This is a genomic window from Enterococcus sp. DIV1375a (genome assembly GCF_051712205.1).
GTDB lineage: Bacteria > Bacillota > Bacilli > Lactobacillales > Enterococcaceae > Enterococcus > Enterococcus faecalis.
Genome location: NZ_JBIOOM010000001.1, coordinates 1,776,963 through 1,892,305, shown reverse-complemented (window position 1 = coordinate 1,892,305; position 115,343 = coordinate 1,776,963). Strand labels below are relative to the sequence as shown.

Annotated in this window: 96 protein-coding genes, 3 pseudogenes and 1 riboswitch (1 of these 100 only partly in view); of the genes and pseudogenes, 84 read left to right on the top strand and 15 right to left on the bottom strand. The window is 37.6% G+C overall.

Annotation, left to right across the window (positions count from 1 at the left end):
* The first annotated feature begins 54 nt into the window (after positions 1 to 54).
* From recQ to holA, 14 genes are all read left to right on the top strand, one after another.
* Positions 55 to 1,824: a DNA helicase RecQ gene (recQ, locus tag IGJ63_RS09200; RefSeq protein WP_002368957.1), complete on the top strand. Its 1,770-nt coding sequence runs from the start codon at positions 55 to 57 to the stop codon at positions 1,822 to 1,824.
* 226 nt (positions 1,825 to 2,050) lie between these two features.
* On the top strand, positions 2,051 to 2,356 hold the full coding sequence (locus IGJ63_RS09195; protein ID WP_002356684.1) for a YlaN family protein: 306 nt from the start codon (positions 2,051 to 2,053) through the stop codon (positions 2,354 to 2,356).
* Positions 2,357 to 2,359: 3 nt separating this feature from the next.
* Positions 2,360 to 3,568 (top strand): FtsW/RodA/SpoVE family cell cycle protein, encoded by a 1,209-nt coding sequence (locus IGJ63_RS09190; RefSeq protein ID WP_438746329.1) that lies wholly within the window; start codon positions 2,360 to 2,362, stop codon positions 3,566 to 3,568.
* Positions 3,569 to 3,600: 32 nt separating this feature from the next.
* A complete protein-coding gene (locus IGJ63_RS09185; protein WP_438746327.1) occupies positions 3,601 to 7,029 on the top strand; it encodes a pyruvate carboxylase in 3,429 nt (1,142 codons plus the stop codon).
* A 16-nt stretch (positions 7,030 to 7,045) separates the two neighbouring features.
* On the top strand, positions 7,046 to 8,170 hold the full coding sequence (locus IGJ63_RS09180) for a CAP-associated domain-containing protein (RefSeq protein ID WP_010707308.1): 1,125 nt from the start codon (positions 7,046 to 7,048) through the stop codon (positions 8,168 to 8,170).
* The gene (locus IGJ63_RS09175; RefSeq protein ID WP_002400862.1) at positions 8,167 to 8,601 is read left to right on the top strand and encodes a YlbF family regulator; all 435 of its coding nucleotides are present in this window, start codon (positions 8,167 to 8,169) and stop codon (positions 8,599 to 8,601) included. The genes IGJ63_RS09180 and IGJ63_RS09175 overlap by 4 nt, the downstream gene beginning before the upstream one ends.
* On the top strand, positions 8,591 to 8,941 hold the full coding sequence (locus IGJ63_RS09170; protein WP_002359714.1) for a YlbG family protein: 351 nt from the start codon (positions 8,591 to 8,593) through the stop codon (positions 8,939 to 8,941). The genes IGJ63_RS09175 and IGJ63_RS09170 overlap by 11 nt, the downstream gene beginning before the upstream one ends.
* A 59-nt stretch (positions 8,942 to 9,000) precedes the next feature.
* On the top strand, positions 9,001 to 9,594 hold the full coding sequence (gene rsmD / locus IGJ63_RS09165) for a 16S rRNA (guanine(966)-N(2))-methyltransferase RsmD (RefSeq protein WP_002414371.1): 594 nt from the start codon (positions 9,001 to 9,003) through the stop codon (positions 9,592 to 9,594).
* A 1-nt stretch (position 9,595) separates the two neighbouring features.
* The gene (gene coaD, locus IGJ63_RS09160; protein WP_002356693.1) at positions 9,596 to 10,087 is read left to right on the top strand and encodes a pantetheine-phosphate adenylyltransferase; all 492 of its coding nucleotides are present in this window, start codon (positions 9,596 to 9,598) and stop codon (positions 10,085 to 10,087) included.
* Positions 10,074 to 11,144 (top strand): SepM family pheromone-processing serine protease, encoded by a 1,071-nt coding sequence (locus IGJ63_RS09155; RefSeq protein WP_033601296.1) that lies wholly within the window; start codon positions 10,074 to 10,076, stop codon positions 11,142 to 11,144. The genes coaD and IGJ63_RS09155 overlap by 14 nt, the downstream gene beginning before the upstream one ends.
* A gap of 62 nt (positions 11,145 to 11,206) precedes the next feature.
* On the top strand, positions 11,207 to 11,884 hold the full coding sequence (locus IGJ63_RS09150; RefSeq protein WP_438746323.1) for a helix-hairpin-helix domain-containing protein: 678 nt from the start codon (positions 11,207 to 11,209) through the stop codon (positions 11,882 to 11,884).
* A 122-nt stretch (positions 11,885 to 12,006) separates the two neighbouring features.
* Positions 12,007 to 12,510, top strand: coding sequence for a ComE operon protein 2 (locus IGJ63_RS09145; protein ID WP_002356697.1), 504 nt, complete (start codon positions 12,007 to 12,009; stop codon positions 12,508 to 12,510).
* Positions 12,511 to 12,544: 34 nt separating this feature from the next.
* Positions 12,545 to 14,809 (top strand): DNA internalization-related competence protein ComEC/Rec2, encoded by a 2,265-nt coding sequence (locus tag IGJ63_RS09140; protein WP_438746638.1) that lies wholly within the window; start codon positions 12,545 to 12,547, stop codon positions 14,807 to 14,809.
* 57 nt (positions 14,810 to 14,866) lie between these two features.
* Positions 14,867 to 15,895, top strand: coding sequence for a DNA polymerase III subunit delta (gene holA, locus IGJ63_RS09135; RefSeq protein ID WP_194177508.1), 1,029 nt, complete (start codon positions 14,867 to 14,869; stop codon positions 15,893 to 15,895).
* A gap of 51 nt (positions 15,896 to 15,946) precedes the next feature.
* Here holA and IGJ63_RS09130 read toward each other — a convergent pair whose 3' ends face one another.
* Positions 15,947 to 16,888 (bottom strand): 2-dehydropantoate 2-reductase, encoded by a 942-nt coding sequence (locus IGJ63_RS09130; RefSeq protein WP_002382740.1) that lies wholly within the window; start codon positions 16,886 to 16,888, stop codon positions 15,947 to 15,949.
* Between the two features lie 168 nt (positions 16,889 to 17,056).
* Between IGJ63_RS09130 and IGJ63_RS09125 the strand changes: the two genes are divergently transcribed.
* A complete protein-coding gene (locus IGJ63_RS09125; RefSeq protein ID WP_002382741.1) occupies positions 17,057 to 17,614 on the top strand; it encodes an acyl-CoA thioesterase in 558 nt (185 codons plus the stop codon).
* Between the two features lie 86 nt (positions 17,615 to 17,700).
* Here the strand turns inward: IGJ63_RS09125 and rpsT are convergent, their stop codons facing one another.
* Complete coding sequence (rpsT, locus tag IGJ63_RS09120; protein WP_002356703.1) at positions 17,701 to 17,952, bottom strand: 30S ribosomal protein S20; 252 nt, start codon at positions 17,950 to 17,952, stop codon at positions 17,701 to 17,703.
* 210 nt (positions 17,953 to 18,162) lie between these two features.
* On the opposite strand from rpsT, the gene IGJ63_RS09115 reads away from it, so the two are divergent.
* The 3 genes from IGJ63_RS09115 to IGJ63_RS09105 are packed head-to-tail and all read left to right on the top strand — an operon-like array spanning position 18,163 to position 20,637.
* Positions 18,163 to 19,197, top strand: coding sequence for an inorganic phosphate transporter (locus IGJ63_RS09115; RefSeq protein WP_002356704.1), 1,035 nt, complete (start codon positions 18,163 to 18,165; stop codon positions 19,195 to 19,197).
* A 12-nt stretch (positions 19,198 to 19,209) separates the two neighbouring features.
* Positions 19,210 to 19,833: a DUF47 domain-containing protein gene (locus IGJ63_RS09110; protein WP_101731682.1), complete on the top strand. Its 624-nt coding sequence runs from the start codon at positions 19,210 to 19,212 to the stop codon at positions 19,831 to 19,833.
* An 18-nt stretch (positions 19,834 to 19,851) separates the two neighbouring features.
* Positions 19,852 to 20,637 carry a ChbG/HpnK family deacetylase gene (locus tag IGJ63_RS09105; RefSeq protein WP_002374323.1) on the top strand — a complete coding sequence of 262 codons (786 nt, stop codon included), beginning with the start codon at positions 19,852 to 19,854 and terminating at the stop codon, positions 20,635 to 20,637.
* Positions 20,638 to 20,675: 38 nt separating this feature from the next.
* On the opposite strand, the gene IGJ63_RS09100 is transcribed toward IGJ63_RS09105, so the two are convergent.
* The gene (locus IGJ63_RS09100) at positions 20,676 to 21,506 is read right to left on the bottom strand and encodes an undecaprenyl-diphosphate phosphatase (RefSeq protein WP_002356708.1); all 831 of its coding nucleotides are present in this window, start codon (positions 21,504 to 21,506) and stop codon (positions 20,676 to 20,678) included.
* A 115-nt stretch (positions 21,507 to 21,621) separates the two neighbouring features.
* Here IGJ63_RS09100 and IGJ63_RS09095 point away from each other — a divergent pair, with 115 nt between their 5' ends.
* From IGJ63_RS09095 to IGJ63_RS09075, 5 genes are all read left to right on the top strand, one after another.
* Positions 21,622 to 22,182, top strand: coding sequence for a PTS sugar transporter subunit IIA (locus IGJ63_RS09095; protein ID WP_002382745.1), 561 nt, complete (start codon positions 21,622 to 21,624; stop codon positions 22,180 to 22,182).
* A gap of 296 nt (positions 22,183 to 22,478) precedes the next feature.
* On the top strand, positions 22,479 to 23,588 hold the full coding sequence (locus tag IGJ63_RS09090; RefSeq protein WP_002382746.1) for a DUF871 domain-containing protein: 1,110 nt from the start codon (positions 22,479 to 22,481) through the stop codon (positions 23,586 to 23,588).
* The gene (murQ, locus tag IGJ63_RS09085) at positions 23,563 to 24,453 is read left to right on the top strand and encodes an N-acetylmuramic acid 6-phosphate etherase (protein WP_002356712.1); all 891 of its coding nucleotides are present in this window, start codon (positions 23,563 to 23,565) and stop codon (positions 24,451 to 24,453) included. Before IGJ63_RS09090 ends, murQ begins: the two co-directional genes overlap by 26 nt.
* 22 nt (positions 24,454 to 24,475) lie before the next feature.
* Entirely contained in the window at positions 24,476 to 25,930 is a 1,455-nt protein-coding gene (locus IGJ63_RS09080; RefSeq protein WP_002382747.1) for a PTS transporter subunit EIIC, read from the top strand.
* 86 nt (positions 25,931 to 26,016) lie between these two features.
* Positions 26,017 to 26,865, top strand: a complete 849-nt coding sequence (locus IGJ63_RS09075) for a MurR/RpiR family transcriptional regulator (RefSeq protein ID WP_002385762.1) — start codon at positions 26,017 to 26,019, stop codon at positions 26,863 to 26,865.
* Between the two features lie 55 nt (positions 26,866 to 26,920).
* On the opposite strand, the gene IGJ63_RS09070 is transcribed toward IGJ63_RS09075, so the two are convergent.
* Positions 26,921 to 27,625 carry a histidine phosphatase family protein gene (locus tag IGJ63_RS09070; RefSeq protein WP_002364444.1) on the bottom strand — a complete coding sequence of 235 codons (705 nt, stop codon included), beginning with the start codon at positions 27,623 to 27,625 and terminating at the stop codon, positions 26,921 to 26,923.
* 40 nt (positions 27,626 to 27,665) lie between these two features.
* Positions 27,666 to 28,292, bottom strand: a complete 627-nt coding sequence (locus IGJ63_RS09065) for an MBL fold metallo-hydrolase (protein WP_002356716.1) — start codon at positions 28,290 to 28,292, stop codon at positions 27,666 to 27,668.
* Between the two features lie 219 nt (positions 28,293 to 28,511).
* Here IGJ63_RS09065 and guaD point away from each other — a divergent pair, with 219 nt between their 5' ends.
* The 12 genes from guaD to thrB all read left to right on the top strand — a co-directional run bounded on the left by guaD (position 28,512) and on the right by thrB (position 41,877).
* Entirely contained in the window at positions 28,512 to 29,897 is a 1,386-nt protein-coding gene (guaD, locus tag IGJ63_RS09060) for a guanine deaminase (protein WP_057086445.1), read from the top strand.
* Between the two features lie 3 nt (positions 29,898 to 29,900).
* Positions 29,901 to 31,232 (top strand): nucleobase:cation symporter-2 family protein, encoded by a 1,332-nt coding sequence (locus IGJ63_RS09055; RefSeq protein ID WP_033594486.1) that lies wholly within the window; start codon positions 29,901 to 29,903, stop codon positions 31,230 to 31,232.
* 141 nt (positions 31,233 to 31,373) lie between these two features.
* Complete coding sequence (guaC, locus tag IGJ63_RS09050) at positions 31,374 to 32,351, top strand: GMP reductase (RefSeq protein WP_002362677.1); 978 nt, start codon at positions 31,374 to 31,376, stop codon at positions 32,349 to 32,351.
* A gap of 161 nt (positions 32,352 to 32,512) precedes the next feature.
* The gene (locus tag IGJ63_RS09045; protein ID WP_002382752.1) at positions 32,513 to 32,845 is read left to right on the top strand and encodes a PadR family transcriptional regulator; all 333 of its coding nucleotides are present in this window, start codon (positions 32,513 to 32,515) and stop codon (positions 32,843 to 32,845) included.
* Positions 32,842 to 33,870: a permease prefix domain 1-containing protein gene (locus IGJ63_RS09040; protein ID WP_101732192.1), complete on the top strand. Its 1,029-nt coding sequence runs from the start codon at positions 32,842 to 32,844 to the stop codon at positions 33,868 to 33,870. Before IGJ63_RS09045 ends, IGJ63_RS09040 begins: the two co-directional genes overlap by 4 nt.
* A gap of 134 nt (positions 33,871 to 34,004) precedes the next feature.
* Entirely contained in the window at positions 34,005 to 35,456 is a 1,452-nt protein-coding gene (locus IGJ63_RS09035) for a PLP-dependent aminotransferase family protein (protein ID WP_025194205.1), read from the top strand.
* Between the two features lie 120 nt (positions 35,457 to 35,576).
* Entirely contained in the window at positions 35,577 to 37,301 is a 1,725-nt protein-coding gene (locus IGJ63_RS09030; RefSeq protein ID WP_438746317.1) for a phospho-sugar mutase, read from the top strand.
* Positions 37,302 to 37,407: 106 nt separating this feature from the next.
* Positions 37,408 to 38,190 carry a pyrroline-5-carboxylate reductase gene (gene proC / locus IGJ63_RS09025; protein WP_438746315.1) on the top strand — a complete coding sequence of 261 codons (783 nt, stop codon included), beginning with the start codon at positions 37,408 to 37,410 and terminating at the stop codon, positions 38,188 to 38,190.
* 116 nt (positions 38,191 to 38,306) lie between these two features.
* Complete coding sequence (locus IGJ63_RS09020; protein WP_002382758.1) at positions 38,307 to 38,615, top strand: ArsR/SmtB family transcription factor; 309 nt, start codon at positions 38,307 to 38,309, stop codon at positions 38,613 to 38,615.
* Positions 38,616 to 38,666: 51 nt separating this feature from the next.
* The gene (locus IGJ63_RS09015; RefSeq protein ID WP_010715370.1) at positions 38,667 to 39,959 is read left to right on the top strand and encodes a homoserine dehydrogenase; all 1,293 of its coding nucleotides are present in this window, start codon (positions 38,667 to 38,669) and stop codon (positions 39,957 to 39,959) included.
* A gap of 2 nt (positions 39,960 to 39,961) precedes the next feature.
* On the top strand, positions 39,962 to 41,017 hold the full coding sequence (thrC, locus tag IGJ63_RS09010) for a threonine synthase (protein WP_002368976.1): 1,056 nt from the start codon (positions 39,962 to 39,964) through the stop codon (positions 41,015 to 41,017).
* Entirely contained in the window at positions 41,014 to 41,877 is an 864-nt protein-coding gene (thrB, locus tag IGJ63_RS09005) for a homoserine kinase (RefSeq protein ID WP_438746312.1), read from the top strand. Before thrC ends, thrB begins: the two co-directional genes overlap by 4 nt.
* A gap of 43 nt (positions 41,878 to 41,920) precedes the next feature.
* Here thrB and IGJ63_RS09000 read toward each other — a convergent pair whose 3' ends face one another.
* A complete protein-coding gene (locus tag IGJ63_RS09000) occupies positions 41,921 to 42,778 on the bottom strand; it encodes a pyruvate, water dikinase regulatory protein (protein ID WP_002382760.1) in 858 nt (285 codons plus the stop codon).
* A gap of 98 nt (positions 42,779 to 42,876) precedes the next feature.
* Here IGJ63_RS09000 and IGJ63_RS08995 point away from each other — a divergent pair, with 98 nt between their 5' ends.
* The 12 genes from IGJ63_RS08995 (at position 42,877) to IGJ63_RS08940 (ending at position 53,830) form a co-directional block, all read left to right on the top strand.
* Positions 42,877 to 43,317, top strand: coding sequence for a Fur family transcriptional regulator (locus tag IGJ63_RS08995; RefSeq protein WP_438746310.1), 441 nt, complete (start codon positions 42,877 to 42,879; stop codon positions 43,315 to 43,317).
* 165 nt (positions 43,318 to 43,482) lie between these two features.
* Positions 43,483 to 43,659, top strand: a complete 177-nt coding sequence (rpsU, locus tag IGJ63_RS08990) for a 30S ribosomal protein S21 (protein ID WP_002356740.1) — start codon at positions 43,483 to 43,485, stop codon at positions 43,657 to 43,659.
* Positions 43,660 to 43,684: 25 nt separating this feature from the next.
* A complete protein-coding gene (locus IGJ63_RS08985) occupies positions 43,685 to 44,134 on the top strand; it encodes a GatB/YqeY domain-containing protein (protein ID WP_002356741.1) in 450 nt (149 codons plus the stop codon).
* Between the two features lie 242 nt (positions 44,135 to 44,376).
* The gene (locus IGJ63_RS08980; RefSeq protein WP_369810298.1) at positions 44,377 to 45,291 is read left to right on the top strand and encodes a PhoH family protein; all 915 of its coding nucleotides are present in this window, start codon (positions 44,377 to 44,379) and stop codon (positions 45,289 to 45,291) included.
* A gap of 28 nt (positions 45,292 to 45,319) precedes the next feature.
* The gene (locus IGJ63_RS08975; protein ID WP_438746308.1) at positions 45,320 to 47,518 is read left to right on the top strand and encodes an HD family phosphohydrolase; all 2,199 of its coding nucleotides are present in this window, start codon (positions 45,320 to 45,322) and stop codon (positions 47,516 to 47,518) included.
* Complete coding sequence (gene ybeY / locus IGJ63_RS08970; protein ID WP_002356745.1) at positions 47,518 to 47,997, top strand: rRNA maturation RNase YbeY; 480 nt, start codon at positions 47,518 to 47,520, stop codon at positions 47,995 to 47,997. The genes IGJ63_RS08975 and ybeY overlap by 1 nt, the downstream gene beginning before the upstream one ends.
* Positions 47,981 to 48,382: a diacylglycerol kinase family protein gene (locus tag IGJ63_RS08965; protein ID WP_002382764.1), complete on the top strand. Its 402-nt coding sequence runs from the start codon at positions 47,981 to 47,983 to the stop codon at positions 48,380 to 48,382. The genes ybeY and IGJ63_RS08965 overlap by 17 nt, the downstream gene beginning before the upstream one ends.
* A gap of 13 nt (positions 48,383 to 48,395) precedes the next feature.
* Positions 48,396 to 49,298 carry a GTPase Era gene (gene era, locus IGJ63_RS08960; RefSeq protein ID WP_002359745.1) on the top strand — a complete coding sequence of 301 codons (903 nt, stop codon included), beginning with the start codon at positions 48,396 to 48,398 and terminating at the stop codon, positions 49,296 to 49,298.
* An 82-nt stretch (positions 49,299 to 49,380) separates the two neighbouring features.
* Positions 49,381 to 50,175, top strand: a complete 795-nt coding sequence (recO, locus tag IGJ63_RS08955) for a DNA repair protein RecO (protein ID WP_002374343.1) — start codon at positions 49,381 to 49,383, stop codon at positions 50,173 to 50,175.
* 429 nt (positions 50,176 to 50,604) lie between these two features.
* Positions 50,605 to 51,513, top strand: coding sequence for a glycine--tRNA ligase subunit alpha (gene glyQ, locus IGJ63_RS08950; protein WP_002379669.1), 909 nt, complete (start codon positions 50,605 to 50,607; stop codon positions 51,511 to 51,513).
* Position 51,514: 1 nt separating this feature from the next.
* Positions 51,515 to 53,599: a glycine--tRNA ligase subunit beta gene (gene glyS / locus IGJ63_RS08945; protein ID WP_438746306.1), complete on the top strand. Its 2,085-nt coding sequence runs from the start codon at positions 51,515 to 51,517 to the stop codon at positions 53,597 to 53,599.
* Positions 53,600 to 53,638: 39 nt separating this feature from the next.
* Positions 53,639 to 53,830 (top strand): DNA-directed RNA polymerase subunit alpha C-terminal domain-containing protein, encoded by a 192-nt coding sequence (locus IGJ63_RS08940; protein WP_002356753.1) that lies wholly within the window; start codon positions 53,639 to 53,641, stop codon positions 53,828 to 53,830.
* A gap of 33 nt (positions 53,831 to 53,863) precedes the next feature.
* Here the strand turns inward: IGJ63_RS08940 and yidC are convergent, their stop codons facing one another.
* Positions 53,864 to 54,796: a membrane protein insertase YidC gene (gene yidC, locus IGJ63_RS08935; protein WP_002382768.1), complete on the bottom strand. Its 933-nt coding sequence runs from the start codon at positions 54,794 to 54,796 to the stop codon at positions 53,864 to 53,866.
* A 166-nt stretch (positions 54,797 to 54,962) separates the two neighbouring features.
* Positions 54,963 to 55,238: an acylphosphatase gene (locus IGJ63_RS08930; protein WP_438746304.1), complete on the bottom strand. Its 276-nt coding sequence runs from the start codon at positions 55,236 to 55,238 to the stop codon at positions 54,963 to 54,965.
* 106 nt (positions 55,239 to 55,344) lie between these two features.
* Between IGJ63_RS08930 and IGJ63_RS08925 the strand changes: the two genes are divergently transcribed.
* From IGJ63_RS08925 to asnS, 20 genes are all read left to right on the top strand, one after another.
* Complete coding sequence (locus IGJ63_RS08925) at positions 55,345 to 56,121, top strand: TrmH family RNA methyltransferase (RefSeq protein ID WP_002356757.1); 777 nt, start codon at positions 55,345 to 55,347, stop codon at positions 56,119 to 56,121.
* Between the two features lie 19 nt (positions 56,122 to 56,140).
* Complete coding sequence (locus IGJ63_RS08920) at positions 56,141 to 56,578, top strand: GNAT family N-acetyltransferase (protein ID WP_002368982.1); 438 nt, start codon at positions 56,141 to 56,143, stop codon at positions 56,576 to 56,578.
* Positions 56,579 to 56,761: 183 nt separating this feature from the next.
* Positions 56,762 to 57,547 carry a 30S ribosomal protein S2 gene (rpsB, locus tag IGJ63_RS08915; protein WP_002356759.1) on the top strand — a complete coding sequence of 262 codons (786 nt, stop codon included), beginning with the start codon at positions 56,762 to 56,764 and terminating at the stop codon, positions 57,545 to 57,547.
* Positions 57,548 to 57,652: 105 nt separating this feature from the next.
* Positions 57,653 to 58,534 (top strand): translation elongation factor Ts, encoded by an 882-nt coding sequence (gene tsf, locus IGJ63_RS08910; protein WP_002356760.1) that lies wholly within the window; start codon positions 57,653 to 57,655, stop codon positions 58,532 to 58,534.
* A gap of 261 nt (positions 58,535 to 58,795) precedes the next feature.
* A complete protein-coding gene (gene pyrH / locus IGJ63_RS08905) occupies positions 58,796 to 59,518 on the top strand; it encodes a UMP kinase (RefSeq protein WP_002356761.1) in 723 nt (240 codons plus the stop codon).
* 3 nt (positions 59,519 to 59,521) lie between these two features.
* On the top strand, positions 59,522 to 60,079 hold the full coding sequence (gene frr, locus IGJ63_RS08900; protein WP_002356762.1) for a ribosome recycling factor: 558 nt from the start codon (positions 59,522 to 59,524) through the stop codon (positions 60,077 to 60,079).
* A 368-nt stretch (positions 60,080 to 60,447) separates the two neighbouring features.
* On the top strand, positions 60,448 to 61,218 hold the full coding sequence (gene sufC / locus IGJ63_RS08895; RefSeq protein ID WP_002356763.1) for a Fe-S cluster assembly ATPase SufC: 771 nt from the start codon (positions 60,448 to 60,450) through the stop codon (positions 61,216 to 61,218).
* A gap of 14 nt (positions 61,219 to 61,232) precedes the next feature.
* A complete protein-coding gene (sufD, locus tag IGJ63_RS08890) occupies positions 61,233 to 62,519 on the top strand; it encodes a Fe-S cluster assembly protein SufD (RefSeq protein WP_002368983.1) in 1,287 nt (428 codons plus the stop codon).
* Positions 62,516 to 63,751 (top strand): cysteine desulfurase, encoded by a 1,236-nt coding sequence (locus IGJ63_RS08885; protein WP_101731710.1) that lies wholly within the window; start codon positions 62,516 to 62,518, stop codon positions 63,749 to 63,751. The genes sufD and IGJ63_RS08885 overlap by 4 nt, the downstream gene beginning before the upstream one ends.
* On the top strand, positions 63,738 to 64,205 hold the full coding sequence (gene sufU, locus IGJ63_RS08880) for a Fe-S cluster assembly sulfur transfer protein SufU (protein WP_002356768.1): 468 nt from the start codon (positions 63,738 to 63,740) through the stop codon (positions 64,203 to 64,205). The genes IGJ63_RS08885 and sufU overlap by 14 nt, the downstream gene beginning before the upstream one ends.
* An 18-nt stretch (positions 64,206 to 64,223) precedes the next feature.
* Positions 64,224 to 65,618, top strand: a complete 1,395-nt coding sequence (sufB, locus tag IGJ63_RS08875; protein WP_002356769.1) for a Fe-S cluster assembly protein SufB — start codon at positions 64,224 to 64,226, stop codon at positions 65,616 to 65,618.
* 463 nt (positions 65,619 to 66,081) lie between these two features.
* Positions 66,082 to 67,350 carry an RIP metalloprotease RseP gene (rseP, locus tag IGJ63_RS08870; protein ID WP_002362168.1) on the top strand — a complete coding sequence of 423 codons (1,269 nt, stop codon included), beginning with the start codon at positions 66,082 to 66,084 and terminating at the stop codon, positions 67,348 to 67,350.
* Positions 67,351 to 67,421: 71 nt separating this feature from the next.
* Complete coding sequence (locus IGJ63_RS08865) at positions 67,422 to 69,140, top strand: proline--tRNA ligase (RefSeq protein WP_016614512.1); 1,719 nt, start codon at positions 67,422 to 67,424, stop codon at positions 69,138 to 69,140.
* A 250-nt stretch (positions 69,141 to 69,390) separates the two neighbouring features.
* Positions 69,391 to 73,746, top strand: coding sequence for a PolC-type DNA polymerase III (locus IGJ63_RS08860; protein ID WP_002408801.1), 4,356 nt, complete (start codon positions 69,391 to 69,393; stop codon positions 73,744 to 73,746).
* 210 nt (positions 73,747 to 73,956) lie between these two features.
* Positions 73,957 to 75,414, top strand: coding sequence for an amino acid permease (locus tag IGJ63_RS08855; protein WP_010816652.1), 1,458 nt, complete (start codon positions 73,957 to 73,959; stop codon positions 75,412 to 75,414).
* A 219-nt stretch (positions 75,415 to 75,633) separates the two neighbouring features.
* The gene (locus tag IGJ63_RS08850) at positions 75,634 to 76,986 is read left to right on the top strand and encodes a hypothetical protein (protein ID WP_438746301.1); all 1,353 of its coding nucleotides are present in this window, start codon (positions 75,634 to 75,636) and stop codon (positions 76,984 to 76,986) included.
* A 180-nt stretch (positions 76,987 to 77,166) separates the two neighbouring features.
* The gene (locus tag IGJ63_RS08845) at positions 77,167 to 79,956 is read left to right on the top strand and encodes an ATP-dependent DNA helicase DinG (RefSeq protein ID WP_033600656.1); all 2,790 of its coding nucleotides are present in this window, start codon (positions 77,167 to 77,169) and stop codon (positions 79,954 to 79,956) included.
* Between the two features lie 75 nt (positions 79,957 to 80,031).
* Positions 80,032 to 80,550: a cell wall elongation regulator TseB-like domain-containing protein gene (locus IGJ63_RS08840; RefSeq protein ID WP_002382785.1), complete on the top strand. Its 519-nt coding sequence runs from the start codon at positions 80,032 to 80,034 to the stop codon at positions 80,548 to 80,550.
* 38 nt (positions 80,551 to 80,588) lie between these two features.
* The gene (locus IGJ63_RS08835) at positions 80,589 to 81,788 is read left to right on the top strand and encodes a pyridoxal phosphate-dependent aminotransferase (RefSeq protein ID WP_010715361.1); all 1,200 of its coding nucleotides are present in this window, start codon (positions 80,589 to 80,591) and stop codon (positions 81,786 to 81,788) included.
* Positions 81,789 to 81,804: 16 nt separating this feature from the next.
* The gene (gene asnS / locus IGJ63_RS08830) at positions 81,805 to 83,157 is read left to right on the top strand and encodes an asparagine--tRNA ligase (protein WP_002376912.1); all 1,353 of its coding nucleotides are present in this window, start codon (positions 81,805 to 81,807) and stop codon (positions 83,155 to 83,157) included.
* A gap of 45 nt (positions 83,158 to 83,202) precedes the next feature.
* Here asnS and IGJ63_RS08825 read toward each other — a convergent pair whose 3' ends face one another.
* Complete coding sequence (locus IGJ63_RS08825; protein ID WP_101731713.1) at positions 83,203 to 84,162, bottom strand: Gfo/Idh/MocA family protein; 960 nt, start codon at positions 84,160 to 84,162, stop codon at positions 83,203 to 83,205.
* Between the two features lie 166 nt (positions 84,163 to 84,328).
* Here IGJ63_RS08825 and IGJ63_RS08820 point away from each other — a divergent pair, with 166 nt between their 5' ends.
* The 12 genes and pseudogenes from IGJ63_RS08820 to clpB all read left to right on the top strand — a co-directional run bounded on the left by IGJ63_RS08820 (position 84,329) and on the right by clpB (position 101,134).
* Positions 84,329 to 84,853, top strand: coding sequence for a hypothetical protein (locus tag IGJ63_RS08820; RefSeq protein WP_002382789.1), 525 nt, complete (start codon positions 84,329 to 84,331; stop codon positions 84,851 to 84,853).
* Between the two features lie 59 nt (positions 84,854 to 84,912).
* A complete protein-coding gene (locus IGJ63_RS08815) occupies positions 84,913 to 85,092 on the top strand; it encodes a hypothetical protein (protein ID WP_002384259.1) in 180 nt (59 codons plus the stop codon).
* 99 nt (positions 85,093 to 85,191) lie between these two features.
* Positions 85,192 to 85,833: a glycoside hydrolase family 73 protein gene (locus tag IGJ63_RS08810; RefSeq protein WP_002366997.1), complete on the top strand. Its 642-nt coding sequence runs from the start codon at positions 85,192 to 85,194 to the stop codon at positions 85,831 to 85,833.
* Between the two features lie 19 nt (positions 85,834 to 85,852).
* Positions 85,853 to 86,539: a hypothetical protein gene (locus IGJ63_RS08805; protein ID WP_010816649.1), complete on the top strand. Its 687-nt coding sequence runs from the start codon at positions 85,853 to 85,855 to the stop codon at positions 86,537 to 86,539.
* A 146-nt stretch (positions 86,540 to 86,685) separates the two neighbouring features.
* Positions 86,686 to 86,783: riboswitch (purine riboswitch) on the top strand.
* 154 nt (positions 86,784 to 86,937) lie between these two features.
* On the top strand, positions 86,938 to 87,519 hold the full coding sequence (locus tag IGJ63_RS08800) for a xanthine phosphoribosyltransferase (RefSeq protein ID WP_002356804.1): 582 nt from the start codon (positions 86,938 to 86,940) through the stop codon (positions 87,517 to 87,519).
* A 2-nt stretch (positions 87,520 to 87,521) separates the two neighbouring features.
* Entirely contained in the window at positions 87,522 to 88,841 is a 1,320-nt protein-coding gene (locus IGJ63_RS08795; protein WP_180758864.1) for a nucleobase:cation symporter-2 family protein, read from the top strand.
* Positions 88,842 to 89,168: 327 nt separating this feature from the next.
* Complete coding sequence (purK, locus tag IGJ63_RS08790) at positions 89,169 to 90,284, top strand: 5-(carboxyamino)imidazole ribonucleotide synthase (RefSeq protein ID WP_101731714.1); 1,116 nt, start codon at positions 89,169 to 89,171, stop codon at positions 90,282 to 90,284.
* Between the two features lie 42 nt (positions 90,285 to 90,326).
* Entirely contained in the window at positions 90,327 to 91,622 is a 1,296-nt protein-coding gene (gene purB / locus IGJ63_RS08785; RefSeq protein ID WP_002400818.1) for an adenylosuccinate lyase, read from the top strand.
* Between the two features lie 387 nt (positions 91,623 to 92,009).
* Positions 92,010 to 93,060: pseudogene (locus IGJ63_RS08780) on the top strand (DUF916 and DUF3324 domain-containing protein).
* Between the two features lie 33 nt (positions 93,061 to 93,093).
* Positions 93,094 to 97,740: a WxL domain-containing protein gene (locus tag IGJ63_RS08775; RefSeq protein ID WP_438746297.1), complete on the top strand. Its 4,647-nt coding sequence runs from the start codon at positions 93,094 to 93,096 to the stop codon at positions 97,738 to 97,740.
* 143 nt (positions 97,741 to 97,883) lie between these two features.
* Positions 97,884 to 98,255, top strand: coding sequence for a DoxX family protein (locus tag IGJ63_RS08770; RefSeq protein WP_002368998.1), 372 nt, complete (start codon positions 97,884 to 97,886; stop codon positions 98,253 to 98,255).
* 272 nt (positions 98,256 to 98,527) lie between these two features.
* Complete coding sequence (gene clpB, locus IGJ63_RS08765; protein ID WP_002356811.1) at positions 98,528 to 101,134, top strand: ATP-dependent chaperone ClpB; 2,607 nt, start codon at positions 98,528 to 98,530, stop codon at positions 101,132 to 101,134.
* A gap of 34 nt (positions 101,135 to 101,168) precedes the next feature.
* Here the strand turns inward: clpB and IGJ63_RS08760 are convergent, their stop codons facing one another.
* The 3 genes from IGJ63_RS08760 to IGJ63_RS08750 all read right to left on the bottom strand — a co-directional run bounded on the left by IGJ63_RS08760 (position 101,169) and on the right by IGJ63_RS08750 (position 104,923).
* Positions 101,169 to 102,992, bottom strand: coding sequence for a hypothetical protein (locus IGJ63_RS08760; protein ID WP_229207229.1), 1,824 nt, complete (start codon positions 102,990 to 102,992; stop codon positions 101,169 to 101,171).
* 210 nt (positions 102,993 to 103,202) lie between these two features.
* Positions 103,203 to 103,679, bottom strand: coding sequence for a nucleoside 2-deoxyribosyltransferase (locus IGJ63_RS08755; RefSeq protein ID WP_002408815.1), 477 nt, complete (start codon positions 103,677 to 103,679; stop codon positions 103,203 to 103,205).
* Positions 103,680 to 103,702: 23 nt separating this feature from the next.
* Complete coding sequence (locus IGJ63_RS08750; protein WP_002356813.1) at positions 103,703 to 104,923, bottom strand: GNAT family N-acetyltransferase; 1,221 nt, start codon at positions 104,921 to 104,923, stop codon at positions 103,703 to 103,705.
* Positions 104,924 to 105,169: 246 nt separating this feature from the next.
* On the opposite strand from IGJ63_RS08750, the gene lepA reads away from it, so the two are divergent.
* Together lepA and trpS are read left to right on the top strand one after the other, a co-directional pair.
* Positions 105,170 to 107,005, top strand: a complete 1,836-nt coding sequence (lepA, locus tag IGJ63_RS08745; RefSeq protein ID WP_002362155.1) for a translation elongation factor 4 — start codon at positions 105,170 to 105,172, stop codon at positions 107,003 to 107,005.
* A 468-nt stretch (positions 107,006 to 107,473) separates the two neighbouring features.
* Positions 107,474 to 108,478: a tryptophan--tRNA ligase gene (gene trpS, locus IGJ63_RS08740; RefSeq protein WP_002420055.1), complete on the top strand. Its 1,005-nt coding sequence runs from the start codon at positions 107,474 to 107,476 to the stop codon at positions 108,476 to 108,478.
* A gap of 53 nt (positions 108,479 to 108,531) precedes the next feature.
* Here the strand turns inward: trpS and IGJ63_RS08735 are convergent, their stop codons facing one another.
* Positions 108,532 to 110,310, bottom strand: a complete 1,779-nt coding sequence (locus IGJ63_RS08735) for an ABC transporter ATP-binding protein (RefSeq protein WP_101731704.1) — start codon at positions 110,308 to 110,310, stop codon at positions 108,532 to 108,534.
* 52 nt (positions 110,311 to 110,362) lie between these two features.
* Positions 110,363 to 112,090 carry an ABC transporter ATP-binding protein gene (locus IGJ63_RS08730; RefSeq protein WP_101731703.1) on the bottom strand — a complete coding sequence of 576 codons (1,728 nt, stop codon included), beginning with the start codon at positions 112,088 to 112,090 and terminating at the stop codon, positions 110,363 to 110,365.
* Positions 112,091 to 112,156: 66 nt separating this feature from the next.
* Here IGJ63_RS08730 and IGJ63_RS08725 point away from each other — a divergent pair, with 66 nt between their 5' ends.
* Both IGJ63_RS08725 and IGJ63_RS08720 read left to right on the top strand, forming a co-directional pair.
* Positions 112,157 to 112,972, top strand: coding sequence for a MerR family transcriptional regulator (locus IGJ63_RS08725; RefSeq protein WP_002395516.1), 816 nt, complete (start codon positions 112,157 to 112,159; stop codon positions 112,970 to 112,972).
* A gap of 474 nt (positions 112,973 to 113,446) precedes the next feature.
* A pseudogene (locus tag IGJ63_RS08720) lies at positions 113,447 to 113,707 on the top strand (hypothetical protein); the annotation flags it as partial.
* A 26-nt stretch (positions 113,708 to 113,733) separates the two neighbouring features.
* Here IGJ63_RS08720 and IGJ63_RS08715 read toward each other — a convergent pair.
* Positions 113,734 to 114,890 (bottom strand): IS3 family transposase gene (locus tag IGJ63_RS08715; protein WP_438746293.1). Its coding sequence is split into 2 segments (ribosomal slippage): positions 113,734 to 114,632 and positions 114,632 to 114,890, totalling 1,158 coding nucleotides; the frame shifts between segments, so codons are not numbered across the junction.
* A gap of 80 nt (positions 114,891 to 114,970) precedes the next feature.
* Here IGJ63_RS08715 and IGJ63_RS08710 point away from each other — a divergent pair.
* Positions 114,971 to 115,343 (top strand): annotated as a pseudogene (locus IGJ63_RS08710) (isopeptide-forming domain-containing fimbrial protein); its annotated part runs 2,960 nt beyond the window's last position; the annotation flags it as partial.

Sequence of the window (115,343 nt, the reverse complement as noted above, 5' to 3'; positions counted from 1 at the left end):
CTGTTAGATTAGCGTGTTAAAATGACTTGTAGAACAAAGATTGGAGCGCAATAAATGAGTGCATTACAAGAATTATTAAAAGATACATTTGGCTATGATGATTTTCGGCCAGGACAAGAAACGATTATTCGTCATGTATTGCGACAAGAAAATGTCTTAGGCATTATGCCAACAGGTGGAGGCAAATCAATTTGTTATCAGTTGCCAGCCTTACTTCTGGATAATTTAACATTGGTGATTTCACCATTAATTTCTTTAATGAAAGATCAAGTAGACGCCCTGAATTTAATGGGAATTCCAGCTACATATATCAATAGTACCATTTCCTATCAAGAAATGAATCATCGTATTCAATTAGCGGTTAACAAAGAAGTCAAGCTATTGTATGTTGCGCCAGAGCGATTAGAATCTTATGATTTTCAACAGATGCTGACACATGTACCGATTGATTTATTGGCAGTAGATGAGGCACACTGTATTTCACAATGGGGGCATGATTTTCGTCCAAGCTATTTGCGTTTAGCAGAGATTATCGATCAATTTCAACAACAACCAACTGTGATTGCACTAACAGCTACAGCAACGCCACAAGTAGCGGAGGATATTGTCAAGCAATTAAGAATTCCATCAGAAAATGAAATCAAAACAGGATTCGCTCGAGAAAATTTATCTTTTCAAGTCGTGAAAGATCAAAATAGAGACGTTTTTCTTTTGGAATATTTAAAGATGAATACTGGGCAATCAGGTATTATTTATGCAAGCACGCGGAAGGAAGTTGAACGAATTTATCATTTATTAGAGAATAAAAAAATTGCGGCTGGGATGTATCATGGGGGTATGAGTGAACAGCTACGTAGTGAAAATCAAGAAGCGTTCTTGTATGATCAAGTGCAAGTGATGGTAGCAACAAATGCCTTTGGTATGGGGATTAATAAGAGTAATGTTCGTTTTGTCATTCATGCACAAGTACCAGGAAATATTGAATCTTATTATCAAGAAGCCGGCCGAGCTGGTCGTGACGGTCTGCCTAGTGATGCTGTGTTAATGTTTGCTCCACAAGACTTGCAAATTCAACAATACTTTATTGAACAATCTGAAATGACCATTGATTATAAGCAGAAAGAGTACTTGAAATTACGGGAAATGTCACAATATGCGAATGCACAAATGTGTTTACAAAAATATATTTTACGCTATTTTGGTGAAGAAGGGACGGACTGCGGTCGCTGCTCGAATTGTCTGGATAATCGAGAATTAGTCGATATTACGGTCGATGCCCAAAAAGTCTTGTCTTGTGTAAAACGTATGGGAGAACGTTTCGGTAAGGGCTTAGTTGGTAAAGTCTTGACTGGTTCAAAAGATCAAAAAATTGATCAATGGCATTTTGATCGTTTGCCAACATATGGACTAATGAAAGGTCGCACGCAAAAAGAAGTCACACAGCTGATTGATTATTTAACAGCAGAACGTTATTTAATTCCTTCTGATGGGCAATTTCCGTTGTTATCAGTCTCGACAGAAGGTGTTCAGGTGCTCTTAGGGGAACGGAAGGTCTTCCGAAAAGAAGACCAAAAAGTTCGAAAAGTAGCAGTGGATGATGCCTTGTTTGAACGATTGCGCGAATTACGTATGGACATGGCTCAAGAGGCAGGCGTGCCGCCATATGTAGTCTTTTCCGATAGTACACTTAAAGAAATGTGTGAAAAATTACCGCAAACAACGATTCAATTATTGCAAATAAAAGGGGTCGGCCAAAATAAATTAGATAAATATGGCACCGCCTTTTTAGAAGTAATTAAAGAATATCAAGAGACAAAAAAATGATATAGTTTGTTATTTTATTTAAAATTAAAAGCAGAAAATAAGAAAAAAGTCTTTTAATGTATTTGTTGTTGTATTGATAAAATAAGCTTGTTATATAAAGAGATTTCTTACTTAATATATCGCTTGGTTTTAGAAAATTTCTTAAAGGAAATTTTCTGAAATCATCATGTATCTAACTGAGAATTATGTTATAATTATTTAATTAAGATAGGGAGGTTCTGTACAAATGGACGAAGGAATTTCAAAGAAATTTGCCATTCAATTATTAGAAGACGATGCAGAACGCATTAAAATGCTTATTCGTAATCAAAAAAACAGTTTGTGCATTTCTCAATGTAAAGCATTTGAAGAAGTGGTGGATACACAAATGTATGGTTTTTCAAGACAAGTGACTTATGCGACCCGTTTGGGGATTTTAACTAATGATGAAGGACATCGCTTACTAAGTGATTTAGAACGCGAATTGAATCAATTATATACAGATGTTTATGAAGAAACACAAGAAAAAAACGAGATTGGCAAGGAGGGTTAAGCTTTGCCAAACAAAGTAAAGAAACGGCATTTGCTAGACTATAGTATTTTTATTCCATATTTAATTTTAAGTATCGTGGGATTGATTATGGTATATAGTTCCACATCCGCATTACAAGTAATGAAAGGTTTTTCACCTACGTCATTCGTTATTAACCAGGTTGCCTTTTGGGTGGTAGGGTTAGTTGCAATGTTTTTTATTTATAAGATGAAAACATCCGTTTTCCAGAATCGAAGTTTTATCATGTTTGCCATTGCAGTAATTACGGTTATGGTTTTAGCCGTTCGGATTCCTGGTATCGGGAAAGAAATTAATGGCGCACGTGGTTGGATTGAGATTGGTGGATTTTCGATGCAACCAGCTGAGTATTTAAAAATCATGGTTGTCTGGTACTTGTCTTATATTTTAGCACGGCGACAAAAGACAATTAATGGAGGCATAGATCAATTTAAACAAGCTGCCGGGTGCCCGTTGATGCTCGTTTTTGTATTAATTGCTCTAGTTGCAATCCAGCCTGACTTCGGGAATGCGGCCATTCTAACATTAATTACCATCGTGATGGTTTTAGCAAGTGGGATTAATTATATGTATACCTACTTGGTCGGTGGCATGGGCATTTTAGGTAGTATCACGGCTATTCAGTTATTAATTATGTCTAAAGGAAAAATTTTCCCAGCGCGTTATCAATATATTTATAATCGTTTTGCTGTCTTTAAAAATCCATTTTTAGATGAACGGAACTTAGGCCATCAGTTAGCTAATTCTTATTATGCAATCAGTAATGGCGGCTGGTTTGGCAAAGGTCTAGGGAATAGTGTTCAGAAAAAAGGCTTTTTACCAGAAGCACATACGGACTTTATCTTTGCGATTACTTTAGAAGAGTTAGGCATTATCGGCGGTCTAGCGATTTTAGGATTGTTGATGTTTATGATTGCGCGAATTATTTTAGTTGGTGTACGCTCGAAGAAACCTTTTAATTCACTAATGTGTATTGGAATTGGTACAATGTTATTAATTCAAGTCTTTATTAATGTTGGTGGGATTACTGGGATTATTCCATTAACAGGAATTACTTTCCCGTTCTTGAGTCAAGGTGGGAATAGTTTGCTGATTATTTCGATTGCTGTGGCCTTTGTCCTGAATATCAGTGCAGATGAAACACGTCAGAAATTAGAAAATGAGTACTATTTATCTTTAGAACAGAACCGATAAATTTGAAGGAAATTGATGGTAGGAGTGACGTTATGAAAAAGGTATTAGTTGCCAATCGTGGCGAAATTGCGATTCGAATTTTTAGAGCTTGTACAGAATTAGATATCCGTACAGTAGCGATTTATGCTGCAGAAGATGAGTATTCTGTTCATCGTTTCAAAGCAGATGAAGCGTATTTAGTTGGTAAAGGGAAAAAACCAATTGAAGCCTATTTAGACATTGAAAATATTATCCAAATTGCCAAAAAATCGGGAGCAGATGCCATTCATCCTGGTTATGGCTTTTTATCTGAGAACTTACGCTTCGCCGAACGTTGTGAAGAAGAAGGAATCATTTTTGTCGGACCTAAAACACATCATTTAGATATTTTTGGCGATAAAATTAAAGCGAAAGAAGCAGCTGTAGCTGCGGGGATTGCTTCGATTCCAGGCTCAGACGGGCCAGTAGCAACGGTGGAAGAGGTCGTAGCCTTTGGTGAAACGCATGGCTTTCCTATCATGATTAAAGCTGCTTTAGGTGGCGGCGGTCGTGGGATGCGCGTTGCCCACGATGCCAAGGAAGCACGAGAAGGTTACGAAAGAGCAAAAAGCGAAGCGAAAGCAGCCTTTGGTTCTGACGAGGTTTATGTTGAAAAGTATATTTCTAATCCTAAACATATCGAAGTACAAATTTTAGGCGATCATCATGGGAATGTCTTGCATTTATTTGAACGTGATTGTTCTGTTCAACGGCGCCACCAAAAAGTGGTAGAAGTCGCACCATGTGTATCAATGAATGAAGAACAACGAGCAGCCATTTGTTCGGCTGCTGTGCAGTTAATGGCGCATGTCGGCTACGTGAATGCGGGAACGGTTGAGTTTTTAGTAGAAGGGGATCAGTTTTATTTTATTGAAGTGAATCCTCGTGTTCAGGTAGAACATACTATCACAGAAATGATTACAGATATTGATATTGTGATCTCTCAATTACAAATTGCGCAAGGGCTTGATTTGCATAAAGATATGCATTTGCCAGAACAAAACGAATTGACATTAAAAGGCGCGGCTATTCAATGTCGGATTACGACTGAAGATCCACTGAACCAGTTTATGCCAGACACAGGGAAAATCGATACGTATCGTTCACCAGGTGGTTTTGGTGTGCGTTTAGATGTAGGGAATGCTTATTCTGGCTACGCTGTGACACCCTACTTTGATTCTTTATTGGTTAAAGTCTGTACGCATGGTTTCTCTTTTGAACAGGCAATCAGTAAAATGCAACGCTGCTTAAAAGAATTTCGGATTCGTGGCGTGAAAACAAATATTCCGTTTTTACAAAATGTTGTGAGCTATCCAGCGTTTCAATCTGGCGAAGCCAAAACAACCTTTATTGATAATACACCTGAATTATTTGAATTTCCTCGTATGCGCGATCGTGGCAATAAAACGATGAAATACATTGGAGAAGTAACGGTCAATGGGTTCCCTGGTATTGAACGAACGGAGAAAAAATATTTTGAAGCCCCGCGCGTGCCGACAGATATTGAAGTTCCAGAAAAAGTGATCACAGCTAAAAATATTCTAGACGCTCAAGGAGCAACCGCCGTCATCGATTGGGTTAAGAATCAAGAAAGTGTGTTAATGACAGATACCACGTTCCGTGATGCGCACCAAAGTTTATTAGCTACTCGTGTGAGAACACAAGATTTTAAAGCAATTGCTGGTCTAACTGATGCAGCCCTGCCTGAGCTGTTTTCTAGTGAAATGTGGGGTGGCGCTACGTTCGATGTTGCCTATCGCTTCTTAACCGAAGACCCATGGCAACGTTTAAGAAAAATTCGTCAGTTGATGCCAAACACACTTTTACAAATGCTGTTCAGAGGATCTAATGCGGTAGGCTATCAAAATTACCCTGATAATGTTATTGAAGAATTCATTAAAGAATCCGCTCGCCAAGGAGTCGATGTCTTCCGAATTTTTGATAGCTTAAACTGGATTCCTCAAATGGAAAAAAGTATTCAAGTCGTTCGGGATACCGGAAAAATTGCGGAAGCAGCAATTTGTTATACTGGGGACATCAATGATCCAGCCCGAGCAAAATATAATGTTCAATATTACCTTGATATGGCTAAAGAATTGGAAAATTTAGGCGCACAAATCATTGCGATTAAAGATATGGCTGGCTTATTGAAACCACAAGCTGCTTATCGTTTAATTAGTGAATTAAAGGCAGCCACGGATTTACCAATCCATCTCCATACCCACGATACTAGTGGCAATGGGATCATCACTTATTCAGCAGCCACTAAAGCAGGCGTTGATATTGTTGACGTCGCAATGAGTGCGATGAGTGGCGCAACTAGCCAGCCAAGTATGAACAGTCTATATTATGCTTTAGTCAATGGTGAACGGACGCCAACTATTAACATTGATAATGCACAGAAAATCAATCATTATTGGGAAGATGTGCGCATGTATTATCAACCATTTGAAAATGGGTTAAATGCCCCGCAAACAGAAGTCTATATGCATGAAATGCCTGGTGGTCAATACTCTAATCTACAGCAGCAAGCAAAAGCGGTAGGCTTAGGGCACCGTTGGGATGAAATCAAAAAAGTGTATCACACAGTGAATTTGATGTTTGGCGATATTGTAAAAGTGACGCCATCTTCAAAAGTCGTGGGAGACATGGCACTCTTCATGGTTCAAAATAATCTGACAGAACAAGATGTTTATGCGCGTGGTGAAGAACTAAGTTTTCCTGAATCCGTTGTGACTTTTTTCCAAGGTGATTTAGGTCAACCAGTTGGTGGGTTCCCGAAAGAGCTCCAACGAATTATTCTAAAAGGTCGACCAGCCTTCACAGAGCGACCAGGTGACTTAGCAGCACCTGTTGATTTTGCGAAAGTACAAGAAGAATTAGCCGAAAAAATTGGGTATCAACCTAAATTGGAAGAAGTTTTAAGTTATTTAATGTATCCACAAGTATTTTTAGAGTATCGACAAAAATACGAAACCTTTGGAGATATAACCTTATTAGATACGCCAACATTCTTTAATGGTATTCGTCAAGGAGAGACATTGGAAGTTCAAATTGAACGAGGAAAAACGTTAATTATTCGTTTAGATGAAATTGGCGAACCTGATATTGACGGAAACCGTGTCTTGTTCTTCAATTTGAATGGGCAACGTCGTGAGGTTTTAGTTAAAGATGCCTCTATTAAGTCAGCTGTTCAAGTTAAACAAAAGGCGGAACCAACTAATAAAGAACAAATCGGCGCAACGATGTCTGGTTCTGTTCTACAAGTATTGGTCAAACGTGGCGATAAAGTAGAAAAAGGTCAGCCGTTGCTGATTACAGAAGCCATGAAAATGGAAACGACTATCGAAGCACGTTTTGCGGGCACGGTAGATCACATTTATGTTGAAGAAGGCGAAGCAATCAGCTCAGGTGATTTGTTATTAGAAGTGAAAGAAAAATAAGATGAGAGGGGAAAAAATGAAGCGATTTTGGGCCTTTACTGCTGTTTTTTTAACAGTTCTACTCATTGGATATTTAGAGCCAGTTTTTTTCCCTGCTGAAAAACCAACCGAAACAGCTCAAAGTGGGCGCTTATCCAGCGCTCACACCGCTGTTCCTCATGAAGAATTGCCAGCTTCTGGCTACGCAGCATACATAGGGAAAGATGTGGAAACCTTTATCCGCCAGTTTGGCAATCCTAAAGAAAAAATTAAAACAGGTCGTACGTATGAATTATGGACGTTCGGTTTGACGATGAATGATTACTTAGAAGTCAACGTTCGAGAAAATAAAGTCATCGCAATTAAGGCCTTTAACAATGACAAAATGATAGAACCGTTTAAGATAGATATGAAGCTTGCTGACTTGTCTGATTTAATGACGATTTATTCTAATTTTGCATTTAATTTTCATCATGAAGCTTACGATGTCGAGCTGATGGAAGAAGATATGAACTATCGACCACTGGTTGCTTTTGATAATGGCAGTTTTGCAGTGTTATTTTTTAATCAGCGGACAGGCGGTTTAATGGCAGTTAATTATGTCAATAAAGAAACGTTGCTCACGGAAATGCCGTATCAATTAAATGAAGGTTCTCCTTTGCCAGTTGATATAACGCAGTCAATGACCTTCGATCCTGTTCAAAGTAACCAAGCGATTTATGTCATGAATCTGGTTAAACAGCAAGAAAATCAAGCTGCTTTTTCAGTTTCCACACAAAGTCAAAAAGATGCCCAAACATTGTATCAAACGATGGCCAACCATACACCAACAGTTTTGTCAGCAAATCGACAAGCGGAATTGTTACAAACAAGAGAGGAACATACGGCTATTCATCCCTTTCAGTTGACTAAGGACGAATTTTCTTTATTAGTTAAAACGAGCAAACTTTCGTTGAGAGAACCAGCAGGTATTTTCCAAGAACCTGTTTATGATAGTACCTTTACTATTTTGTCATGGTTTTCGGACCCGCAATATGATAGCTATTTTGCTGAGTCAGAAACGACAGAATTGGGCGTTGCCTTTTCCAATGAAGGTGTGTTAGTCTTATTAGAGAAACGACCAGAAAATAGGCAAATCACGGAGAGTAGTGAAAAGTTATGATTGTGACAGAACATTTATTTGCAATTGAAGATCAAACAGAATGCTTAATTTCAGCACTTTTAGAAAGTGATGCTGTTCAAAACTATAAAGAAACAAAAAAAGCCATGTATGCTTCAACGGAAGTTGCTCAATTACAAAAAGCATTTTTAGAAGCTAAGTCAGCTTTTGAACGAGTAGAAGCTTATGGAATTCATGCGCCCGATTTTCGGGAGAAACAACGAGCCCTACGTAAAGCAAAGCGGGCGCTTGATTTAAATGAAATCGTTGCAAATTATCGTTTTGCTGAGACAAACGTTCAAACGTTGCTAGATACAATTGGTTTAAAGATTGCGCAACTAATTTCTGAAGATATTAAAGTAGATGCTGGAAATCCTTTCTTTGAACGAGGAAAGAAACATTCAGGTTGTGGAGGAAGCTGCCATGCAAGCTAAAGAAGAAAAAGAATTTACGCTTCAAGAGCGTCGTTGCCTAATTGTTTGGGTATACACATTAAAACCGTTAAAACAGTTACGCCGATATGGACTGATTCACTATGTTTCACGAAAAATGAAATATGTGGTGATTTACATGAATGAAGAAAATATTGAAAGTAACATGGAAAAAATTAATCAGTTACATTTTGTTCGTAGTGTCGATAAATCGTATCGACCAGATGTCGAAATGAATTTTGCTGAAAAAATTGGTACCAAAGCGGCTTATCAAGAACAAGAAGACGATGGCTATGTAGTAGAGGAATTATCTACAGAGATTCGCTTAGCAGAGAATGTCTAATGTAAAAGAGTGAGAAATGTTATGAGAAATTTCAAACATTTTTCACTCTTTTTGTTATAATGAATTATAAAAGAATGATTGATAAAGGAGTCGAAACAATGCGTGTTATTTCTGGAGAATATGGTGGCCGACGCTTGAAAGCGTTAGATGGTGACAATACTAGGCCCACAACAGATAAAGTAAAAGAATCTATTTTTAATATGATTGGTCCATATTTCGACGGTGGAATGGCGCTGGATTTATATTCAGGAAGTGGCGGGTTAGCGATTGAAGCCGTTTCTCGTGGAATGGACAAAAGTATTTGTATTGAAAAGAATTTTGCTGCACTAAAAGTAATTAAAGAAAATATTGCGATTACAAAAGAACCAGAAAAATTTGAAGTTAGAAAAATGGATGCTAATCGTGCCTTAGAACAGTTTTATGAAGAGAAGCTACAATTTGATTTGGTCTTATTGGATCCGCCCTATGCCAAACAAGAAATTGTTTCACAATTAGAAAAGATGTTAGAACGGCAGTTATTAACAAACGAAGCCGTTATCGTTTGTGAAACAGATAAAACTGTCAAATTACCGGAAACGATTGGTACACTAGAAAAAACAAGAGAAACCGTTTACGGAATCACTCAAGTAACGATTTATCGTCAGGAGGCGTAGGATGCGTAAAATTGCTCTATTTCCCGGAAGTTTTGATCCGATGACAAATGGTCATTTAAATTTGATTGAACGCAGTGCGAAGTTATTTGATGAAGTCATTATTGGTGTTTTTATAAATACAAGTAAGCAAACATTATTTACGCCAGAAGAGAAAAAATATTTAATTGAAGAAGCAACTAAAGAAATGCCAAATGTGCGTGTTATTATGCAAGAAACCCAGTTAACTGTGGAAAGTGCAAAATCATTAGGGGCTAATTTTTTGATTCGTGGCATTAGAAACGTCAAAGACTACGAGTACGAGAAAGACATTGCTAAAATGAATCAACATCTGGCGCCAGAAATTGAAACGGTTTTTCTATTAGCAGAAGAACCATATGCACATGTAAGCTCCAGTTTACTAAAAGAAGTTTTACGTTTTGGGGGCGATGTGTCTGACTATCTTCCTCCAAATATTTATCACGCGTTAAAACAAAAGAAGAATGACTGGAGCTAAAATAATGAATAAAAAAACAGAGAAATTTTCGTTTAAATCACTCATTCCAATGGTATTGGCATTGCTGCTAATTGGTTTGTTTATCGTCCCCATTCCTTATTATATTGAAGGACCAGGAACGACTGAAAATTTAAAGGAGTTTGTAACTGTTGATGGGAAAAAAGATACGCAGTCTGGTGCTTTTTATTTAACAACGGTGGGCATTCGTTCGGCCACTATTTTTTCTGCCATAAAAGCAAACTTTTCGGATTTTCAAGAAGTTATGTCTAAAAAAGAATTAATGGGGGATAGTAGTAATAGCGAATATAATCGAATTCAACAATATTATATGGATTCCTCAAAAAACGCCGCAATTGAGCAAGCCTTAAAATTAGCGAAGGTTCCATATGAGATGAAATTTAAAGGTGTCTATGTGTTAGCGATGGAAGACAACTCAAGTTTTAAAGGAAAAATTGAAGTTGGCGATACCGTGACAGGCGTGGATGGCAAATCTTTTAAAAGCAGTGAAGAATTAATGAATTACATTAAAGCACAAAAAGTAAATCAAAAAGTCACTGTTCAATTTATTCAAGATGGCAAAGCAAAAGAAGCGACCGGCAAATTAATTGAATTGCCAACAGATAAAAAAGCGGGGATTGGTATTGGTTTGACCGATCATACAGAAATTGATTCTTCTATCCCAGTATCTATTGAAGCGGGTGATATTGGTGGGCCATCGGCTGGGTTAATGTTTACTTTGCAGACCTATGAACAATTAAGTCATAAAGATTTACGAAAAGGTCATGAAATTGCTGGAACGGGTACGATGAACAGTCAAGGAATCGTTGGTAGAATCGGTGGCATTGACAAAAAAGTTGTAACTGCCAGTGAGAACGGCGCAGAAATTTTCTTTGCACCTGATGATGAAATAACTCCAGAAATGAAAAAAGTTGAGCCAAAAATCAAATCGAATTATCAAGAAGCACAAGAAGCTGCGAAAAAAATTGGGACAAAAATGAAAATTGTCCCAGTAAAAACGGTTCAAGATGCCTTGAACTATCTAGAGAAATTAAAATAAAAGTACGCCTGGACCAAAAATTACTAGTGATTTTTGGTCCAGGCGCATTTTTTTGTTAAAAAATGCGTAATTATATTTTGAAGGGAGGACAAACGATGGATTGGTTGAAACAGTTACCCAAAAAGTGGCTATTGCTAGGTAGTGGCGCGTCTATGGTCATTTTGATAACTCTATTAGTGGGCATTTATTTGATGGTTAATAAGAAGGCACAAGTAGACACCACAATGTGGGAAGAGACAAGTCTGACCACTACGGCAGAGGCCGCCACAGATGCTACAAAAGAAAGGACAGAAACAATGATCTATGTTGATATTAAAGGCGCAGTGAAAGTACCAGGAATCTATCAACTAAAAAATCAGCAGCGGATTTGGGATGCTTTAGCTTTAGCTGGAGGCGTGAGCGAGGAAGCTGATACTGCCCAGGTCAATTACGCTCAAAAAGTAAAAGATCAAATGATTATTTACGTGCCCAAAAAAGGAGAATCAGTGGCACAGTCATTAGAAACGCTGCAGGAATCAGCACCTGCTCAGCAAAATCAGGAGGAAAAGATCAACGTTAATACGGCAACAGAAGCAGAGCTACAAACGATTTCAGGAATCGGTGCGAAAAAAGCACAAGAGATTATTCGCTTTCGTGACGAACAAGGACCGTTTAAAACCGTCGAGGAACTGAAAAATGTTCCAGGTATTGGAGAGAAAACAGTAGAACGTTTAAAAGACATGTTGACAGTGACTGGCTAACTTTTAACAGAAAATTCCTGAGAATTCTTGACTATGGGATGCGGATAACATACTATTTGTAATAAGATTAAATGATTTGGCAAATCGAACACAGGAGTCATTAAAAATAAAGGAGGTTTATTATGGAACGAATTCCATGGGACCAATATTTTATGGGACAAAGCGTCTTATTATCATTAAGAAGTACTTGCACACGTTTAACTGTCGGAGCAACCATTGTTCGCGACAAACGAATTATTGCAGGAGGTTACAATGGTTCAGTCAGTGGGGGAACGCATTGTATTGATGAGGGATGTTATGTTGTTGATAATCATTGCGTTCGAACAATCCACGCAGAAATGAATGCAATTTTACAATGTGCGAAGTTTGGCGTCCCTACAGAAGGGGCAGAAATTTATGTGACACATTTCCCGTGCCTGCAATGTACAAAGATGATTTTACAAGCAGGGATTAAAAAGATTTATTATTTAAAGGATTACCGTAATGATGCGTACGCCCTAAATTTAATTGAACAAGTAGGTGCCACGGTTGAAAAAGTGACTTTAGTACCAAAATATTTTGCCGAATTACAATGGGGAGAAGAATTTGCCACACTTGAGGACAATCCTTCCTCAGCTGAGGAATAATTGGTTCTTCGTAGCTCTACTGACGAGTTGTGGGCTGTGGTGTCTTTTCGCACCTAGTCTATTAGGAGCTCTTCTTCTTTCTATCACTGTTATCCGTATTGTCTGTACAAAAAGTTTTCCTGTTATATTGGGAGGTTTTTTGTGCAGTTTTTTAATAGTAGGGGGCATATTGATTTTCCAGTGGTTAAAGCCAGTCTCTTTGTTGCCTAAAGAAGTCCGCTTGTCAGGACAGCTAACGATATTGCCAGATGAAATACAAGTAGATGGCGATCAAGTAAAATTTCCTGCCAATTGGATCGTAAAAGGCAAAAGGCAGAAAGTGATGGCATTTTATCAATTAAAAAGTGTGAAAGAAAAACAGCAATGGCAACAACTAGCCACAACCATTCAGGCAACCGCTGTAGGTATTTTAGAATCCCCCCAAGGTCAAACCAACAAAAATGGCTTCAATTATCAACTATTTTTAAAGAATCAAGGAATCGAAGCTATTTTATTCATTGAGGAGATAGGACAACCGCGTTCCTTTTTTTCTTGGCGGTTTAAAGAAATCATTAGCGGCTGGCGGAAATGGGCGATGGTACATATTCAGAAAAATTTTGCTGATATTAGTGCAATGTACATGAATGCGTTGCTTTTAGGTTTTCGTAATGAAGAATTTGCTGAAATAAGTGATAAATTTTCAGCATTAGGCATTTTGCATCTTTTTAGTTTGTCAGGGATGCATGTTTCTTTTTTCCTTCGTTTATTTCGCTTGCTGATGCTAAGAATCGCTCGTCGAACGCAAGAAAGTTATTTTTTGTGGCAATGCGGTTTTTCTCTGATATATGCTGGTTTAACAGGATTCTCAGTCAGTGTCATGCGTGCGCTTTTACAAACAAACCTCAATACGTTCAATCGACGATTTAATTGGCAGGTTCCGGCCCTCGATTGTTGGAGTTTAACTCTCTTAGTGCACTTGATTGTTCAGCCAACCCTCTTTTTTTCAGTCGGCGGTCAATTTAGTTACTTACTTTCCTTTGTTCTGCTGTTTTTAGAGCAAACATTAGTCGGTTATTCTTCGCCTTTCATTAAAAATTGTGTAGGCTCTTTCCTATTGGCTGTGGCTTCCTTACCTATTTTAGTCCAATCATTTTATGAATGGCCCTTGTTAGGGAGTTTCTTAACCTTTCTCTTGTTACCAATTTTTGAACGGTTCTTGTTACCGCTTTTGACGTTGAGCTTTTTTCTAGTGATTATTATGCCAGCACGCTATTTAGCAGCCTTGCTCGAACCACTATTTTTAACAATGAATGGTTTATTTGAGTGGGTGCTAGTTCACTTAAATCCGAAGCTGACCATCGGCTATTTAAATGCTTGGATACAAATTAGTTTGTTATTACTAATCGGACTTTCAATGATTTATTTAGCAGATAAGTCTAAAAAAATTTTTTTCTCAATCGGACTACTAATTATTTTGATAAATAGTAAATACCTTTCGCCAATTGGCATTGTTGCAATGATTGATGTAGGCCAAGGGGATAGTTTGTTTATCCAAGCGCCTTTTCACAGAAAAAATACACTGATCGATACAGGTGGTCGGTTGTCTTTTGACAAAGAAGCTTGGCGGAAACGGAAAAATAGTCGATCAGGAGCGGAATATTCAGTGATTCCTTTTCTCAAAAGTCAAGGAGTCAAACGTTTAGATGAAGTGATCATTACACACGCACATGAAGACCATTTTGGCGATTTATTAGCCATTGCGCAGAAGGTTCCAATTTCTGTTCTTTATTTCCCTAAAGGAGCAGCTGAAGCCAATTTTTCGTTTCACCAAGTCTTGAAACAACTCCAAAAAAGCGGGACAGACTGTCGGCCAATTTTAGCGCCCAAGCGAATTAATGGGCCCGTTTCTTTTCAAATTTTATCGCCAAATAAGAGCAGTATTGGGGGCAATAATGACTCGATAGTGTTTTCCACACAATTAGGTGGACGGCATTTTTTATTTACTGGTGACTTGGAAGCCGAAGGAGAAGAACAAGTGTTGGCTCGCTATCCCCAGTTGAAAATCGACATCTTGAAAGTCGGTCATCATGGTAGTAAAACGTCGTCTACTAAAAGATTTATCAAACAGCTTAATCCGCGAGAAACATTGATTTCAGCTGGACTGAATAATCGTTTTAAACATCCTCATCAGGAGACATTAGCGACGCTGAAGGAGCAAAAAATAAATTATTATCGGACCGATCTTCAAGGAATGATTTATTATCAATGGTTACCCTGGCAAGGGCTTTCTAAAGCCAAATTTGTTAAAGAACAAGACTAGTATTTCCAGAAGTAACATGATAGGATAAACAAGAGAAACGAGAAAAGGAGCGAGCCAATGGAGTTACAAAAAGCTTTGAAAGAAGTGCGAGAGCAAAAAATCGCTCCAGTGTATTTATTAATAGGAACAGAACTTTATTTAACTGAATTATTTAAAACAACATTGATGAAAGAATTGTTGACGGAAGAGGATGATCAATTTAACTTTTTCTCATTTGATATGGAGGAAACACCTTTAAGTGTAGCGATTGCTGAAGCGGAAACAATTCCGTTTTTTGGTGATTATCGCCTTGTCTTTGTGGAAAATCCTTACTTTTTAACTGCCGAAAGAAAAACAAACGGTGTGGAACATGATGTCAATCTTTTATTGAATTATTTGGAAAGTCCATCACCAACAACTGTTCTTGTTTTTATGGCCTCTTATGAAAAATTAGATGAACGCAAAAAAATTACCAAAGCATTGAAAAAAAATGCCACAGTAGTTGACGTCAATCCAATGGATGAAAAGGCTATTCGTCAGTACATTTCTCAAACGATTGAGAGCGAAGGGTACACTATTCGCTCCGATGCTTTTGATTTATTACTTCAATTGACAGACTTGAACTTATCAAAAATTATGGGAGAATTACAGAAGCTGTATTTATATGCCCTTGAAACGAAGACAATTACACGAGGTGCGGTTCAAGAATTAGTCCCTAAGTCTTTGGAACATAATGTTTTTGATTTAACCAACGAAGTACTTTCTGGAAACAGTGAAAAAGCTGTTCAATTGTATGAAGATTTACTTTTACAAGGAGAAGAAACCATTAAGTTAAATGCAATCTTATTGAATCAGATTCGCCTTTTTCTGCAAACCAAAATTTTGGCTAAGATGGGCTATCAACAAGCGAATATCGCTGATACATTAAAGGTTCATCCTTATCGAGTCAAGTTAGCGTTACAACAAGTCCGACGATTTGAATTGTCTCGATTAGAAAGACTTTATGATGAATTAGTTGAAAATGATTACCGCATGAAAACGGGCCAAATGGATAAAGAATTACTATTCCAATTATTTATTTTAAAATTGACTGCACAAGCAAAATAAGAAAGTGCCAGAGGCAAACGTCATACAACGATTGTCTCTGGCACTTTCTTTTTATTTAGCTCCTAATAGTTCTTCTTTTCCGTGAACAAGCTGTGTCAACATGGCACAGAAAGGTGTTGCTACGTTGTATTTTTGTCCTTTGCGCCAAACGGCACCATTGATGTAATCAATTTCTGTGAGACGATGATTTTTAATTAAATCTTGATACATAGACGGATAGTGCAAGCCAATACCGTTTGGATCATAAGTTTGAGCAATATGTGTATAGACTTCTGCTTGATCTAAATGAATGGCTTCTTTTTCTGCGACTGCTGCAAATTCACTGATTAATGTTTTAACAAGGGATTCACTAACAGGTAGTGCACCAAATTCGGCAATATTACAATCAAGGATTGTACACAAACCATTTAGCGTACCATTGACACAGGCTTTCCGCCAAATAGAGTAGCGAACATTGCTACTATAGCTTGGATTTAAACCAGCTTGTTGGAAGACATCGACGACTTCTAAAGCAAATTCTTTACCAGAAGGATCAATATTTTCTAATTCAATTTCGCCATCACCTAAAAGTTTAACACGTCCCGGTCCTTCTAAACCAGCTGTCCACATGGTAATGCCAACCAAGATGTTTTCTTTTGGCACATATTTTTCTAGTACATCTTCATGACCTAAGCCATTTAATAAACATAGTACATACGTTTTTTCAGTAATCATTGGTTGAATCGCTTTAAACATTGCATCTAATTGTTGTGCTTTGGTTAAAGCAATAATTAAATCTACTTGTTCATTTTGATGGTCAATTTCTTCTGGTGAGAAGATTGGTAGTTTTGCGACAACTTCTTCTCCATTAAAATCAGCGATTAAACCATGTTCACGAATGGCTTCAATGTGCGCGGGCCATTGATCGATTAAAGTTACATCATTTCCGCCTTGATGCAACATAATTCCTAAACGGCTGCCCATAGCGCCGGCACCAGCAATTGCAATTTTCATGTGTATCCATCTCCTTAAAAGTTCTTTAACCGTTATTATTATACAGCAACTTTCCTAAAAATGAATAAATGGGACTTGCAAATTTGTTATTTTTTAAATGTTTCCTAAAAAGTAAGGATTGCATCAAATGGTAAAGTAAGCTAAAGTAAAGCGTGGAAAAGTTTATAAATGAAAGTAGAGGAATCGTTAATGACGAAAGAAAAATTTTGTCGAGAATCACGAGTGATTCAAACACATCGTGTATTTCCCTTTGATTTAAATCCCTTTGGTGCACTATTTGGTGGGAAATTAATGTCTTTAATTGATGACGCCGCATCCATTTCCGTTTCACGACATTGTCGGAGAGGGGCAGTTACAGCATCTTTAGATAACTTGAATTTTTTAAAACCTTTAAAAGAAAATCACTCAGTGTGTGTTGAAACGTTTGTTTCTGGCGTGCATCATAAATCGATGGAAGTATTTGTTAAAGTTGTAGGAGAAGATTTAACAACTGGAGAGCGTTATTTAGCGGCGACTTGTTTTACAACTTTTGTAGCCATTCCGTCTCATATGAATCCCGAAAGTGACTTCCAATTAGCGGCAGTCGTCCCAGAAACTGCAGAAGAAAAGTTGATTTGTTCCAATTATGAAACAAGAAGACAACAACGTTTAGCTTTGCGAGAAGAGACTAAATTATTTAGTCAACATCTCACAACAGATTTACCGTGGATTGATTCACCTTTATAAAAAAAAGTCCGAGTCTTTGTGAAAACAGACTTGGACATTTTTTGATGAAAAAAGAAGCTAACATGAATGCTAACTTCTATCTCACATTATTTAGCTAATTTGCTTAAACGAATTTTATCGCGGTTAGCTTTGTTTTTATGGATTAAACCTTTAGTTGCAGCCATATCAACAGCTTTAACAGCTTCGTTGTATAAAGCATCGACGTTATCAGCTCCAGCAGCTACAGCTTCTTCAAATTTCTTGATTGCTGTACGCATTGCGTTTGTTTGAGATGAATTTTTCGCATTCGCGTTAGCACTTGTACGTACGCGTTTGATTGCAGATTCGATATTTGGCATTTGTTTCACCTCCGATGATTTAGGTTTTACACTGGTCAGCCAATGTAATTCAACAGTAATCATTATACCTAATCCATTGTTCCATTGCAATAAAAGACGACAAGTTTTTTTCCTTAACAGACAATTTCAAGAAAAAAATAAGAAAATTTGCCAGAGCCTTAAGAAAAAAGCATACATTTTTTTTTAAACATGCTATGATAAAATAGATAAATGAAAAATGGTGGTGTCTTTGTGAGTATTGCATTATTGGTAACGATTACTTTGGTAATGGGTGTAATTTTTGTTAACGGTTGGACGGATGCGCCGAACGCAATTGCAACCGCTGTCTCGACTCGGGTGTTAAAGCCGAATGTCGCAATTTGGATGGCTGTTGTGATGAACTTTTTAGGTGCATTAGTCATGACCTTTTTTAATGCCCAAGTAGCTGAAACGATTAGCAACATTGTTAGTTTTGACGCAAATGGAAACGCTTCACAGGTGGCTTTGGCTGCTTCGCTTTTTTCAATTGTGGTTTGGGCAGTTGCTGCGTGGTATTTTGGTATTCCCACAAGTGAAAGCCATGCGTTAATTGCCGGCTTGACTGGTTCGGCAATGGCATTAGGTGGTTTGGGTGCAGTCAATGGCTCGGAATGGATCAAAGTGCTTGTTGGCCTAGTTGTTTCTACCGTTATGGGCTTTGGCGGCGGTTATTTGATTGCCAAACTTGTTGTGAAAGCTTTCTCGGCTGTGCCTAGAAGAAAAGCCAACAAATTTTTTACAGTTGGGCAAGCCTTTGGTGCAGGAGCTAATGCTTTTTTACATGGTGCGCAAGATGGGCAAAAATTTATGGGCGTGTTCATGTTAGTGCTTTTTTATAATAATTTAGTCGAAAAAACAGGTGGCGGTTTTGTGATTCCGTTATGGGTTATGGTTCTGTGTTCCATTACAATGGGCATTGGAACTTCTGTGGGCGGCATGAGAATCATTAAATCAGTCGGGATGGATATGGTAAAACTCGAACGCTATCAAGGCTTCACTGCAGATTTAAGCACGGCTATTTGTTTATTTTTAGCATCGGCTTTTGGGATTCCAGTTTCAACTACTCATACAAAAACGACAGCGATTATGGGAGTAGGTGCTTCTAAGCGAATCTCAAGTGTTGACTGGCGTATCGTGAAAGAAATGCTGATAGCATGGATTTTAACTTTCCCAGGATGTGGGCTGATCGCTTATGTGATGTCAAAATTATTTATTGCAATTTTTTAAGGAGAGAAAAACATGGCACGTAAAAAACAATTTGATTATTTTGGAGAATTAAACCAGTTAGCAACAAATGCCTGTGAAGCGGCAAAGGTTTTGCAAGAAATTGTAGACAATTATTCATTAGAAAACTTAGTAAAAAAATCAGAAGTGATTCATCAATTGGAAAAAGAGAATGATGAAATTGTTCGCAAAATTTTAAATGAACTCTATATTTCCTTTATTACGCCGATTGATCGAGAAGATATTGTCGATATTACGGATCACTTAGATAACATTATTGATAGCATTAATAGTTTGTCTTATTTACTTGATCATTTAGTTGTCGAAGAAATGATTGCGCCCGCGCTAGAATTAACTGCTTATATTGTTAAAGCGACAGAAGGCGTTAAATCAGCAACGAAGGAATTTGCAAAATTTAAGAATTCTAAAACGTTAGTTTCATTGATTGATGAAGTGAATACGATTGAATCTCAAGGCGATAAATTATACAGTAGCGCCATGAAAGATTTGATGACCAACGAAAAAGATTTATTAAAAGTTATCAAGTGGAAAGATGTTTACGATCAGCTTGAGCGCACGATTAATGATTGTGAATCAGCTGTTAATATTATTGTCGGAATTGTCATCAAAAATACGTAAAGAAAAGAGGGGGAGCTGTTGGTTAAAGTAATTATTGATGCTGATGATTTTGGGATGTCAGAAGCGATTAATCATGGCATTATCAAAAGTTATGTCGATGGTTTAACAACGTCGACACTTTTGATGCCCAATTTACCAACAGCAGAACACGCCGTTGCGTTAGCAAAAAATTATCCAGGCTTATTTGTAGGTCAGCATACGAATTTTTTATTAGGGAAACCTTGTGCGGACCCATGTATGATTCCTTCACTGGTAGATGAACAAGGCAATTTTCATCGCTCTTCTTATTATCGTCAACAAAAGCAAGTAACCTTCGTATATGAAGAAGTACGACTTGAAACGATTGCACAATTGACGCGCTTTAAGGAACTAACTGGACATTATCCTGAACATTTTGATTGCCATTCGATTGGTGATGAAGTGGTTGATCAAGTATTTTTAGAATTAGCAGAAGAGTACGGACTTCATACAACCCTGAAATATAGTGGGGAAAAAGAATATCCACCGCAACAAGGTTATTTCCAGGTGACACATTTGTTAGAGTCTGGCGCGTTATCTTATATTCACGAAGGCGTATCAGTGGAGAATTTTTTAGAAGATGACTTTGGTTTATTACGGATGCCGGAATCGGCAATTGCTGAGATGCATTTTGATGTTGGGTATTTGGATCAATTTGTGTTAGACAATTCTTCTTATACCACTTTACGCTGCAAAGAATTAGCAACGATTTGTGATCCTCGTGTTCGTCAGTGGTTTGAAGAACAGGGGATTGAGCGGATAACGTTTGGCGATTTAAAAAAATAAAACCGTTGCTTTCAATAGTGAAAGCAACGGTTTTATTTTTATGAGAATAACCAGTAGCCAATTAAAATCGCACCTAAAATTACACGATACCAACCGAAAACTGTAAAATCGTTTTTCTTCAAGTAATTCAATAAGAATTTAATCGCAATGATGGAAACAACGAAGGCAACAATAGAGCCAGTTAATAAAATAATGATTTCTTCTGATCCAAACGTATTTCCTTTGGCCAAGAATTTAAAGATCTTTAAAAAACTTGCTCCAAACATTACTGGAATTCCTAAGAAAAATGAAAACTCTGTTGCAACAAAACGTGAGGCCCCAATTAAGATTGCCCCTAAAATGGTCGCTCCTGAACGTGAAGTTCCTGGAATTAATGCCAGTACTTGGAAAGCACCAACGATTAAAGCGGCTTTATAAGTGAAGTCTTTTAGATTAGTACACTTCGGTGCAACATTTTTATTTCGTTTTTCAATGATAATAAAAGCAATCCCATAAACAATTAACATAATCGATACTGTTAAAAAGTTATAAAAATGTGCATCTAAATAATCATCAAATTTTAGACCAATAACTGCCGCTGGTAAACAAGCGACTAAGACTTTAGACCAAAGAATCCAAGTATCTTTTTTCTCTTCGCCATTTTTCTTTGGTGAGAAAGGATTCAATTTGTGGAAGTATAAAATAACAACCGCCATAATTGCTCCCAATTGGATAACGACGTTGAACATTTCCATAAAATCTTTACTTAGATCGAGTTTAATAAACTCATCCACTAAAATTAAATGTCCGGTACTACTAATTGGAAGCCACTCGGTAATTCCTTCGATAATACCAAGAATAATTGCTTTCCATAGGTTAGCAAAAAGCATGTCACCATTCCTTTCTGAAATAAATGCAAAACACATCAAGTATAAGTATACCCGCTGACAAAGTAAATGCCAATGCAAATTCTTATTTTAAAATAAATTTTAGAATTATACAAAGGTGCCACTTGTAATTCATGAAACTTTTTTCTATACTAGTGATACTTTAAAAAATGGGGGAAGAGAAATGTTTGGATTTTTGAAGAAAAAGAATGAAGTTGTCGAAAATAATACAATGTATGCCGTTGCCAATGGAACCGTTATCCCAATTAGTGAAGTGAATGATCCTGTTTTTTCACAAAAAATGATGGGAGATGGCTACGCAGTAGTTCCAGAAAATGGTGAAATTTATGCACCTATTGAAGGAGAAGTTTTAAGCGTTTTCCAAACAAAACATGCCATTGGTTTAAAAATGACAAACGGTCTTGAAATTTTATTACACATGGGTATCGATACGGTGGAGTTAAACGGGGCACCGTTCACTATTAAAGTGAAAGAAGGCGACCAAGTGACTGCAGATACGGTGGTCGCAATTGCTAATTTAGAAGCAATTAAAGCAGCTGGTAAAGGAACTGAAATGGTTGTCATCATTACCAACATGGATAAAGTAGCACAATTTTCGTTAGAGAAAACTGGCGTGGTTACAGCTGGTACACCAGTTGGCTCTGCCACAGCCAATTAATGCATTAGACGAGGTCGGGACAGAACCGTTTAGCTCCGAGAAATAAGAAGAAATTTCCGAAAATTGATCGTTGATTTTTGGAGAATTTCGGCTTATTTCCGAAGGAGTTGGTTCTGTTCCCGCCGTTTATCAGTTTTTGAGCGTGGAGCAAAAATCCAAAGTGATTTTTGTTCCACGCTCGTTTTTTTTGAACAGAAATAAAATTTTATTTTGGGATTAAAAAATATTTAGAAAAATAGTTGAAATATTATTTCAAACAAGTTATAATGAAAGCGTATTAGAGAGGAGCTAAAAAGATGTATGGTATTTCAGTTTTTCTTGGTGAAGAGATTACAAACGATACAATTATTTATATCAAAAAGATGAAAGCGCTTGGATTTGATGGTATTTTCACTTCTTTACACATTCCAGAAGATGATACTTCCCTTTACCGCCAACGCTTGACTGATTTAGGGGCAATTGCTAAGGCAGAAAAAATGAAAATTATGGTAGATATTTCAGGTGAAGCGTTAAAAAGAGCGGGTTTTTCTTTCGATGAATTAGAGCCTTTAATTGAGTTGGGCGTAACTGGCCTCCGGATGGACTATGGCATTACGATAGAACAAATGGCTCATGCTTCACATAAGATTGATATAGGATTGAATGCTAGTACCATTACACTGGAAGAAGTGGCTGAGTTAAAGGCTCACCAAGCGGACTTTTCTCGCTTAGAAGCTTGGCATAATTATTATCCAAGACCTGAAACAGGCATTGGAACAACATTTTTTAATGAAAAGAACCGCTGGCTTAAAGAATTAGGCTTACAAGTTTTTACTTTTGTGCCAGGAGATGGGCAAACAAGAGGCCCAATTTTTGCTGGTTTACCAACATTAGAAAAACATCGTGGGCAAAATCCTTTCGCCGCTGCCGTTGGTTTGATGGCTGATCCTTATGTCGATGCTGTTTATATTGGTGATCCCAAAATTAGTGAGCGAACCATGGCTCAATTTGGTTATTATCACCAAACCAATCAATTTCTGTTAGAAGTAGCACCTAGCAAGAGCCGCTATTTGAAGCGAATACTTGGGACTCATACCAATCGTTTAGATGCTGCAAGAGATGTTTTGCGAAGTGAATTATCAAGAACGAGTGAAATGTTCAGAAAAGATGAAATTGCAACGATTGAGTCAGAGCAGACTGAAGCCCGTCCAGTGGGAACCGTAACGATTGATAATGAAAAATATGGTCGCTATATGGGAGAAATTCAAGTCACACTGGTGGACTTGCCGAAAGATGAAAAAGTCAATACGATTACACAAATTATTGAAAAAGATCAAACGATATTGCCGTTAATCAAGGCAGGCAATCAATTTACGCTAGTCACGGAAGGAACGATAGAGAATGAATTTAGAAAACTTAACAACTGAACGTAGAAATGAAAATACAATGGGCTTAGATGAGATGAGTGTCAAAGAAGCTTTACAAAAAATGAATCAAGAAGACCAAAAAGTTGCAATGGCAGTGGGTCAAGAATTAGCAGCCATTGAACCAGTGGTAGAAGCCATCATCAAAAGCTTCAATCAAGGCGGCCGCTTGATCTACATGGGCGCTGGTACGAGTGGTCGGTTAGGTGTCTTAGATGCAGCCGAATGCGTACCAACTTTTGGCGTCGAGCCAGAGATGGTTCAAGGCCTCATCGCTGGTGGACAAAAAGCAATGACTGTCGCAGTAGAGGGTGCCGAAGATTCAAAAGAACTAGGTCGTCAAGATTTAGTTGATCTAAAATTATCAGCAAATGACATTGTTGTTGGGATTGCAGCCAGTGGTCGGACGCCTTACGTAATTGGCGGTTTAGAATATGCTACAACGGTGGGAGCAGCCACCGCAACTGTGGCATGTAATAAAAATGCCGAAATTAGTAAATATGCGCAAATGCCGATTGAAGTAGATGCAGGACCTGAATTTTTAACAGGTTCGACTCGCTTGAAATCTGGGACAGCTCAAAAATTAATTTTAAATATGTTATCAACTATTTCCATGATTGGTATTGGGAAAGTCTACAATAACTTAATGGTTGATGTAAAACCAACCAATGAAAAATTAGTGGAGCGTTCCAAACGGATTATTATGGAAGCAACGGGTTGTAGTTATGAAGTTGCCGAACTAAAATTTGTAGAAGCAGAAGAAAATGTGAAGTTAGCAATTGTAATGATTTTAACTGATAGTACTAAAGAAGAAGCAACACAAAAATTAATTGACGGGAATCAATTTATCAAGAATACATTAAATTAAGGAATTAGGAGGGTGTTTTAACATGGCAGAAGAAAGAATTAAACGCATTGCTGATGGGATTTATAAAGAAGTTGGTGGTCAAGAAAACGTGGACAAAGTCATTCATTGTATGACTCGTGTTCGTATGGATATCCGCGATTATGACAAAGTGGATATTGAAGGATTGAAAAAAATTGATGGCGTTATGGGCGTCGTAGAAGACGATACGTTGCAAGTAGTTGTTGGTCCAGGGACTGTTAACAAGGTTGCACAAGAAATGGTAGATCAAGCAGGTGTCAAATTGGGAGAACCATTTAATCATGGCACCGCAACTGATGATTCAGCAGGCAAATCTGGAAAAGATTTAGTAGAAGAAAAAGCCGCTCAAATGAAAGCACAACAAAAAGCGAAACAAAATAACACTTCACCATTTAAAAAAGTGTTAAAAGCCATTTCTAGTATCTTTGTTCCGATGATTCCTGCCTTTGTTGGGGCTGGTATTATTGGCGGGATTGCAGCTGTTATGTCTAACTTAGTTGTTGCTGGTGATATTTCAGCTTCATGGCAACAATATATTGATGTCTTAAATATCATTAAAAATGGGATTTTTGCTTATTTAGCTCTTTACACTGGGATTAACAGTGCCAGCGTTTTTGGTGCAACGCCAGCGTTGGGTGGTGTTATTGGGGCAGTCACAATGTTGACAGGAATGAATCCAGATGCTCCAATCAGTAATATTTTCACTGGGGGAACATTATCTGCAGGACAAGGCGGAATTATCGGTGTTATTTTTGCCGTATGGTTATTATCCTTGTTAGAAAAACAATTGCATAAAATTGTCCCAGAATCAATTGATATTATCGTAACGCCAACCATTTCACTTTTAGTGATTGGCTTAGCAACTATTTTCTTAATCATGCCTGTAGCCGGAGCTATTTCTAATGGCTTAGTTGGTATTATCAATGTTGTCTTAGAAAAAGGTGGCATGGTTGCTGGCTTTACTCTTGGTTTAACCTTCTTGCCAATGGTAATGTTTGGTTTACATCAAATTTTGACGCCAATCCACATTGAAATGATTAATCAAACAGGGATGACTTTGTTATTACCAATCTTGGCCATGGCTGGTGCGGGACAAGTCGGTGCAGCTTTAGCATTATGGATTCGTTGTAAATCAGATAAAAAATTAGTTGAAATGATTAAAGGTGCCTTGCCAGTTGGGATTTTAGGTATTGGTGAACCATTAATCTACGGAGTTACTTTACCATTAGGACGTCCATTCATTACTGCTTGTATCGGCGGTGGTATTGGTGGTGCGGTGATTGGGGCCTTCGGTAATGTTGGTGCGATTGCTATTGGACCAAGTGGGGTGGCTTTAATTCCATTAATTGCCAACAACCAATGGCTTGCTTATGTATTAGGTTTATTGGCTGCTTACGCAGGTGGTTTTGTAGCAACGTTATTCTTTGGGATTCCTAAAGATATGCAAACAACTAAATAATAAATAGAAAAAGGAGAACTTGGCTTCTCCCTTTTTCTTTGTTAAAATTTAATTGCGTAGGAAATGGTGTATCAGGAGGGGTGTTTATGCAACAAAATATTGTCTTATCTATCCAAGATCGTCTACAACAATTACCAAAATCAGAACGAAAAATCGCAGAATATATTTTAAAAAATACAGAAACAGTTATTTCAATGAATGCGCAAGAGCTAGCGAAACAAGCAGGATCAAGTCCAGCGGCAATTATTCGCTTTTGTCATTCTATGGATGTGAATGGCTTCACAGAATTGAAACTTTTATTATCTGCAAATCTTGGCCAAATGAAGCAGCAAATGTACACTGAAGTTACTAAGGGGGAATCAACAGCTGACATTAAACAAAAGTTACAGGCGCGCTTTGTTCATGTGGTTGAGCGAAGCGGTCAGACATTAGAGGATGTCGCAGTGAATGAAGCCGTTGATTTGTTGGAAAAAACAGAAGTAATTTTTGTCTATGGGTTGGGTGCATCTTCGTTGGTTGCTCAAGATATTTATCAAAAATTTACGCGATTAGGCCGAACGGTATTTACAACATTGGATCATCATTTATTTGCTTCTATGTTAGGCTCAACAGAAAAGCCTAGTGTTTTTATTGTTATTTCTAATTCTGGAACGAATAAAGAAGCAAGTACTTTAGCTGATTTAGCGAAGCAGCAAGGGATTCCTATTGTTAGTATCACACAAGATGAAAAATCAGTGATTGGTGAAAAAAGTGATATCGTCCTTCAAACCTCTAGTGGGGAAGACGTGCCATTGAGAAGTGCGGCTACTGTTTCCTTGGTGGCACAATTGTATGTAGTCGATGTTTTATTTTTTGCTTATGCAGCAAAAAACTATAAGGAAACCTTAGAAAAAATTCAAATCTCAAGAAAAAATGTAGAACGTTTAAAAGAATAAATAAAAAGAGAAGGTTATCTGTCATTTTGACAGATAACCTTCTCTTTTTTTACTATCAACGGCGCTTTTCAGCGATCTTTTTTCCCTTTTCAATATAAGAAATATCATTAATTCCTTGAATGGTAAATGTCCCTTTTTCGTAAGTTAAGGTCGTCACGCTACCATTCTCCAGCGCCATCTGCATAGGCAAACTTGCATCAATTAAGGAAAGTAAAAAGGAAATTGTTAGTCCATGGGAAACCACCATGACTTTGCCGCCACCATTTTTTTCTCGATGATGAGCGATATCTTCGAAACCAGACCAAACACGATCACGAATAACTTCATAAGGCTCTGCCCAGTCAGCCGTATCGGCTTCAATAATAGCATTTGCTAACTCGCGATAGGTAATCTTCGTGGTCATCATGTCCTCATAACTTTTAAAAGCTAAAATGCGTGGCACCACACCCCAAAGTTCACCATCATAGCCACCATCTAAAGAACCAAAACACCACTCACGAATCCGTTTATCGGTTAGGTAAGGAATCTTTTGGTGGTTTTGATGTTCTTGTAAAATAATCTGAGCGGTTTGCATGGCACGACCACTATCACTACTATAGGCTTCCTTAAAGTCTATGTCTCTAAGACCTAAGCCTAAATGATAAATGCCTTCTTCTCCTTGTTTGGTTAAGGGGGTATCTGACCAGCCTTGGGTACGGCCAATCGTATTAAACATCGTTTTTCCGTGACGAATAATATAAAGTGTCGTTGCTTCAGTCATTGCTACTCCTCCTAAGTTTCTTTAAATAGTGAATAAATCTCTAATTAAAAAATGGGTTTGTGGCTTTTTCATGTTGAATGGTTGTGGCATCACCATGGCCTGGATAAACAGGAAATTCTTCTGGTAAAGTGAATAGATAGGTCGTAATGCTGTGTAATAATTGTTGCATATCACCAGTGTGTAAATCGGTACGACCAATACTACCTTTAAACAATGCATCCCCAACAACAACAAAATCATCAAAGACAAAGCTGACGCTACCAATTGAATGACCAGGTGTTGGGACTACGGAAAATTTCATGCCGCCAATTTCATAATCGGTTAGTTTAAATTCGTGTTCGGCGGGTTGAACAATAATATTTGCTATATCATCATGTCTGCCTAATCCTGAAAGATTCAAAATAGGATTGGAAAGCCACGCTTGTTCTAATGGACTAACATAAACAGGGATTTGATAATGATGGCGCAATTCTTCTACCGCACCAATATGATCATAGTGAGTATGTGTTAATAAAATAGCGGCTGGTTTCTTCCCTAAACGGGTAATTTCTTGAATTAGTTTTGCTCCTTCTGCACCTGGATCAATAATTAATAATGCTTCTTCATTATAAACAAGATAACAGTTCTCTTGAATAACACCTGTTCTAATTTGTTCGATCTGTATCATCTCAGGACCTCCTAAAGTTCTAACGATTCTCTTCAAGTATACCGAAGAATCTTAAGAATAGAAAGTTTTCTTGTTTATCCAAAGAAAAAATAAATCATTCTTAGAATGTTCGGTTTTTGCTTGTTTGAACATGGATTTTTTTTAAAAAAATCACATTTTTATAGTTATTAAGCGAAAGTTTATGTATAATCTTCATGTGATAGTAAGGAGGAGTATTAAATGTTTCATTTTGTAATAAAAGGAACAGGTTTTTCTAGTAAAAATTTGCAAGAGATTAAAGTCTATGAAGAGACACTTTTTTGTATAGATGAGGCCGGAGTAATTCAGGAAATAATTGAACCAGATGCTGAAGCGTATGAAACTGTGCTAGCAGAACAAAAAGAGGCACAACGTTTTCAAGAATTGCCCCAAGATTCTTATCTTTTACCCGGCTTTGTTGATTTACATGTCCATGCACCTCAGTGGGCACAATCTGGGACCGCCTTGGATATTCCATTGTATGAATGGCTGAATACGTACACGTTTCCTTTAGAGTCCAAATTTGCAGATTTAACATTTGCCCAACAAGTCTATGATGAACTGGTAACCCAATTGTTAGCTAATGGGACAACAACAGCCCTTTATTTTGCAACCATTCATTATGAAGCTAGCCGTCGTTTGGCAGAGATTTGTGCGGAAAAAGGGCAGCGTGGCTTAATTGGTAAAGTTGTAATGGATGATCTTAATGAGAATCCTGAATACTATCGTGATCAAACAACGCAACAAGCATTAGAAGAAACGGAACGGTTTATTCAAGAAATTCAAACATTAGCGCAGCAAACAAAACAAGGCGTATATCCCGTTGTAACTCCGCGTTTCATTCCTAGTTGTACAGAGGAAGCACTTAAAGGATTAGGAGAATTAGCAGCGAAATATCAAGTCCATGTTCAAAGTCATTGTAGTGAGAGTGATTGGGAACATCAATTTGTTCAAGAACGTTTTGGAAAAAATGATGCTCAAGCATTGAATGATTTTGGTTTATTGACAGAAAAAGCAGTGATGGCACATGCAGGCTTTTTAGAAGAAGCAGATATGAATTTATTCCATGAAACAGGGACGGCTGTAGCGCACTGCCCAATCTCTAATGCTTATTTTGGTAATGCAGTAACACCGATTGCAAAATTAGTACATCAACATCAAGTAGAAGTTGGTTTAGGCAGTGATCTTTCAGGTGGTTTTTCACCAAGTCTTTTTGACAATTTAAAGCAAGCGGTTATTTCTTCTAGAATGTTAGAAGATGGCGTCGATGCTACAAAAAAAACAGAAGTACGAGGTGTTAAAACAGCACGGATTACAGTAAATGAAGCGTTTTATTTAGCTACTGCTGGTGGTGGTCAAGCACTAAGTTTGCCAATTGGAAAATTAGAAAAAGGGTATGCTTGGGATGTTCAAATTATTAATACAAGCTTGTCACAAGCACGAATCCCTAAAAATCCAGGGGAATCATTGCTTGATATTTTCCAAAAAATCTTATATTTAGCACGACCAGAAAATATTCGAGAAGTCTGGGTACAAGGTGAAAAAGTACATGATAAAAATTTAATGTCAGCAACTAAAGGAGTATAAAAAATGAGTGAAAAGAAACAAAATAATCTTCATTTAACAGTGGGACCAGAAGATTCAGTATCTTTTGGGCAGGCCACTATGTTAGGGATTCAGCATGTCTTAGCAATGGACGTGTACGTCGTACCTGTGATCATTGCTTCAATTATTGGGATTAGCACAGCACAAACGTCTTCTTTAGTCCAAGCGACATTCATAGCAGCAGGACTTGCCACGATTATTCAATCTCATTTTTGTATGAGATTACCAGTTGCGCAAGGCCCTTCATTTATTCCAATCGGGGCAATTGCAGGAATTTATTTTGCCAATAACCAACAAGGAAATGGCTGGGGCGCAGTTTTAGGTGCTAGTTTAGTGGGAGCAATTGTTGTTATTATATTAGGATTTACTGGTATCTTTAATCGTTTAATCACTAAATTTGTTCCACCAATTGTGGGAGGAACAATTATTTTTGTGGTGGGGCTTTCGTTAATGCCAGTCGCTTTATCGGATAATATTTACCATGCAAAAGGGGAATTAGGACAAAATATTTTATTAGCATTTATAGCAGCGGGGACGTTGATTTTCTTTGCACTATTAGGTTCTGCTTTGAAAAAAGGGCGGATTTTCCGCGTTTCTTCTGTTATTTTGGCATTATTATTTGGGAGCATCGCGGCACAATTATTAGGGGTACTTGATTTATCAGCCGTTAGTGAAGCGGCTTGGTTTAGTTTGCCTCAGTTACCATTAGTTAACTTTTCTTTCCAATTTGATTGGTCAGCTATTGCCACGATGTTAGTTATTTATCTGGTTTTAATGGCGGAAACAACAGGCACTTGGTTTGCTGTGAGTCATGTTGTCGCTGAACCTTTGACCGAAGAAAAAATTAATCGCGGCGTAATTGGTGAAGGCTTAGGTTGCTTAGTTTCTTCATTCATTGGCGGCACGCCAGTAACTAGTTACTCTACAAATGCTGGGATTATTTCAATCACTGGAGTTGCTAGTCGCAAGGTTTTTGTGGCTGCAGGTGCGTGGTTTGTCTTATTTGGCTTATCTGGAAAACTTTCCACCTTGATTTCGGCCATTCCGGCACCAGTTATCGGCGGCGTTTTTGTGGTTGTTTGTGGCATCATTTCTGTAAGTGGAATGAAAGTCATGAGTGATGTAACAATTCATGAAAAAGAGATGTATGTAATTGCCGTTCCGATTATTATGACATTAGCGTTGACATTGTTACCAAAAGAGTTTTTGGAAACTCTACCACAATTTTTACAATATTTATTTAGTTCACCCGTGGCAACTGCCTCAATTGTTGCTATTTTATTGCAGGCCATTTTACCAAACGTTCAAGAAGGGTAAAAAGATTAATTTTCGTTAAAACGCCTTTGACAAGTGGCGGTAAATAGTGTAAATTAACAATGGTGTTTGTAAACACGAACGTTAAATGACCGAATGTTCGGTTTTTACGTTATTTTTGTAAATAACTAGGAGGCAGTAAGTATGAAAGTTTTTGATTATGAAGATGTCCAATTAATTCCCAATAAATGTATCGTGAATAGTCGTTCTGAATGTGATACTACAGTAACTTTAGGAAAACATTCGTTTAAAATGCCTGTCGTTCCAGCGAACATGCAAACAATTATTGATGAAACGATTGCGGAAACCCTTGCTGAAAATGGTTATTTTTATATCATGCATCGGTTTGATGAAGAGGCGCGAGTGCCATTTATTAAAAAAATGCAACAAAAGGGCTTGATCACGTCAATTAGTGTGGGCGTGAAAGAAGGGGAATACGCTTTTGTTGAAACGTTAGCCCGAGAAGGTTTAGTTCCTGACTACGTGACAATTGATATCGCCCATGGTCATTCAAATGCGGTGATTAATATGATTCAACACTTAAAAAAATTTTTACCAGAAACGTTCGTTATTGCGGGCAATGTTGGAACACCAGAAGCCGTTCGCGAATTAGAAAACGCTGGAGCCGATGCCACCAAAGTGGGGATTGGACCAGGAAAAGTTTGTATTACTAAAATTAAGACTGGCTTTGGGACAGGTGGCTGGCAGTTAGCGGCTTTACGTTGGTGTGCCAAAGCTGCTCGGAAACCAATTATTGCAGATGGTGGGATTCGGACCCATGGAGACATTGCAAAATCTGTGCGTTTTGGGGCAACTATGGTCATGATTGGTTCACTATTTGCTGGACATGAAGAATCACCAGGTGAAACAAAAGTGGAAGATGGCGTTGTTTACAAAGAATACTTTGGTAGCGCCTCTGAATTCCAAAAAGGCGAAAAGAAAAACGTTGAAGGGAAAAAAATCTGGTTACGCCATAAAGGGAAGTTGGCAGATACTTTAGTCGAAATGCAACAAGATTTACAATCTTCCATTTCATACGCGGGAGGTCGCGATTTAGAAGCGATTCGTAAAGTTGATTATGTGATTGTAAAAAATTCTATTTTTAATGGTGATACCATTTAAGATTCAACTATAGACTGAAAAGAAGACAGCACGTAGTGCAGAAATTAAAATGATTTCTGCATTACGTGCTTTTTTTACTTTACCTATCGTAGTAATCGTGTTAAGATAATTACAACGACAGACGTAGTACGATAGTTGAAGTACTTGAGGGAGGAATTTATGTGATTGGTAGTGATGCAATTCGAGGATACAACGATACCTTTATTCTCTCAATCTTACAATCCGGCGCTTCATATGGTTATGCGATTTCTAAACGCATTCGTGAAATTTCTAAAGAACAATATTCGATTAAAGAAACGACACTTTATTCTGCTTTTACACGTTTAGAGAAAAATGGCTACATTGAATCATTTCCAGGAGAAGTAACGCATGGCAAAAAGCGGACCTATTATCAAATAACCCGTGCAGGAGAGCGTTATTTAGAAGAAAAGTTACTAGAATGGGAAGTAACAAAAGACGTCGTCGAAGCATTTGTAAAGGAGATGGGAAAATGAAAATTATAGAAGAATTTATTGATAGCTTATTTTCAGGCGTTGTTGAAACATCTGAAACAAAACAATTAAAGGCGGACTTATTAGCAAATGCTGAGGATCGTTATGAAGATTTGCTCAGCCAAGGAAAATCGGAAAATGAAGCAATTGGTACAATTATTTCTGAATTTGGTACTATTGATGAATTAATGGAAGAATTGAATTTAGAAAATAAACAAGTGGATGAAACAAACGATTTAATGAACGGTTTGCCAGAAATTTCAGTGGAGGAAGGACTTGACTATTTAGCTGTCCAACGTAAAGGTGCTATTCAAATTGGTCTTGGTGTTGTTGCAATCATGGTGGGTGTTGGCTTGCTGGTTGGTATGCGTGGTGTTCTTTCTAACGGTCTCGGTTTAGTTTGTCTTTTCATAGGTGTGGCAATTGGCGTTCCATTATTTATTGTTGCTGGTAATCGGTTTGTTGCAATGGATAAACAACTGGGGCAACGATTGATTCCGACTAAGTTAAAAAAAGAAGTTGCACAAAGAGAACAAAGTTTTCAACGATCATTTATTTTTTGTATGGCAGCGGGCGTCGTTTTTTGTATTTTGGGTTTAATCCCAGTTGTTGTCTTTAGTAGTGGCCTTCATCTGATGATGCGCCGTTCCATGCATCAAATGATGGGCGGACAATATTATAATGGAACGATGGGGATTAGTTGGCTCTTCTTTTTAGTATCGGTTGGTGTCTTCTTGTTTATATTTGGTGGAGTAATTAAAGGAAGTTTTAATAAATTGTTGAATGAAACTTATTTTTATTCAGAACATGTTGGTCATCCTGAGTATGCCCCTCAGCAAACAAAAACAGAGGAAGGACCTGTGGGAAATCCTGTCGGTGCAATTATTGCATCCGTTTATTGGCCCTTAGTTGTTGCACTCTATTTATTTATTAGTTTTGTTTTAGGGGATTGGCGGTTTAGTTGGTTAATCTTTATGTTCGCAGGAATCTTTTATAACACCATCCAAGCATTTTTACACAAGTATTGAGACAAACCTGTTAATAGTAAAACAGAAAAGTGGGACATTCGTCAAAACGGCTGCCCCACTTTTCTTGTATTTTCGATTGACAAAAGCATTAAACTGGATTACTTTTAACTCATCCAATTGTTGAGGTGATGGCTATGTGGCAACTTAAAAAAGAACAAAATGTTCCCATTTATCGCAGTATTATGGAAATGATTGTTCAAAAGATTCAAACAGGCGAATTATTACCAGGCGAAAAAATCCCTTCGGAACGTAAACTGGCAGAATACTTGTCTGTCAATCGTTCAACCGTTGTTCATGCATTAGATGAACTGGTGGACTTAGGCTGGATTGTGCGAAAAAGAGGGAGTGGAACGATCGTCAACGAAGGAAAATGGGGGGTAATGATGACGCCACGAACGGATTGGCATCGTTATTTAGAACAAAATGTGTTCAAACAAGTTCATCCCTTGGTGGCAGAGATTGAGTTACGTGCTAAACAAAATTTGCCGACTGACTTAGATATGTATACAGGTGAGTTACCGTTAGACTTAATTCCCAGTTTCGATTTTCCAGCATTAAATTGGAAACAATTTTTAAAAGAGGAAGCACAAGATGAATTAGGTTATTTGCCGTTAAGAAAAGAAATCCAAGCCATTACAGCAACGGAATATCAGCTTCATTTACCAAGTGAAAGTTTATTGCTTACTTCAGGTGCGCAACAAGCACTTTTTTTAGTTTTGCAAGTTTTATTGAGACAAGGAGATAGTGTTGCCGTAGAAGATCCATCTTTCTTCTATGCCTTACCAATTTTCCAAGCTGCTGGTGTGCGCTTATTTGGTGTACCCATGACAGAGGAAGGGATTGATCTTGAAGCGCTAGAACAAACAATCCGACAACATCGCATCAAAATGGTTATGGTTAATCCTTCCTTTCAAAATCCCACTGGGACAGTGATGCCTTTAAGAAAAAGAGAACAGCTTGTGAAAGTCTGTCAAACGTATCAAGTTCCTATTTTAGAAGATGATGTTTTTGGGCAGCTAAGTTTTATCCCAAAAACAGAAATTCCTCCTTTAAAAAAATTAGATCCAGATAATGTCTTGTATATCGGTTCGTTGTCAAAAATTTTAGGTTCGACCACGAAAATTGGTTGGTTAAGTGCGCCCGCCTCCGTGACGAAACAAATTGCAGAAGCCAGAAAAATGATGGATGTTTCGTTGAGTATTTTTCCGCAGATGCTCGCTAAAATGGCGATTGAAGATTCTTCTTTTTCTGAAAAAATTACGTTATTAAATAAACAAGTGGAACAACGAGCAACAGCTGTATATCAAGTATTTAAATCGTTGCCAGAATGGGAAGTTTCGCCAGTAAAGGGCGGCTTTTATTTATGGGCACATTGGCGTCAAGGGGCACTTAAGCCAGAAGATTGGCAAGTGTTTTTACGAGAAGGTGTTTTGGTAGCACCAAGTGTCGCTTTTAGTGAAAAACGTGGAAGTATTCGCTTGAACTGTTCCAGAATTTCACCAGAAGAAATGCCTCTTTTTTGTGAGCGAATGGTACGGATTACACGACAGCTTTCTGAAAATAGACAAACAAAAATAGAACAGTAAGTAAGATTTTTCTTATAAAAATCATTTGCTGAGAGAAAACGCTACAACTTCCCTTTTCTAAACGAATATCCAATGCTATACTTAAAAAGTAAAAACAAAAAAACAAATGAGGTGTTTTCCATGTCTTGGGAACAAGTTTACCAACAATGGTTAAATGAAGAAAATATTCCAGAAAATTTAAAAAATGAATTAAAGGACTTAAATACAGATCCTGAAAAATGTGAAGATGCATTTTACGCACCATTAGAATTTGGGACTGCCGGGATGCGTGGAATTTTAGGCGCCGGTATTAATCGGATGAATATCTTTACAGTTCGTCAAGCGACAGAAGGGCTTGCACGTTTTATGGATACGCAAAATCCTGAAACAAAACGTCGCGGTGTAGCCATTGCCTATGATTCACGTCATATGTCTCCAGAATTTGCAATGGAAGCAGCTAAAACATTAGCTAAACATGATATTCCTTCTTTTGTGTTTGAAAGCTTACGACCAACACCAGAATTATCTTTTGCAGTCCGCTACTTTAAAGCTTTTGCGGGAATCATGATTACGGCTTCTCACAATCCAGCTGCCTATAATGGCTACAAAGTCTATGGTGAAGACGGTGGTCAAATGCCGCCAGCTGATGCAGATGCATTAACTAAATATGTTCGTAGTATCGAAAATCCTTTGAAAATTGATGTCTTATCAGATGAAGAAGTTGCCCACAGCGGTTTAATTAACATTGTTGGTGAAGAAGTCGATAATGCGTATTTGAAAGAAATTAAAACAGTTACGATTAATCAAGAATTAATTAACGAAATGGGTAAAGAATTAAAATTAGTTTACACTCCCTTACATGGAACTGGGAAAATGTTAGGAGAAAAGGCATTAAAACAAGCCGGCTTTGAAAAATTTGTTTTAGTACCTGAGCAAGCCGTTGCTGATCCTGACTTTACTACAGTTAAGTCACCAAACCCTGAAGAACATTCGGCATTCGAATATGCGATTCGTTTAGGGGAAAAAGAAGGCGCTGATTTATTGATTGCAACAGATCCAGATGCTGATCGTTTAGGTGCTGCTGTGCGGATGCCAAACGGAGACTACCAAGTATTAACAGGAAATCAATTAGGTTCAATTATGATTCATTATATTTTAGAAGCCCATCAACAAGCAGGCACGTTGCCTCAAAATGCTGCGGTTCTAAAATCAATCGTTTCTAGTGAACTTGCTACAGCGATTGCTGAGAAATATAATACGAAGATGTTTAATGTTTTAACAGGTTTCAAATTTATTGCTGAAAAAATTCAACAATACGAAGAAGACCACAGTCAAACGTTTATGTTTGGTTTTGAAGAAAGTTATGGTTACTTAGTGAAACCTTTTGTTCGTGATAAAGATGCAATTCAAGCGTTAGTTTTATTAGCAGAAGTAGCGGCTTTCTATAAAAAACAAGGAAAAACATTATACGATGGTTTACAAGATATCTTTGAAGAATTTGGTTACTTTGAAGAAAAAACTATTTCCGTAACAATGAGCGGAATTGAAGGCAGCGGTAAAATCAAAGCTTTAATGGCAAAATGTCGTGAACAAGCGCCAACTGAGTTTGCCGGGATTCAAGTTACTCAAACGGAAGATTTTAAAGAATTAACACGCACTTTTGCAGATGGTCAAACAGAACAATTACAAATGCCTCCTTCTGATGTGTTGAAATATCATTTAGAAGATGGTAGTTGGATTGCTATCCGACCATCAGGAACAGAACCAAAAATTAAATTCTATCTAGCGACAAAAGCAACAAGTAGTTCAGAAGCTTCTGAAAAAATTGCTGCGTTTGAAGCAGTCGTTAATGAATTAACAAAATAAAATAAACGAAACAGGCTGTACGGAAAAAAGTACGAATGTTAGTGTTTGTGTCAAAAGCTAATTGACTTTTGACACAAACACTTTATTTAACTAAGGAGGGAATGCTATGAAAATTGGCTTTATCGGTGCTGGCAGTATGGGCGGTGCCATGATTAAAGGGTTACTAAAAGCTGAGGCAGTCAAGAAGGAACATTTATATGTGAAAGGTGGCTCAAGTGGAACAGCAGAAGCACTTCAAAAAGAGTGGGGCTTTCAACTTGTCACAGATTATGCACTTTTCCAAGAATGTAAGGTTATTTTTATTGCGACAGGAGCAAAGGTCGTGTTACCTGTTCTTCAGGAATTAGCTCCTCATTTTTCCAACGAAAGTCTATTGATTTCTGTTGCAACAGGTCATACCATACAAGAAGCACAAATGGCCCTTGGCAATAAAGAAGCCAAAGTTGTTCATGCCATTCCTAATACACCAGTTAGCGTGAATCAAGGCGTGATTGGCGTAGCCTTGGCACCAACAATTGAAGGCCAAACGAAGGAACTGGTAATGGAACTTCTTGCTACTTTAGGGTTAGTCAAAGAAATTCGTGAAGCGCAACTGGAAACTTTTGGTACTGTGGCTGGTTGCAGTCCAGCTTTTGTTGATATCTTTATGGAAGCATTGGGAGATGCAGCAGTCTTAGAAGGGCTACCAAGGAACTTATCTTATGAAATTGTCGCTCAAATGATAAAAGGAACGGCGGCCTTAGCCTTAGACACGAAAAAACACCCAGGAGCATTGAAAGATGAAGTGACTTCTCCAGGAGGAAGTACGATTCGCGGTGTCGTAGCTCTAGAAAAAAATGGCTTCCGTTATGCCGTGATGGATGCAGTTCAGCAAGCCAACCACGAATAGATGAAGAAAGTTGGAAAATCGACAAGTTTGTCATTTTTCCAACTTTCTTTGTGCCATATTTTTCGTAGGAAAGAACAATCGCAGTTCTTATTTTAAAAAACTCTGTGTTATAATGAGTGCAAAGTGAGGCGACTATAATGAAACAAATGGAAGAAATCAAACAAGTAAGTCAATTATATAAAGTATTAAGTGATCCAACACGTTTAAGAATTTTGCTACTTTTAAAAGAAGGCGAGCATAATGTAACGGCGATTAGTGAACAATTGGAAATGGAACAGTCCGCCGTTTCTCATCAACTAAAATTATTAAGAGATAGCCGGGTTGTCAAGGCACGTCGCGAAGGAAAAACGATTTTTTATACATTGGATGATCATCATGTAATAGATATTTTAAATCAGACCTTTGAGCATATTGAACATCGATAAAAAGTAGGAAAAAATAGCGTAACTAGAATAGCGCTGTTGATGGAGGTAAAAATGAAGGATACCTTAAAGATCGGGTTACTAGGATTAGGGACTGTAGGCACTGGCGTTTTAACTCTCTTGAAAGAACATCAAGAGAAAATTTCACAAGTGACAGGAATGAATGTAGTCATTGAAAAAGCATTTGTCCGAAATCTTGAAACGAAACAAGCGCAAGCGGAAGAATACGGTCTGTCTTTAACAACTTCAATTGATGATATTTTAGAAGATAAAGAGATTCAAATCGTTGTGGAATTAATGGGAACCATTGAACCAGCCAAAACCTATATCATGAAAGCTTTAGAAAAGGGCAAACATATTGTGACTGCCAATAAAGATTTACTGGCGCAACATGGGAGTGAATTAGTAGCGTTAGCCCAAAAACATCATTGTGATTTATATTACGAAGCAAGTGTTGCTGGCGGGATTCCTATTTTAAGAACAATTGCTAATAGCTTAGCGGCAGACAATATTCAACAAGTTTTAGGAATTGTGAACGGTACGACGAATTATATGCTTACGCAAATGGTTTCTGCTGATAAAAGTTATGAAGAAGCTTTAGCAGAAGCGCAAGCGTTGGGATTTGCTGAAGCGGATCCGACAAATGATGTCGATGGAATCGATGCAGCCTATAAAATGGTTATTTTAAGTCAATTTGCTTTTGGGATGAATGTTTCATTACCACAAGTTGATATTCGTGGAATTCGCGGATTGTCTTTAGATGATGTCGCTATGGCTAAACAACTGGGGTATGAAATCAAATTGATTGGCTCTGCTGAACAAAATGAGAATAGTATCTCGGTGGAAGTGGCGCCTATGCTAGTCAATCAAAAGCACCCTATTGCATCTGTTCGGAATGAGTACAATGCAGTATTTATAAAAAGTGCAGGTGTGGGCGAATCAATGTATTACGGTCCAGGAGCTGGCGCTAAACCGACAGCAACCAGTGTTGTCAGTGATTTAATTACGATTGCTAAAAACATTCGCTTGACAACGACTGGCCATATGTTCAATTCGTATCAACATAAAACCCAATTGACGCGTTCCGAAAATGTATTTGGGCAGTACTATTTTTCGTTAGATGTTCCAGATACACCAGGACAATTTTTGCAGTTGACACAATTAATGACTAAAGCAGAAGTCAGCTTTGATCAATTAGTTCAACAGAGATCAGATGGACAGCGAGCAAGAATTGTTGCCATTACACACCAGATATCAAAAGCACAAATGCAACAAGTTGTGACAGCTATTCAAAATACGGAAGCCTTTCAGTTATTGAATGTAATGAAGGTTATAGGAGATGAGTAAACATGTATGAAGGTTTGTTAAAACAGTATCAAGCGTATTTGCCCGTAACAGAAAAAACACCAATGATTTCTTTAGCCGAAGGAAATACGCCACTGATTCCTTTACCTAATTTATCCAAAGAATTAGGTATTCAATTATATGGAAAATACGAAGGCTTAAATCCCACTGGCTCATTCAAAGATCGCGGGATGGTGATGGCTGTAGCAAAAGCGGTAGAAGAAGGTGCCAAAGCGATTGTTTGTGCTTCTACAGGAAATACTAGTGCCGCCGCTGCTGCGTATGCCACAAGAGCAGGCATTAAAGCGTATGTAGTGATTCCAGAAGGAAAAATCGCACTGGGAAAATTGGCGCAAGCTATTATGTATGGGGCGGACATTATTTCGATTCCAGGTAACTTTGATGAAGCATTAAAAGCGGTGCGAGAGATTGCGAAAACTGAGGCAGTTGCGCTAGTTAATTCAGTGAATCCTTATCGCTTAGAAGGGCAAAAGACAGCAGCTTTTGAAGTTTGTGAACAATTAGGTCAAGCGCCCGATGTCTTAGCGATTCCAGTTGGAAATGCCGGCAATATTTCCGCTTACTGGAAAGGCTTTAAAGAATGGCATGAAAAACAAGGAACAACTTTACCAAGAATGCATGGTTTTGAAGCAGAAGGTGCCGCAGCAATCGTGAAAGGACAAGTGATTGAGCAACCTGAAACCGTGGCGACAGCGATCCGGATTGGAAATCCTGCTAGTTGGCAATTAGCAGAACAGGCACGCGATGAATCGGGTGGTTTCATTGATGCTGTGACAGATCAAGAAATTTTAACGGCTTACCGAAAAATTGCTGCTCAAGATGGGGTTTTCATTGAACCTGGTTCGGCTGCCTCATTAGCTGGAGTTATTCAACATGTTAAAAGCGGTAAAATCAAAGCAGGTGAAACCGTCGTGGCAGTCTTTACTGGTAACGGACTGAAAGATCCTGATACAGCAATGGAGACAGAAGTAACTATTTCAAAAATGAGTGACGTGGAAGAAATGCGTCTGCACTTACGAAAAGGAGTCGCAACACTATGAAAATAAGAGTACCTGCCACTAGTGCCAACTTAGGACCTGGCTTTGATTCATGTGGCATTGCATTATCCGCTTATTTAACAATCAACGTTTTAGGTGAAAGTGAATTTTGGGAAATTCAACATACTTTGGGAGAAGAGATCCCTACTAATGAAGAGAATTTATTAATTCAAACGGCATTGAAAATTGCACCAGAATTAACACCAAAAGTTATTCGGATGGTTTCTGACATTCCCCTTGCAAGAGGACTAGGCAGTAGCTCAAGTGTGATTGTAGCAGGAATTGAATTAGCTAACCGACTAGCACATTTAAATTTGTCCCCTAAAGAAAAGGTCCGTTTGGCCACAGAGATGGAAGGACATCCGGATAATGTGGCCCCAGCTATTTTAGGAGATTTCGTGGTGGCTAGCTATGTAGAAAACCAAGTCTACCATGTCAAACATCACTTTCCAATGTGTGATGTCATTGCATTTATTCCAGAGGAACCATTATTTACCGAAAAAAGTCGTGCTGTTTTGCCCGAAAAATTGGCTTATAAAGAAGCGGTCGCGGCCAGCTCAATTGCCAATGTTATGATTGCCGCAATTTTAAACGGAGATTTACCTTTAGCAGGCAAAATGATGGAACAAGATAAATGGCATGAAACGTATCGTCGTTCATTGGTTCCTCATTTAAAAGAAATTCGTCGTTTAACTCAGCAAAAAGGTGCTTATGGCTCTTTCTTAAGCGGTGCTGGTCCAACTGTGCTAATCTTGTCGCCAGAAGAACGAACCAACGAAATTGTTCAAAGTTTGGAGAAATTATCTACCAAAGCGAGCATCCAAATTTTCAATATTGATCAAGAAGGCGTTCAAGTCTTTTAAAAAAAACGAGAAAAAATCACTAGTGATTTTTTCTCGTTTTTTTTTAATCCTCGGATGTTTCCGTGGAATAATAGCTATGGTCTTCTAAGTTCAAAGCATTAAGAATCATTGAGGCAGTTTCTTCAATTGAAAGAGAAGCGACATCAATAACGATACAACCTAATTTTTGATAAAGATCATTAGCAAAAGCCAGTTCTCGCCGAATTTTTTCAATATCTGAATAAGAAGTATTTTCAGGTAATCCATATGCGCGCATTCGTTCTTTACGAATCCCGTTTAAAACATTGGGATCGTTGGTTAAGCCAACAATTTTTTTAGGGTCCATTTCGAATAATTGTTTCGGTAAATGTGCTTCAGGAATCAGTGGCAAATTAGCAACTTTTAAGTTTTTGTTAGCTAAAAAGAGACTTAGCGGTGTTTTAGAAGTTCGGGAAACACCAAGAAGTAACACATCCGCTTCTAAAAAGCCTCGTGGGTCCTTGCCATCGTCATATTTGACAGCAAATTCCATCGCTTCAATTCGTTTAAAATAATTTTCATTCAGATGATGTAAGGCACCTGGTTCCCGCATGGGTGCGACACCTGTTAATCGTTCGATTTCCGCAACTGGTGGTGTCAAAATGTCAAAATGGAACAATTGATGCTCATTGAAAAATTGATTAGCAATCGCCACGAGATGATCATTAATGATAGTATGCAGTACCATGGCCTCTGCTTTTTTGGCATCTTCTAACGCTTGCACCAGTTTATCTTCGTCTTTAACGAATGTTCGTCTAATCAAAGTAAAATCAACAGTGGGGTACTGGGCCATTGAAGCAGCCGCCAATTTTGAAGCGGTCTCGCCAGCAGAATCTGAGATGACAAAAATCGTCACACATTTTTTTTCTTCAGAAATAGTCATAGAAGGTAAGTCCTTTCTTGCATTTTTAATAATTTTATTATACCATAAGTCCAGAATCTATTTCGTAATGATTCTGATTTAGGTTGGTGAGGGAGGAAATGGCGATGGCACCAGTAAAAACCAATATTGAACAAGCCTTAGAAACCATGAAAGCCAGTGGATTAAAATATACTAAAAAACGAGAATTACTGATGAGCTATTTGATTAAGCGAAATCGGTATGTTTCTGCACGTGAAGTGTATGAATTTATGAATGAAACCTTTAAAGGAGTCAGTTATGATACGGTTTATCGTAACTTGCATGACTTTGAGTGCTTGGAATTGCTGGAAAAAACAGAATTAAATGGCGAGCAAAAGTTTCGCTTCCGTTGTTGCCAAGAGGTGGAACATCATCATCACTTTATTTGTACGGTTTGTGGCAAAACGGAAGAAATTCACATGTGTCCGATGAATTTTTTTGAAGAACAGTTAAAAGGTTGTTCAATTGAAGGACATCGCTTTGAAATCCTTGGTCGTTGTGCCGATTGTTGCGAAAAATAGCGAATAAGACGAAAAATCAAACAAAAATTTCGTATTTTATCAGTAGAGTGGTTGACGGTTATTTATGCTTTAGCTATAATACAACAAGGACAGTATTTTAATTTGTGGGTTTTTCCCACAAATAAGAAAAACGGTTACTTTTTAAGCTCGGAGGGAGGGAATAACATGTCAAAAACAGTCGTTCGTAAAAACGAATCTCTTGATGATGCTCTTCGTCGCTTCAAACGTTCCGTTTCAAAAGCGGGTACTTTACAAGAATCACGTAAACGTGAATTCTACGAAAAACCAAGTGTAAAGCGTAAGAAAAAATCTGAAGCAGCTAGAAAACGTAAAAAATTCTAGTTTTGAATGAATTGGAGTTGGTGGTATGTCATTGCTAACCACATTGAATGACGACATTAAAACAGCGATGAAAGCTAAAGACAAAGAAACTTTAGCCGTACTTCGTATGTTAAAGACTGCCATTCAAAATGATCAGATTAAAGCGGGCCGTGAATTGAACGGAGAAGAAGAACTCACTGTATTGTCTCGTGAGATGAAACAGAGAAAAGATTCTTTATCAGAGTTTGAAAAGGCGGGACGCGACGATCTTGTTGAAAAAGTAAAAGTTGAAATAGCAATTGTTGAAAAATATATGCCTCAACAACTAACAGAGGAAGAAATTCGTCAACTAGTTCAAGAGGTAATGACGCAAACTGGCGCCACTTCACCAAAAGATTTTGGTAAAGTGATGGGCGCTATGATGCCGAAAGTCAAAGGCAAAGCCGATGGCAACCAAGTTAACGCAATTGTGAAAGAATTATTACAAGAAAACTAAGAGCGTTATCGAAACTAGGACAGGATACTGTCCTAGTTTTTTTATGTAAAGAGAAAACCGGTAGCTTTTTACGGTTTTCTCTTTTTTGACTTTCAAAGTCAAATCAGGTACGACTTCTTTTTAAACAGATAAGAATGTGGTATCATTGTAAAGGACTATATAATAAAGGAGATGGACGTTTTTTGACAGATAATCAGTCAAAATCTTTGGAATTAATACTTACTGATTCTGATGATGCACACATGCTTTTAGGAACACATGATAAACATATCAAATTTTTAGAAGAGAATACCCACGTAACGATTAATAGTCGTGGCGAAGTTATTCAGTTAATTGGCGAATCATCAGAGGTAGAGTTAGTCGCTTCCGTGTTAAGAGCGCTACAAACATTAATTCAACGAGGCATCAAAGTGCATACGCCAGATGTCGTTTCTGCTTTAAAAATGGCCAAAGCTGGAAATTTAGAGGCGTTTATTGCCATGTATGAAGAAGAAATTATGAAGGACCATCATGGTCGGGCCATCCGAATTAAGAATGTTGGTCAAAAAAAATATATCGATGCAGTTAAAACTCATGACGTCATTTTCGGGGTGGGACCTGCGGGGACAGGAAAAACCTTTTTAGCCGTGGTGATGGCGGTAGCAGCTTTGAAAAAAGGCGAAGTACAAAAAATTATTTTAACTCGTCCAGCGGTGGAAGCTGGCGAAAGCTTGGGCTTTTTACCAGGTGACTTAAAAGAAAAAGTCGATCCTTATTTACGTCCAGTTTACGATGCCTTGTATCAAATTTTTGGTATGGATCATACAAATCGTTTAATGGAACGCGGCGTTATTGAAATTGCCCCGCTTGCTTATATGCGTGGTCGTACATTGGATGATGCTTTTGTCATTTTAGATGAAGCACAAAATACTACGGTTGCCCAAATGAAAATGTTTTTAACTCGTTTAGGGTTTAGTTCAAAAATGATTGTTAATGGAGATACTAGTCAGATTGACTTGCCACGTGGTGTAACAAGTGGTTTAGTTAACGCCGAGCGTACGTTAAAAGACATTGAAAAAATTGCCTTTGTAAATTTTGAAGCCAGTGACGTTGTGCGTCATCCGGTTGTAGCACAAATTATTCAAGCCTATGAAAAGGAACAACAAAAGCATTCCTAAGCAGTTAGGGAAGGAGTGAAAGTACCTTTTGAAAAAAGTACTTACAAAGTTAGGGGATCGTTTAGGTAAGGCCTATTTACCTATTTTATTAGCCGTTTTTTCTCTTCTTTTATTTATGATTATGTTTGGCAGTGTCCATCAGAAAAGAGTAGAAATTAAAGAAGGTCAACTGGCCGAGAAAACCATTCGTGCAAATAAAAATATCGAGAATACCTACGAAACAGAACAAAGAAAAAAATTGGCAGCAGAAGCTGTCACCCCCGAATATATTTATCAAGAAGATACGGCATCTGTCCAACATAATCGTATTGATAAATTATTTAAATTGATTGATTCTGCGAATGAAAAAGTAGACAAAGAGTACAGCAATAAGCAAGCGAAGGCCAAAAAGGAAGAAACGATTCCTGCGCCGACCGTGGAAGAACGAGTAGCTAGCTTAAAGTCATTGTTTGAATCTTTACCGCAAGATGAAGTTACGTTTTATCAAAGTTTTCCTAATGTTTTTTATCAAACAATCTTTACATTAACCTCTGAGCAATTGGATAAGGTTCGTTCAGAAAGTTTGATGTTGGTGGATGACGCAATGCAAAATCACGTTCGAGAATCTGATTTGGATAAAATTCGCCAAGAAGCTAACGGTAAAATTCAATACTTAGATATTACGAGTACCATGCAACAAGTCATTCGTTACATTGTTAACCAAGGGATTGTGGTAAACGATATTGCCAATGAAAAACGAACAGAAGAGCTGCGTCAAAAAGCGATGAATGCTGTTCAACCCGCAATGATTTATCAAGGCGAAATTATTGTTCGTGAAGGTACTCAAATTGATGCAAAAGCGGTCGAAAAACTTGAGTTACTAGGAATGACTAGTCAAAATACCTCTATTTTTCCGATGGTGGCATTAGCATTAGCTATTTTACTTCAAGTTGAAGTGTTAATTTTCTTTACAAAACAAGTGACTGAGCCTTCGCGACAACGCTCGTTTATTATCTTTTACACGGGTGCTATGCTAATCAGTGTTATTTTAATGAAATTCTTCCAGATTTTCCAAACAGAGCAGTTGATGTATATTCCCTTGTTCTATCCGGCAGCCTTTGCGCCGCTGATTCTAAATCATTTTGTAAATCGTCGTTCAGGGATAATCGCTGCCATTTTCCAAGTCGTTTTTGCGTTATTTATCTTTTATAATTCTATTGGCACAAACTCGTTGACGGTTATTCTGATTATGTACTTATTCTCAGGATTTCTAGCAACAGTTGTTAAACGGAAACGGATGAGTGAGCAAGTTTTCCCAGCTTTAATGTGGGTAGTGGTCTTTCCTGTTTTCATGGCGGTTGTCTTAATGATTTATCAAGGAATGAGTTTAACAGATGGTAAAACGTGGACAGCTTTAATTTGTGCAGGTGCAGGAACGGTACTTTCATTTTTAGCAACAATGGGCTTGCATCCATATATCGAATTATTAGTGACTGATGATAGTATGATTGTCTTGAATGAATTAAGTAATCCGAACCATCCGTTGTTAAAACAACTGTTAGAAGAAGCGCCAGGTACCTATCATCATAGCATGATGGTGGCTAGTTTGAGCGCTAACGCTGTTGCTGAGATTGGTGGACGGTCGCTATTAACACGAGTTGCTTGTTATTACCATGACATTGGCAAAATTAAACACGCCAATTTCTTTGTGGAAAACTTACCTGCTGGCGCAGAAAATCCACATAACTTTTTATTGCCAGAAGATAGTAAACAAATTATTTTTGGCCACGTAATTGATGGCGCCAAAATTTTAGAAGAGTACAATATGCCGCAAATGGTGATTGACATTTGTCGTCAACATCATGGCACAACATTGATGAAATTTTTCTATGTGAAAGCAAAAGAACGCAATCCTGAAATTAAAGAATCAGACTTCCGTTATCCTGGGCCACGTCCACAAACACGAGAAGCAGGGATTGTGAGTATTGCTGATACTTGTGAGGCTGCTGTGCGGGCGATGGATCATCCGACCAACGAAAAAATTCAAGCCTTTGTGCATAATGTGCTTCAAGATAGAATTTCAGATGGCCAATTAGATGAATGTGGGTTAACGATGAAAGAGATTCGCATCATTGAAAAATCATTAATTAATGGATTATGCAGTACCTTCCATTCACGGATTAAGTATCCAAAAATGAAAGCTGAAGCAGAAGAAATGAAAGATGAACAAGAAAAGAGAGATGACTAATGGATATTACTTTCATTGATGAAACCGAGAAAGTACCAACAGAAGAAATCAAAGAAATCGAAAATTTGCTGCAATTTGCAGCGGGTTTTCTAGAAATTGCCGAAGATACGGAGATGTCGGTGACTTTTACAGATAACGCAGGTATCCAAGTGATTAATCGTGACTATCGGGGCAAAGATATGCCTACAGATGTCATCAGTTTTGCTTTAGAGGATGAAGGGGAAGACGAATTGCCAATTATTTTTGATGATGAAGAGTTGGCAGAGCTACCACGTAATCTAGGTGATTTAATTATTTCAACAGAGCGAGCAGCAGAACAAGCAGTTGAATATGGGCACACATTGGAGCGAGAAATGGGCTTTTTGGCAGTACATGGCTTTTTACATTTGAATGGGTACGATCATATGGAACCTGAAGATGAAAAAGAAATGTTTGGTTTACAGAAAGAGATTTTAGATGCGTATGGCCTTAAAAGATGAGCAAACAGGAAAAAATAAACATTTTATTAATTCATTAGAATTTGCCTGGCAAGGAATCAAAACAGTTTTTCGAGAAGAACGTAATATGCGCAAACATGTGGCGTTTGGCGTCACGGCCATTGTGTTTGGTTTCTTGTTTTCTTTAACACTTGCTGAATGGCTGTGGTTGTTATTGGCCGTTTTTCTTGTCTGGTTGGCAGAAATTATCAACACAATTTTTGAAAATGTCGTAGATATGTTTACGGATTTTCACTTTCATCCAATCGGAAAAAAAGTAAAAGACATGGCCGCAGGAGCTGTTTTATTAACAGCCGGTTTCGCAGTGCTAGTAGGACTAATTCTATTTGTACCAAAAATTTTACAAATCATTCAAATGTGGAAATAAGAGGAGAAATACAATGACAACTGAACATAAATCTGGTTTCGTAGCCATTGTCGGCAGACCAAATGTTGGAAAATCAACATTGTTAAATCGAATTGTCGGCCAAAAAATTGCAATTATGAGTGACAAAGCACAAACAACTCGTAATAAGATTCAAGGAATTTATACAATTCCTGAAGCACAAATTGTTTTTATCGATACTCCAGGGATTCACAAACCTAAACACCGCTTAGGCGATTTCATGGTGGAAAGTGCCTACAATGCGATGCGTGAAGTAGATGCTACTTTATTTATGGTAAGTGCTGATCAAAAACGCGGGAAAGGTGACGACTTTATTATTGAACGATTGAAAAATAATAATAGTCCAGTCTACTTGATTATTAATAAAATTGACAAAGTCCATCCAGATGATTTATTGAGTATTATTGAAGACTATTCGAAACAAATGGACTTTAAAGAAATTATTCCCATTTCTGCCACTGAAGGAAATAATTTTGAGCATTTGATGGATGTTCTCGTTGAGCAAATGCCAGAAGGACCACAATATTTCCCTGATGACCAAATTACGGATCATCCAGAATATTTTATCGTTTCCGAATTAATTCGTGAAAAAGTGTTACTTTTAACAAGAGATGAGATTCCTCATTCTGTCGCTGTCGTTGTGGACTCAATGAAACGGGATGAAAACGATAAAGTCCATGTCCAAGCAACCATTATTGTGGAACGGGACAGTCAAAAAGGTATCATTATTGGCAAAGGCGGAAAAATGCTGAAACAAATTGGTACCAAGGCGCGTCAAGATATTGAATATTTATTAGATGACAAAGTGTATTTGGAGCTTTGGGTAAAAGTCCAAAAAGACTGGCGTGACAAAAAAATCTATTTACAAGATTTTGGTTATCGCAAAGAAGAATATTAAGAAAGTAGTGTTTGGGAAGCGAGTGTATAAACGAACTTTCCAAACACTACACTAATTTACATAAGAAAAGGAAGTGAATTGAATGGCATTAGGGGAGACCAAAGGCATTATTTTATTTACGAAGGATTTTAAAGAGAAGGATAAACTCGTCAAAATTTTTACAGAATCCTATGGGAAATTGATGTTTTTTGTGAAAGGCGCGCATCGAAAAAATAATCCTCTTTTGCCAGCGATTCTGCCATTTACAGAAGCCGTCTACATCGGAAATTTTAGAGAAGAAGGCTTATCTTTTCTCAATAGCAGCAAAGAAGTTCAACCTTTTCGAAACATTCAACAAGACATATTTATTAACGCATATGGAACATATATTTTAAACTTAGTCGATGCAGCAATTGAAGATCAGCACTATGACCCTAATTTATTTCAATTTACCCACATGGCATTATCCGCTTTAAATGAGCAAAAAGATCCGGAAATCATTACAAATATTTTTGAAATTCAATTGTTAGAACGGTTTGGTGTACGACCAGAATGGCATCATTGTGTGGCTTGTGGCGAAACACAAGGGAAATTTGATTATTCCTCAAAATATAGCGGTGTGCTTTGTGAAAAACATTGGCATTTAGATGAACAGCGCTACCATGCAGATCCTAGAGCAATTCATTTTATTCGCTTATTTTCGCAAGTCTCCTATGAAAAAGTCCAAAACATTCAAGTAAAAGAAGAAACTAAGAAAAGTATTCGAGAAACGATTGATATGTTATACGATGAATATGTCGGGTTGCACTTAAAAAGCAAAAAATTTATTGATCAAATGAAAACGTGGGAAAATACGTTAAAAATTCCACCACGAAAGAAGGAAGAAAAAGAAACATAAACAAGCAGTCGTTTTTCTAAAAAAAATTTGACAACTTCCCTCAGACACCGTATTATGATAGAGAAGTTAAATACGTACGAAGAAAAAGAGAAGTAAAAAGAACCCTCTGTTAAGCGAATCTGGGAGAGTGGGAGCCAGAAACACGGAACTTTTGAAAGGCACTTTGGAGTACGACAAACGAAGCTGCCGATGAACACATCGGAAGTAGGGTGGAACCGCGATAATTATTCGTCCCTATGTCTATTAATAGGCATGGGGACTTTTTGCTGTGAATCACTACGATTGGCGCAAATGCGACAGAGTAGATGATGAACAGAATAAAAATTATCCCATTCTACAAAATTGTTTCTCTGTAGCCCTTTTTAAATTTACATTCCCGAAGCAAAGCCAATCCCTATGTCTATAAAAAATATTCCAAGGAGGAAAACAATGAAAAACAAGTTAACCGTACAAGAAATGATTTTAACCTTGCAAAAATTTTGGTCATCTAATGGCTGTATGTTAATGCAAGCCTATGATACAGAAAAGGGAGCCGGTACCATGAGTCCTTACACGTTTTTACGTGCCATTGGACCTGAACCATGGAATGCTGCCTATGTAGAACCTTCTCGTCGTCCAGCTGATGGACGCTATGGTGAAAATCCGAATCGTCTATACCAACATCATCAATTCCAAGTTGTAATGAAGCCTTCTCCTGAAAATATCCAAGAACTTTATCTAGAAAGTTTGAAATTATTAGGAATTGATCCATTAGAACATGACATTCGTTTTGTAGAAGATAACTGGGAAAATCCTTCAATGGGCTGTGCTGGTTTAGGTTGGGAAGTTTGGTTAGATGGCATGGAAATTACCCAATTTACGTATTTCCAACAAGTTGGCGGCTTACAATGTCATCCTGTCACTTCTGAAATTACTTACGGGTTAGAACGCTTGGCATCATATATCCAAGAAGTCGAAAGTGTCTATGATCTAGAATGGACACAAGGCGTTAAATATGGTGAAATTTTTGTCCAACCTGAATATGAACATTCAAAATATTCCTTTGAAATTAGTAACCAAGAAATGCTTTTAGAAAACTTTGACAAATTTGAAAAAGAAGCTAAACGCTGTATTGAAGAAAGCTTAGTTCACCCAGCCTATGATTATATTTTAAAATGTAGCCATACATTCAATTTATTAGATGCTCGCGGCGCTGTCTCTGTAACGGAACGTGCAGGATATTTAGCCCGCATTCGGAATATGGCTCGTTCCGTAGCGAAAATTTTTGTGGCTGAACGTGAAAAATTAGGGTTCCCATTATTAAATAAAGATCAAAGTGTATCCAAGGAGGCAGAATAACATGGCAAAAGATTTATTATTAGAAATTGGCTTAGAAGAAATGCCCGCACATGTTGTCACACCAAGCCGTATCCAACTTGAAGAAAAAGTAATCAAATTTTTAGATGAACATCATTTAGACTATGAAACAGTGCAATCCTTTGCCACACCTCGTCGTTTAGCCGTGAAAGTAACTGCGATTCCTGAAAAACAAGCGGATGTTGAAGAAGAAGTAAAAGGTCCAGCGAAAAAGATTGCTTTAGATGCTGAAGGAAATTGGTCAAAAGCTGCACAAGGTTTTGTACGCGGCCAAGGAGTCACAACTGAGGACATTGTTTTCAAAGAATTAAATGGTGTCGAATATGTCTATGTGACGAAGTTTACCAAAGGCCAAAGTGCCAAAGAAGTATTAACAAAATTAAATGACGTGATTACAAGTCTAACTTTCCCGGTAACAATGCACTGGGCAAACTATGATTTCGAATATATTCGTCCAATTCACTGGATTGTGGCACTACTTGATGATGAAGTAATTCCTTTCAAAGTTTTAGACGTGACGACAGGGCAAACTTCTCGTGGCCACCGTTTCTTGGGAGACGATGTGACGTTCCAACATGCTAATGAATATGAAGCAAAATTAAAAGAACAATTTGTAGTGGTTCAACCGAATGAACGGAAACAAATGATTGTTGATCAAGCGAACGCACTCGCTGCAGAAAAAAATTGGCAGTTAGCTTTAGATGAAGAGTTACTGGAAGAAGTTACAAATTTAGTGGAATATCCAACTGCATTTGTAGGCAGTTTTGATGAAAAATATTTATCTGTTCCAGATGAAGTATTAGTGACTTCTATGAAAGAACACCAACGTTACTTTGAAGTTCGTAACGACCAAGACTTATTAATGCCGCATTTTATCGCTGTTCGTAATGGGGATAATGTTCACCTTGAAAACGTGATTAAAGGAAATGAAAAAGTGTTAATTGCTCGTTTAGAAGATGCAGAATTCTTTTACAATGAAGATAAAAAATTAACGATTGAAGCATGTGTTGAAAAACTAAAAAATGTGACTTTCCATGAAAAGATTGGCTCAATTTATGAAAAAATGCAACGGGTTGCTCTAATTGCACAAATCATTGGTCGAAAAGTTGGCTTATCTGAGGAGGAATTGGAAGATTTAAAACGTGCCTCTGAAATTTATAAATTTGACTTAGTAACAAATATGGTTGGTGAATTCCCAGAATTACAAGGAATTATGGGAGAAAAATATGCCTTATTACAAGGCGAAAAACCAGCCGTAGCAACGGCTATTCGAGAACATTATCTACCAACTTCCAGTGAAGGTGAATTGCCAGAAACAGCAATCGGGGCTGTTTTAGCCTTAGCCGATAAGCTCGACAGCGTCTTTTCATTCTTCTCAGTTGGTATGATTCCAACAGGTTCTAACGATCCTTATGCACTTCGTCGTCAAACCTATGGCGTTATCCGAATTATTGAAGATAAAGGCTGGACCTTCCCATTAGTCCAATTACAAACAGAAGTTGATGAAGCAGTGAATCAAGATGTTGAGAAATATGGCGTTTTACTAAACGAAGGACAAGCAGAAGTCGTTGAATTTGTGAAAGCTCGCTTACGTCAATTATTAATGACGAAAAATGTTCGCCATGACATTATCGATGCAGTGGTGTCTGCTGAGCAAGCCGATTTATCGAAATTATTTGCTTCAGCAAATATTTTAAAAAGCCGTTTTGAAGATCAAGATTTTAAACCATCAATGGAAGCCTTAACGCGTGTTATTAATTTAGCAAAAAAAGGTCAAGAACTTTTAGGTGATACTGAAGAAGGGATTGATCCAAGTCTGTTTGAAAATAAGGCAGAAAAAGAACTGTATCAAGCGGTTAACGATTTATCTGAAGCATTTGCGACACGCACGATTGCAGAAAACTATGAAGCACTAGTAAATCTACGTCCGTTAATTGATGCGTACTTCAATGAAACGATGGTTATGGTTGAGGATGAAAAAGTCAAACAAAACCGATTAAAACAATTAATGCAAATTGCTAAAATGGCGTTATCAATTGCTAGCTTAGATTTATTAATTGTAAAATAAAAAGCGCTGTTTTTCGACCGCTAAGGAGGAACCGACAGCATGCTAGAAACAACGTTTGAACAAATTTTAACACAATTATCAAAGCCAGCTGTTCGTGCACTAACGAATGAAAAAATCGACAGTGTGGATGAACTCTACGCACGAGGCCGAAAAGCGTTACTTTCGTTGCATGGCTTTGGTCCAAAGTCTATTCGAACTATTGAAGAGATGACTGGGAAAGAATTGAAGTAAAAAAAGGATCGCCGTTTAGAGGCGATCCTTTTTTTATTTACGTTTTTGTTTTCCAGCATTGCGACCTTTATTGCCGTTTGCTTTTGGTTGGTTCGTTTTTTGCGTTACTTTGTTTGTTTCTTTTGGTGTCACATCCTTAATAGGAGTAACCACTTGTTTTGGTGGGTTATTTTTCAATTCTTCTTGTACTTGTTTTTTAATTCTTGGACGTAAGAGGATATTTGTGATGGCAGATTGAATACATGTGAAAATACCACCAACTACCCAGTAAAGCGCTACGCCTGCAGGTGAGCTAAAGGACATGAAAACAATCATTAATGGTGAAACAATCAGCATTGATTTCATTGTTTTCTTTTGTTCTTCAGGAATACCAATCATTGAAATATAACCTTGAGCTAAATAGGCTAAACCAGCTAATGCCACTAAAATCATATTTGGTTGCCCTAAATTCATTCCTAAGAAGCTTGCCGTGGCAATACCTTTTGTATAACGAGCAGCAAAGAACAGAGAAGAGAAAATAGGCATTTGAATTAATAAAGGCAAACAACCAATTCCGCCAACCATACTCACATTGTTTTCTTTATAAATCCTTTGTAGTTCTGCTTGTGCGGCCATTTGTTCTTCACGCGTACTTGCTTGTTTCATTTTTGCTTGTGCAACATCCACTTGAGGTTTGATTGCTTGCATTTTTTCCGTTTGGATAAAGCTTTTTTTCGATTGATGTAAGCCTAACGGTAAAATAATGATTCGTACAATAATGGTGATAAAAATAATCGCCCAACCATAGTTCCAATTAAAGTTATCGACAAGATAAGTAATTGCATTACTCATCGGTAAAACAAGGAAGTTATAGACAAAACCTTCACCAGTTGGTTGTCCATCTGCTCCTGTTTTCACACAGCCTGATAAAAACATTACTAAAAATAGTAAGCCAGAGCCGTAAAGCCATCGGTTTAATTTACGCATGTAATTCGGTCCTTTTCTAAAAAATTTTTACATGGTTAACTATACTTGAAACAGCGCTCTTTTTCAATCAAAATCGAAAAGAAGCTCTTACAAAAATCAATAAAAAGCAGGAACTACTTGCTGTTCAAGGCTTCTTCCCAAAGAAATCAATCGTTAGAAAGTAAGTTTATTGAATCACTTTAAATTGTTCCATTTCTTCTAACAAAGGGTCTTCTTGAATATCAACATACGTTACACGTCCCGCTGGACTGGGGGAATCTTTGATTTTTTTGATAAATGTTTCCATTATGTCTTCAGGTGCAATTGCTGTGATTGAAACGGACCCGTCGTCTTCGTTTCTCACTGAACCAGTGACACCTAATTGATCTGCCACCATTTTGGTCATGTAGCGGAAGCCAACACCTTGGACACGCCCTTGTACATTCATTCTTAGTTTTTCCATGAGAGACACTTCCTTTGCTTTTTTCTTTATGATAGCGATTTTTCTTGGTTCTAGCAAGTATCCAAGCAAGCTAGAAGCATGCTATAATACAAAGGCGAGGTGACTTATGAAAGAAATTACATCAACGAAAAATAACCAATTAAAAGAATGGAAAAAATTACACAAAAAGAAGTACCGAGAAGAACTGAACCAATATATAATAGAAGGATTTCATTTAGTTGAAGAAGCTGTGAAGGCCAACGCCGATGTTCAGTGGATTTTGTTTAACCAAAGAGGTCAACAAGAATGGGGAACTTGGTTAGCTGAACAAGAAACAGAAAAATTAATTTTTGTTAGTGATGAGGTTTTAAATAGCTTGTCGGAGCTGCCAACTTCACAAGGAATTTTGGCAATTGTCACCTTGGAAACGCAACAAGAGCAGTCGCTTTCTTTTAAAGGTGGTTGGTTACTTTTAGATAATATCCAAGACCCTGGTAATGTTGGTACGATGATTCGCACAGCTGATGCAGCAGGTTTAGCAGGTGTGATTTTAGGTAAGGGCACAGCAGATATTTACAATACAAAAGTGTTGCGCTCAATGCAGGGAAGTCACTATCATTTGCCGGTTCTCCAACGAGAATTGACCGAAGTGGTTCAGGCATTCAAGAAGCAAGGTCTACCAGTTTTCGGTACAGAACTAAATGAAGCTGCGATTGCTTATTATGAACAAGAGGCAGTGGAAAATTATGCGTTGATTTTAGGCAATGAAGGTAGCGGGGTTTCGCCAGAATTGTTAGCAGAAACCACGAAAAATCTTTATATTCCAATGAAAGGTCAAGCAGAATCATTGAATGTCGCTATCGCAGCGGGCGTGTTAATGTTTTATTTTGAAAATAATCAATAACAGAAATGAGTGTCAAAAAATGCTGACTATCAAAAAGACAACCCAGTTAACAGAAAAAGAATTAGAAACCATTATGGCTATTTGGCTGCAAACGAATCTAGAAGCTCATCCATTTGTCGCGCCAACTTATTGGCAAGAAAATAAAGCATTTGTCCGCGCTGCGTTACCAAAAGCAACACTGATCTTAGCAGAAGAAGAGGATCAGATAATTGGGTTTTTAGGATTAATGGATAACTATATCGCAGGAATTTTTATAAAAAAAGCGTTTCAAGGGAAGGGCATCGGTCAGAAATTACTGCAAGTAGCAAAAGAAGAACAGGACCTCTTATCTTTGGCTGTTTACAGGGAAAATCAAGCAGCTTATGCCTTTTATCAAAAACAAGGCTTTGTCCAACAAAAGCGAACCATCGATGAAACGGGAAACGAAGAATGTCATCTTGTTTGGCAAGCGCAGTAGGAGCGACATTTCTAGTTTTAAGGCTTGCTATTTTTCTGAAAATATCTTATACTGTTAAAGGTGTGATTTTCACACACGAAATCCACATTCTTTTCCATCTGCGAAGTGGTGCTACTACGGTAGTTCTTCAAGGAGTTGACGAAAAGAAGAGGAAAATAAAAACCAAACTGGAGGAAACACAACATGGCAGTAATTTCTATGAAACAATTACTAGAAGCCGGCGTACACTTTGGTCACCAAACTCGTCGCTGGAACCCAAAAATGAAGAAATATATCTTCACAGAAAGAAACGGTATCTACATCATTGACTTACAAAAAACAGTGAAATTAGTAGATGCAGCTTACGATTACATGAAAAACGTTGCAGAAGAAGGCGGCGTTGCTTTATTCGTAGGAACTAAAAAACAAGCACAAGAAGCAATCAAAGATGAAGCAATCCGCGCTGGTCAATACTATGTAAACCATCGTTGGTTAGGTGGTACGTTAACTAACTGGGATACAATCCAAAAACGTATTGCTCGCTTGAAAAAAATCAATGCAATGGAAGAAGACGGCACTTTCGAAGTTTTACCTAAGAAAGAAGTTGCTGGCTTAAACAAAGAACGTGAACGTTTAGAAAAATTCTTAGGTGGTATCGCTGATATGCCAAGAATTCCAGATGTAATGTACATCGTTGACCCACGTAAAGAACGCATTGCTGTTCAAGAAGCACACAAATTAAACATTCCAATCGTTGCAATGGTTGATACAAACTGTGATCCTGATGAGATCGATGTTGTAATCCCTTCAAATGATGATGCAATCCGCGCCGTGAAATTAATCACTGCTAAAATGGCTGATGCTTTCATCGAAGGTAACCAAGGGGAAGACCAAGCAACTGAAGAGTTATTCGTTGAAGAAACACCAGAAGCAACTTCAATCGAAGAAATCGTTGATGTTGTTGAAGGAAACAACGAATCAGCTGAATAATAATGATTACGGAGCTGTCTCAAAGGCTAGGCGACAAAAAGCCTGATTCTCCTTTGAGATAGCTTTTTTAAAAAGAATTGATAATATCCGAGGAGGACACAAATAATGGCAGACGTTACAGCTAAAATGGTAAAAGAATTACGCGATATGACTGGCGTTGGAATGATGGACGCTAAAAAAGCATTAGTAAAAGTAGAAGGCGACATGGAAAAAGCCGTAGACTTTTTACGTGAAAATGGTATGGCTAAAGCAGCGAAGAAAAATGACCGCATTGCGGCTGAAGGTTTAGCAAACGTAGCAACTGTAGGTAACGTTGCAGCAATCGTTGAAGTAAACTCAGAAACTGACTTCGTTTCTAAAAACGAAATGTTCCAAGATTTAGTTAAAGATATTGCGACTAAAGTTGCTGAAAACAAACCAGCTACGATGGAAGAAGCAATGGCTATTAAAACTGAAAAAGGCACAATCGAATCTGATTTAATCGAAGCAACGACTGTTATCGGTGAAAAAATCAGCTTCCGTCGTTTTGAAGTTGTCGAAAAAGCTGACAATGCTGCATTTGGCGCTTACTTACACATGGGTGGCCGTATTGCTGTATTAACAGTTATCGATGGCACAACTGACGAAGAAGTAGCGAAAGATGTTGCTATGCACATCGCGGCAATCAACCCTCGCTATGTCAATGAATCTCAAATTCCTCAAGAAGAATTAGAACACGAAAAAGCTGTGTTAACTGAACAAGCATTAAACGAAGGTAAACCAGCAAATATCGTTGAAAAAATGGTTGTTGGTCGTCTACAAAAATTCAAAGCAGAAATCGCTTTGGTTGACCAACCATTTGTTAAAGATCCAGATATGACTGTCGAAAAATTTGTTGCTTCTAAAGGCGGCGAAGTGAAATCATTCGTACGTTTTGAAGTTGGCGAAGGTATCGAAAAACGTGAAGATAACTTTGCGGATGAAGTAATGAGCCAAATGAAAAACTAAGAGCATCAAACGCTCGGTTGAAAAGCCGTGAATCATAAGTATCTAAACAGACAGCGATCCCCAAAGGAAGCTTGCATAAATTGATTACTGCTTGATTCAAGGCAGTCTTTCAGCCATTTGGGAACGCATAACTTTGATATGCGCTCCCTTTTTTTAGGCAAAACCAGTGGATCGCACTGCTTGGTCTAAAAAATCATTTTGGTGAAAAGTCATCTAAATGAGGAATTGAATGATTTTTAGAGAATCTTGGAGGGAATTATGATGGTTAAACCTAAGTATCAACGTGTCGTATTAAAGTTAAGTGGAGAAGCGCTAGCCGGAGAAGACGGTTTTGGCATTAAACCACCAGTCATTAAAGAAATCGTTCAAGAAATTAAAGAGGTCCATGAATTAGGTATCGAAATGGCCATCGTGGTTGGCGGCGGAAACATCTGGCGTGGACAAATTGGTGCTCAAATGGGCATGGAACGTGCACAAGCTGATTATATGGGCATGTTAGCTACTGTGATGAATGCCTTAGCATTGCAAGATACATTAGAAAATCTTGGTGTGCCTACACGTGTTCAAACATCAATTGAAATGCGTCAAATTGCAGAACCATACATTCGTCGTCGTGCAGAACGTCATTTAGAAAAAGGCCGCGTTGTTATTTTTGCCGGAGGAACAGGAAATCCTTACTTCTCGACAGATACAACGGCTGCTTTACGAGCTGCAGAAGTAGATGCGGACGTCATCTTAATGGCGAAGAACAATGTTGATGGTGTTTATTCTGCGGATCCACGTGTGGATGAAACAGCGACAAAATTTGAAGAACTAACACATTTAGATGTTATTTCTAAAGGGCTGCAAGTAATGGATTCAACAGCAAGCTCATTAAGTATGGATAACGATATTCCTTTAGTTGTCTTTAACCTAAATGAAGCAGGAAATATCCGTCGTGCCATCCTTGGTGAAAATATCGGAACAACTGTAAGGGGGAAATAAAGAATGTCTAAAGAAGTTTTAGCAACAGCCAAAGAAAAAATGACAAAAGCGGAAGAGAGCTTACGCCGTGAATTAGGTCAAATTCGTGCTGGTCGTGCGAACGCAAGTCTATTAGATCGTATTCAAGTAGAATATTATGGTGCACCAACACCAGTTAACCAATTAGCAAGTATCAATATCCCAGAAGCACGTGTATTAATGATTACACCGTTTGACAAAAATTCTATCGCTGACATTGAAAAAGCTATTCAAATGAGTGATATCGGCATTAGTCCAACCAATGATGGAAATGTCATCCGTTTAGTGATTCCACAATTAACGGAAGAACGTCGGAAAGAATTAGCCAAAGACGTGAAAAAAGAAGCGGAAAACTCAAAAGTTGCTGTCCGTAACGTTCGTCGTGATGCAATGGATGAGTTGAAAAAAGCTCAAAAAAATGGCGACATCACTGAAGATGAATTACGTTCATTTGAAAAAGATGTTCAAAAATTAACAGACGATAGCATCAAAAATATCGATGCGATTACTGCTGAAAAAGAACAAGAACTTTTAGAAGTATAAAACCAATCACTAATAAAAATTATTGAATCCAGAGAAGCAAATGCTCTGGATTTTTTTGTATAGATGAGGAAGGCGTATCTCAACGCTCTCTTTGCGAAAGTCATTCTAAAGTAATTATTTAAGAAAACGCTTTTTTAATAATTTTTTTTATTCTACCAAAATTTTTTTCTTTGTGTAGGGAGGATCACTTAAAAATATAGAGAAACTTTGAAATATCAGCCTTTTAAAATTTTCCTTCACAAATTGAATCCTAAAATTTGATGATAAGAGTTGTTATTTTTAGCAATTGTAATTTGCGATTCATTCTCAATTAGGCTAAAATGAGTGAGAACGGAAAAACGATTAAAACAAGTTGGAGGGAATTGTACATGTCTGTGTTAGAAATCAAAAATTTACACGTATCAATTGAAGATAAAAAGATTCTAAAAGGAGTCGATTTAACAATTAATACTGGAGAAATCCATGCAATTATGGGACCTAATGGAACTGGTAAATCTACTTTATCAGCAGCAATTATGGGAAATCCTAACTACGAAGTCACAGAAGGAGAAATTCTATTTGATGGCGTCAACGTTTTAGATTTAGAAGTAGACGAACGCGCTCGCCTAGGCTTATTCTTAGCAATGCAATACCCAAGTGAAATTCCAGGGATTACCAATGCTGAATTCATGCGTGCAGCAATCAATGCAAAACGTGACGAAGACAACAAAATGTCAGTCATGCAGTTCTTAAAAAAATTAGATAGCAAAATGGAATTATTAAATATGCCTGAAGAAATGGCTGAGCGTTACTTAAACGAAGGGTTTTCTGGCGGCGAGAAAAAACGAAATGAAATTTTACAATTATTGATGTTAGAGCCTACGTTTGCCATTTTAGATGAAATTGATTCAGGCTTAGATATCGATGCGTTAAAAGTAGTTTCTAAAGGGGTTAATGAAATGCGCGGCGAGAACTTTGGTGCGTTAATTATTACCCATTACCAACGCTTATTGAACTATATCACGCCGGATGTTGTTCATATCATGATGGAAGGCCGCGTTGTGAAAACCGGTGGGGCTGATTTGGCAAAACGTTTAGAAACAGAAGGCTATGCTGGTATCAGCCAAGAATTAGGTATTGATTACAAAGAAGAAGCGTAAGGAGGACAAGATAAATGAAAAAAGTAAATCTAATGGATTATCTTGACGAAGTCACCGCTTTTTCACTAGAACATGAAGAACCAGCTTGGATGACTGAATTGCGAACAACGGCTTTAAAAAACGCTGACGAAAGTGAGTTACCACATATTGATCGTGTGAAATTTCATCGTTGGCCTTTATTAAATGTTCACATGGAAAGTTATGTGCCTTCTGAAGGAAATGTCGCAAGTTTTGATCAAATGAAAGACAATCCTTTAATTGTTCAACAAGGATCTTTTCATGCTTTTGAGCAATTGCCAGCCTCATTAGCGGAACAAGGGGTAATTTTTACAGACATTTTTACTGCTTTACAAGAGCACCCAGAATTAGTTAAAGAATACTATATGACTAAAGCTGTATTACCAGAAGAAGACAAGCTGACAGCAGCTCATGCAGCTTTCATGAATAGTGGCGTTTTCTTATACGTTCCTAAAAACGTAGTGATTGAAGAGCCCATTGAATCTTTGTTTATTCAGGATTCAGATAGCAACCAACCTTTCTTTAAACATGTTTTAATCGTTGCAGATAATCATAGTGAATTCAGTTATTTAGAACGTTTTCAATCAACTGGTCATCACGCAGAGAAAGCTTCTGGAAATATCGTTGTGGAAGTGATTGCGAAAGATGGCGCAAAAGTTAAATACTCAGCTGTGGATCAATTAGGGCAAACTGTAACGACTTATATGAATCGTCGTGGCTATATTATGCGGGATGCCTCTGTTGATTGGGCTCTAGGCGTCATGAATGATGGCGATGTTGTTGCTGATTTTGATTCTGATTTAGTTGGCGAAGGCGCTCATTCAGAAGTTAAAGTCGTTGCAATTAGTGCAGGTAAACAAACACAAGGCATCGACACACGAGTGACAAACAAAGCGCCACATTCGATTGGTCATATTTTACAACATGGAGTCATTCGTGAACGTGGTACTTTAACGTTTAACGGAATTGGCCACATTTTAAAAGGAGCAAAAGGAGCCGACGCACAGCAAGAAAGTCGTGTTTTAATGTTGTCTGATAAAGCTCGTGGTGATGCCAATCCAATTCTTTTAATTGATGAAAATGAAGTGACTGCCGGACACGCAGCCAGCGTTGGTCGAGTAGATCCAGAAGAAATGTATTATTTAATGAGCCGCGGCTTGCGTAAAGAAGAAGCGGAACGTTTGGTGATTCGTGGCTTCCTAGGTTCTGTCATTACAGCAATTCCAGTTAAAGAAGTACAAAATGAATTTGTAGAAGTAATCGAAGGGAAGTTAAACGCATGATGGATGCAGCAACCATTCGTCAATCGTTTCCTATTTTATTTCAAGAAGTTAATGATGAACCGCTAGTTTATTTAGACAATGCTGCAACAACCCAAAAACCATCGGCAGTGTTAGATGTTTTACGACATTATTATGAAACCGATAATGCCAATGTTCATCGTGGGGTGCACACGTTAGCCGAACGAGCAACGAAGGACTATGAAGCCTCCCGCGAAAAGGTTCGCCAATTTATACATGCTAAAGAAACAGCGGAAGTTTTATTTACACGAGGAACAACAACCAGTTTGAATTGGATTGCCAAAAGTTATGGTGACTTGGCAGTTACAGCCGGGGATGAAATCGTCATATCTTACATGGAACATCATTCAAACATTATTCCCTGGCAACAATTAGCCCAACGGACAGGGGCCATTTTGAAGTATATAGACGTCACTGAAGACGGCTTTTTAGACATGGCAAGTGCACGTCAACAAATTACAGAAAAAACGAAAATTGTTTCGATTGCACATGTTTCAAATGTGTTAGGGGTCATTAATCCAATCGAAGAATTAACACAATTAGCTCATCAAAATGGCGCTGTGATGGTGGTAGATGGCGCGCAAGCAGTTCCTCATATGCCTGTGGACGTTCAATCCATCGATGCTGATTTTTATGCATTTAGTGGTCACAAAATGTGTGGACCAACTGGAATTGGTGTCCTTTATGGCAAACGTCATTTATTGGAACAAATGGAACCTGTGGAATTTGGTGGCGAAATGATTGACTTTGTTCATCTTCAAGAAAGTACTTGGAAAGAGCTTCCTTGGAAATTTGAAGCTGGCACACCTAATATTGCTGGTGCAATTGCTTTAGGTGCCGCTATTGATTATTTAACAGAAATTGGTTTAGAGGCCATTCATCAACATGAAGCAGCCCTTGTTCACTATGTTTTGCCGAAGTTGCAAGCTATCGAGGGCTTGACGATTTATGGTCCACAGAATCCAAAAGACCACACAGGTGTGATTGCTTTTAATATTGAAGGTTTACATCCACATGATGTGGCTACGGCGTTAGATATGGAAGGGGTCGCTGTCAGAGCGGGTCACCATTGCGCGCAACCGCTATTAAACTATCTGAGCGTGCCAGCAACTGCACGGGCAAGTTTTTATTTATACAATACCAAAGAAGACGCAGATCGCTTAGTTGAAGCGATTAAAGCGACAAAGGAGTTTTTCCAGCATGGCACTTTCTAAATTAGATAACTTATATCGCCAAGTCATTTTGGACCATTCTAGCCACCCACATCACCACGGAACGCTAGATGCGTCTAGCCAAACAATTGAACTGAATAATCCTACTTGTGGAGATGTGATTGAACTGGATGTGGCCATTGAAGACGGTGTGATTAAAGATATCGCCTTTCAAGGAAGTGGCTGTTCCATCAGTACAGCAAGTGCTAGTATGATGACTGATGCGGTCTTAGGAAAAACAATCGCCGAAGCAACGGCCTTAGCAGAGGATTTCTCTCAACTTGTTCAAGGAAATGAAGTGGCCGAAGATGAAAAATTAGGCGATGCAGCAATGTTAAGCGGCGTAGCTAAATTTCCAGCTCGGATTAAATGTGCAACCCTGGCTTGGAAAGCCTTAGAGCAGGCTGTTGCTAATAACGGCCAAGGCGAAGCCGGTCATTTGCATTGTGAAAAATAAAGAAAGGGTGACGACGAATTGAGTACAGTACCTGAATTAGAAGAATATAAATTTGGCTTTCACGACGATGTGGAACCAGTCTTTAGTACCGGAGACGGCCTAACCGAAGACGTCGTTCGCGAAATTTCTCGCGTGAAAGGCGAACCAGAATGGATGCTTGACTTCCGTTTAAAATCGTTAGAACAATTCAATAAAATGCCCATGCAAGAATGGGGTCCAGACCTGTCAGATATTGACTTTAGTAAAATTAAATATTACCAAAAACCGAGTGACAAACCCGCACGCGATTGGGATGATGTACCTGATAAAATCAAAGAAACCTTTGAAAAAATTGGGATTCCCGAAGCTGAGCGTGCTTATCTAGCTGGGGCTTCGGCTCAATATGAATCAGAAGTTGTTTACCACAACATGAAAGAAGAATTTGAAAAATTAGGCATCATTTTTACAGATACTGACTCTGCTTTAAAAGAATATCCTGACTTATTCAAAGAGTATTTTTCAAAACTTGTGCCACCAACAGATAATAAACTGGCCGCTTTAAACTCAGCTGTTTGGTCAGGTGGAACCTTTATTTATGTACCAAAAGGCGTTCGAGTTGATGTACCATTACAAACATATTTCCGAATCAACGCTGAAAATACCGGCCAATTTGAACGGACCTTGATTATTGTCGATGAAGGGGCTAGCGTTCACTATGTTGAAGGTTGTACGGCACCAACGTATTCAAGTAACAGCTTGCATGCGGCCATCGTAGAAATTTTTACAAGAAAAGATGCTTATTGTCGTTATACCACTATTCAAAACTGGTCAGATAACGTCTACAACTTAGTAACCAAACGTGCTAAAGCTTACGAAGGTGCCACTGTCGAATGGATTGATGGTAACCTAGGAGCTAAAACAACCATGAAATATCCAAGCGTTTACTTAGATGGCAAAGGCGCCCGTGGCACGATGTTATCGATTGCCTTTGCTGGTGCTAACCAAATCCAAGATACTGGGGCCAAAATGATTCACAATGCGCCGAATACCTCTAGCTCAATTGTTTCAAAATCAATTGCTAAAGACGGCGGCGAAGTTAACTACCGTGGCCAAGTGACTTTTGGAAAAGACAGCGCAGGCTCGATTTCCCACATCGAATGCGACACGATTATCATGGACGAAAAATCAAAATCAGATACGATTCCGTTTAACGAAATCCATAACAGCCAAGTGTCCTTAGAACACGAAGCCAAAGTTTCAAAAATTTCTGAAGAACAATTATATTATTTAATGAGTCGCGGCTTATCTGAAGCCGAAGCGACAGAAATGATTGTTATGGGCTTTGTTGAACCATTTACGAAAGAATTACCGATGGAATATGCGGTTGAGTTGAATCGGTTGATTAGTTATGAGATGGAAGGTAGTGTGGGTTAAAACCTCAAACCAACAACATACTTCAAGAAACCAGCGTCTAACGCTGGTTTCTTTCTTTAACAACTACCGTTCTGCCTTGCAAAAAACAAATAAGAAATTTCCTTGTCTATTCAAAGTTATTTCTATTAGAACCAATCAACTATAGCTTATATTTTTTCTATAACGAGCTAAACAAACCACATTCTTATTGAATTTTTAAAGCAACGTTCTCAAATTAACGGATTTTCTAAAAAAACACAAAATATCCAGACGAAGTGGTCAAGTCCAATGGTTATTTATGAGTGAATATGCTAAAATAAAACTTGTCTTACATAAGGAAAGATTTGTTCACTAACAGTGGCGACTGTTCTCAGTAAACAGTTGCACTGGTTTATCGGGAAGGGAACAGAGCAATTTTTACGAGACTTTCCCATGTAATAATAAAAAGCACTGAACGTCAGTGAATGAAGGAAGAAGGACATTTATGAAAACAATTATCACATTCATTATTGTCTTCGGTATTCTTGTCCTCGTACATGAATTTGGCCACTTTTATTTTGCAAAACGAGCGGGTATTTTAGTTCGTGAGTTTGCAATCGGAATGGGACCAAAGATTTTTGCGCATCGTGGAAAAGATGGCACCACTTATACGATTCGCTTATTGCCGATTGGTGGCTATGTGCGAATGGCTGGGATGGGCGAAGACATGACAGAAATCACACCAGGTATGCCTCTATCTGTTGAGTTAAATGCCGTGGGTAATGTGGTTAAAATTAATACAAGTAAAAAAGTACAATTACCTCATAGCATTCCGATGGAAGTCGTTGATTTTGATCTTGAAAAAGAATTATTCATCAAAGGCTATGTTAATGGAAACGAGGAAGAAGAAACCGTTTATAAAGTTGACCATGATGCAACGATTATTGAAAGTGATGGAACCGAGGTGCGGATTGCGCCACTTGACGTTCAATTTCAATCAGCGAAATTATCGCAACGCATTTTAACGAACTTTGCGGGACCCATGAATAACTTTATCTTAGGGTTTATTCTGTTTACGTTAGCGGTCTTTCTACAAGGAGGCGTCACTGATTTAAACACGAATCAAATTGGACAAGTGATTCCTAATGGCCCAGCCGCAGAAGCTGGGTTGAAAGAAAACGATAAAGTCTTATCGATTAATAATCAAAAAATCAAAAAATACGAAGATTTTACAACCATTGTGCAGAAGAACCCCGAAAAGCCGTTAACGTTCGTAGTTGAGCGTAACGGCAAAGAAGAGCAACTAACAGTGACACCAGAAAAACAAAAAGTGGAAAAACAAACGATTGGTAAAGTCGGCGTTTATCCTTATATGAAAACCGATTTACCGTCAAAATTGATGGGCGGTATTCAGGATACTTTGAATAGTACGACACAGATTTTTAAAGCACTCGGCTCACTATTCACAGGCTTTAGTTTAAACAAACTAGGTGGGCCAGTCATGATGTTTAAATTATCGGAAGAAGCATCCAATGCTGGAGTAAGTACAGTTGTATTCTTAATGGCCATGTTGTCAATGAACTTAGGGATTATTAATTTGTTGCCGATCCCAGCTTTAGATGGCGGGAAAATTGTCTTAAACATTATTGAAGGTGTACGTGGAAAACCAATTAGTCCTGAAAAAGAAGGCATCATTACGTTAATTGGCTTTGGGTTTGTCATGGTGTTAATGGTGTTAGTTACTTGGAACGATATTCAACGCTTTTTCTTTTAAGGAGAAAGCTTAAGTAAAAAAGTGTGTAAAGAAATCAAAAATAGTTGATTTTAAAATAGAGGAGAGTTTTAATGAAACAGTCAAAAATGTTAATTCCAACGTTAAGAGAAGTACCAAATGATGCAGAAGTCTTAAGTCATCAAATTCTGTTGCGCGCAGGCTATATTCGTCAAGTCGCTGCAGGGATCTATTCTTATTTACCTTTAGCCAATCGTGTTTTAGAAAAATTAAAAACGATTATGCGAGAAGAATTTGAGAAAATTGATGCAGTTGAAATGTTAATGCCTGCGTTATTACCCGCAGAACTTTGGAAAGAATCAGGCCGTTATGAAACTTATGGACCTAACTTGTATCGCTTAAAAGATCGCAATGACCGTGACTATATCTTAGGCCCAACGCATGAAGAAACCTTCACAGAATTAATTCGTGATGAAATCAATTCTTACAAACGATTACCTTTGAATTTATACCAAATTCAAACAAAATATCGTGATGAAAAACGCCCGCGTTCTGGCTTATTAAGAGGCCGTGAATTTATCATGAAAGATGGCTATTCTTTCCATGCCGATGAAGCTAGTTTAGATCAATCATACCGTGATTACGAAAAAGCTTACTCACGCATTTTTGAACGCTGTGGACTAGAATTCCGTGCCATTATTGGGGACGGTGGTGCCATGGGTGGTAAAGATTCTAAAGAATTTATGGCGATTTCTGAAATTGGGGAAGATACTATTTGCTATTCAACAGAAAGTGATTATGCTGCCAATTTAGAAATGGCAACAAGTCTTTATACGCCGAAAAAATCCCATGAAACACAATTAGATTTAGAAAAAATTGCAACACCAGAAGTGGGTACAATTGCCGAAGTGGCAAACTTCTTTGAAGTTGAGCCACAACGTATTATTAAATCAGTACTATTTATTGCCGATGAAGAGCCAGTAATGGTCTTGGTTCGTGGCGATCATGATGTCAATGATGTCAAATTGAAAAACTTCTTAGGCGCTGATTTCCTAGATGAAGCAACAGAAGAAGATGCTCGCCGTGTCTTAGGAGCTGGCTTTGGTTCAATTGGTCCAGTCAATGTTGCCAAAGATGTTAAAATTTATGCAGATTTAGCTGTTCAAGATTTAGCCAACGCCATTGTTGGGGCTAACGAAGATGGCTATCATTTGACAAATGTAAATCCAGATCGTGACTTCCAACCAATTAGTTACGAAGATTTACGCTTTGTTCAAGAAGGCGATCCTTCTCCTGATGGCAATGGTGTCTTAGCCTTTACCAAAGGAATCGAAATTGGTCACATCTTTAAATTAGGAACGCGTTATAGTGATGCTATGGGCGCAACAGTTTTAGATGAAAACGGTCGTGAAAAATCAGTGATCATGGGTTGCTATGGCATCGGCGTTAGTCGTTTACTTTCAGCAATCGTTGAACAAAATGCAGACGAGCGCGGTATTAATTGGCCAACAGGAATTGCGCCATTTGATTTACACGTGGTCCAAATGAATGTGAAAGATGAGTATCAAACAAAACTATCACAAGAAGTTGAAGCAATGATGACCGAAGCAGGCTACGAAGTATTAGTTGATGACCGCAATGAGCGCGCAGGCGTAAAATTTGCTGATGCTGATTTAATTGGTTGTCCAATCCGTATCACAGTCGGGAAAAAAGCAGTCGATGGTGTGGTAGAAGTCAAAATTAAACGTACTGGTGAAATGTTAGAAGTACGCAAAGAAGAATTAGAAAGCACACTTTCTATTTTGATGAACACAACATCAGAAGCGGAATAATAATGAAAAGGGCAGACAGAATGATTAAGATAAACTGTTTCCGCCACTTATCAGCGTTTAAGCTTGAAGCAAAAATCTAAAGTGATTTTTGTTTCAAGCTCTTCTTAGCTCTTTTTAGAAAAGAAACAAGATTGTTTTTTTACAAAAAACGAGTATACTTAATAGAGAAGCGAATGCAGAGAAACCGAAAAAAGGCACTTGACAGATTTGTCTGAGGGCCTTTTTTCAATGATAGAAGGAGGTTCATTTTGTGACAGAAAAAGCACGCGATTTATTTGATAAACTGATGACGCAAATTCAGTTAGATGACACAGCGAAAGAACATCCCTTAATTCAAAATGGCCGGATTGACAAGGTCATTGTTCACCAACAAAGTCGCTTATGGGAATTTCATTTAAGTTTTGATGAATTGATGCCAGTGATGCTATATCAAACATTTATGCAACAATTGGAACTAGCTTTTCAACAAATTGCGCAGGTTTCCGTTCAAATAACCACAAATCAGACAACATTTACTGAGGAACAATTAACGGATTATTGGCAGTTGGCCTTGTTAAATAGTCAATGCAATACGCCGTTAGTTCAGAAAGTCTTAAAAACACAGACACCACAATTTGAAGATCGGAAAATTATTTTACCTGTTGATAATGAAGCAGTTATTCCTTATTTGAAGCAACAATATTTACCAATTATTGAGGAACTTTATTTCTCTTACGGGTTTCCTAAATTTCATATTGAACCAAAAATGGATCAACAGCAAGCTGCAGAAGTGCTGAAAAAGTTTGAAGAGCAAAAATTAGAACAAGCCGCAGCCTTTCAACAACAAGCTGCTGAATCGCTTGTTAAACATGAACAAATGAAAAAAGAAAAAAAACAACAAGCGCCTGCGTTTGATGGTCCAATTCGTTTAGGTCGGAATATTCCCAATGATGAACCCATTATGCCAATGGGAAATATACTGGAAGAAGAACGTCGGATAACTATTGAAGGCTTTATTTTTGATAAAGAAGTGCGTGAATTGCGTTCTAAACGAAAAATTTTAATTTTGAAAATAACTGATTATACTTCCTCTTTCGTGGTGAAGAAATTTTCGAATGGGGAAAAAGATGAACAAGTTTTTGATGCGATTCAACCACAAAGTTGGATTCGTGTTCGTGGTAGTGTACAAGAAGATACCTTCATGCGTGATTTAGTCATGAATGCTCAAGATTTGATGGAAGTCGCCCATGCGCCAAGAAAAGACTACGCGCCAGAAGGTGAAAAACGTGTAGAATTACACATGCATAGTAACATGAGTACAATGGATGCGACCAATAAAGTCGGTGACTTGGTGGCGCAAGCGGGGAAATGGGGTCACAAGGCCATCGCAATTACGGATCATGGCGGCGCCCAAGCGTTTCCTGATGCCCATGCTGCAGGTAAAAAAGCAGGCGTTAAAATTTTATACGGCGTGGAAGCTAATATTGTTGATGATGGTGTACCCATTGCTTACAACGAAGAACATATTGAATTAACAGATGCTACCTATGTGGTCTTTGACGTGGAAACAACGGGGCTTTCCGCTGTTTATGATACCATTATTGAATTGGCCGCTGTCAAAATGCACAAAGGAAATGTCATTGAGACATTTGAGCAATTTATTGATCCTGGCCATCCATTATCTCAAACAACGATCAATTTAACTGGGATTACAGATGAAATGGTGCGCGGTTCAAAATCCGAAGAAGAAGTTTTACGCATGTTTAAAGAGTTTTCAGAAGGAACTATTTTAGTGGCCCACAACGCTTCTTTTGATATGGGGTTCTTAAATACAAGTTATGGCAAACATGGAATACCTGAAGCGGCTAATCCCGTCATCGATACATTAGAATTATCCAGATTCTTGTATCCACATTTCAAAAGCCATCGTCTAAATACCTTATCGAAAAAATTTGGCGTCAACTTAGAACAACATCACCGCGCCATCTATGACTCGGAATCAACGGGTCATTTGTGCTGGATTTTCTTAAAAGAAGCGAAAGAGAATCATGATATGCATTTCCATGATGATTTGAATCGTCATATTGGCGAAGGAGACTCATACAAACGAGCTCGGCCTTTCCATGCAACGATTTTAGCAACAACTCAAGCAGGATTAAAAAATCTTTTTAAATTGATTTCGATGTCCAATGTAGATTATTTTTTCCGAGTACCACGGATTCCTCGTTCGCAATTATCGAAGTTAAGAGAAGGGCTTTTAATCGGTTCCGCATGTTCAAACGGCGAAATTTTTGAAGCAATGATGCAAAAAGGTGTCGAAGAAGCAAAAAATCGTGCCAAATTCTACGATTATATTGAAGTTATGCCCAAACCAGTTTACGCGCCATTAATTGAACAAGAATTGGTGAAAAATGAAGCAGATTTGGAAGAAATTATTAGTAATCTAGTGAAAATCGGTGACGAACTTGGCAAGCTGGTTGTCGCCACTGGAAATGTTCATTATTTAAATGAAGAAGATGCCATCTATCGGAAAATTTTAGTCGGGTCTATGGGTGGCGCTAATCCGTTAAATCGCCATAGTTTACCAAAGGTTCATTTCAGAACCACCGATGAAATGTTAACGGAATTTCAATTTTTAGGACAAGACGTCGCTAAGCGAATTGTAGTAGAAAATCCCAACAAAGTCGCTGATTTATGTGAAGAAGTTATTCCAGTAAAAGACGATTTGTATACGCCGAAAATTCCTGGGTCTGAACAAGAAATCACTGATTTAAGCTACAATCGTGCGCGCGAATTGTATGGCGATCCTTTACCAGAAATTGTCGAAAAACGGTTAGAAAAGGAACTGAATTCGATTAACGGAAATGGTTTCTCGGTCATTTATTTAATTTCTCAAAAACTGGTGCATAAAAGTAATGAAGATGGCTATTTAGTTGGTTCACGGGGCTCTGTCGGTTCGAGTTTTGTTGCGACAATGACAGGGATTACTGAAGTAAATCCTTTAGCGCCACATTATTATTGTCCTGAGTGTCAATATTCTGAGTTCTATGAAGATGGTTCCTATGGTTCAGGGTTTGATATGCCTGAAAAAGCCTGTCCAAAATGTGGCGCTCGATTGTTTAAAGATGGTCACGATATTCCTTTTGAAACGTTCTTAGGGTTCCATGGCGACAAAGTTCCCGATATCGATTTGAACTTTTCTGGCGATTATCAAGCCGAAGCCCATAACTACACGAAAGTTCTTTTTGGTGAAGAATATGTTTACCGGGCAGGAACCATTGGTACAGTAGCCGACAAAACAGCGTATGGCTTTGTTAAAGGATATGAAAGAGATCATAATTTACATTTGCGCGGCGCTGAAATTGATCGCTTAGCTAAAGGTTCAACAGGGGTTAAACGGACGACTGGGCAGCATCCCGGCGGTATTATTGTAATTCCTGATTACATGGATGTTTATGACTTTACGCCAATTCAATACCCTGCTGATGATCAAGAGGCAGAATGGAAAACGACGCACTTTGATTTCCATTCCATTCACGATAATATTTTAAAACTTGATATTCTGGGACATGATGATCCAACCGTGATTCGGATGTTACAAGATTTATCTGGGATTGAGCCAAAAACCATCCCAACAGACGATCCAGAAGTGATGCGTATTTTTGAAGGACCTGAGGTTCTAGGTGTGGATGCAGAGCAAATTTATTCTAAAACAGGAACGTTAGGAATTCCTGAATTTGGGACACGTTTCGTTCGAGGTATGTTAGAACAGACCCATCCATCAACTTTTGCAGAATTACTTCAAATTTCTGGACTGTCTCACGGAACCGATGTGTGGCTAGGGAATGCAGAAGAGTTGATTCGCCGTGGCGAAGCCAATCTTGCTGAAGTAATTGGTTGTCGTGATGATATCATGGTTTATTTAATTCATGCTGGTTTGGACAGTGGGATGGCCTTTAAGATTATGGAAACGGTACGTAAAGGACAATGGAATAAGATTCCTGATGAACTACGGGATACGTATTTAAATGCGATGAAGGAAAACAACGTCCCTGACTGGTATATTGATTCTTGTTCTAAAATTAAATATATGTTCCCGAAAGCCCATGCGGCAGCATACGTATTAATGGCATTGCGGGTCGCTTACTTTAAAGTTTATTTCCCAATCTTATATTACTGTGCATTTTTCTCCGTTCGGGCGGATGACTTTGACTTAGTGGCAATGTCACAAGGGAAAGAAGCTGTGAAAGCACGAATGAAAGAAATTACGGACAAGGGGATGGACGCCTCCACTAAAGAGAAAAACTTATTAACGGTTTTAGAATTATGTAATGAAATGTTGGAACGGGGCTATAAATTTGGTATGATTGATTTGTACAAATCAGATGCTGAAAATTTTGTGATTGAAGGGGATACCTTGATTGCACCTTTCCGAGCAGTGCCAAGTTTAGGACTCAACGTAGCGAAAGCCATTGTTGCTGCGCGAGAAGAGCAACCGTTCTTATCGAAAGAAGATTTGGCAACACGAGGCAAAGTTTCTAAAACGTTGATTGAATACATGAATGAAAATGGTGTCTTAAAAGACTTGCCAGATGAAAACCAATTATCATTATTTGATATGTTATAAAAGAAAAATCTTTTAGAAGAAGGCCGGTGAAGCAACTTATTCACCGGCTTTTTTTAGTCATCAAATAAATTAGAAAATCATTACTAGAAGCGTTTTAATTACTTATTAAAAAGCCATCTTTATTTAATTATATTGAGCTTGTGCATAAAAAGTAAAATGCTTATGATAAATGAAGAGCTTTATTTTTTTTATAAGAAAGGAATTGGTTATATGGACAAAAAGCAATTACGATGGTTCACCGTCGGGTTAATTGCCTTTAACATGGTCTGGGGTCTTGGAAATGTTGTGAATAATTATGCACAACAAGGGACTTCAGTGGTCACTTCATGGCTTTTGATTTTAGTTTTATATTTTATTCCCTATGCGTTAATCGTAGGACAGTTAGGTTCAACATTTAAAGACAGTAATGGTGGGGTTAGTTCGTGGGTGCAAAACACCAGTACTAAACGTCTAGCCTATTATGCAGCATGGACTTATTGGGTAGTGCACATTCCTTACTTGGCACAAAAACCACAAGCAATTTTAATTGCCTTAGGTTGGGCAGTTCAAGGGAATGGAAACTTAGTCAATACGATGCCAATCGTAACGGTATCATTTATTTCATTAATAATTTTCTTGGTTTTCTTGTTATTATCAACGAAAGGGTTAACCACCTTAAAAGTTATTGGTGGTTTAGCTGGAACCGCCATGTTTGTGATGTCTATTTTATTCATTTTATTAGCGGTAGGCGCACCATTTATTAATTCAACGGTTGAATTTGCGACGCCAAACATGTCACAAGTCAGCACTTACATTCCTAAATTTGACTTTAGTTATTTTACAACCGTATCAATGTTAGTTTTTGCGGTAGGTGGCGCTGAAAAAATTTCTCCTTACGTAAATGCAACTAAAAATCCAGCCAAAGAGTTCCCTAAAGGAATGATTTTCCTAGCAGCAATGGTTGGTTTATCGGCTGTTTTAGGTTCATTTGCAATGGGAATGTTATTCTCAAGTGACAATATTCCTAAAGATTTAATGGCAAATGGTGCCTACAGTGCCTTCCAAAAATTAGGCGCATATTATGGTGTCGGTAATCTCTTAATGATTGTTTATGCTTTGACGAATACAGTGGGTCAAGTGGCTGCGTTAGCCTTTTCAATTGATGCTCCACTGAAAATTCTTTTAGCTGAAGCAGATCCAGAATTTGTTCCAAGTTGGTTACGCAAACGTACGAAAAAAGGTACGTTAATTAATGGTTACCTATTAACAGGTATTTTAGTAAGTATTATTATCGCTTTACCGATGTTTGGGTTGAAGGACATGAACGAAGTGGTTAAATGGCTAACTAACTTAAATTCTGTAGTTATGCCAATGCGTTACTTGTGGGTCTTCTTTGCCTATATGCTTCTAAACAAAGCATACAAACAATTTAATTCAGAATATAAATTTGTTAAAAATCCTAAAATTGGTTTTGTGTTTGGTCTCTGGTGTTTCCTATTTACAGCCTTTGCTTGTATCCTAGGAATGGTGCCTAAATTTGAGTATGCCTCAGACCCTCAAGGCTGGTTGTTCCAATTAGCTTCTAACATTGTAACACCAATCGTCTTAATTCTATTAGGAATGATTTTACCAGCAATTGCACGTCGCGAGAAAAAAGACACGATTTTGCCAATTGATTCAGCAGAATAATTGGTTACATGTTTCAAGGATAAAATAGTCAGTTTAAGTATTTTTCGTGAGATAAATGGTCAATAGGACTGTTTGTCTCACGTTTTTTTTCTGTCGATTTTTCTCTAAAATTTCTATTGTCTCTTAAAAATATGAGAAAATCAGAAGAATTTCTCCTGTATACTAAAGGTATCTATCATTAAAAAATGGTTATTAACGGAGAAAAAGGAAGTGAACCTCATGACTAAAACACTTGAAACACAACCAGAAGAGAAAACGGTCTTTCTTTGTAAAGAAACGAATCCAGATTTTTTAGGACGAGAAATTTATGCGGATAATGTTGAAACACCGTATAATTTTTACTTAATTCGCAAGCTTTATTTAGCGAAAGAGTACCAAAATTTAGCAGAAGGGGAACAATTTTTTGAGGCTTTATGTGAAAGTTGGGATGAATCAGAACAGTTTGAAGAGTTAATTGTTAAAAAGATTTATGTCTATGTTGAAACGGAGTTAATGTACTACACTGTTTATTTTGGAAGCTTTGAGCCGACCACTCGTGACTTACGATTCGCACTGAAACAATGGATGTATGAAATACCGACAACTAAAAATAAAAAAACAGTCCGTATGAATGAAACCAATGTGCAAGTAGTGCCGCAAGAAAATCAATTAACGGAATTAGCTGGTGAAATTGCTGTCTTACGTGAAATGTTGACACTTTTAAAAGAAAATTTAGCCTCCTTGAATGAAGCCGTTAATCAAACGAGAAATCCCGTCATTTCTAGACAAATAAAAACGATCCATTTGAAAAGAGCTTCTCCTGTGATAGCCGCAGAACAGGCATCTCTGAAAATATCAGAGGATACTAATCCGGAACAACCAGACGTCAATCTCTCGCCTGATAATCTGGAAAAGCAAGAAGTTGAAACTACTGTAGCACCAAGTGAAGCAGTGCTTCCTGTTAACAAACCAGCGCTTGAAGAATCAGCGAAAGAACCAGTGTTATCTGAACCAGTGCCATTTGAAGAAGCGCTGCCAGAAGAACCTCAAGAAAACCAGCAGAGCACCGCGGCAAAACCTTTATTTACTTTTCTACAAGAAACAGAAAAAAGCTCGCTAAATTCAGTGAATGATTCTGCTGAAAAAGAAGCTGTCTCTATGGAAAGTGAGGAAGAAAATTCATCAAGTCGGACAATTCCTGCAGACTTTCAACGACAATTGGACGAATTAGAAGAGGAAATTTATCGTCGCTTTATGAGTCGCCAGTTAGAGGATACTGATGGAAATCAAGCAGTTCCGAAAATAACGATTGAAAAAAGACAGTTAGAAGCACAAATGCTTGAAGCAAAAGCATTCTCACAATCATTTAAACAAGTTCAAAAGAAAAAGGCAGGAGACGTGCGAATTTGCAATCAGTTAAGTTGTATAAAATTAGAAAAAGGATTAGATAAATTTTTAGACGAAGTTACAGAATATGTTGAAAAGCGGACCCTATTTAATAAAAAGGTTCGTTGTCCGCTCCCAGTAATCAGAGAATTGGAAGGCTATGGGCAATTAAACCAGTATATGCAGAAAATCCTTGACTGTTATTAATCGTTTATTTAGGAGAAGGTAAGACAAAACCGTTCAGTTTATCAGCTTTTAAGCCTGAAACAAAAATCACTTTGGATTTTTGTTTCAGGCTCTTTCTTATTATCTCTGGAAAAGATTTCAAGAGAATTTTTGAAATACTAGTGAAAATCCTATAAATTGTAGTATAATTTTCAAAGATGAATGAAAGGCGTGAAGTCATTGAAAGACAAACAAGTGTATGCAGTAGTTGACCTTGAGACGACTGGAACAGATCCTACAAGTGATCGGATCATTCAGTTTGGATGCGTTCTCGTTCAAGATGGAAAGATTATTGCGAACTTTGCGACAGATGTGAATCCCAATCAAGTAGTACCAAAACAAATTCAAAGTTTAACTGGGATTAGTAATACGCAAGTTCAAAAAGCGCCTTATTTTGAAGATGTAGCACATACAATTTATCATTATCTGGAAGATACTATTTTTGTGGCGCATAACGTCCACTTTGATTATAATTTTTTAGCTCGTGAACTGGTACGGTGTGGCACGCCGCCACTTACCATTCCAGCCATTGATACAGTGGAATTGGCACAGATTTTTTTACCGACAGAAAAAAGTTTCCGTTTAAGTGATTTGTCGGAAAGTTTAGGTTTGTCTCATGAGAATCCCCATCAAGCAGATAGTGATGCGCAGGTTACAGCCGAACTTTTGTTATTAATTCAAGAAAAAATGAAATCTTTACCATTAGTCACTATGGAAAAAATTGCGGAATTAAGTCAACAGACAGCGCGGGAAACCAGTGCCTTTATTCAACAAACGTATGAACAAATGAAAAAACAAGTCACACCATTAAATCCAGCTTATCAAGTGGTCAGTGGCATTGCTTTACGCAAAAAAGAAGTTCCTCTTTTTGAAGAAACGTTCTATCAGACTAGCACGTATCCCAAAACTAAAAAAGCCAAAGAAAAACTGTTTGGCGAACGTTTCGCTTATCGTGCGGAACAGAGTCGGATGATGAATTTAGTCTATGATCATTTTACAGAAGGAACGACAAAAGATTTATTTATTGAAGCAGCGACTGGAACGGGAAAAACATTAGGCTATCTGTTGCCGATGAGCTATTTAGCAACGCCAGAAAAACCAGTCATCATTTCAACAGTTTCGATTGTTTTACAAAATCAATTAGTGGAAAAAGATTTACCATTAGCCAATCAAATCTGCCAAGGGAAATTACGAGGTATTGTTATTAAAAGCCATCGACACTATCTTGATTTACAACGCTTTAAGGCAACGTTGAATCAGCCAACTCCGCAAAAACAATACGCTCTTTATCAAATGGGCGTTCTCGTCTGGTTGCTAGAAACAGAAACGGGCGATTTAGATGAACTACAATTGACGAATTTAAATCATTTATTCTGGAAAGAAGTTACACATCGCGGATTGGATTTTCTTTCAAAAAAAGATGAACTTTATGAAGTTGACTTTTTAAGACATCTGTATAAAAAAGTCGCTCAAAGTAACGTGTTGATTGTTAATCATGCATTTTTGGCGCAAGAGTCGCTAAGGAAACAACCGTTATTACCTGAAAGTCCGTGGCTAATTATTGATGAAGCACATCATTTACCAGACATCGCTAGTCGGATGGCGAGCGAACGAGTGAACAGTGTGATACTAAAAAAACAAGTCACACATTTTATTGAAAAAGAACAACTTTTTGTTGCTTTACAGCAAATTTTTCAACAGTTTTCTGAAGAGCAGCGGTTTGTAAAAATTTATCAGCAAGGTTTACTGGATTTTGTGGATGAATGGCAAGATTTTCTTTTTGAATTGCATCGTTTATTTAGTAAAACGCAGAAGCGGATAGACCATCAGGAGTTGCTTTTAACCAAAGAACGTATTGATTATTTATCTGCTGCGGGAGAAAAACATAGTCAAACGCTCCAGCTTTTACTGCAGGAGTTGTTAACTATTCAAAGTAAGTTACAGCAAACAATTATGAGTCAGTTGGAAACCTTTAGTTTGGCTGATCGCATCGTTTTTGTTCGCTTGTTTCAATTTTTTGATGAAATTGAACGTATTCATCACTGTTTTACCATTTATCTTGATGATTGGCGTCCACGTTGGGTAAAAGAATATTTACCACAAAATGAAGACCATGGCTTGATTGAAATTCATGACTTAGAAGCTAGTTTGCTTCCTGAAACAAAGTGGTATCCGCGGTATGAACGAATTATTTATACAAGCGGCACATTGAAGTTTGGCAACAATAAAAAGTATTTACCGCAACGGTTAGGTTTAACAGAGGTGACGTTCAAAACCCTGCCAACGCCATATAACTATGCAGAAAATGCGCGAGTCTATGTACCGGAAGAAGCAGTAGCCATTCAAAATGCCTCTTCCTATGAAATGGGTCAATACATTTCAGATACCATTGAAAAATTGATGGCGCAAGAGGAACGTTCGCTGTTGGTTCTTTTTACTTCGCATGAATTATTGTCCACCGTGTATCATCAAGTCCAGCCGAGATTATTGGAAAAAGGACAAGAGGTCCTCGCCCAAGGGATTAGCGGCAGTCGTGAAAAAATTCTTAAACGGTTCTCTAATGGAAAACCGAATGTCTTGCTAGGAGCCGATAGCTTTTGGGAAGGTGTGGACTTACCAGGAACAGCTTTACAGTTATTGATAGTCACGCGTTTACCTTTTGAAAACCCGAAACGACCACTTGTGCAAGCAAAATATGCGTATTTAGAAGCAGAAGGGATACAACCATTTGCTCAAGAAGCGGTACCGAAAGCAGCCTTACGTTTGCGACAAGCACTGGGCCGTTTAATCCGTTCTGAAGAAGATAGAGGGGCATTGCTGATTCTGGATCGTCGTTTAGTCACTGCAAAATATGGCAAACGATTAATCAAAGCGTTTCCCAAGGGACTCTCAGTAAAAGAAGCGCCCATGCCTGAAATTTTAGAAGAATTAAAGGAATTTTTAAACAAATAATCGATTATTTTTAGGTCATATTTGTGAAAGGCCGCTATTTTTCTGCTATAATAAGACCCAGTAAGTTTAGAGAGGATGGAAGGATTTTTGGAGGAATTAGAAGAAAAGAAAGAGAAGAAACGGATTACTGTCCTTTTAACCCTATTGGCAATCCTTTTAGCAATTCTTGTAACAATAATTATCTTTTTTGTACGAACCAATCAACCAATGGCTCAAGCCAAAAAAGAAGCAACCGCAATTGCCAAAACTTCTGCTAATTTAGAAACAGTTGATAAATTTTACTGGTTTACACGCAAAAATACGTATTTTACTTTAACCGGCAAAAATGATAAAGGCACAGAGATTGTCGTGATTGTCCCTAAATCGGGAGAAAAAGTCACGGTCTTAAATCAAAAAGATGGTCAAACTGAACAACAAATAACAGACATTGTTGCTAAAGCCCATCCCGATGAATCGGTGATGAAAGCTACGTTAGGGCTTTATGATAAGCGCCCTGCATGGGAAGTGGTCACCGAAAATGATCAAGGAGTACTAACATATTATCTTATGAGCTTTGATAAAGGCGAAGAGATCAACGTTGTCAAAGATATTTAATTTAGATAGGTTTTGATGAAAGTGGGAGTGAAAGGTGTATGAACGTATCAAATCGAGCACAGCAATTGACTCCTTCTGTTACATTAGCAGCTGCCGCCAAAGCGAAAGCATTAAAAGCAAAAGGTGTAGATGTTTTAAGCTTAACGGTTGGGGAACCAGATTTTGTAACCCCAAAAAATATTCAAAAAGCAGCAATTGCTTCAATTGAGGATGGAAGAGCAAGTTATTACACACCTTCTGGCGGCATTCCTGAATTAAAGCAAGCAATTGTCTCTTATGTGGAACGAGAATATCAACTTCGTTATCAACCCAAGCAAGTTATTGTGACAGATGGTGCCAAATATGCGCTGTATCTATTATTTCAAGCCATTTTGAACGTTGGGGACGAAGTGATTATCCCTGTCCCTTATTGGGTAAGTTATGGTGAACAAGTCAAGTTAGCAGAAGGCAAGCCAGTGTTTGTATCAAGCACGCAAGAGCAATCATTTAAAGTGTCAGTCGCACAATTAGAAACTGTACGAACGGACAAAACAAAAGCAATCATTTTAAATTCACCATCTAACCCAACTGGTGTTATTTATACGGAAGAAGAATTACGCCAAATTGGTGAATGGGCAGTAGCTCATGATATCCTCATTATTGCAGATGATATTTATGGTCGTTTGGTGTACAATGGACATCGGTTCACACCAATTGCAACCATCTCAGAAGCAATTCGCCAACAGACAATCATTATTAATGGCGTTTCCAAAACATATGCAATGACAGGCTGGCGCATTGGTTTTGCAGTCGGGGATGAAAAAATTATTCAAGCAATGACACAACTCGCTTCACAATCCACCAGTAATCCAGTCGCAGTTAGCCAATATGCGGCAATTGAGGCTTTAACAGGTGAACAGTCGACAGTTGAAGACATGCGTCAGGCCTTTGAAAAACGCCTAAATCATATCTATCCAAAAGTAGCAGCTTTGCCAGGCGTTTCGCTAATAAAACCTGAAGGCGCCTTTTATCTATTCCCGAATGTCAAAAAAACGTTAGAAATTTGTGGGTATGATAACGTGACTAACTGGGTGGAAGATTTATTACAAGAAGCGCATGTTGCTCTGGTAACGGGAGAGGGCTTTGGTGCACCAGAACATGTGCGGATGAGCTATGCGACAGATTTAATGACGTTAGAAAAAGCGATTGAGCGAATGAATGACTTTATAGAAAAGAAACGAATTCAGCACAACGCGTAAAAGAATAAACTAAGAAATGAACGGAGAGACAAACGTGGAACAAATTCAAATTATTGATTCAAACAAACATGTTGGAGAAACAGTAAAAATTGGCGCTTGGATTGCTAACAAACGCTCAAGCGGAAAAATTGCCTTTTTACAATTACGTGACGGGACAGCCTTTTTTCAAGGTGTCGTGTTCAAACCAAACTTCATTGAAGCCTTTGGTGAAGAAGCTGGTACAGAAAAATTCCAAGAAATTAAACACTTATCACAAGAAACAGCAGTCATGGTTACTGGTGTTATCAAAGAAGATAGCCGTTCTAAATTCGGCTATGAAATGGATATCACTGATTTAGAAGTCGTTGGCGCTTCAGAAGATTACCCAATTACGCCGAAAGAACACGGCACAGATTTCTTAATGGATCATCGTCATTTATGGTTACGTTCAAGCAAACAACATGCGATCATGTTAGTTCGTAACGAAATTATTCGTGCTACTTACGAGTTCTTTAACGAACAAGGATTCATTAAAATTGATAGCCCAATTTTAACTGGCTCAGCACCAGAAGGCACAACAGAATTATTTGAAACAGATTACTTCGGACAACCAGCATTCTTATCACAAACAGGTCAATTATATGCAGAAGCTGGTGCGATGGCATTTGGAAAAGTCTTTACTTTTGGACCAACCTTCCGCGCGGAAAAATCCAAAACTCGTCGTCACTTAACGGAATTCTGGATGATTGAACCAGAAATGGCATACACAACTCATGAAGAATCACTAGATATTCAAGAAGCCTACGTAAAACATTTAATTAAATCAGTATTGAAAAATCAACAATATCCATTGGATGTTTTAGAACGTGATACAGCTTTACTGGAAAAATATGTTTCGGAACCATTCAAACGTATTACTTACGATGATGCGATTGAGTTATTACAAAAAGAAGAAGCAAACAATGATTATGATCACATTGAATGGGGCGAAGACTTTGGTAGCCCACATGAAACTTTTATTTCAAATTACTATGGCGTTCCAACATTCATTTTAAATTATCCAAAAGCAATTAAAGCCTTCTATATGAAACCACATCCAACACGTGAAGATGTTGTAATTTGTGCCGATTTAATTGCGCCAGAAGGTTATGGTGAAATTATCGGTGGTTCAGAGCGTGCAACTGATTATGATTATTTGAAAGAAAAAGTAGCTGAGTTTGGCTTATCTGAAGAAGAATACAGCTGGTATTTAGATTTACGTAAATACGGTTCTGTGCCACATTCTGGCTTCGGATTAGGTTTAGAACGTGCTGTTACGTTCATTACTGGTAATGAACACATTCGTGAAGCGATTCCGTTCCCACGTATGTTAAACCGTATTTATCCATAGAGAACAATAAAAAAAAGAACTTCAGCAAAAGCCGAAGTTCTTTTTTTAATTCTGCCATAATTTTTGCATCTGGTCCAAAATATCAATGACTTCTGTCGTGAAAAATAAGGAGCGGTTGGGTTGAGTACCTTTGATTGCTTCAACCATATTGTAGATTTCATAATTCATGGCTTCAGCTGAGTACCCAGAAACGATGGTCTCAACCGTACCGTCATTGTAGTGAACAATCGCTTCATCTGCACGTGGATAATCTGTAATGGTAATATAGGCATCTTCAAAAGCAACAATTCCTTGCTTTGGCATTTTTGCTTGGAATGTTAATGAAATAGTCGCCAACTCATTTTCTTTATTCCGAAGCAATGTCACCGATTGTTCATCAACACCAGTAGAGAAGGGAAACATGCTAGAAGCTAAAACGTCTGGCTGTGAGCTGAGAAACCAACGAGCAAACGAAACCGCATAAGTACCAATATCTAACAATGCGCCGCCTGCTAAGTCAGGATTAAAAAAGCGATTTTTAGGATCGGGTTCTTTGTAACTTCCAAATGGTGCTTGAATCATTTTTAACTGACCAAATTTGCCAGCATCCATCAAGCGACGTAATTCGTCGTATAGTGGCATGTTAAAAATAGTCATGGCTTCTGCTAAAATAAGGTCATTTTTTTCTGCAACTGCCAAGGCTTGTTTTAATTCTGCCGCGTTCATCGTAATAGCTTTTTCACACAACACATGTTTTCCGGCCTGGAGCGCTTTTAAAATGTGTTCAGCATGTTGTTTATTTGGTACTGCTATATAGACAACATCGATTGTTTCATCTGCTAGCAATTCTTCATAAGAACCATAGGCTTTAGGGATTGAATAATCAGCGGCAAATTGTTCTGCTTTAGTCAATGTCCGCGAAGCAACAGCTGCAAGTTGGCTAGTTTCTTGTTTAAACGTTGAAGCAAATTCGTGGGCAATCCCACCTAATCCGACGATGCCCCATTGATATAATTTTTTTGTCAAAAGAAGTCCTCCTAATCTATGCAATTTCTTCAAATCTTCTTCATTATTTATTATACTGTAAACAAGAGAAATTAGAAAACAAGGACAATTTTGTAAATATGATAAAATCCAGAGATAAAAAGATGCTTTTTTTAGAGAATTTCAGTAAAATAGAAAATGGAGGCGAATGATTATGCATCAAGTTTATGTAGATATTATTGTTGACGCAATTATTGAACAGTACCAAACAGAAGAAAATTTTTACTCCGCTTATCAAATTCAAGCAGCCGATTGGCAAGCTTGGAAAGAAGGCCAATTTGGTTTGGACAATGAAGTTATGCAAAAAATTAAGAATTTGTTTACGGATTATGAGTGGATGCTGACTCAAAAAATACTCCGCCAAACCATCTTATTTCCGGAAAAACGTAACCTAGCTGTTTCGGAATATAAACGGTTAAAAACAACAATTGCCAAAAAATGGCTACAATCTGATTTGGGCGTTGTAGAATTGATTCCTAACAATAAACAGGAACAAGAAATTGCTGCTGGTTATATCGATTTGAAAGTGACGCTGGCCTATGGTGAATGGGGTTTTGATGACATTATTACATTCCGGTTACCAGCTACGATTCAACGACAATTGGAAGGTTCAAAAGTTGAATTATTAGATTGGGTCAATGAAAATCTGATGGATACTTACGTAGGTGAATAACGAATAGGAAGGATGGTCTTTTGAAATACACAATTGCTGGGATTTTATCTGTGATTATTATGTTTGGTGCGGTAATTTTTGTCTTTTTTGGCAAAAAGCCAGTTGAAGAATCTGTTCACACATCAACTGAAACAACAGTGAAATCATCCACTAAAATTTCTGAAAGTAGTACAGTTTCTTCAACTGCTACCACTGAATCAAGTACTGAAATCACGAGCGTAAGCAGTGATGAAAGTTGATAATTTTCTGTGAAAATGATACAATTGTTCGGTTATAGTAACAAATGAAATCAATCACGAAAGTGAAAGATAGTGAAACATTTTATCGGAAAATAAAAGATGAAGTGGGGAATTAATGAAGTGAGCAACTATCAGAAAAAAAGAAAAAAGCAGCTGAATTTGCCAAAGTTATTCTTAGGCGTAGTTGTCGTCGGTTTGGCCTTTGTCTTTTCGTTATCTGTCCTTTCTGATTCAGATAAGGGACAAAGCGAGTCAGTCAATCGCCAAAATGAAAACATCTCAAAAGAAGAATTTGTTGCTGAAATCACACCGTATGCACGTGAATTACAAGAATCTTACGGGGTGTTACCAAGTATTATTATGGGGCAAGCAGTTTTAGAATCAAATTTTGGACAAAGTCAATTAGCATCGAAATATAACAATCTTTTTGGGATTAAAGCATATGGCAATCAACCAAAAGTCAATTTAGAAACAAAAGAGTATGTCAATGAGGTCTGGATTACGATTCAGGGTGATTTTCGAGTTTATGACAATTGGGAAGAATCCATGCGAGATCATACCAAGTTATTTGTTGATGGGGTCGATTGGGATCCAAATTTATATGAAAAAGTCTTGTTAGCCAAAAATTATAAAGAGGCCGCACAAGCGCTTCAAGATGCTGGATACGCAACGGATCCTACATACGCTGATAAGATCATTCATGTAATTGAAGAATACAATTTAAATAAATACGACCGTTAAGCATGGAGGAACGATGACAATGAGCGAAAAGTGGATTCCAGAAATTATGACGCCGCTGAAACAAGATATTGTAAAAATGCCAGAGATTATTCGGCAAGCCAGTGGCATTAAAATTTTTGGCCGTAAAATAAAATCAATTATTTTTACGACAGATATTGCGATTATCCGCAATACGGATGCACAGGCAGTGATTGCTGTATATCCTTTTACACCGCATCCAGCGATTACAAAAGGCATTATTGAAGCAGCGGATATTCCTGTCTTTTCAGGAGTCGGCGGCGGTTTAACGCAAGGCATGCGTTCTGCTTATATGAGTTTATTTGCAGAAGCACAAGGCTCAATGGGTGTTGTTTTGAATGGTCCTACACCAATTGAAACAATTAAAATGGTGGATGAAGCAATCGATATTCCTATTATCAGCACAGTAACTTCTATTCATACGCCAATTGAGGAAAAACTTGCGGCTGGCGTGGATATGATTAATATCAGTGCAGGAAAAGACACTGCAGCCACTGTACGCTATTTCCGTGGCAAGTATCCAGAATTACCGATTATTGCAACAGGAGGACCAACTGAATCGAGTATTCATGAAACCATTATCGCCGGAGCGAATGCTATTACATATACGCCCCCTAGTAACGGTGAATTATTCAGCAAAAAAATGAAAAAATATCGTGAACAAGAAAAAGCAACCGATGAAGAATAAAAAACGCTTTGGCAGCCGATCCTGCCAAAGCGTTTTTGGCTATTTAATGTTCGCTTTTACGGAACAATGGAAGAATGAACCAATTATTTGAAAATTCTAATGAAAAAAAGTTGTTAAACCATTGAAAGTTAGAGATTTTTGTACTATCCTAGAGAAACATAGAAGCTTGTATAAGGTCAAAATACGGTTGACCGTCTCTACCCAGCACCGTAAATGCTGGTCTATAAGTGAAGAAGAGCGGCTAGCCCTTTTTTGCTTTGGCAAAATGGGCTTTTTTCTTTTATTAGAACACGAATATAAATAGCACTTTGTTTTATTTCGTTCGTTTTTAACGAACCGTCCTTTCCTCAGGATGAGAACAAAGCATCTATCGAAAAATAAGTAAAGGAGTTCATATTGTGAAGGAATTAGTCGAACGTATTAAAAATGATGGCCGTGTATTAGGTGAAGGTGTTTTAAAAGTAGATAGTTTTATTACGCACCAAGTGGATCCAGAATTGATGGAGGCTATGGGTAATCGTTTTGCTGAGGTTTTCGCAGAAGCAGGCATTACCAAAGTAATTACAATTGAAGCATCAGGAATCGCTCCTGCCTTATACGCAGCGCAAAAATTAGGCGTGCCAATGATCTTCGCGCGTAAGGCAAAAAGTTTAACCATGGATGAAGAGCTTTTAACAGCTTCAGTTTATTCATTTACAAAACAAGTGACAAGTCAAATTTCCATTTCAAGAAAATTTTTATCTGATGCTGATAAAGTGTTGATTATTGATGACTTTTTAGCTAACGGACAAGCTGCTAAAGGATTGGTAGAATTATGCCAACAGGCTGGTGCAAAGGTTGAAGGAATTGGTATCGTAATTGAAAAATCATTCCAAGATGGTCGTCAGTTATTAGAAGACATGGGCTTAAATGTAGTCTCTTTAGCACGTATCGCTTCATTAAGTGAAGGAACGGTGACGTTTTTAGAGGAGGATGCATAATCTTGGATACAAAACAATTGAATACACAACAACAGACGGAAACACCAAATGGGAAAGCCGCCGTTTTAGGATTGCAACATTTATTAGCGATGTATGCTGGAGCAGTTGCCGTACCTTTATTAATCGGAACCGGCTTGAATTTTGATTCGCAACAAATGACGTATTTGATTTCAATCGATATTTTTATGTGCGGCGTTGCGACACTTTTACAATTGACGGTGAATAAGTTTTTTGGGATTGGCTTGCCAGTCGTTTTAGGTTGTGCCATTCAAGCAGTTGCGCCTTTAATCATGATTGGTACGAACAAAGGGGTTGGGGCAATTTACGGTTCAATTATTGCTTCGGGCATTTTTGTCGTTCTTATTGCAGGATTTTTCTCAAAAATTAAACGTCTATTTCCGCCTTTAGTCACCGGCACAGTCATTACAGTTATTGGTTTGACCTTAATTCCTGTTGCTGTTGAAAAAATGGGTGGCGGCTTAGCAACGGACAAAAGTTTTGGTGATCCTAAAAACTTGCTTCTCGCATTTGTAACAATTGCCTTAATCATTGTTGTGCAAGTTTGGGGACGTGGCTTTATCAAGTCAATTGCCGTGTTAATCGGCCTAGTCGGCGGCACAATTTTAGCTGCATTTCTGGGATTAGTTGATTTGTCTCCTGTTGGTCAAGCTACGTGGTTTCACTTTCCACAGCCATTTTATTTTGGCAAACCAACGTTTGATCTTTCTTCTATTGTGTTGATGATTATTATTTCAATTGTTAGTATGGTTGAATCAACAGGTGTTTATTTTGCCTTAGGAGACATTACAGGGAAAAAAATTGGCGAAGATGATTTACGTCGTGGGTATCATGCAGAAGGCTTAGCCGTCATTTTAGGAGGGATTTTTAATACGTTTCCTTATACAGGTTTCTCGCAAAATGTCGGGTTAGTTCAATTATCTGGGATCAAAACACGTCGGCCAATCTATTTTTCTGCTTTTTTCTTAATTATTTTAGGCTTATTACCAAAAATTGGTGCGATGGCCCAAATTATCCCAGAGCCAGTTTTAGGCGGCGGAATGCTGGTTATGTTTGGAATGGTGGCTGTCCAAGGAATGCGCATATTGTCAAAAGTTGACTACTCAAATGACAAAAATTTATTAATTATTGCCATTTCGATTGGCTTTGGTTTAGGCTTTAATATTATGCCAACGCTCTTTAATAAAGTACCAGAAACTGTTAGCATGTTTACTGGTAATGGAATTGTCATGAGCAGCATTACCGCAATTATTTTAAATCTTTTATTCAATGGTTTAAAAGAAACCTCAGAAAGTAACGAATAGTTTCAAAAAAGTATGATAGATAAGGTCAGGTGGCTTTTCTTTCATACTTTTTTGACCTCATCATCGTTTAGAAAAATTTAATGTTTTCATCAATTTGAAGAGAATAAGAGAAAAATGCTTGGTTACAAAGAGACGAATAGTAAGTTACCGCTGTTTTATCCTAAAATATGTTAATAAATTCTGATGAGAAAACCTAAGGGAAACACTGCTGGCACTTGAAGTTGAGCCTTTTTCCTTGTATCATGTAAAAAGAGCACTCTTAAAGGCTAGACTGCGACGAGAAACCGCAGAAGGATTTTAAGGATAAAACTGTGATGGAAAGTTGTGATGAACTTGGATAAACCACTATTACCTGGTCAAGTGATTGGTATCATTGGTGGCGGACATTTAGCAAAAATGATGGCCCTTAGTGCAAGAGAAATGGGGTTTCGAGTGGGTGTGCTAGATCCACAAATTGATTGTCCTGCTGCACAAGTTGCCGATTGGCAATTATTAGGAGCATATAATGATCCTGAAGCGTTAGAGAAATTGGCAAAACGTGCCCAAGTGATTACGTATGAATTTGAACATGCAGATGTTGATGCGTTAACAGCGATTCAACATTTGGCGAATATACCGCAAGGAACAGACATTTTAGCAATTACGCAAGATCGTTTAATGGAAAAAAGTTTCTTGGAAGATAATAATATTGTGATTGCACCTTATGCAACGATTGTTAGTCCGACTGATATTCAAGAAGCAATTGATGGCATTGGTTATCCGTGTATCTTGAAGAATACGCGAGGGGAAGGTCGTTATGTACTACATAGTACTTCAGACTTAGCGCCATCCATGAATCTTCTGAGAGAAGGAACCTGTGTCTTGGAAGCTTGGATTCCTTACGAAAAAGAATTATTTGTTCTGATTTCTGGTAATGGTCGTGGCGAATTTGCGACATTTCCAGTTGTGGAAACAATTAAAAAAGAGCGTAAGCTACATGAAACGATTGCGCCAGCCCGAATTGATGACGAAGTCAGTGGCGAGTTGCAACGAATTGCTAAGGTGATTGCTAAAGCTGTTGGTTTAGTCGGCACCCTTTCAATTGAAATGTTTTATACAGAAACAGGCGGGATTTATGTAAATAAAATTTTACCTCGTCCAGAAGATGCTGGGAATTTTTCTATAGATGCTTGTTCTTTTAGCCAATATGATACGCATATTCGTGGTTTATGTAATTGGCCAATGCCAACGATTCAACTGTTGTCAGAAGCGGTTACGGTCAATGTGCTTGGGAATGAAGCCTATGAAACGATGGACATTATTAATGAACATCCAGATTGGCATTTCCACTATTATGGGCACAGTGAAGCAAAAGAGCAACGAGCGATGGGGCATATTACTATATTAACCAAAGAAATCGATGAAACACTGGAAGAAATTAAAGAAACAAAGATTTGGTCGTAATTATTTTTCAAAAATTGAGGAGTAAAGAGGGGATAAGGCACAATGATTGATCGTTATACAAGACCCGAAATGGGCGCAATTTGGACAGATGAGAACCGCTACAAGGCATGGCTAGAAGTTGAAATTTTGGCGGATGAAGCTTGGGCAGAACTTGGCGAAATTCCTAAAGAAGATGTACAAAAAATCCGAGAAAATGCATCATTTGATGTTGCACGTATTTTAGAAATTGAAGCAGAAACTCGTCATGATGTTGTCGCTTTTACTCGTGCCGTTTCAGAAACGCTTGGTGAAGAGCGAAAATGGGTGCACTATGGCTTAACCAGCACAGATGTTGTGGATACTGCCTATGGTTATCTATTGAAACAGGCGAATGATATTTTACGGAAAGATTTACAAACATTTACGGAGATTGTCGGAGCCAAAGCCAAAGAGTATAAACATACGGTCATGATGGGCAGAACGCATGGCGTTCATGCAGAACCGACTACATTTGGTTTGAAATTAGCGTTGTGGTATTCTGAAATGAAACGCAATATTGAACGTTTTGAACATGCAGCCAAAGGTGTCGAAGCAGGTAAAATCAGTGGAGCCGTGGGTACCTTTGCCAATATTTCACCATTTGTTGAAGAATATGTTTGCGAACATTTGGGAATCCGTGCTCAAGAGATTTCGACACAAGTTTTACCACGTGATTTACATGCAGAATATGTTTCTACCATGGCATTAATTGCGACAAGTATTGAAAAATTTGCGACAGAAATTCGTGGTTTACAAAAATCAGAAACACGTGAAGTAGAAGAATTTTTTGCAAAAGGACAAAAAGGATCTTCGGCAATGCCGCATAAACGGAATCCAATTGGTTCTGAAAATATGACTGGTTTGGCACGTGTGATTCGTGGTCATGTCATTACTGCCTTTGAAAATGTGAGTTTATGGCATGAACGAGATATTTCTCACTCGTCTGCTGAACGGATTATTATTCCCGATACGACGATTTTGCTAAATTACATGTTGAATCGTTTTGGTAATATTGTCAAAAACTTAACGGTCTTCCCAGAAAATATGAAACGTAACATGGATGCGACCTATGGACTAATTTACAGCCAACGTGTCTTGTTAAAATTGATTGACCATGGCATGACACGTGAAGAAGCGTATGATTTGGTCCAACCAAAAACAGCTTACGCATGGGATCATCAAACGGCGTTCCGTCCGTTGTTAGATGCGGATGAAAAAATTACTTCTGTCTTATCAAAAGAAGAGCTAGATGATGCTTTTGATTACCATTATCATTTAAAAAATGTTGACACGATTTTTGAACGTGTTGGTTTAGGATAAAAAAGAGCGTTCAGGAAAAAACACCAGTTTCTTCCTGAGTGCTTTCTTCTTTTTCAGAAAAAACATTGGAAATTGTTTAGTAACAATTGGAAGAAAAGATATTAAATTTTAGCGAGCAAACGTCAAAAGGTAAATGAGTGACTCATACCTTTTGACGTTTGCTCGCTATTTGTTTGGTTGTTCCTTAGATTCTAAAGGAGATATTTTCAAAAAAAGATGAAATTTAGGCATTTTCATAGGTGGAAAGCGTCATCAAACCCTTATGGGATAAGAAGATGCCATTTTTTAATTATGGGTTTAAAAATTCAAAATTTTTTTTTGTGTGTCTTCAGCTATAATTAGTCTATTAACGATAAGTATTAAAAGAATGGGGGAAAGTTGTTTGTAATGAAATTGTCACAAGTCCCAAATAAAACGACAGGGAATGGAATAAAAATATTCGGTTATCTCTGTTTTGTAGTTAGCTGTTATCTAATCTTTTTACGCTTCGAAGTTGCTTTAGCCCAACAACCAGAGCCACAGCCACTGGCGGGTTTCACAGTTGAAAGTGTGATACCAGATAATCAGCTAGATAAGAACCAAACTTATTTTTATTTAGGCGTTCAGCCAAGTAGTCAGCAGATTATTCAAGTGAAAATCAGAAGTTTGCAAAAAGAGCCCGTAACTGTCGCTTTAAGTATTCATGATGCAGTGAACGGAACGGATGGACAGATTGATAAGCCCCAAACTAGATTCTAGTTTGACGAATTCCATCACACAAATTGTTCATTTGCAAAATAAGGAAGCTACGGTCACTGTAAAAAACTTTGAAGAAAAAATAGTGAATTATGAAATCAAAACACCCAAAGAGCCATTCTCTGGAGTTAAATTAGGCGCATTACGGTTTATTAAACAATTAGAGGATGAATCATTAACAAGTAATCAGTTTACATCAACTTATGCTTATACTATTTCCGTCATGCTGACAGAAGATAAACAACCATTTGATGAAGGAGCAGAATTACAATTAAAAAAAGTTGGTACAACGATCAGTGCTGGTCAACTTGTGGTTCAAGTAACATACCGAAACCAGCAACCAAAAGTTATGAAAGGAGCGACCATTACCAACTGGTTAACCAAAAAAGGTCAGACAAAAGAATTACTAAAAAAAGTACAAGCAGATGTGACAGTGGCACCTAATTCGCTATTGGCTATGGATCTGCCATTGAATGAAGTTGTCCTGCCAGCGGGAACTTATACTATTCACAGCCAAGTAAGCGCTGGTAATCGCGAATGGCAGTGGCGAAAAGATTTTACAATTACACAAACGCAAATAAAACAATGGTCGACGAGTATACCTTCAGCAAAAAGGCAACCGTTTTTGTTAGTGGGGAGTAGTGCAATAGTCCTCGTTGTAATTAGCATTTATTTTTATCTTAAAAAGAGTAGAACTAAATAGTAAAGAAATAAAAAGGAAAAGCAGGTGTTGGTTATGAACAAGAAAATGACTCATCTAATCTGTGTCATATTATTAGGCACGATGATTTTACCAATTAATGGCTTAGCTGAGGGGACTGAGTCAACAACAGTAACGAGTGAAATGCAACAAATTATTGAAGATTCATTACCTAAGCTATCAGAACCGTCCAAGCAAACGATAGAGACAACTGAAACAACCGATTCTTCAACTGAAAAAACTCAAGCAACTGAAGCAACGAAAGAAGTAGAAACTGTTTCTTTTAGTTGGTCACAACAAGAACCAGAACGGCAAGTAACTGCCGGATCGGATTTTTATCTAAAAATAATTAGCAATGCAACTTGGGCGGAAATCCAATTGCCTCAGGAAATTCAATACAATCCGCAAAAAAACCAACAATTGCAGGAGCACGGTTCTTATAATCAAGAACAACATAGCTTGATTTTAAGAGACTTTGCCCAGTTGGGGGAAAGTTACTTGCTGTTAACGACAACAAAAGCAGGAACCTTTACCTTGTCAGTCAAAGACAAAAATCAAGAAACTTTGGCTAAAAATTTAGAAGTGATGGTTGCTAAAGAACCAATACCAGAGCCTCAAAAGCCACAGGAGCATAGTGAGCAGAAGCAAACGAAGGAAAACAAAAAAAGTAGTCCGGTTCTTAAATCTAAAACTATTGCCTCAAAAGCGACTGGGATTACGGTCGGTTTGACTGCACCCGCTACTTATCGTACATATACCGACTCTACGACAGGAACAGCACCAGATTACTTAACGGTTTCTTTGCCAGTTTCCATCAGCCAAGCGGGTCTGACCGGTCTTTCGATTGAGCTTCCTTATGGCTTTTATCCAAGTAAAAGTGACCCGGTTTTTAAAGACTTTGATAATACGACACCGATTTTTTCGTTGGTGACACCTAGTGCACCTAGTGCCAACTCGATTGTGGCTTCGTATGTAAATGATACAACCAATAAAAAATTAATTATTCGCTTGAAAGAAACCAAGACAACTTTAGAGACGATTAATTTACGTTTTAAATTTAATAATGTCTATGATGCCAAAATCCCACCTGAACAAATCGTGTGGAATAATCTCCAAGCAAAGGTATTTGATAATACGGGGACACAAATAGCAAGTTCAGCGGCAAATAAAACCGTAAAAGCTGATGTGGGTCCTCTCGCTTCATATATAGGTTCTAGTTACGCAGTTCCTAGTGATGATAGTTATTTTGACGGTGATATTATTGTGACAAACTCTTATGTGTTTAATTATTTAGCTAGAGCGAATTTAGACCCTAGTTATGAGCATCAAGTGTATGTTGAAATTCCCACAGGAGCTACATTAACGGGAACTTTAGCTAATGCGTTATTAAAAACAGGGGTCACAAATGCACAAGATCCTAGTGTGCCAGCAGGTTTTACTCGGTACTATCAGAAATTAGTAACTCTCTCACCAAATATTTTAGAAAACCCAGCAGCTCGAGTTGATTTATCCTATCTTGACACAAGGGTTACTTTGAATAAAACGTATGCAGAAGGGAGTACTTTTTCTGTTAATTTTGGAATGAAAGTAAAATTCCTGAATGGAAAAATAAATACACTTACCACTACGAAAAGTTATACAAAACGTTCTCGACCAGATTTTCAATTGTCAGGAATAGGCTATCATTCGACTGTTAGAGGTTCTACTAACACAGTTAATAACTTAGATAATTTAGCGACAGCTGGAAATTTTTATGCTTTTAGCTCTGGTATATTTAACCGTCCTGCTACTATTAAGAACACTGGCGCTAAATCAATTCAAGGAGTGACGTATAAATTACAAGAATTAACTGCAGGCTCAGCTAAGGGAAACTTTACTAATTTATATATTTTAGGTTTGACTGATGGAGTAAGTGCCCCCGCCTATTATCGCCCTTTGTATCATATTAAAAATGCTGTAACTGGAACGAGTCGTTCTGTTTGGAGCAGTACACCGGCTAAGACTGGCAACTTTAGTCCAGCTTTACCGACTTTAGCAACCAATGAGTATATTTCAACCATTGATATTATTCCTATGGGAACCGATGGCACAACCGCCAATTCGTTACCTCCAGGCAATGGGATGGCACTCCGATATCGAATCAAAAGTTGGCCTAATGGGCGGTGGCCAGATGGGACAGTACTTTCTAAGATGACTAATCCAATCACCTTTGGAGCCACAATGCAGTACCAAGATGCAACGGGGACACCTACAGAGCTTAAATTAAGCAATAATGTAGTATATTATAATAAAGGGGTAGCCTTACGTGCTTCTGCTTACCTTACCAGTGTTAATAGTGAGAATAAACTGCCTGGGGACACGATTAACTACGAAATAAGCGGGAGAAACAGTGGCTACTATACAGATACTTCTTCTGGGGATTGGGAGAATCCCATTATTACAATTAAAGTTCCCAAACAATTACGCTTAAAAGCGACCACGAAAAAAGATTATATTGATGAGAGTAACCAAGTTACCTATCCAGCTTCGGTGACCGTTGAAACCTTAGCTACAAATGATACAACTCACAATTATTATCGTTTTAAGACGTCCAGCACGGCTTATAAATCTAAAGTAACGGGAGAGGCTAGTTTTTTTCGGATTCCTTTAGAATTTGTAGTGGATAGTTCAGCCGCTTCTGGAAGCTATCAAATTCCTTATATCGCCTATAGTAGCCCTAAGCCAACTGATTTCTTTCATGGTGTACTTACTCAATTATCCGCTGCAGAGGCTAAAAAAATCGGTGTAGACAACACGAAAGAAAATAGCTACGAGATCAACTCATCTCCTTTTAATGTCGGCTTTTCTGTAGTGGATTCTTCTAAGTTAGACAGCGCTACTAATGCTCGTGGTTCCGCAACGCAAGCTTGGTCAAATACGAATATCTTTGCGGTAGACCGCAAAGGCACCCCGCAAATGCAAACGGTCATTAAAAATTCTGGAAATACAAACTTCACTAGCGTTCGCTTGTATAATATTTTGCCTTCTTCTAGTGACGGTCGTGGTTCAACAGGTAGCATCGGGTTTACAAACTTGACCAGTAATAATGGGACAGCCAAAATTTACTATACAACTAAGCCTATCTCACAATTGCCTAGTTATACTAACAACGATTTACAAGCGTGGAATGCCACTAAACTAACCAGTTTAGGTTTCACTACAACTAAACCCGCTAATTCAGCATTAATCACAGCAATCTATGTCGATTTTGGCGCAACGACAATCAAACCAGGTGGGACCTTAGATGCGATTATGAATTTTTTAGTGCCAGATGCAGATAATCAAAAAGCCATTAACCAATTTCAATATTCTGCTAAAGAAGCCAAAGCAGGAGCAACTTTAGCGGCAGTCAGTGATAAAATTACCTTTAGTACAGAGTTTGCTCAAGTAGCGTATGAACAAAATTTACCGAGTATTATAGTTCCTGGAAGTGGAGTGAAAGACTTACCTTCTCCGCAAACGATCCAGTTAGATGTAAATGATGCCGGCAAAATTGTCATTCCAACAGCCAAACCAACGCTTAGTGGTTATACTTTTGTGGAATGGCAAGATGTTGCAACACCAACCAAAAAATATCAACCGGGTGCAACGATTAGCTTTACGTCTACGTCAACTACCACAAAAATAACTCTGCAAGCTATTTGGAAACCAATCTCAGTGAATGTGACTTTTAATGCCAATGGGGGCTCGGGTGGTACGGCTGCTAAAGCCTATACTTTTGGAACAGTAGTTAATTTAACCACGGTTGTGAAGCCAACCAGAAACGGTTACACTTTCCAAGGTTGGGCGACAACAGCCAGTGCCACAACACCAGATATTACAACAAACCCTCTCGTTAATTATGCTTCAGCTAAGACCTATTATGCTGTTTGGAAGGGGAACGCTTATACCGTAAAGTTTGATGCGAACGGGGGAACTGGTACCATGCCTAACGCTAGTTTTATTTATGGAACAGGCAAGCCATTACCAGCCAACACCTTTACAAAAGAGAGTAATACATTCCTTGGTTGGTCGAAGACACGGACAAGTGCAGTTGTCTATACGGATAAACAAATAATTTCGACATTAACTGCTACTAACAATGGGACTGTAACTTTATATGCGAAATGGAGTGGCCAACGACCTGTATTGATGGGAACGCCAAGTACGTTTGATTTTGGCAAACAAACGATTTCGCCAATGGCAAAAAGTTATGGACTAAATTCAGCAAGCTATGTCGGAAGTCCCGAATTACAACAAGCTGGTTTTATGTTACGTCTAGAAGATAATCGACCAACTAGTACAGGTTGGAAATTAAACGTTAGTTTATCTGAATTTAAAGATAAAACTGGTAAATCTTTACCACAAGGAGAAGGAATTGCCTTGAACTTTGCGGACACTCAACTTCAAAAAGTTCAATATGCTAATACAGCTGAGGAATCAGTAACGACTGGTTTTACCAATGGACCGACGTTAGGGTCTCAAGCTTTTCGATCGGGTGCTACAGCTCAATCAATAATCACAGCAACTGGAGCACAAGGAAGTGGAACTTGGCAACTATATTTTCCTTTTGAAGAGATAAAATTAACTGTGCCTGCAAATGTAGGAGAAATATCAAAAGTATATCAATCGACAGTAACTTGGTCATTGGACGATGTAGTCTAATCTTAGTATGATTTACTTAGAAGGAAAGTTAATTGTATTAAGAAAAAACGCTTCTAAGTTTTATATACTTTTTTCGATTTATCCTTTATAATGTAACTTCGATAGTTACATTAACTATTAAATGCAAACAAAGGAGGAGAAGTATGGATAAACAACAACGAGGCATTCAAGTGATTAGAATTTGGCTAGGGGTGACGATGCTAATTCATGGAGTGATGAAAGTAACGTCATTGGAAGATACTTTAGCGTTTTTTGCTAGTATTGGTTTGCCAAGTCTTTTTGTTTATGGTGTAGCAGCAATTGAATTAATTGGCGGATTATTTATGATTATTGGCTTTTTAATTCCATTGGTATCAGTAGGATTCATAGCAGTTTTAGTAGGAGCTATTTTTTCTTTTGGTTTGGCAAGTGGTTTTAGTGGTTATGAGTACGAATTATTTTTAGCAATAACCAGTTTGGCTATTTTGATTAGCCATGCCGATAAAAAGTATCTTACGTTAAAACTTTATTTTTAATAAATCAAAGCAATAAAGAGTTGGTCAAACTAGTTGTGATTGCGAAAAAAGCCCTAAAACAGTAATAGTTAGCTGTTTTAGGGCTTTTTTTATCCGAAAGGTCAAAAAAAGTCAATTTTGTTATTGACCTTTACTGACCAATAGGGTATAATAAATTTATAAGGTTTACAAATACCTTAACTTTTGAAGAAATCCATCAAAAGTCGGATAATAATAATTGTAAAGAATGTTAAAATAAAAAAAGACAAAACAATAAACGGGAGGGATCGTTTATGAATATTGAAAAAATGACAACAACGCTACAAGAGGCGATTGCTGAAGCTCAAAAAGTTGCGGTGACACGGCAACATCAAGAAATTGATATCGCACATTTATGGAAAATTTTTCTTCAACCAAACCATTTTGGGCGTAATTTTTACACAGATGCGGGTTTAGATGTTGACGCATTTGAACGAGAAGTAGATAACGCGTTAGATGAATATCCAAGTGTGGCAGGCGGTAATGTGCAATATGGTCAAAATTTAAGTCAAAATTTGTTCCATTTATTGCAAGAAGCTGATTCACTTCGAGAAGAATTCCAAGATGAATTTTTATCAACCGAAATTGTACTTTTAGCTTTAATGAAATTGAAAAATTATCGTTTAACAAAATATTTAATGCAACAAGGCATTACAGAAAAAGAGTTAAGAAAAAATATTGAAGAGATGAGAGGAGGAGATCGTGTGACTTCTCAAAACCAGGAAGAACAATATAAAGCACTAGAAAAATACGGTGTTGACTTAGTACAACAAGTAAAAGCAGGAAAACAAGATCCAATCATTGGTCGTGACGAAGAAATTCGTGACGTTATTCGGATTTTATCAAGAAAAACTAAAAATAATCCAGTCTTAATTGGTGAACCAGGTGTTGGTAAAACAGCGATTGTTGAAGGATTAGCACAACGAATCGTTCGTAAAGATGTTCCCGAAAACTTAAAAGATAAAACTATTTTTTCTTTAGATATGGGCGCCTTAATTGCGGGAGCAAAATTCCGTGGCGAATTTGAAGAACGGTTAAAAGCTGTTTTAAAAGAAGTGAAAAAAAGTGATGGCAAAATCATTTTATTCATTGATGAAATTCATAATATCGTCGGAGCTGGTAAAACAGAAGGCAGTATGGACGCCGGGAATTTATTAAAACCGATGTTAGCACGTGGTGAATTGCATTTAATCGGTGCCACAACGCTTGATGAATATCGCCAATATATGGAAAAAGATAAAGCCTTAGAACGTCGTTTCCAAAAAGTATTAGTCAAAGAACCAACAGTAGAAGATACCATTTCTATTTTGCGTGGCTTAAAAGAACGATTTGAAATTCACCACGGCGTGAATATTCATGACAATGCTTTAGTTGCTGCCGCTACTTTATCCGATCGCTATATTACTGATCGTTTCTTACCAGATAAAGCGATTGACTTAGTCGATGAAGCAAGCGCAACGATTCGAGTGGAAATGAATTCGATGCCAACAGAGCTCGATCAAGTAACACGTCGGTTAATGCAACTAGAAATTGAAGAAGCAGCCTTGAAAAAAGAATCAGATGATGCAAGTAAAAAACGGTTAGCCAACTTGCAAGAAGAATTAGCAGATTTGCGTGAAGAAGCCAACTCAATGAAAATGCAATGGGAAACGGAAAAAGAAGAAGTTAATGCGGTTTCCAATAAACGTGCAGAGATTGATAAAGCAAAACACGAATTAGAAGATGCTGAAAATAATTATGATTTAGAACGTGCTGCTGTTTTGCGTCATGGAACAATTCCACAATTAGAACATGAATTGAAAGAATTGGAAGAAAAGAACGCTAAAGATAACGTCAAAATGGTACAAGAATCGGTTACTGAAAACGAAATTGCGCAAGTGGTCGGTCGTTTAACCGGCATTCCTGTGACAAAATTAGTTGAAGGCGAACGAGAAAAATTAATGAAACTGAATGAAACATTACACAAACGTGTGATTGGTCAAGATGAAGCCGTGGATGCTGTTAGTGATGCGGTGATTCGTTCAAGAGCAGGCTTACAAGATCCAAATCGCCCACTTGGTTCGTTCCTTTTCTTAGGACCAACTGGTGTTGGTAAAACAGAACTTGCTAAAGCTTTAGCTGAAGATTTGTTTGATTCTGAAGATCATATGGTACGGATTGACATGAGTGAATACATGGAAAAACATGCCGTGTCTCGTTTAGTTGGTGCCCCTCCAGGCTATGTTGGTTATGAAGAAGGTGGCCAGTTAACAGAAGCTGTTCGTCGAAACCCTTATACAATTGTCTTATTAGACGAAATTGAAAAAGCGCACCCAGATGTCTTTAATATCTTATTACAAGTTTTAGATGATGGTCGTTTGACAGATTCTAAAGGTCGGGTCGTTGATTTTAAAAATACAGTTTTAATTATGACAAGCAACATCGGTTCTCAGCTTTTACTGGAAGGTGTGACACCTGAAGGAACAATTCCAGAAGAAGTTGAAAATCAAGTCATGAATATTCTAAAAGGACACTTTAAACCAGAGTTCTTAAACAGAATTGATGATACCATTTTATTCACACCATTAAGCTTGGATAATGTGAAAGGAATCATTGGTAAAATGACCGCACAACTTGCTCATCGTTTAGAGCAACAAGAAATTGTGTTGGAAATCACTGATGAAGCTAAAACATGGATTGCTGAAAATGGGTATGAGCCAGCTTATGGAGCTCGTCCGTTAAAACGTTTCATTACTCGTGAAGTCGAAACACCATTAGCAAAAGAAATTGTTTCTGGACGAGTAATGCCAAAAACAAAAGTCACGATTAGTCTATTAGACAATCAATTAGTTTTTGAAAATGAACCAATAGAAGAAGTATAAAAAAAGAACGAGCGAATTCGCTCGTTCTTTTTTTCTAGTGAAGTTTATACGTGTTATTTTCTACTTTAGTTAAATTATTACGTTTAATGTATTCCAAGATTTTAGGATCATCTTTCACTACAACTAAGTAATCCTTACCCTTAATCTTTTCATTAAAAGTAGAAGAATCGTTTAAATCGTAAATCACAGAAGATTTTTTATTAAATAATTTATATCGTAAGAAGAAACCTGAGTAACCAGCATCATTTTTGCTAGCTGGTGAATAGACAGCATATGAATGTGAAGTGTCTCTGTCTTTTAAAGTATTTTTTGAATTAGGTAAGGCTTGCTCTATGTGTTCGCGTAAACTATTTGGATAACGATTACTTAAAAAGATTGATGAGTAATCAGATATTCGAACAAATATAACACAGGAGAACAATAGCGTTAATGACAACAAGGAAGTCATGATGATTTTATAATTGTCTGTTTTAGCAATATAACACAGCAGTTGCACAATAATAAAAGCAATCAGGAAGTTAAAAATACTTCCAGCATAACGATCAAAACTCCCTAAGTTTAAAGCTTCTGGAGTCGGCATAGAAAGAAGATACATCGCCCATAAAATACACATATAACCTAAAAATAAAACCAAACTACTGATAATTTGTAGCTTTAATGTTTTAATCGGAATAGCAGTTTTTTTATTAAGATAGAAGGCAATCCCTAGTGCGATTATAATAAAAAGTAACAATTCGTATAGAAAATTTGAACTTGTAAAGGAGAACATTCTAAGTAAAAATCGTTTACTTATTTCAACAATATCTGAGAAACTTTTTTCTGAAAATATTTTTTTATAGTAAGCAATACTCATATCATGCTTCCCAGACATTCCATCTGGATATACATATTTTGTATGGCGTAGCCAAAGAAAAAAAGAAATCCATGGCGTTAGTAAGACTAATAAAAATTGGAACAGTTCTTTTTTTGTACAACGTTCTTTCCCTAAGACATAGCAATTCCAAAAACTTATAAATAAAAATATAGTATTTAATCCAATGAAAATAACTCCGCTATTTTTCACTAGTAAAAGGCTAATCATTAACGGACTTGACAGGATTAAGCCGCGTTTGAAATCATGATAATAATAAAAAATAATATTCATGGTTGCCGTTCCCAAAAGCAGCAATAGATTGTCTACCAAAAGATCCATTAGAGAAGTTGGGCCTTTAAACAAGTAAAATGAAAAAACAGCCAAAAAGAATACGAGTAGTTTTTTTACATTTTTATTTTGTTTTTGCGAAAAGTTGGTAGAAAAAATATTTTTCCAATTAAAGATGGTCGTTATGGAAGCTAAAATTAATAATATTTGTGCAAAAATAGCATTGCTTTCTGTGACGCCTACTAATTTAATAAAATAATAAATAAAAACAGCCGATCCTGGTGGATAAGAAGTAAACATTATGACATCCGTTTTAAAACTAGGAAAGCTATTTGTCAGAGACATTGATTTAACAATTAAAGCCCAATGTGAAAAATTATCGTAATGCATGAATAGTCTGTTTCGACTAACAAGAAAGAAAATAAAACTAAATAACAGGAAAAAAAGTATACCTGGCGATAATAGATCTTTTAAAGATTGCCGAATACTTTTATTTTTCCAAAAATCAAACAACAATAAGAATATACCACTGAAAATAATAATAAGTATCATGACTTTTAGAATATTAAGAAGGCCGCCTAAAAACATAGCTACAATTATTGAAGAGAAAATAATAATAGGAATAAAGTCACGTGGCACTTCTTTTTTTCTTAGATATATGCCGTAACCGACAAAGCTTAAAATAAAAGCAGTTATGCCAATAATAAAACGAAACATGTATAAACCCCCAAATGTAAAATGTAAAATCATAACTATTATAGCTTAAAATATCCTTTATACATAGACAATTAATTTAAAATAATATATTTGTCTCTTAATTTAATTTTTGAAAGTAAGCAATAAAAAAGTAAGGATTAGAAAGAAAAAACGCAAAAGTTAGACTATTATGCTAACTTCTGTGTTTTTTCTTTCTCCCTATATCTACTTTTACAATCGTTGCTTAATTTCTTCCAACAAATCCTCTTCTGAAGAAACTACCCGACCATTCAATTTAATCAAACCAACTGTGTAAAGGTTTAAATAATGGAATTGATTTTCAGCGATTTCGTTCAAAGCATCAAGCTTTTGGTGATTGTCAGCACCTTGTTGGCGGCTGTCTGTGTAAAGGGCAACCACTGGGATTCCTTTGGCATAAGCAACACCAATTTCGGAAGCTACGCCCGCATCAATGGTTGGACCGTCTAATAAAGCAACCAATAAATCGCTAGCAAGGACCTTTTCTGTATCTGCTAAGGCAATCATTTTACTATCGGCATAAGCAGATTTGTCGTTAATCGCCGCATTTTCTTGTGGTAAATAAAGATCGATTGTTTTATCCAATTGTCGAATTTGTTCGACTAAATAGGCATTATAACGTAAGTCAGCTTGCGAAAATAAAGGTCCTGCAAAATAAATTTTTGTCATTTGTCTGTCTCCAATCCAAGGTTTTAGAAATAATCACTGAAATAAGCTTCTTGGTCAGGAAAAATCCGTTCCAAAGAATTTAAAGTTTCTTTATCTGTATCAATGCGCTCAATTCGATGTAAGTACGAAGGGCGTCGGTAATTCATGACTAAACAAGTTAGTGTTTGAATATCTAAGTGAACGGCGGTGCCTAAAGGTTCATCCGTAATGGTTACTTGATCATTTTCATCCCAAATTAAGCCAAAAATACCATTGTTCCACTCAGCGACAGGATCTTTAACGACAAAATGGAAGGGCTTAGCCGTACTTTCAAAAGGAAAGTTTTCTAAAAAGGCTTTGACATCGACAATTCGAGCCATATAATAGGGCTCAATGCTTTCTTTAATTTGGCTATCTTCTAAAAGAAAAGCTAATGGTTCGTTTTTATAGATATCGCCCTTGACCCAATAAACCATCGAAAAATGCGCAGTAATAAAATTCCACAAGCCATTTCGGGCTTCTTGGTTCAAGTAAAACATTTCCTTAATATGAAATACCTCATCGGCCACCCAATAGAAAAGTACTCCTAAAGGTTCTTGATTGGCACCATAATAGACAGCAGCAGTCCGTTCTTCCTCGTTTTCGAAACGCCAATATTCTTCCCAGTTGAAGGCACTACGAATGAGCGCGCCGTGATTTTGACGAGCGAATCGCGCATAGACATCAAAGACATCTGGGTGATCGACAGCTAACCGTTCAATCATTCCTGGAACGGGAACAGTTTTTGGTAATTGCGTATCCCGAATTTTAAAAGATAACTTGTCGGACATGATTTCCCAACCTTTACGTCGATAATAAGGAATGTTGTAAGGGAAAAGATAAGAAATCCACTGTTTATCTTGGCGCATTTCTTCTAATGCTGTTTGAATCAAGTCTTTCATTAAACCGTGGTTGGCATATTCAGGATAGGTACCGACACCAGTAACGCCGCCCATTTTATACAAAGCACCATGGATATTGACTTCGCATGGATAGATAGCAATTTGTGAAATTAATTGATTTTCGTGAAACCAGCCAAATACTTTTGAAAGTTCTAAAATCGGTTGTTTTGATTTGATAAATGCGCGTTTGTTTTCAAAACCACTTTCTTCAATATCTGCTTCAGTCACTTGAAAAACATAGGAAAGAAGTTCATTAAATTGATCAATGTGTTCTTCCTCAACAGGCTTTAAGGTCAGTTGCTTTCGAAATTCTTGTTCATCCATTTTTCCATCTCCAATAAATTTACTGTTTTTAGTATACCAAATTTTTCGAAACTCTGTTAGCCTTTCGAAACCAAAAGAATAAAAGGGAAGTGCTTTAAATCTTCTTCAAAAATTGGTATAATGAAAAGTGCTGATTATCCTAGACCTTTAAACATGATAATTTGATAAAAAAGGCAACTAAAATATAACAATTGATTGATGAAGCTAGCAGGGAGCTAGCTTTTCTTAAAAGAAATGAGGCAAAAAATGAACAATAAAGAAATGAAAGCAAGACAAGAGAAAATTCGTAATTTCTCGATCATTGCCCACATTGACCATGGGAAGTCAACTTTAGCCGACCGGATTTTGGAAAAAACAAATACAGTTAGCAGTCGAGAAATGCAAGATCAATTACTTGATTCAATGGATTTAGAGAGAGAACGCGGCATTACCATCAAATTAAACGCAATTGAATTAAACTATACAGCCAAAGATGGTGAAACCTATACTTTCCATTTGATTGACACACCAGGGCACGTCGATTTCACCTACGAAGTTTCTCGTAGCTTGGCAGCTTGTGAAGGGGCTGTTCTAGTTGTTGATGCGGCACAAGGAATTGAAGCGCAAACGCTAGCAAATGTCTATTTGGCATTGGATAATGACTTAGAAATTTTACCTGTTATTAATAAAATTGATTTACCCGCCGCTGATCCAGAGCGTGTTCGGACAGAGATTGAAGACGTAATTGGAATTGATGCATCGGAAGCTGTTTTAGCAAGTGCAAAAGCAGGGATTGGGATTGAAGATATTTTAGAACAAGTGGTGGAGTATGTACCAGCTCCATCAGGCGATATTGAGGCTCCTTTAAAGGCTTTGATTTTTGACTCTATTTACGATAGCTATCGAGGGGTCGTTTTAAACATCCGTGTAATTGACGGTGTCGTTCGTCCTGGGGATAAAATCCAAATGATGAGTAACGGTAAAACGTTTGATGTAACAGAAGTCGGCGTTTTTTCACCGAAACCAATCGCTCGTGATTATTTAATGGTTGGCGATGTGGGCTATATCACCGCTAGCATTAAAACGGTTCAAGATACACGGGTCGGGGATACAGTGACTTTGGCCGACAATCCAGCAGCAGAAGCACTACCAGGCTATCGCAAAATGAATCCAATGGTGTATTGTGGCTTATATCCAATTGATACGTCGCGCTACAATGATTTACGGGAAGCATTAGAAAAATTACAATTAAATGATGCGGCGTTACAATTTGAACCGGAAACATCACAAGCTTTAGGGTTTGGTTTCCGTTGTGGTTTCTTAGGTTTGCTGCACATGGATGTTGTTCAGGAACGTTTGGAACGAGAATTTAATTTAGAGTTAATTACAACAGCACCGTCTGTAATCTATCACGTTAATAAAACTGACGGAACAACCGTTGTTGTTGACAACCCAGCTGAATTTCCAGAACCAGTAACGATTGAATCTGTGGAAGAACCTTATGTTAAAGCGCAAATCATGGTGCCAAACGATTATGTAGGAGCAGTAATGGAATTATCACAACGTAAACGTGGCGAATTCATTACAATGGATTACTTAGACGATTATCGTGTAAACGTAGTTTATGAAATTCCGTTATCTGAAATCGTGTTTGACTTTTTCGATAAATTGAAATCAAGTACAAAAGGCTATGCATCCTTAGATTACGAAATGGCTGGCTATCGTACCAGCCGCCTAGTGAAAATGGATATTCTATTAAATGCTGAAAAAGTGGATGCGTTAAGCTTTATTGTTCACCGAGATTTCGCATTTGAGCGTGGTAAAGCGATTGTTGAGAAACTGAAAAAACTAATTCCACGTCAACAGTTTGAAGTCCCAGTTCAAGCGGCGATTGGTCAAAAAATTGTGGCTCGTTCAGATATTAAAGCCTTACGCAAAAACGTACTGGCTAAATGCTATGGTGGCGATGTTTCTCGTAAACGTAAATTGTTAGAGAAACAAAAAGAAGGGAAGAAACGGATGAAACAAATTGGATCCGTGGAAGTTCCTCAAGAAGCCTTTATGGCGGTTCTGAAAATGGATGAAGATGATCAGAAAAAATAAACAGAAAAGAGCCTGGGACAAAAATCACTTTGGATTTTTGCTCCGGGCTAAAAACCTGATAAACGGCAGGAACAGAACCAACACTACGCGTTGCTCCGATCTCAACAACTTCTAAGGTGTTTTCTCGACATGCGTCTCGTCACAGTACAGCCTTCAAAAGAGCTACAGCTCTAAGAGTTGCGATGTTTCACTGTGAAGCATGAACAGATGAAATCATCGTACCTACTTGGTGAAGGTCCTTCGGGAATAAGCCGAAATTGACTTTCTCACACAAGTGTTCGGCGTATCTTAATCCTTCCAAGTGTTGAGAATCACGAAGAACGTAGTGATTCGATGATGCACAATACCTACTTGGTCTCCAAAAATTAAAGAGCAATTTTCGGAAATTTCTTCTTATTTCTCGGAGCTAAACGGTTCTGTCCCGACCTCTTTTCTAAACTACTTAAAAACGATAAAGGTGTGTAGACAATGAATACTATCTTAACAGGTGATCGTCCAACTGGTAAATTGCACCTAGGACATTACGTAGGTTCTTTAAAAAAACGAGTAGAAATGCAAGCAGACCCTACAAATCAATTATTTGTCATGATTGCAGATTTACAAGCATTGACAGATAATGCAAAAAATCCCAAAAAAGTTTCAGCCAATGTTTTAGAAGTTGCTTTGGACTATTTAGCAGTTGGTTTAGACCCTACGAAAACAACAATTTTTATCCAATCGCAAATTCCACAGTTAGCTGAATTAACAATGTACTATCTAAATTTAGTGACCACGTCACGTGTTCGGCGGAATCCAACGGTCAAAGCAGAAATTGAGCAAAAAAAATTTGGCGAGGGTGTTCCGACAGGATTCTTTATTTATCCCGTTTCACAAGCTGCTGATATTACTGCCTTTCAAGCGAACTTAGTCCCAGTTGGGGAAGACCAAAAACCAATGTTGGAACAAGCGCAAGAAATTGTGCATAGTTTTAATCAGACGTACGGTGAAGTTTTAGTTAGACCGGAAGCTGTGTTACCACCAAAAGGCATGGGACGCTTGCCAGGAATTGATGGCAACGGAAAAATGAGTAAGTCTTTAGGCAATGGTATTTATCTTTCAGATCCAGCTGAAGTGGTACAGAAAAAAGTAATGAGTATGTATACCGATCCAAATCATATTCGTATAGAGGACCCAGGACAAGTTGAAGGAAATATGGTCTTTACTTACTTGGATGTCTTTGGGAAAGAGAAAGAATATATTGAAGAATTAAAAGAGCACTATCGTCATGGCGGTTTAGGAGATGTGAAAATTAAACGTTACTTAATTGATGTCCTAGAAGAAGAACTCGCACCGATTCGTCGACGTCGTGAAGAGCTGGCTAAAAATCCAGAAGCGATTATGGAAATGTTGCATAAAGGAAGTCTTGCTGCTGAAAAAGTGGCAGCACAAACCTTAACAGAAGTCAAAAAAGCAATGGGAATTCAATACTTCTAAGCAATAAAAGAACTGGAACAAGTCAAAAGAAGAATGACTTGTTCCAGTTCTTTTTAAGTGGTTTGAAATTGACTATTATATAAGCTGGCGTAAAGAGTCGGAGCTTGTAATAGTTCCTGATGCGTTCCTTTTTCAATAATATCGCCATTTTTCATCACTAAAATTAAATCAGCATTTTCAATCGTGGATAATCGATGAGCGATAACGAAGCTTGTTCGATTTTCTGTGACAGTTTCCATCGCTTTTTGAATATGGGCTTCTGTTCGTGTGTCCACACTCGAAGTTGCTTCATCGAGAATAACAACGGGCGGATTTGCTAAAATGATTCGGGCGATGGTTAATAACTGTTGTTGCCCTTGTGATAATGCACCATTTTCGCTAGAAATAATTGTGTCATATCCTTGAGGAAGGGTCCGAATAAAATGATCACATTGAGCAATTTTAGCCGCTTCAATTATTTCTTCACGAGAAGCGTCTTTTTTTCCATAGGCAATATTATCTGCTACGGTTCCTTCAAATAGCCAAGTGTTTTGTAATACCATGCCAAATAAATTTCTTAGATTTTGTCGAGAAAGTTTCGTAATATCAATCCCATCAAAAGTAATGGCGCCTTGATTTATTTCATAGAAACGCATCAATAAGTTGACTAATGTTGTTTTACCAGCGCCGGTGGGTCCCACAATGGCCACTGTTTTTTTCGGTTGAACAGAAAAATCAACATTCTTCATTAAAATTTTTTCTGGTGTGTAGCCAAATTGAACATTTTTAAATTCAATGGCTCCTTTAGGAGAAGAAATAGTTTCTAAATGAGTTGCTTCTGGCTGTTCATCAGCTTCATCTAAGATAACAAAAATCCGATCAATGGAAGCCATCGCTGCTTGAATTGAGTTAATGACATAAGAAGCGGTAGAAATCGGCTCAGAAATTTGGTTGATATATTGCAAATACGCTTGCAAGAAACCAATCGTAATACCACCAGATAAAACGAGCATTGCGCCTAAGATAGCACTGATAATAAAAGCCAACTGATTGATAAAACGAATAGCTGGATAAATCGCAAAATTTAGAAACTGTGCTTTTTTAAAGGCACGATAATGTTGTTGATTAACAGCAGCAATTGTTTTTTCAGCATTTTGCTGTTGATTAAAGGTTTTTGTGACCAAATTTCCTGCCAAATATTCTTCCATTTTATTATTTAATTGACCTAATTCAGCTTGACTTTGATCAGCAAACACCTTGTTTTTATTCGCAATTTTTGTCGTCATGAAAGTACTACCGCCAATTAGTAGCAACACTAAAATAGTTAATTTTGCATCAATATAGAACAACATAATTCCTGCAAAAAGGATAGTCACGACGGAAGTGAAAAATTGGTTGATGCCTGTTAAAAGAACTTGTGACAATTGGTTTAAGCCAGTTGTTGAACGACTAATGATATCGCCCACTTGGTGATTGTCAAAGAAGGCCATTGGTAAAGTTTTAAACTTTTTTGTCACTTCTTTTCTAATTCTTAAAGTAACCCGTTCGCTTAAAGAAGCCATTGCTCGTTCCTGGATAAAAGAAGTGATACTACTAATGATTGAAAAGAGAATTAAAAGTAAGACGGGACCTAAGAGTGCTTCTTCAACTAAAGGAAGTGTCATGCCTTTGAGCTCGACACGCTTGATCGCTTCTAAGAGGTTATCAATCCCGATTGCCATAATATAGGTCATGGCAACAATTAATAAGTTTCCAATTAAACTGCAGATCATTAGACCATAAAAGATTGGATGCTCAGGTTTAATCATTTTCCAGAAACGTTTAAAGCTTTGAAGATTCATTGTTTTTTTCATTGTATGGCTTGAAAAGAAAACTTTCTTTCAAGCAGTCACATCCTTTCTTTAGTTACTTGGGTAAGATACCTTGCGATTTAGCAAAGTCTTGGTAATAGCTATTAGTGGTAAGTAAATCAGCGTGGGTGCCTTGACCAACAATCCTTCCTTCATCTAGGACGATAATATTGTCAGCGTTCATGATTGTACTTAACCGTTGAGCAACAATGAGTAAAGTTTTGTCCGCCATTTGTGCATGTAAAGCGGCACGTAGAGCGGCATCAGTTTTGTAATCTAATGCAGAAAAGCTATCATCGAAAATATAAACATCTGCCGGTTTGATTAAGGCTCGTGCAATACACATTCTTTGTTTTTGACCACCAGAATAGTTGGACCTGCCTTGTGCTACGAAACTTTCAATCCCTTGTGGTAAGGAATCGATAAATTCAGAAGATTGTGAAATTTCTAGTGCCGTTTTTATTTCTTCTGTAGTTGCTTCGGCATTTCCCATTAATAAGTTTGATAAGATTGTCCCACTGAAAAGAAAGGCTTTTTGTGGCACATAACTGATGACTTGGCGAATCGTTTGCTGAGATAATGAGCGGATATCTGTGCCAGAATAGCTAATCGTGCCGGCTGTGACCTCATTTATTCGTAAAAGTAACTTAACTAAAGTACTTTTACCAGCGCCAGTTGCCCCAACAATCGCCGTTGTTTTTCCTTTAGGGATGACAAAACTAACATTTTCTAAAACAGGATCAGCTGTTTCTGTGTATTGAAACGTGACGTGATCGAAGCAAATCAAGGCTTTCTCAGGATGATAAGCAATGGTTGCTTCAGTATGAGGATCGCTAATTTCAATTTCTTCTGACAAAACTTCTTGCAAGCGATTCAAGGAAGCAACGGACCGTGGAATGACAACTAATACCATAGCAGCGATCATTAAGTAGGCCAAAGTTAGAAGCGTATATTCAATCACAGCTGTAACGGTGCCAATTTGTAGGGTGCCTACCGCCACTAAATTACCGCCAAACCACAAAATAGAGGCATACACAACGCCCATTAATAAAAAGGCAACGGGAGTAATCCAAGCAAAGATTCGATTCACTTTGCTCATGCGTTCAGCATAATTTTTAAATGTTTGATTGGTTCGCTGCTCTTCAAAGTCTTGATTATTGAACGCACGAATCATATTAATTCCAGTAAAGAACTCTCGTAAAGTCGTAGTAATTCGATCCATTTTTGGTTGAATTTTTAAAGATAAAGGGGTGCCTTTTTTCATTAAAAAATAAACAACGACTAAGTAAAATACGATGGAAGCCAATGTTACCCAAGCGAGTGAAACTGAATAAGAAAATGTCATCACTAAGGCAAATAAACTAATAATAGGCGCTGGAAAGATTAATTGGCAAAACAGCACAATCATTGTTTGAACATTATCTACATCGTTGGTCATTCTAGTTAGCAAAGAATTTGAACCAAATTTATCAACATTTTTCATCGAGAATTGTTGAAATTTTTTAAAGAACAATCCTCTAACTTGGAAACCAAATTTAGCAGCTACTAAAGCAGACAAATAGCTAGAAATAATTGCGGCAATTGTTCCAATGAATGCCACAAGAAACATTTGTATGCCAATCGTTTTAATTACTTGTTGGTCACCGCTAACGATGCCCACATCAATCAACTTGCCAACTAATTTAGGGACGCCAAGGGTTCCTGCGATTTGCAAACAGATGGTTAAAGTTGTCGCAAGAACAATCCATTTATTTTCTTTAATAAACTCTTTCATTAATTTCATGAAATTTCCTCCTTAAACAATACCGTTTTAGCTGTTACAAAGAGTCATTGTACACATTCAAGTAACTTGAATGTCAACAGTAGAAATGCTAAACTTTTTGATGGAGGGAACAGTATGGAAAAAAATTACACAATAAAAGATGTTTCTGAGTTGTTAAATATCCCTAAGTCCACGATTCGTTATTGGGACGAGCAAGGGTTGATTAGTACAACACGCAATGAAGAAAACGGATATCGAACCTTTGATTTAGAAGATTTGTTCAAAATATATGATATTGATTTTTATCGAAAAATGGGGATTCCTATCAAAGATATGTTGAATTTGTATAAAAAGACTCCTACCGATCTCTATGCCACCATGGAAGCAACAGAAGAACAACTGGGGCAAGAAATAAAAAGGCTTCAGCATAAATACAAAGAAATCAAGAAAAGAAAATTACATTTACATGCGTTAATTGATTTAGAAACATTGGTTTTTTCAGATGAACCAATTCCTTTTGATAAAATTGTTGTTGTTGATATTGAGGATCCAGAAGAGATGAAAGTTTACATGGAACACATTTCAACTTTAGGTATTTACGGGGATTTAAGTGAATCCAATGAACTGACGTATGGGATTTGTTTGGCAAATCATGTGAATAAAAAAAGTTTAGACAAAGTGATTTGGCTCAAAGAACCAAGTAGCCAATACAAAGGCTTTATTTTAAAAGTCAATACACAAGATACCCGTTTGAATAATATCGAAGAAGTAAAAAAGCGTTTAGCAAAACAAGGATTTGAAACAGGCATCGTTGTCGGAGAGCATATCTTGACACAACTAGAAGAGGAAAATCAATATATTGAATATTATTATGGTTGGATTGAAATTTTAGGGGAAAAGTAAAACAATTTAAAAAAAAGAAACTAGTAATAGCAAATGTAGCTAAGCTAGTTTCTTTTTTTGGTAAATGTAATGAAAATTACATGAAAAAAATTTTAGTTTTTAAAACAATTTAGAACGAATGTTATTAAAGGGAAAACAATAAAAAAATTACTCTTAAAGCTAGAACTTACCTATATTTGTATTTTTTAGGGAAAGTCAATATATTTGCTTCATATAAAACGTGTTATTTAATTCGTAATTTTTTGTTGAAATATCGGGTTTTTTTCTTTTTTTAGCCAATATAATGTGTTACTTTTTGATTATAAGGAGAAACGGAAAATCGTACGTTAAAAAAAGTTGTTGTAGCTAAATAAAGAAAGAATTGAAGGTTGAAAAGTATTTTATGGAGGTGGATATTGAGAAATAATGAGTAATTGTAAAAGTTGTTTGAAGATGATTTGTTTAAGTAAATGAAAAGAACGAAGGAGAATGTAAATGAATAAAGCAGTTAAAAATTTTGTGAGTTACCTTATGATTACCATGCTGTTTATTTTAAATTTGTTACCAATGATGAACGCATTTGCTCAAGAAGTAACGAGTGATGCTGAGAATACTGTTGAAAAAGACGGGCTCAAAGTAATAGGGAAAATAGAAGATACATCGTCTCAAGAAGATATTAAAACGGTCACTTACGAAATAACAAATACACGAGATGTACCAATCAAAAATCTCATTTTAAAATGGATAGATGTCAATAAAGTAGACACAAAAAGAGAAGATACTTAAAGACATTCAAAGTAAAGAGCCTCCTTTTCATTTGGTGTAAGCATATCTAATGTTCCGTGAGGACGTTTGGTGTTATAGAATCCTTCAATGTAAGCGAAACAAGCCAAACGTACTTCTTCGATTGAATGGAATGAACGGCGATTTAATTCTTCTTTTTTCATATATTTAAAAAAAGCTTCGGTAACGGCGTTATCCCACGGATAACCTGGTTTTGAAAGAGAATGGACAATCGGATGATGCTCTATAAACTTTCTAAATTCAAAAGAGGTATATTGAGACCCTTGATCTGTATGAAAAAGAACAGGATTCATTAATTTTCGAGAATGAAGTGCTTTTTCTAATGTTTGAATGGCTAGTTTTGTATCAATCGTTGATCCTACGGTCCAAGCAATTACTTTTCTAGAAAACAAATCTAAAACGACACACAAATACGCAAATGTTTTCTTACCGATGGGGATATAAGAAAAATCACTTGTCCAAACTTGATTTGGTGCAGGTGGATTGAACGCTTGGTTTAGATGATTTGGCCGTGTCAAAGAAACCTTGTTTTTCCTTTTTTTGAAAACAGGCTTTACTGTAGACATTTTTGGGAGGTCCATTGCTTTCATCAAGCGATAAACACGACCAATACTAATCGAAATGCCATAATCACGCAAAAGAATCTGGCGGATTTTTGCAGCGCCAAGACGTTTTTGAGAAGAAGTATAAATTTCTAAAATCACTTTTCTTAGGTGTTGATTTTCTTTTGTTCTTGGGGCTACTTTTCCAGAAAAGTGTTTGTAATAAGTGGAACGATTGACTTTGAGTACACGACAGAGTGTAACAATACTGTGTTCATATCGAAGAATGTGTATGGCTTTTAATCGTTCGTCAAGCGAGGCGTGAATATGGCAATCGCTTTTTTTAGGATTAAATTTTCCTCCTCGAGTTGCGCATTTCGTTTTTGTAGCTGTTTGATTTGACGGGCCGTAAGGATCGTGTCATCGTCAATTTTTACTTCGGAATATTGTTTGACCCAACGAGCAATTGAAGAAAGAGCAATGCCGTACTCCTTAGCTAAAGCATTTTGAGTTTTACCACTTTCGTGAAGTTTTACAATGGATTTTTTAAACTCTTCGTCAAATTTACGTGGTGATTTTCTGTTATTTACCATATTAAAAATTCCTTTCAAAATTTCTGTCTATTTATTTAATAGTATACCAAAAAATGTGTCCACTTTATTAGGATACATGCAACCTTCAACCAAATTCAACAAGAAAGATTACCATAAATGGGCAAATAACTACAAAAGCGTCGAGCAAGTTATTGGTCAGCGTACTAATAGAAGATAATGAAAAAGGGACACTAGTAATTGATTTACCTAGTAAAGATATGCTAGCAGATAAAGAGTTTGTTTCGAAGGAAAAACAGGAAACTTCAGAAACAAAAGTAGAAAATCAGGCAAGCGAAACAGCCTCTTCTACAAATGAAATGACCGCAACTACTAGTAACGAAACAAAGCCTGAAGCAGGAAAGGCGACAGAAAGTATTCAAGAGACAGCACTAACGCAGGCTACCGAAAGTCCTGAGCAACCTCCATTAAAGGCGCAACCTACTGGTCCGTTAG

Coding starts and splice junctions, on each gene's coding strand:
- sufU (WP_002356768.1), top strand. CDS start 63,738: ATGGCACTTTCTAAATTAGATAACTTATATCGCCAAGTCATTTTGGAC.
- glyS (WP_438746306.1), top strand. CDS start 51,515: ATGGCAAAAGATTTATTATTAGAAATTGGCTTAGAAGAAATGCCCGCA.
- asnS (WP_002376912.1), top strand. CDS start 81,805: ATGAACGGAGAGACAAACGTGGAACAAATTCAAATTATTGATTCAAAC.
- coaD (WP_002356693.1), top strand. CDS start 9,596: ATGCGTAAAATTGCTCTATTTCCCGGAAGTTTTGATCCGATGACAAAT.
- IGJ63_RS08760 (WP_229207229.1), bottom strand. CDS start 102,992: ATGTTTCGTTTTATTATTGGCATAACTGCTTTTATTTTAAGCTTTGTC.
- IGJ63_RS08845 (WP_033600656.1), top strand. CDS start 77,167: ATGAAAGGCGTGAAGTCATTGAAAGACAAACAAGTGTATGCAGTAGTT.
- IGJ63_RS09080 (WP_002382747.1), top strand. CDS start 24,476: ATGGCAGAAGAAAGAATTAAACGCATTGCTGATGGGATTTATAAAGAA.
- sufC (WP_002356763.1), top strand. CDS start 60,448: ATGTCTGTGTTAGAAATCAAAAATTTACACGTATCAATTGAAGATAAA.
- IGJ63_RS09145 (WP_002356697.1), top strand. CDS start 12,007: ATGGAACGAATTCCATGGGACCAATATTTTATGGGACAAAGCGTCTTA.
- IGJ63_RS08810 (WP_002366997.1), top strand. CDS start 85,192: ATGAAGTGGGGAATTAATGAAGTGAGCAACTATCAGAAAAAAAGAAAA.
- IGJ63_RS09150 (WP_438746323.1), top strand. CDS start 11,207: ATGCGTAATTATATTTTGAAGGGAGGACAAACGATGGATTGGTTGAAA.
- purK (WP_101731714.1), top strand. CDS start 89,169: ATGAACTTGGATAAACCACTATTACCTGGTCAAGTGATTGGTATCATT.
- murQ (WP_002356712.1), top strand. CDS start 23,563: ATGAATTTAGAAAACTTAACAACTGAACGTAGAAATGAAAATACAATG.
- glyQ (WP_002379669.1), top strand. CDS start 50,605: ATGAAAAACAAGTTAACCGTACAAGAAATGATTTTAACCTTGCAAAAA.
- IGJ63_RS08995 (WP_438746310.1), top strand. CDS start 42,877: ATGGCGATGGCACCAGTAAAAACCAATATTGAACAAGCCTTAGAAACC.
- IGJ63_RS08805 (WP_010816649.1), top strand. CDS start 85,853: ATGAGCGAAAAGTGGATTCCAGAAATTATGACGCCGCTGAAACAAGAT.
- lepA (WP_002362155.1), top strand. CDS start 105,170: ATGAACAATAAAGAAATGAAAGCAAGACAAGAGAAAATTCGTAATTTC.
- IGJ63_RS08930 (WP_438746304.1), bottom strand. CDS start 55,238: ATGGAAAAACTAAGAATGAATGTACAAGGGCGTGTCCAAGGTGTTGGC.
- IGJ63_RS08815 (WP_002384259.1), top strand. CDS start 84,913: ATGTTTGGTGCGGTAATTTTTGTCTTTTTTGGCAAAAAGCCAGTTGAA.
- IGJ63_RS08855 (WP_010816652.1), top strand. CDS start 73,957: ATGGACAAAAAGCAATTACGATGGTTCACCGTCGGGTTAATTGCCTTT.
- frr (WP_002356762.1), top strand. CDS start 59,522: ATGTCTAAAGAAGTTTTAGCAACAGCCAAAGAAAAAATGACAAAAGCG.
- IGJ63_RS08920 (WP_002368982.1), top strand. CDS start 56,141: ATGCTGACTATCAAAAAGACAACCCAGTTAACAGAAAAAGAATTAGAA.
- guaC (WP_002362677.1), top strand. CDS start 31,374: ATGAAAGTTTTTGATTATGAAGATGTCCAATTAATTCCCAATAAATGT.
- IGJ63_RS08750 (WP_002356813.1), bottom strand. CDS start 104,923: ATGGATGAACAAGAATTTCGAAAGCAACTGACCTTAAAGCCTGTTGAG.
- IGJ63_RS09175 (WP_002400862.1), top strand. CDS start 8,167: ATGATTGTGACAGAACATTTATTTGCAATTGAAGATCAAACAGAATGC.
- IGJ63_RS09075 (WP_002385762.1), top strand. CDS start 26,017: ATGCAACAAAATATTGTCTTATCTATCCAAGATCGTCTACAACAATTA.
- tsf (WP_002356760.1), top strand. CDS start 57,653: ATGGCAGACGTTACAGCTAAAATGGTAAAAGAATTACGCGATATGACT.
- IGJ63_RS08820 (WP_002382789.1), top strand. CDS start 84,329: ATGATTATGCATCAAGTTTATGTAGATATTATTGTTGACGCAATTATT.
- IGJ63_RS09090 (WP_002382746.1), top strand. CDS start 22,479: ATGTATGGTATTTCAGTTTTTCTTGGTGAAGAGATTACAAACGATACA.
- IGJ63_RS09040 (WP_101732192.1), top strand. CDS start 32,842: ATGAAAATTATAGAAGAATTTATTGATAGCTTATTTTCAGGCGTTGTT.
- IGJ63_RS08730 (WP_101731703.1), bottom strand. CDS start 112,090: ATGAAATTAATGAAAGAGTTTATTAAAGAAAATAAATGGATTGTTCTT.
- IGJ63_RS08835 (WP_010715361.1), top strand. CDS start 80,589: ATGAACGTATCAAATCGAGCACAGCAATTGACTCCTTCTGTTACATTA.
- IGJ63_RS08965 (WP_002382764.1), top strand. CDS start 47,981: ATGGCCTTAAAAGATGAGCAAACAGGAAAAAATAAACATTTTATTAAT.
- rpsT (WP_002356703.1), bottom strand. CDS start 17,952: ATGCCAAATATCGAATCTGCAATCAAACGCGTACGTACAAGTGCTAAC.
- IGJ63_RS09155 (WP_033601296.1), top strand. CDS start 10,074: ATGACTGGAGCTAAAATAATGAATAAAAAAACAGAGAAATTTTCGTTT.
- IGJ63_RS08840 (WP_002382785.1), top strand. CDS start 80,032: ATGGAAGGATTTTTGGAGGAATTAGAAGAAAAGAAAGAGAAGAAACGG.
- IGJ63_RS09070 (WP_002364444.1), bottom strand. CDS start 27,625: ATGACTGAAGCAACGACACTTTATATTATTCGTCACGGAAAAACGATG.
- thrC (WP_002368976.1), top strand. CDS start 39,962: ATGTATGAAGGTTTGTTAAAACAGTATCAAGCGTATTTGCCCGTAACA.
- IGJ63_RS09180 (WP_010707308.1), top strand. CDS start 7,046: ATGAAGCGATTTTGGGCCTTTACTGCTGTTTTTTTAACAGTTCTACTC.
- rpsB (WP_002356759.1), top strand. CDS start 56,762: ATGGCAGTAATTTCTATGAAACAATTACTAGAAGCCGGCGTACACTTT.
- IGJ63_RS08980 (WP_369810298.1), top strand. CDS start 44,377: ATGCTTTTAGGAACACATGATAAACATATCAAATTTTTAGAAGAGAAT.
- IGJ63_RS09195 (WP_002356684.1), top strand. CDS start 2,051: ATGGACGAAGGAATTTCAAAGAAATTTGCCATTCAATTATTAGAAGAC.
- IGJ63_RS08755 (WP_002408815.1), bottom strand. CDS start 103,679: ATGACAAAAATTTATTTTGCAGGACCTTTATTTTCGCAAGCTGACTTA.
- sufD (WP_002368983.1), top strand. CDS start 61,233: ATGAAAAAAGTAAATCTAATGGATTATCTTGACGAAGTCACCGCTTTT.
- IGJ63_RS08985 (WP_002356741.1), top strand. CDS start 43,685: ATGTCATTGCTAACCACATTGAATGACGACATTAAAACAGCGATGAAA.
- IGJ63_RS09030 (WP_438746317.1), top strand. CDS start 35,577: ATGTCTTGGGAACAAGTTTACCAACAATGGTTAAATGAAGAAAATATT.
- IGJ63_RS08770 (WP_002368998.1), top strand. CDS start 97,884: ATGGATAAACAACAACGAGGCATTCAAGTGATTAGAATTTGGCTAGGG.
- pyrH (WP_002356761.1), top strand. CDS start 58,796: ATGGTTAAACCTAAGTATCAACGTGTCGTATTAAAGTTAAGTGGAGAA.
- IGJ63_RS09100 (WP_002356708.1), bottom strand. CDS start 21,506: ATGCTTTTTGCTAACCTATGGAAAGCAATTATTCTTGGTATTATCGAA.
- IGJ63_RS09000 (WP_002382760.1), bottom strand. CDS start 42,778: ATGACTATTTCTGAAGAAAAAAAATGTGTGACGATTTTTGTCATCTCA.
- clpB (WP_002356811.1), top strand. CDS start 98,528: ATGAATATTGAAAAAATGACAACAACGCTACAAGAGGCGATTGCTGAA.
- IGJ63_RS09130 (WP_002382740.1), bottom strand. CDS start 16,888: ATGAAAATTGCAATTGCTGGTGCCGGCGCTATGGGCAGCCGTTTAGGA.
- proC (WP_438746315.1), top strand. CDS start 37,408: ATGAAAATTGGCTTTATCGGTGCTGGCAGTATGGGCGGTGCCATGATT.
- IGJ63_RS08865 (WP_016614512.1), top strand. CDS start 67,422: ATGAAACAGTCAAAAATGTTAATTCCAACGTTAAGAGAAGTACCAAAT.
- IGJ63_RS09055 (WP_033594486.1), top strand. CDS start 29,901: ATGAGTGAAAAGAAACAAAATAATCTTCATTTAACAGTGGGACCAGAA.
- IGJ63_RS09065 (WP_002356716.1), bottom strand. CDS start 28,292: ATGATACAGATCGAACAAATTAGAACAGGTGTTATTCAAGAGAACTGT.
- IGJ63_RS08850 (WP_438746301.1), top strand. CDS start 75,634: ATGACTAAAACACTTGAAACACAACCAGAAGAGAAAACGGTCTTTCTT.
- IGJ63_RS08735 (WP_101731704.1), bottom strand. CDS start 110,310: ATGAAAAAAACAATGAATCTTCAAAGCTTTAAACGTTTCTGGAAAATG.
- IGJ63_RS09015 (WP_010715370.1), top strand. CDS start 38,667: ATGAAGGATACCTTAAAGATCGGGTTACTAGGATTAGGGACTGTAGGC.
- guaD (WP_057086445.1), top strand. CDS start 28,512: ATGTTTCATTTTGTAATAAAAGGAACAGGTTTTTCTAGTAAAAATTTG.
- rsmD (WP_002414371.1), top strand. CDS start 9,001: ATGAATTATAAAAGAATGATTGATAAAGGAGTCGAAACAATGCGTGTT.
- rseP (WP_002362168.1), top strand. CDS start 66,082: ATGAAAACAATTATCACATTCATTATTGTCTTCGGTATTCTTGTCCTC.
- IGJ63_RS08925 (WP_002356757.1), top strand. CDS start 55,345: ATGAAAGAAATTACATCAACGAAAAATAACCAATTAAAAGAATGGAAA.
- era (WP_002359745.1), top strand. CDS start 48,396: ATGACAACTGAACATAAATCTGGTTTCGTAGCCATTGTCGGCAGACCA.
- IGJ63_RS09115 (WP_002356704.1), top strand. CDS start 18,163: ATGAAAAATGGTGGTGTCTTTGTGAGTATTGCATTATTGGTAACGATT.
- IGJ63_RS08885 (WP_101731710.1), top strand. CDS start 62,516: ATGATGGATGCAGCAACCATTCGTCAATCGTTTCCTATTTTATTTCAA.
- recQ (WP_002368957.1), top strand. CDS start 55: ATGAGTGCATTACAAGAATTATTAAAAGATACATTTGGCTATGATGAT.
- rpsU (WP_002356740.1), top strand. CDS start 43,483: ATGTCAAAAACAGTCGTTCGTAAAAACGAATCTCTTGATGATGCTCTT.
- IGJ63_RS09170 (WP_002359714.1), top strand. CDS start 8,591: ATGCAAGCTAAAGAAGAAAAAGAATTTACGCTTCAAGAGCGTCGTTGC.
- IGJ63_RS08940 (WP_002356753.1), top strand. CDS start 53,639: ATGCTAGAAACAACGTTTGAACAAATTTTAACACAATTATCAAAGCCA.
- holA (WP_194177508.1), top strand. CDS start 14,867: ATGGAGTTACAAAAAGCTTTGAAAGAAGTGCGAGAGCAAAAAATCGCT.
- thrB (WP_438746312.1), top strand. CDS start 41,014: ATGAAAATAAGAGTACCTGCCACTAGTGCCAACTTAGGACCTGGCTTT.
- IGJ63_RS09185 (WP_438746327.1), top strand. CDS start 3,601: ATGAAAAAGGTATTAGTTGCCAATCGTGGCGAAATTGCGATTCGAATT.
- IGJ63_RS09110 (WP_101731682.1), top strand. CDS start 19,210: ATGGCACGTAAAAAACAATTTGATTATTTTGGAGAATTAAACCAGTTA.
- yidC (WP_002382768.1), bottom strand. CDS start 54,796: ATGCGTAAATTAAACCGATGGCTTTACGGCTCTGGCTTACTATTTTTA.
- recO (WP_002374343.1), top strand. CDS start 49,381: ATGGCATTAGGGGAGACCAAAGGCATTATTTTATTTACGAAGGATTTT.
- IGJ63_RS08775 (WP_438746297.1), top strand. CDS start 93,094: ATGAACAAGAAAATGACTCATCTAATCTGTGTCATATTATTAGGCACG.
- ybeY (WP_002356745.1), top strand. CDS start 47,518: ATGGATATTACTTTCATTGATGAAACCGAGAAAGTACCAACAGAAGAA.
- trpS (WP_002420055.1), top strand. CDS start 107,474: ATGAATACTATCTTAACAGGTGATCGTCCAACTGGTAAATTGCACCTA.
- purB (WP_002400818.1), top strand. CDS start 90,327: ATGATTGATCGTTATACAAGACCCGAAATGGGCGCAATTTGGACAGAT.
- IGJ63_RS09125 (WP_002382741.1), top strand. CDS start 17,057: ATGAAAGTAGAGGAATCGTTAATGACGAAAGAAAAATTTTGTCGAGAA.
- IGJ63_RS09035 (WP_025194205.1), top strand. CDS start 34,005: ATGTGGCAACTTAAAAAAGAACAAAATGTTCCCATTTATCGCAGTATT.